Origin of the sequence: Synechococcus sp. NB0720_010 (genome assembly GCF_023078835.1) — a bacterium.
GTDB lineage: Bacteria > Cyanobacteriota > Cyanobacteriia > PCC-6307 > Cyanobiaceae > Vulcanococcus.
On record NZ_CP090898.1, the window covers coordinates 1,110,851 to 1,217,657 of the forward strand.

Annotated in this window: 129 protein-coding genes, 8 tRNA genes and 3 rRNA genes (2 of these 140 cut by a window edge); 38 read left to right on the forward strand and 102 right to left on the reverse strand. The window is 63.9% G+C overall.

Features of this window, described 5'->3' with window-relative positions:
• Positions 1-805 carry the 3' portion of an ATP-dependent helicase HrpB gene (gene hrpB, locus LY254_RS05865; RefSeq protein WP_247479570.1) on the forward strand. The gene continues 1,718 nt to the left of window position 1, outside the view, so 805 of the gene's 2,523 nt are visible here — the last part of the coding sequence; its start codon lies off the left edge, out of view; the stop codon is at positions 803-805.
• Here hrpB and LY254_RS05870 read toward each other — a convergent pair.
• Positions 802-1,596, reverse strand: coding sequence for an HAD family hydrolase (locus tag LY254_RS05870; RefSeq protein ID WP_247479571.1), 795 nt, complete (start codon positions 1,594-1,596; stop codon positions 802-804). The two genes, hrpB and LY254_RS05870, sit on opposite strands and share 4 nt — an antisense overlap.
• 33 nt (positions 1,597-1,629) lie before the next feature.
• Here LY254_RS05870 and LY254_RS05875 point away from each other — a divergent pair, with 33 nt between their 5' ends.
• The 4 genes from LY254_RS05875 to LY254_RS05890 are packed head-to-tail and all read left to right on the forward strand — an operon-like array spanning position 1,630 to position 3,687.
• Positions 1,630-1,845 carry a hypothetical protein gene (locus LY254_RS05875; RefSeq protein ID WP_247479572.1) on the forward strand — a complete coding sequence of 72 codons (216 nt, stop codon included), beginning with the start codon at positions 1,630-1,632 and terminating at the stop codon, positions 1,843-1,845.
• 24 nt (positions 1,846-1,869) lie between these two features.
• Entirely contained in the window at positions 1,870-3,021 is a 1,152-nt protein-coding gene (gene xseA / locus LY254_RS05880) for an exodeoxyribonuclease VII large subunit (protein WP_247479573.1), read from the forward strand.
• 4 nt (positions 3,022-3,025) lie between these two features.
• Positions 3,026-3,310: an exodeoxyribonuclease VII small subunit gene (gene xseB, locus LY254_RS05885; RefSeq protein ID WP_247479575.1), complete on the forward strand. Its 285-nt coding sequence runs from the start codon at positions 3,026-3,028 to the stop codon at positions 3,308-3,310.
• Positions 3,311-3,318: 8 nt separating this feature from the next.
• On the forward strand, positions 3,319-3,687 hold the full coding sequence (locus tag LY254_RS05890) for a DUF2834 domain-containing protein (RefSeq protein ID WP_247479577.1): 369 nt from the start codon (positions 3,319-3,321) through the stop codon (positions 3,685-3,687).
• 8 nt (positions 3,688-3,695) lie between these two features.
• On the opposite strand, the gene LY254_RS05895 is transcribed toward LY254_RS05890, so the two are convergent.
• From LY254_RS05895 to LY254_RS05925, 7 genes are all read right to left on the reverse strand, one after another.
• Positions 3,696-4,043: a zinc ribbon domain-containing protein gene (locus LY254_RS05895; protein ID WP_247479578.1), complete on the reverse strand. Its 348-nt coding sequence runs from the start codon at positions 4,041-4,043 to the stop codon at positions 3,696-3,698.
• A 32-nt stretch (positions 4,044-4,075) separates the two neighbouring features.
• Complete coding sequence (locus tag LY254_RS05900; RefSeq protein ID WP_247479580.1) at positions 4,076-4,981, reverse strand: YihY/virulence factor BrkB family protein; 906 nt, start codon at positions 4,979-4,981, stop codon at positions 4,076-4,078.
• A 196-nt stretch (positions 4,982-5,177) separates the two neighbouring features.
• A 5S ribosomal RNA gene (gene rrf / locus LY254_RS05905) occupies positions 5,178-5,294 on the reverse strand.
• A gap of 148 nt (positions 5,295-5,442) precedes the next feature.
• Positions 5,443-8,318 (reverse strand): 23S ribosomal RNA (locus tag LY254_RS05910).
• Positions 8,319-8,723: 405 nt separating this feature from the next.
• Positions 8,724-8,796, reverse strand: a tRNA-Ala gene (locus tag LY254_RS05915).
• 25 nt (positions 8,797-8,821) lie between these two features.
• Positions 8,822-8,895, reverse strand: a tRNA-Ile gene (locus LY254_RS05920).
• 174 nt (positions 8,896-9,069) lie between these two features.
• Positions 9,070-10,554: ribosomal RNA gene (locus LY254_RS05925) — 16S ribosomal RNA — on the reverse strand.
• Together the 16S, 23S and 5S rRNA genes with 2 tRNA genes alongside form the textbook arrangement of a ribosomal RNA operon.
• A 691-nt stretch (positions 10,555-11,245) precedes the next feature.
• Here LY254_RS05925 and LY254_RS05930 point away from each other — a divergent pair.
• Positions 11,246-12,697 (forward strand): glycoside hydrolase 100 family protein, encoded by a 1,452-nt coding sequence (locus LY254_RS05930; protein ID WP_247479771.1) that lies wholly within the window; start codon positions 11,246-11,248, stop codon positions 12,695-12,697.
• A gap of 64 nt (positions 12,698-12,761) precedes the next feature.
• On the opposite strand, the gene petD is transcribed toward LY254_RS05930, so the two are convergent.
• Together petD and petB are read right to left on the reverse strand one after the other, a co-directional pair.
• Positions 12,762-13,244 (reverse strand): cytochrome b6-f complex subunit IV, encoded by a 483-nt coding sequence (petD, locus tag LY254_RS05935; protein WP_010315067.1) that lies wholly within the window; start codon positions 13,242-13,244, stop codon positions 12,762-12,764.
• 124 nt (positions 13,245-13,368) lie between these two features.
• Positions 13,369-14,049 (reverse strand): cytochrome b6, encoded by a 681-nt coding sequence (petB, locus tag LY254_RS05940; RefSeq protein WP_010315065.1) that lies wholly within the window; start codon positions 14,047-14,049, stop codon positions 13,369-13,371.
• A 17-nt stretch (positions 14,050-14,066) separates the two neighbouring features.
• On the opposite strand from petB, the gene ctpZ reads away from it, so the two are divergent.
• Genes ctpZ through LY254_RS05955 form a run of 3 tightly spaced genes read left to right on the forward strand, consistent with a single transcriptional unit; the run spans position 14,067 to position 17,294 of the window.
• The gene (gene ctpZ / locus LY254_RS05945; RefSeq protein WP_247479581.1) at positions 14,067-15,371 is read left to right on the forward strand and encodes a carboxyl-terminal processing protease CtpZ; all 1,305 of its coding nucleotides are present in this window, start codon (positions 14,067-14,069) and stop codon (positions 15,369-15,371) included.
• Complete coding sequence (locus LY254_RS05950) at positions 15,368-16,630, forward strand: HD domain-containing protein (RefSeq protein WP_010315061.1); 1,263 nt, start codon at positions 15,368-15,370, stop codon at positions 16,628-16,630. The genes ctpZ and LY254_RS05950 overlap by 4 nt, the downstream gene beginning before the upstream one ends.
• A 10-nt stretch (positions 16,631-16,640) precedes the next feature.
• The gene (locus LY254_RS05955) at positions 16,641-17,294 is read left to right on the forward strand and encodes a septum site-determining protein MinC (RefSeq protein ID WP_371820523.1); all 654 of its coding nucleotides are present in this window, start codon (positions 16,641-16,643) and stop codon (positions 17,292-17,294) included.
• On the opposite strand, the gene LY254_RS05960 is transcribed toward LY254_RS05955, so the two are convergent.
• Genes LY254_RS05960 through LY254_RS05970 form a run of 3 tightly spaced genes read right to left on the reverse strand, consistent with a single transcriptional unit; the run spans position 17,291 to position 19,403 of the window.
• A complete protein-coding gene (locus LY254_RS05960; protein ID WP_010315057.1) occupies positions 17,291-17,887 on the reverse strand; it encodes a chromate transporter in 597 nt (198 codons plus the stop codon). The genes LY254_RS05955 and LY254_RS05960 overlap by 4 nt on opposite strands.
• Entirely contained in the window at positions 17,884-18,417 is a 534-nt protein-coding gene (locus LY254_RS05965; RefSeq protein ID WP_247479583.1) for a chromate transporter, read from the reverse strand. The genes LY254_RS05960 and LY254_RS05965 overlap by 4 nt, the downstream gene beginning before the upstream one ends.
• Complete coding sequence (locus tag LY254_RS05970; protein ID WP_247479584.1) at positions 18,417-19,403, reverse strand: phosphatidylserine/phosphatidylglycerophosphate/cardiolipin synthase family protein; 987 nt, start codon at positions 19,401-19,403, stop codon at positions 18,417-18,419. Before LY254_RS05970 ends, LY254_RS05965 begins: the two co-directional genes overlap by 1 nt.
• 79 nt (positions 19,404-19,482) lie before the next feature.
• Here LY254_RS05970 and minD point away from each other — a divergent pair, with 79 nt between their 5' ends.
• The 7 genes from minD to LY254_RS06005 all read left to right on the forward strand — a co-directional run bounded on the left by minD (position 19,483) and on the right by LY254_RS06005 (position 25,194).
• Positions 19,483-20,298, forward strand: a complete 816-nt coding sequence (gene minD, locus LY254_RS05975; protein WP_247479585.1) for a septum site-determining protein MinD — start codon at positions 19,483-19,485, stop codon at positions 20,296-20,298.
• A 4-nt stretch (positions 20,299-20,302) separates the two neighbouring features.
• The gene (minE, locus tag LY254_RS05980) at positions 20,303-20,686 is read left to right on the forward strand and encodes a cell division topological specificity factor MinE (RefSeq protein ID WP_247479587.1); all 384 of its coding nucleotides are present in this window, start codon (positions 20,303-20,305) and stop codon (positions 20,684-20,686) included.
• A 34-nt stretch (positions 20,687-20,720) separates the two neighbouring features.
• On the forward strand, positions 20,721-20,924 hold the full coding sequence (locus LY254_RS05985) for a helix-turn-helix transcriptional regulator (RefSeq protein ID WP_247479589.1): 204 nt from the start codon (positions 20,721-20,723) through the stop codon (positions 20,922-20,924).
• A gap of 26 nt (positions 20,925-20,950) precedes the next feature.
• Positions 20,951-21,022: transfer RNA gene (locus LY254_RS05990), tRNA-Thr, on the forward strand.
• A gap of 126 nt (positions 21,023-21,148) precedes the next feature.
• Complete coding sequence (katG, locus tag LY254_RS05995; RefSeq protein WP_247479591.1) at positions 21,149-23,338, forward strand: catalase/peroxidase HPI; 2,190 nt, start codon at positions 21,149-21,151, stop codon at positions 23,336-23,338.
• A 4-nt stretch (positions 23,339-23,342) separates the two neighbouring features.
• Positions 23,343-24,197, forward strand: coding sequence for a hypothetical protein (locus LY254_RS06000; protein WP_247479593.1), 855 nt, complete (start codon positions 23,343-23,345; stop codon positions 24,195-24,197).
• Positions 24,178-25,194, forward strand: coding sequence for a hypothetical protein (locus LY254_RS06005; protein WP_247479595.1), 1,017 nt, complete (start codon positions 24,178-24,180; stop codon positions 25,192-25,194). Before LY254_RS06000 ends, LY254_RS06005 begins: the two co-directional genes overlap by 20 nt.
• 13 nt (positions 25,195-25,207) lie before the next feature.
• On the opposite strand, the gene LY254_RS06010 is transcribed toward LY254_RS06005, so the two are convergent.
• The 11 genes from LY254_RS06010 to LY254_RS06060 form a co-directional block, all read right to left on the reverse strand.
• A complete protein-coding gene (locus tag LY254_RS06010; protein WP_247479596.1) occupies positions 25,208-25,879 on the reverse strand; it encodes a cysteine dioxygenase family protein in 672 nt (223 codons plus the stop codon).
• Positions 25,869-27,392, reverse strand: coding sequence for a GNAT family N-acetyltransferase (locus LY254_RS06015; RefSeq protein WP_247479597.1), 1,524 nt, complete (start codon positions 27,390-27,392; stop codon positions 25,869-25,871). The genes LY254_RS06010 and LY254_RS06015 overlap by 11 nt, the downstream gene beginning before the upstream one ends.
• Entirely contained in the window at positions 27,389-28,378 is a 990-nt protein-coding gene (locus LY254_RS06020; RefSeq protein ID WP_247479599.1) for a DMT family transporter, read from the reverse strand. Before LY254_RS06020 ends, LY254_RS06015 begins: the two co-directional genes overlap by 4 nt.
• The gene (locus tag LY254_RS06025) at positions 28,378-29,124 is read right to left on the reverse strand and encodes a hypothetical protein (protein ID WP_247479600.1); all 747 of its coding nucleotides are present in this window, start codon (positions 29,122-29,124) and stop codon (positions 28,378-28,380) included. The genes LY254_RS06020 and LY254_RS06025 overlap by 1 nt, the downstream gene beginning before the upstream one ends.
• 3 nt (positions 29,125-29,127) lie before the next feature.
• Positions 29,128-30,225 (reverse strand): Rieske 2Fe-2S domain-containing protein, encoded by a 1,098-nt coding sequence (locus LY254_RS06030; RefSeq protein WP_247479603.1) that lies wholly within the window; start codon positions 30,223-30,225, stop codon positions 29,128-29,130.
• The gene (locus LY254_RS06035) at positions 30,222-30,740 is read right to left on the reverse strand and encodes a hypothetical protein (protein ID WP_247479604.1); all 519 of its coding nucleotides are present in this window, start codon (positions 30,738-30,740) and stop codon (positions 30,222-30,224) included. The genes LY254_RS06030 and LY254_RS06035 overlap by 4 nt, the downstream gene beginning before the upstream one ends.
• Positions 30,737-31,003 carry a hypothetical protein gene (locus LY254_RS06040; protein ID WP_247479607.1) on the reverse strand — a complete coding sequence of 89 codons (267 nt, stop codon included), beginning with the start codon at positions 31,001-31,003 and terminating at the stop codon, positions 30,737-30,739. The genes LY254_RS06035 and LY254_RS06040 overlap by 4 nt, the downstream gene beginning before the upstream one ends.
• A gap of 153 nt (positions 31,004-31,156) precedes the next feature.
• Positions 31,157-31,324 carry a DUF4278 domain-containing protein gene (locus LY254_RS06045; RefSeq protein WP_010315027.1) on the reverse strand — a complete coding sequence of 56 codons (168 nt, stop codon included), beginning with the start codon at positions 31,322-31,324 and terminating at the stop codon, positions 31,157-31,159.
• Positions 31,325-31,432: 108 nt separating this feature from the next.
• The gene (locus tag LY254_RS06050; RefSeq protein ID WP_247479610.1) at positions 31,433-31,654 is read right to left on the reverse strand and encodes a hypothetical protein; all 222 of its coding nucleotides are present in this window, start codon (positions 31,652-31,654) and stop codon (positions 31,433-31,435) included.
• Between the two features lie 125 nt (positions 31,655-31,779).
• The gene (locus LY254_RS06055) at positions 31,780-32,271 is read right to left on the reverse strand and encodes a photosystem I reaction center subunit XI (RefSeq protein WP_010315026.1); all 492 of its coding nucleotides are present in this window, start codon (positions 32,269-32,271) and stop codon (positions 31,780-31,782) included.
• Between the two features lie 43 nt (positions 32,272-32,314).
• A complete protein-coding gene (locus tag LY254_RS06060; protein WP_010315023.1) occupies positions 32,315-32,431 on the reverse strand; it encodes a photosystem I reaction center subunit VIII in 117 nt (38 codons plus the stop codon).
• Between the two features lie 107 nt (positions 32,432-32,538).
• Here LY254_RS06060 and LY254_RS06065 point away from each other — a divergent pair, with 107 nt between their 5' ends.
• Positions 32,539-33,015: a hypothetical protein gene (locus LY254_RS06065; protein WP_010315020.1), complete on the forward strand. Its 477-nt coding sequence runs from the start codon at positions 32,539-32,541 to the stop codon at positions 33,013-33,015.
• On the opposite strand, the gene LY254_RS06070 is transcribed toward LY254_RS06065, so the two are convergent.
• From LY254_RS06070 to LY254_RS06080, 3 genes are read right to left on the reverse strand one after another with little or no spacing between them, the layout of a single operon-like run.
• Positions 32,973-33,941 (reverse strand): glycosyltransferase family 2 protein, encoded by a 969-nt coding sequence (locus tag LY254_RS06070; RefSeq protein WP_247479612.1) that lies wholly within the window; start codon positions 33,939-33,941, stop codon positions 32,973-32,975. The two genes, LY254_RS06065 and LY254_RS06070, sit on opposite strands and share 43 nt — an antisense overlap.
• 51 nt (positions 33,942-33,992) lie before the next feature.
• Positions 33,993-35,072: a DUF819 family protein gene (locus LY254_RS06075; RefSeq protein ID WP_247479614.1), complete on the reverse strand. Its 1,080-nt coding sequence runs from the start codon at positions 35,070-35,072 to the stop codon at positions 33,993-33,995.
• A complete protein-coding gene (locus LY254_RS06080; RefSeq protein ID WP_247479616.1) occupies positions 35,072-35,824 on the reverse strand; it encodes a C40 family peptidase in 753 nt (250 codons plus the stop codon). The genes LY254_RS06075 and LY254_RS06080 overlap by 1 nt, the downstream gene beginning before the upstream one ends.
• Before the next feature lie 17 nt (positions 35,825-35,841).
• Here LY254_RS06080 and LY254_RS06085 point away from each other — a divergent pair, with 17 nt between their 5' ends.
• Entirely contained in the window at positions 35,842-36,735 is an 894-nt protein-coding gene (locus tag LY254_RS06085) for a serine hydrolase (RefSeq protein WP_247479618.1), read from the forward strand.
• A 60-nt stretch (positions 36,736-36,795) separates the two neighbouring features.
• Here LY254_RS06085 and LY254_RS06090 read toward each other — a convergent pair.
• Both LY254_RS06090 and alr read right to left on the reverse strand, forming a co-directional pair.
• Positions 36,796-36,884: transfer RNA gene (locus LY254_RS06090), tRNA-Ser, on the reverse strand.
• 18 nt (positions 36,885-36,902) lie between these two features.
• The gene (alr, locus tag LY254_RS06095) at positions 36,903-38,120 is read right to left on the reverse strand and encodes an alanine racemase (RefSeq protein ID WP_247479620.1); all 1,218 of its coding nucleotides are present in this window, start codon (positions 38,118-38,120) and stop codon (positions 36,903-36,905) included.
• Between the two features lie 74 nt (positions 38,121-38,194).
• Between alr and LY254_RS06100 the strand changes: the two genes are divergently transcribed.
• Positions 38,195-38,713 (forward strand): HNH endonuclease, encoded by a 519-nt coding sequence (locus LY254_RS06100; RefSeq protein WP_010315006.1) that lies wholly within the window; start codon positions 38,195-38,197, stop codon positions 38,711-38,713.
• On the opposite strand, the gene prfA is transcribed toward LY254_RS06100, so the two are convergent.
• The 30 genes from prfA to rplC form a co-directional block, all read right to left on the reverse strand.
• Positions 38,706-39,809 (reverse strand): peptide chain release factor 1, encoded by a 1,104-nt coding sequence (prfA, locus tag LY254_RS06105; protein ID WP_247479622.1) that lies wholly within the window; start codon positions 39,807-39,809, stop codon positions 38,706-38,708. The genes LY254_RS06100 and prfA overlap by 8 nt on opposite strands.
• Positions 39,810-39,894: 85 nt before the next feature.
• Positions 39,895-40,158: a 50S ribosomal protein L31 gene (gene rpmE / locus LY254_RS06110; protein WP_010315003.1), complete on the reverse strand. Its 264-nt coding sequence runs from the start codon at positions 40,156-40,158 to the stop codon at positions 39,895-39,897.
• Between the two features lie 32 nt (positions 40,159-40,190).
• A complete protein-coding gene (rpsI, locus tag LY254_RS06115; protein ID WP_010314999.1) occupies positions 40,191-40,592 on the reverse strand; it encodes a 30S ribosomal protein S9 in 402 nt (133 codons plus the stop codon).
• On the reverse strand, positions 40,589-41,041 hold the full coding sequence (gene rplM / locus LY254_RS06120; RefSeq protein ID WP_010314998.1) for a 50S ribosomal protein L13: 453 nt from the start codon (positions 41,039-41,041) through the stop codon (positions 40,589-40,591). Before rplM ends, rpsI begins: the two co-directional genes overlap by 4 nt.
• A 239-nt stretch (positions 41,042-41,280) precedes the next feature.
• Positions 41,281-42,150 (reverse strand): tRNA pseudouridine(38-40) synthase TruA, encoded by an 870-nt coding sequence (gene truA, locus LY254_RS06125; RefSeq protein WP_247479624.1) that lies wholly within the window; start codon positions 42,148-42,150, stop codon positions 41,281-41,283.
• Between the two features lie 92 nt (positions 42,151-42,242).
• Positions 42,243-42,593 (reverse strand): 50S ribosomal protein L17, encoded by a 351-nt coding sequence (gene rplQ / locus LY254_RS06130; RefSeq protein WP_010314995.1) that lies wholly within the window; start codon positions 42,591-42,593, stop codon positions 42,243-42,245.
• A gap of 40 nt (positions 42,594-42,633) precedes the next feature.
• Positions 42,634-43,572 carry a DNA-directed RNA polymerase subunit alpha gene (locus LY254_RS06135; protein WP_247479625.1) on the reverse strand — a complete coding sequence of 313 codons (939 nt, stop codon included), beginning with the start codon at positions 43,570-43,572 and terminating at the stop codon, positions 42,634-42,636.
• Positions 43,573-43,628: 56 nt separating this feature from the next.
• A complete protein-coding gene (rpsK, locus tag LY254_RS06140) occupies positions 43,629-44,021 on the reverse strand; it encodes a 30S ribosomal protein S11 (RefSeq protein ID WP_010314991.1) in 393 nt (130 codons plus the stop codon).
• Between the two features lie 123 nt (positions 44,022-44,144).
• A complete protein-coding gene (rpsM, locus tag LY254_RS06145) occupies positions 44,145-44,510 on the reverse strand; it encodes a 30S ribosomal protein S13 (RefSeq protein ID WP_010314989.1) in 366 nt (121 codons plus the stop codon).
• A gap of 119 nt (positions 44,511-44,629) precedes the next feature.
• Positions 44,630-44,743, reverse strand: a complete 114-nt coding sequence (gene rpmJ, locus LY254_RS06150; RefSeq protein WP_006173336.1) for a 50S ribosomal protein L36 — start codon at positions 44,741-44,743, stop codon at positions 44,630-44,632.
• 46 nt (positions 44,744-44,789) lie between these two features.
• Positions 44,790-45,338: an adenylate kinase gene (locus tag LY254_RS06155; protein WP_247479626.1), complete on the reverse strand. Its 549-nt coding sequence runs from the start codon at positions 45,336-45,338 to the stop codon at positions 44,790-44,792.
• Positions 45,339-45,374: 36 nt separating this feature from the next.
• Positions 45,375-46,691, reverse strand: coding sequence for a preprotein translocase subunit SecY (gene secY, locus LY254_RS06160; protein WP_010314968.1), 1,317 nt, complete (start codon positions 46,689-46,691; stop codon positions 45,375-45,377).
• A 90-nt stretch (positions 46,692-46,781) separates the two neighbouring features.
• Positions 46,782-47,234, reverse strand: a complete 453-nt coding sequence (gene rplO, locus LY254_RS06165; protein ID WP_010314964.1) for a 50S ribosomal protein L15 — start codon at positions 47,232-47,234, stop codon at positions 46,782-46,784.
• Between the two features lie 8 nt (positions 47,235-47,242).
• A complete protein-coding gene (gene rpsE / locus LY254_RS06170; protein WP_010314962.1) occupies positions 47,243-47,887 on the reverse strand; it encodes a 30S ribosomal protein S5 in 645 nt (214 codons plus the stop codon).
• Positions 47,888-47,901: 14 nt separating this feature from the next.
• On the reverse strand, positions 47,902-48,267 hold the full coding sequence (gene rplR / locus LY254_RS06175) for a 50S ribosomal protein L18 (RefSeq protein WP_010314960.1): 366 nt from the start codon (positions 48,265-48,267) through the stop codon (positions 47,902-47,904).
• A 32-nt stretch (positions 48,268-48,299) separates the two neighbouring features.
• Positions 48,300-48,839: a 50S ribosomal protein L6 gene (gene rplF, locus LY254_RS06180; RefSeq protein ID WP_010314956.1), complete on the reverse strand. Its 540-nt coding sequence runs from the start codon at positions 48,837-48,839 to the stop codon at positions 48,300-48,302.
• A gap of 16 nt (positions 48,840-48,855) precedes the next feature.
• Positions 48,856-49,257 carry a 30S ribosomal protein S8 gene (gene rpsH / locus LY254_RS06185; RefSeq protein WP_010314954.1) on the reverse strand — a complete coding sequence of 134 codons (402 nt, stop codon included), beginning with the start codon at positions 49,255-49,257 and terminating at the stop codon, positions 48,856-48,858.
• Positions 49,258-49,277: 20 nt separating this feature from the next.
• Positions 49,278-49,817, reverse strand: a complete 540-nt coding sequence (rplE, locus tag LY254_RS06190) for a 50S ribosomal protein L5 (protein WP_010314952.1) — start codon at positions 49,815-49,817, stop codon at positions 49,278-49,280.
• A gap of 64 nt (positions 49,818-49,881) precedes the next feature.
• On the reverse strand, positions 49,882-50,238 hold the full coding sequence (gene rplX, locus LY254_RS06195) for a 50S ribosomal protein L24 (RefSeq protein ID WP_247479627.1): 357 nt from the start codon (positions 50,236-50,238) through the stop codon (positions 49,882-49,884).
• A 1-nt stretch (position 50,239) separates the two neighbouring features.
• Complete coding sequence (gene rplN, locus LY254_RS06200) at positions 50,240-50,605, reverse strand: 50S ribosomal protein L14 (RefSeq protein ID WP_010314948.1); 366 nt, start codon at positions 50,603-50,605, stop codon at positions 50,240-50,242.
• Between the two features lie 12 nt (positions 50,606-50,617).
• Positions 50,618-50,869, reverse strand: a complete 252-nt coding sequence (gene rpsQ / locus LY254_RS06205; RefSeq protein WP_185186182.1) for a 30S ribosomal protein S17 — start codon at positions 50,867-50,869, stop codon at positions 50,618-50,620.
• Positions 50,870-50,886: 17 nt separating this feature from the next.
• A complete protein-coding gene (gene rpmC / locus LY254_RS06210; RefSeq protein ID WP_010314946.1) occupies positions 50,887-51,096 on the reverse strand; it encodes a 50S ribosomal protein L29 in 210 nt (69 codons plus the stop codon).
• A gap of 2 nt (positions 51,097-51,098) precedes the next feature.
• On the reverse strand, positions 51,099-51,563 hold the full coding sequence (rplP, locus tag LY254_RS06215) for a 50S ribosomal protein L16 (protein ID WP_029626118.1): 465 nt from the start codon (positions 51,561-51,563) through the stop codon (positions 51,099-51,101).
• 16 nt (positions 51,564-51,579) lie between these two features.
• A complete protein-coding gene (gene rpsC / locus LY254_RS06220) occupies positions 51,580-52,308 on the reverse strand; it encodes a 30S ribosomal protein S3 (RefSeq protein WP_010314943.1) in 729 nt (242 codons plus the stop codon).
• 19 nt (positions 52,309-52,327) lie between these two features.
• Entirely contained in the window at positions 52,328-52,681 is a 354-nt protein-coding gene (gene rplV, locus LY254_RS06225; RefSeq protein ID WP_029626117.1) for a 50S ribosomal protein L22, read from the reverse strand.
• 4 nt (positions 52,682-52,685) lie between these two features.
• On the reverse strand, positions 52,686-52,961 hold the full coding sequence (gene rpsS / locus LY254_RS06230) for a 30S ribosomal protein S19 (protein ID WP_010311665.1): 276 nt from the start codon (positions 52,959-52,961) through the stop codon (positions 52,686-52,688).
• Between the two features lie 35 nt (positions 52,962-52,996).
• On the reverse strand, positions 52,997-53,860 hold the full coding sequence (gene rplB / locus LY254_RS06235) for a 50S ribosomal protein L2 (protein ID WP_010314938.1): 864 nt from the start codon (positions 53,858-53,860) through the stop codon (positions 52,997-52,999).
• A 15-nt stretch (positions 53,861-53,875) separates the two neighbouring features.
• Entirely contained in the window at positions 53,876-54,178 is a 303-nt protein-coding gene (locus LY254_RS06240; protein ID WP_010314935.1) for a 50S ribosomal protein L23, read from the reverse strand.
• Entirely contained in the window at positions 54,171-54,806 is a 636-nt protein-coding gene (gene rplD / locus LY254_RS06245; protein ID WP_010314934.1) for a 50S ribosomal protein L4, read from the reverse strand. The genes LY254_RS06240 and rplD overlap by 8 nt, the downstream gene beginning before the upstream one ends.
• 11 nt (positions 54,807-54,817) lie before the next feature.
• Positions 54,818-55,465, reverse strand: a complete 648-nt coding sequence (rplC, locus tag LY254_RS06250; protein ID WP_010314932.1) for a 50S ribosomal protein L3 — start codon at positions 55,463-55,465, stop codon at positions 54,818-54,820.
• A 392-nt stretch (positions 55,466-55,857) separates the two neighbouring features.
• Here rplC and LY254_RS06255 point away from each other — a divergent pair, with 392 nt between their 5' ends.
• From LY254_RS06255 to recA, 6 genes are all read left to right on the forward strand, one after another.
• Positions 55,858-56,325 carry an NAD(P)H-quinone oxidoreductase subunit N gene (locus LY254_RS06255; RefSeq protein WP_247479628.1) on the forward strand — a complete coding sequence of 156 codons (468 nt, stop codon included), beginning with the start codon at positions 55,858-55,860 and terminating at the stop codon, positions 56,323-56,325.
• The gene (locus LY254_RS06260) at positions 56,286-57,338 is read left to right on the forward strand and encodes an LdpA C-terminal domain-containing domain (protein ID WP_247479629.1); all 1,053 of its coding nucleotides are present in this window, start codon (positions 56,286-56,288) and stop codon (positions 57,336-57,338) included. Before LY254_RS06255 ends, LY254_RS06260 begins: the two co-directional genes overlap by 40 nt.
• A 16-nt stretch (positions 57,339-57,354) precedes the next feature.
• Positions 57,355-59,025 carry an AAA family ATPase gene (locus LY254_RS06265; protein WP_247479631.1) on the forward strand — a complete coding sequence of 557 codons (1,671 nt, stop codon included), beginning with the start codon at positions 57,355-57,357 and terminating at the stop codon, positions 59,023-59,025.
• A 109-nt stretch (positions 59,026-59,134) separates the two neighbouring features.
• Positions 59,135-59,206 (forward strand) — tRNA-Gln (locus tag LY254_RS06270).
• A 40-nt stretch (positions 59,207-59,246) separates the two neighbouring features.
• On the forward strand, positions 59,247-59,996 hold the full coding sequence (locus LY254_RS06275) for an HAD family hydrolase (protein ID WP_247479633.1): 750 nt from the start codon (positions 59,247-59,249) through the stop codon (positions 59,994-59,996).
• Positions 59,997-60,147: 151 nt separating this feature from the next.
• Complete coding sequence (gene recA, locus LY254_RS06280) at positions 60,148-61,260, forward strand: recombinase RecA (protein WP_247479634.1); 1,113 nt, start codon at positions 60,148-60,150, stop codon at positions 61,258-61,260.
• 65 nt (positions 61,261-61,325) lie between these two features.
• On the opposite strand, the gene LY254_RS06285 is transcribed toward recA, so the two are convergent.
• From LY254_RS06285 to LY254_RS06295, 3 genes are all read right to left on the reverse strand, one after another.
• Positions 61,326-61,667: a DUF1815 family protein gene (locus tag LY254_RS06285; RefSeq protein WP_247479636.1), complete on the reverse strand. Its 342-nt coding sequence runs from the start codon at positions 61,665-61,667 to the stop codon at positions 61,326-61,328.
• Positions 61,668-61,746: 79 nt separating this feature from the next.
• On the reverse strand, positions 61,747-61,989 hold the full coding sequence (locus LY254_RS06290) for a DUF2839 domain-containing protein (RefSeq protein WP_247479638.1): 243 nt from the start codon (positions 61,987-61,989) through the stop codon (positions 61,747-61,749).
• A 46-nt stretch (positions 61,990-62,035) separates the two neighbouring features.
• Entirely contained in the window at positions 62,036-63,472 is a 1,437-nt protein-coding gene (locus LY254_RS06295) for a helicase (protein ID WP_247479641.1), read from the reverse strand.
• 41 nt (positions 63,473-63,513) lie between these two features.
• Here LY254_RS06295 and LY254_RS06300 point away from each other — a divergent pair, with 41 nt between their 5' ends.
• Positions 63,514-64,368 carry a prephenate/arogenate dehydrogenase gene (locus LY254_RS06300; RefSeq protein ID WP_247479643.1) on the forward strand — a complete coding sequence of 285 codons (855 nt, stop codon included), beginning with the start codon at positions 63,514-63,516 and terminating at the stop codon, positions 64,366-64,368.
• Here LY254_RS06300 and crtD read toward each other — a convergent pair.
• Positions 64,365-65,867 carry a C-3',4' desaturase CrtD gene (gene crtD, locus LY254_RS06305; RefSeq protein WP_247479645.1) on the reverse strand — a complete coding sequence of 501 codons (1,503 nt, stop codon included), beginning with the start codon at positions 65,865-65,867 and terminating at the stop codon, positions 64,365-64,367. The genes LY254_RS06300 and crtD overlap by 4 nt on opposite strands.
• Between crtD and LY254_RS06310 the strand changes: the two genes are divergently transcribed.
• On the forward strand, positions 65,860-66,810 hold the full coding sequence (locus LY254_RS06310) for a fructosamine kinase family protein (RefSeq protein WP_247479648.1): 951 nt from the start codon (positions 65,860-65,862) through the stop codon (positions 66,808-66,810). The two genes, crtD and LY254_RS06310, sit on opposite strands and share 8 nt — an antisense overlap.
• Before the next feature lie 9 nt (positions 66,811-66,819).
• Here LY254_RS06310 and LY254_RS06315 read toward each other — a convergent pair whose 3' ends face one another.
• A complete protein-coding gene (locus LY254_RS06315) occupies positions 66,820-67,185 on the reverse strand; it encodes a CAAD domain-containing protein (protein ID WP_010314878.1) in 366 nt (121 codons plus the stop codon).
• 42 nt (positions 67,186-67,227) lie between these two features.
• On the opposite strand from LY254_RS06315, the gene LY254_RS06320 reads away from it, so the two are divergent.
• Together LY254_RS06320 and moeB are read left to right on the forward strand one after the other, a co-directional pair.
• Positions 67,228-67,704 (forward strand): M67 family metallopeptidase, encoded by a 477-nt coding sequence (locus LY254_RS06320; RefSeq protein ID WP_247479650.1) that lies wholly within the window; start codon positions 67,228-67,230, stop codon positions 67,702-67,704.
• 25 nt (positions 67,705-67,729) lie between these two features.
• Positions 67,730-68,902, forward strand: coding sequence for a molybdopterin-synthase adenylyltransferase MoeB (moeB, locus tag LY254_RS06325; protein WP_247479653.1), 1,173 nt, complete (start codon positions 67,730-67,732; stop codon positions 68,900-68,902).
• Between the two features lie 50 nt (positions 68,903-68,952).
• Here the strand turns inward: moeB and LY254_RS06330 are convergent, their stop codons facing one another.
• Positions 68,953-70,152, reverse strand: coding sequence for a cob(I)yrinic acid a,c-diamide adenosyltransferase (locus LY254_RS06330; RefSeq protein WP_010314872.1), 1,200 nt, complete (start codon positions 70,150-70,152; stop codon positions 68,953-68,955).
• 38 nt (positions 70,153-70,190) lie between these two features.
• Here LY254_RS06330 and larE point away from each other — a divergent pair, with 38 nt between their 5' ends.
• A complete protein-coding gene (gene larE, locus LY254_RS06335) occupies positions 70,191-71,048 on the forward strand; it encodes an ATP-dependent sacrificial sulfur transferase LarE (protein ID WP_010314870.1) in 858 nt (285 codons plus the stop codon).
• Here larE and LY254_RS06340 read toward each other — a convergent pair.
• The 3 genes from LY254_RS06340 to recF all read right to left on the reverse strand — a co-directional run bounded on the left by LY254_RS06340 (position 71,038) and on the right by recF (position 73,011).
• The gene (locus LY254_RS06340; protein WP_010314868.1) at positions 71,038-71,307 is read right to left on the reverse strand and encodes a Rho termination factor N-terminal domain-containing protein; all 270 of its coding nucleotides are present in this window, start codon (positions 71,305-71,307) and stop codon (positions 71,038-71,040) included. The genes larE and LY254_RS06340 overlap by 11 nt on opposite strands.
• 112 nt (positions 71,308-71,419) lie before the next feature.
• Complete coding sequence (gene speD / locus LY254_RS06345) at positions 71,420-71,896, reverse strand: adenosylmethionine decarboxylase (protein ID WP_010314867.1); 477 nt, start codon at positions 71,894-71,896, stop codon at positions 71,420-71,422.
• 26 nt (positions 71,897-71,922) lie between these two features.
• Entirely contained in the window at positions 71,923-73,011 is a 1,089-nt protein-coding gene (recF, locus tag LY254_RS06350) for a DNA replication/repair protein RecF (protein WP_050778428.1), read from the reverse strand.
• A gap of 119 nt (positions 73,012-73,130) precedes the next feature.
• On the opposite strand from recF, the gene LY254_RS06355 reads away from it, so the two are divergent.
• Positions 73,131-73,204, forward strand: a tRNA-Arg gene (locus LY254_RS06355).
• Between the two features lie 59 nt (positions 73,205-73,263).
• Here LY254_RS06355 and LY254_RS06360 read toward each other — a convergent pair.
• The 8 genes from LY254_RS06360 to LY254_RS06395 form a co-directional block, all read right to left on the reverse strand.
• Entirely contained in the window at positions 73,264-73,731 is a 468-nt protein-coding gene (locus tag LY254_RS06360) for a hypothetical protein (RefSeq protein ID WP_010314864.1), read from the reverse strand.
• A gap of 12 nt (positions 73,732-73,743) precedes the next feature.
• Entirely contained in the window at positions 73,744-76,770 is a 3,027-nt protein-coding gene (gene ppc, locus LY254_RS06365) for a phosphoenolpyruvate carboxylase (protein WP_371820525.1), read from the reverse strand.
• Positions 76,767-77,924, reverse strand: coding sequence for a glutamate--cysteine ligase (gene gshA / locus LY254_RS06370; protein ID WP_247479655.1), 1,158 nt, complete (start codon positions 77,922-77,924; stop codon positions 76,767-76,769). The genes ppc and gshA overlap by 4 nt, the downstream gene beginning before the upstream one ends.
• Positions 77,921-79,441 carry an anthranilate synthase component I family protein gene (locus LY254_RS06375; protein ID WP_247479658.1) on the reverse strand — a complete coding sequence of 507 codons (1,521 nt, stop codon included), beginning with the start codon at positions 79,439-79,441 and terminating at the stop codon, positions 77,921-77,923. The genes gshA and LY254_RS06375 overlap by 4 nt, the downstream gene beginning before the upstream one ends.
• 98 nt (positions 79,442-79,539) lie before the next feature.
• Entirely contained in the window at positions 79,540-79,962 is a 423-nt protein-coding gene (locus LY254_RS06380) for a photosystem I reaction center subunit II PsaD (RefSeq protein ID WP_185186211.1), read from the reverse strand.
• Between the two features lie 121 nt (positions 79,963-80,083).
• A complete protein-coding gene (locus tag LY254_RS06385) occupies positions 80,084-81,436 on the reverse strand; it encodes a sensor histidine kinase (protein WP_247479661.1) in 1,353 nt (450 codons plus the stop codon).
• Positions 81,436-82,722 carry a rod shape-determining protein RodA gene (gene rodA / locus LY254_RS06390; protein WP_247479663.1) on the reverse strand — a complete coding sequence of 429 codons (1,287 nt, stop codon included), beginning with the start codon at positions 82,720-82,722 and terminating at the stop codon, positions 81,436-81,438. The genes LY254_RS06385 and rodA overlap by 1 nt, the downstream gene beginning before the upstream one ends.
• Entirely contained in the window at positions 82,722-83,822 is a 1,101-nt protein-coding gene (locus tag LY254_RS06395; protein WP_247479666.1) for an Mrp/NBP35 family ATP-binding protein, read from the reverse strand. Before LY254_RS06395 ends, rodA begins: the two co-directional genes overlap by 1 nt.
• Positions 83,823-84,106: 284 nt before the next feature.
• Between LY254_RS06395 and hemF the strand changes: the two genes are divergently transcribed.
• Positions 84,107-85,084: an oxygen-dependent coproporphyrinogen oxidase gene (gene hemF, locus LY254_RS06400; RefSeq protein WP_247479779.1), complete on the forward strand. Its 978-nt coding sequence runs from the start codon at positions 84,107-84,109 to the stop codon at positions 85,082-85,084.
• Here the strand turns inward: hemF and LY254_RS06405 are convergent.
• The 3 genes from LY254_RS06405 to LY254_RS06415 are packed head-to-tail and all read right to left on the reverse strand — an operon-like array spanning position 85,043 to position 86,809.
• On the reverse strand, positions 85,043-85,864 hold the full coding sequence (locus LY254_RS06405; RefSeq protein ID WP_247479669.1) for a dehydrogenase: 822 nt from the start codon (positions 85,862-85,864) through the stop codon (positions 85,043-85,045). The genes hemF and LY254_RS06405 overlap by 42 nt on opposite strands.
• A gap of 14 nt (positions 85,865-85,878) precedes the next feature.
• On the reverse strand, positions 85,879-86,433 hold the full coding sequence (locus LY254_RS06410) for a cofactor assembly of complex C subunit B (RefSeq protein ID WP_247479671.1): 555 nt from the start codon (positions 86,431-86,433) through the stop codon (positions 85,879-85,881).
• Positions 86,351-86,809, reverse strand: a complete 459-nt coding sequence (locus tag LY254_RS06415; protein WP_363155080.1) for a Pex protein — start codon at positions 86,807-86,809, stop codon at positions 86,351-86,353. Before LY254_RS06415 ends, LY254_RS06410 begins: the two co-directional genes overlap by 83 nt.
• Before the next feature lie 140 nt (positions 86,810-86,949).
• Here LY254_RS06415 and LY254_RS06420 point away from each other — a divergent pair, with 140 nt between their 5' ends.
• Positions 86,950-87,627 (forward strand): ribonuclease D, encoded by a 678-nt coding sequence (locus LY254_RS06420; RefSeq protein WP_247479674.1) that lies wholly within the window; start codon positions 86,950-86,952, stop codon positions 87,625-87,627.
• Positions 87,628-87,636: 9 nt separating this feature from the next.
• On the opposite strand, the gene LY254_RS06425 is transcribed toward LY254_RS06420, so the two are convergent.
• Positions 87,637-87,894 carry a hypothetical protein gene (locus LY254_RS06425; RefSeq protein ID WP_247479677.1) on the reverse strand — a complete coding sequence of 86 codons (258 nt, stop codon included), beginning with the start codon at positions 87,892-87,894 and terminating at the stop codon, positions 87,637-87,639.
• Positions 87,895-87,930: 36 nt separating this feature from the next.
• The gene (locus LY254_RS06430; protein ID WP_247479679.1) at positions 87,931-89,181 is read right to left on the reverse strand and encodes a lipid-A-disaccharide synthase-related protein; all 1,251 of its coding nucleotides are present in this window, start codon (positions 89,179-89,181) and stop codon (positions 87,931-87,933) included.
• A gap of 43 nt (positions 89,182-89,224) precedes the next feature.
• On the opposite strand from LY254_RS06430, the gene LY254_RS06435 reads away from it, so the two are divergent.
• Positions 89,225-89,295: transfer RNA gene (locus LY254_RS06435), tRNA-Cys, on the forward strand.
• 18 nt (positions 89,296-89,313) lie between these two features.
• Here the strand turns inward: LY254_RS06435 and LY254_RS06440 are convergent.
• Both LY254_RS06440 and LY254_RS06445 read right to left on the reverse strand, forming a co-directional pair.
• Positions 89,314-89,802 (reverse strand): hypothetical protein, encoded by a 489-nt coding sequence (locus tag LY254_RS06440; RefSeq protein ID WP_247479682.1) that lies wholly within the window; start codon positions 89,800-89,802, stop codon positions 89,314-89,316.
• 2 nt (positions 89,803-89,804) lie between these two features.
• Positions 89,805-89,978 carry a hypothetical protein gene (locus LY254_RS06445; protein WP_247479684.1) on the reverse strand — a complete coding sequence of 58 codons (174 nt, stop codon included), beginning with the start codon at positions 89,976-89,978 and terminating at the stop codon, positions 89,805-89,807.
• A 25-nt stretch (positions 89,979-90,003) separates the two neighbouring features.
• On the opposite strand from LY254_RS06445, the gene LY254_RS06450 reads away from it, so the two are divergent.
• A complete protein-coding gene (locus tag LY254_RS06450; RefSeq protein WP_247479686.1) occupies positions 90,004-90,972 on the forward strand; it encodes an aldo/keto reductase in 969 nt (322 codons plus the stop codon).
• 4 nt (positions 90,973-90,976) lie between these two features.
• Here LY254_RS06450 and LY254_RS06455 read toward each other — a convergent pair whose 3' ends face one another.
• Positions 90,977-91,669, reverse strand: coding sequence for a hypothetical protein (locus LY254_RS06455; RefSeq protein WP_247479688.1), 693 nt, complete (start codon positions 91,667-91,669; stop codon positions 90,977-90,979).
• Between the two features lie 176 nt (positions 91,670-91,845).
• The gene (purM, locus tag LY254_RS06460; RefSeq protein ID WP_010314803.1) at positions 91,846-92,880 is read right to left on the reverse strand and encodes a phosphoribosylformylglycinamidine cyclo-ligase; all 1,035 of its coding nucleotides are present in this window, start codon (positions 92,878-92,880) and stop codon (positions 91,846-91,848) included.
• A gap of 386 nt (positions 92,881-93,266) precedes the next feature.
• Here purM and LY254_RS06465 point away from each other — a divergent pair, with 386 nt between their 5' ends.
• Both LY254_RS06465 and LY254_RS06470 read left to right on the forward strand, forming a co-directional pair.
• The gene (locus tag LY254_RS06465) at positions 93,267-93,767 is read left to right on the forward strand and encodes a septal ring lytic transglycosylase RlpA family protein (protein ID WP_247479690.1); all 501 of its coding nucleotides are present in this window, start codon (positions 93,267-93,269) and stop codon (positions 93,765-93,767) included.
• 17 nt (positions 93,768-93,784) lie between these two features.
• Positions 93,785-95,341, forward strand: coding sequence for a bifunctional pantoate--beta-alanine ligase/(d)CMP kinase (locus LY254_RS06470; protein WP_247479691.1), 1,557 nt, complete (start codon positions 93,785-93,787; stop codon positions 95,339-95,341).
• Here the strand turns inward: LY254_RS06470 and LY254_RS06475 are convergent.
• The 10 genes from LY254_RS06475 to LY254_RS06520 all read right to left on the reverse strand — a co-directional run bounded on the left by LY254_RS06475 (position 95,338) and on the right by LY254_RS06520 (position 102,548).
• Positions 95,338-95,820, reverse strand: coding sequence for a low molecular weight protein-tyrosine-phosphatase (locus LY254_RS06475; RefSeq protein ID WP_247476213.1), 483 nt, complete (start codon positions 95,818-95,820; stop codon positions 95,338-95,340). The genes LY254_RS06470 and LY254_RS06475 overlap by 4 nt on opposite strands.
• Positions 95,813-96,505, reverse strand: a complete 693-nt coding sequence (locus LY254_RS06480) for a HEAT repeat domain-containing protein (RefSeq protein ID WP_247476214.1) — start codon at positions 96,503-96,505, stop codon at positions 95,813-95,815. Before LY254_RS06480 ends, LY254_RS06475 begins: the two co-directional genes overlap by 8 nt.
• Positions 96,492-97,343: a HEAT repeat domain-containing protein gene (locus LY254_RS06485; protein WP_247476216.1), complete on the reverse strand. Its 852-nt coding sequence runs from the start codon at positions 97,341-97,343 to the stop codon at positions 96,492-96,494. The genes LY254_RS06480 and LY254_RS06485 overlap by 14 nt, the downstream gene beginning before the upstream one ends.
• 137 nt (positions 97,344-97,480) lie before the next feature.
• Positions 97,481-97,969 carry a phycocyanin subunit alpha gene (cpcA, locus tag LY254_RS06490; protein WP_247476217.1) on the reverse strand — a complete coding sequence of 163 codons (489 nt, stop codon included), beginning with the start codon at positions 97,967-97,969 and terminating at the stop codon, positions 97,481-97,483.
• A 54-nt stretch (positions 97,970-98,023) separates the two neighbouring features.
• Entirely contained in the window at positions 98,024-98,542 is a 519-nt protein-coding gene (locus LY254_RS06495; RefSeq protein WP_010316008.1) for a phycocyanin subunit beta, read from the reverse strand.
• Positions 98,543-98,927: 385 nt separating this feature from the next.
• Positions 98,928-99,782, reverse strand: a complete 855-nt coding sequence (locus LY254_RS06500) for a phycobilisome rod-core linker polypeptide (protein ID WP_247476219.1) — start codon at positions 99,780-99,782, stop codon at positions 98,928-98,930.
• A gap of 264 nt (positions 99,783-100,046) precedes the next feature.
• Positions 100,047-100,535, reverse strand: coding sequence for a phycocyanin subunit alpha (cpcA, locus tag LY254_RS06505; protein WP_247476217.1), 489 nt, complete (start codon positions 100,533-100,535; stop codon positions 100,047-100,049).
• A 54-nt stretch (positions 100,536-100,589) separates the two neighbouring features.
• A complete protein-coding gene (locus tag LY254_RS06510; RefSeq protein WP_010316008.1) occupies positions 100,590-101,108 on the reverse strand; it encodes a phycocyanin subunit beta in 519 nt (172 codons plus the stop codon).
• Between the two features lie 341 nt (positions 101,109-101,449).
• A complete protein-coding gene (locus LY254_RS06515) occupies positions 101,450-101,665 on the reverse strand; it encodes a phycobilisome linker polypeptide (RefSeq protein ID WP_247476220.1) in 216 nt (71 codons plus the stop codon).
• 37 nt (positions 101,666-101,702) lie between these two features.
• On the reverse strand, positions 101,703-102,548 hold the full coding sequence (locus tag LY254_RS06520) for a phycobilisome linker polypeptide (RefSeq protein ID WP_247476221.1): 846 nt from the start codon (positions 102,546-102,548) through the stop codon (positions 101,703-101,705).
• 186 nt (positions 102,549-102,734) lie between these two features.
• Here LY254_RS06520 and LY254_RS06525 point away from each other — a divergent pair, with 186 nt between their 5' ends.
• Complete coding sequence (locus LY254_RS06525; protein WP_247476222.1) at positions 102,735-103,163, forward strand: hypothetical protein; 429 nt, start codon at positions 102,735-102,737, stop codon at positions 103,161-103,163.
• Here LY254_RS06525 and LY254_RS06530 read toward each other — a convergent pair whose 3' ends face one another.
• From LY254_RS06530 to metK, 7 genes are all read right to left on the reverse strand, one after another.
• Complete coding sequence (locus LY254_RS06530; protein ID WP_247476223.1) at positions 103,164-103,910, reverse strand: phycobilisome rod-core linker polypeptide; 747 nt, start codon at positions 103,908-103,910, stop codon at positions 103,164-103,166.
• A gap of 117 nt (positions 103,911-104,027) precedes the next feature.
• Complete coding sequence (locus LY254_RS06535; protein WP_247476224.1) at positions 104,028-104,621, reverse strand: chromophore lyase CpcT/CpeT; 594 nt, start codon at positions 104,619-104,621, stop codon at positions 104,028-104,030.
• Between the two features lie 38 nt (positions 104,622-104,659).
• Positions 104,660-104,896 carry a hypothetical protein gene (locus LY254_RS06540; RefSeq protein WP_247476226.1) on the reverse strand — a complete coding sequence of 79 codons (237 nt, stop codon included), beginning with the start codon at positions 104,894-104,896 and terminating at the stop codon, positions 104,660-104,662.
• 43 nt (positions 104,897-104,939) lie between these two features.
• A tRNA-Phe gene (locus LY254_RS06545) sits at positions 104,940-105,012 on the reverse strand.
• A 79-nt stretch (positions 105,013-105,091) separates the two neighbouring features.
• Entirely contained in the window at positions 105,092-105,361 is a 270-nt protein-coding gene (locus tag LY254_RS06550; protein ID WP_247476228.1) for a DUF2470 domain-containing protein, read from the reverse strand.
• A gap of 152 nt (positions 105,362-105,513) precedes the next feature.
• Complete coding sequence (locus LY254_RS06555; protein WP_247476229.1) at positions 105,514-106,773, reverse strand: FGGY-family carbohydrate kinase; 1,260 nt, start codon at positions 106,771-106,773, stop codon at positions 105,514-105,516.
• On the reverse strand, positions 106,770-106,807 hold the final stretch of the coding sequence (metK, locus tag LY254_RS06560) for a methionine adenosyltransferase (RefSeq protein ID WP_010314693.1). It continues 1,198 nt past the right edge of the window; the window shows 38 of its 1,236 coding nt (coding positions 1,199-1,236); its start codon lies beyond the right edge, outside the window — the gene reads right to left on this strand; its stop codon occupies positions 106,770-106,772. The genes LY254_RS06555 and metK overlap by 4 nt, the downstream gene beginning before the upstream one ends.

The following is a 106,807-nucleotide window of genomic DNA, read 5'->3' on the forward strand; positions in this document are numbered from 1 at the left end:
CTGCCGCATCCAGCTGGCCTTGGCCCTGCCGCAGAGCAGCGTGGAGAGCCTGGCCCAAACGCAGGGCGAACGCCTGCAACTGGTGAGCTGGGATCCCAGCCAAGAGCGGGTCAAGGCCGAGGAGAGCCTCCAATTGGGTGCGCTGACGCTGGAGCGCCGGCCCCTGCGCGATCCCCCAGCAGAGCTCCTGCGCGCCGCGCTGCTCGAGGGCTTGGCCGATCTGGGGCTCGAGGCCCTGCCCTGGGGCAAGGGCTCAAGGCAGTTGCAACAGCGTCTCTGCCTGGCCCACCGGGAACTGGGCGCCCCCTGGCTGGACCGCAGCGATGCCGTCCTGGAAGCCGACCCCCTGGGCTGGCTCGGGGATCAACTGGAGGGCCTGCGCTCGCGCCAGGACTTGCAACAACTCAATCTCTGCGAGGCCCTCTGGAGCGGTCTGGACTGGTCCTTGCGCCAGGAGCTCGAGACGCTGCTGCCCACCAGCCTGGCGATTCCCTCCGGCCGTCAGGCCAGCCTCGACTACAGCAGCGGCACACCGGTGCTGGCCGTGAAATTGCAGGAGCTCTTCGGGGCCGCCACCACCCCGACGGTCCTGGGCGGACGGCTGCCGGTGACGGTGCAACTGCTCTCGCCGGCGGGGCGCCCCGCGGCGATCACCCAAGACCTCGCGGGCTTCTGGACTGGGGCGTATCGGGACGTGCGCCGGGACCTGCGGGGCCGCTATCCCCGCCATCCCTGGCCCGAGGATCCAGCCAACGCCACGCCCACGGCCCTCACCAAAAAGCGGCTGGAGCAACAGCAGCGCTAGGCCATCAGGTGGCCAAAACCAAAGTGGCGCAGCCCCTCGGCGATGCCCTGACATCCATGGCCCTGGGCGTGATAGACACCCGAGAGACGGGGCAACTGCTCCACCAGGGCCGGCTCGGCATTGCCGACCATGACCCCCTTGAGGCCGGTTTCAAACATCGCCAGATCGTTGAGGGTGTCCCCAGCGGTGACCACCGTGGTGTGATCCGCCTCCAACCACCCAAGCAGCGACAGCAGGGTTGAGCCCTTGTCGACCCCGCCCGGGAGGACATCGAAATAGCGGTTGTCGGACATCACCACCGTCGCCCCCTCCGCCTCGAGCACAGGGATGAGGCCCAGGTCGAACTGATCGAGGTCGACATAAAAGGCCAGACGACGGTTCGAGCTCATGGGTTGGAGCTCCAGTCCAGGCCGCCCCTCCAGCAGCGTGCGGAGCCGCGGCTCGAGGGCCTGCCAGCGCTGCTCAATGGGGTCCACCGCCAGTGGGATCGGCAACAGGGAAGAACCGCAGGCCACCGTGCAACCCACATCACCGATGACCAGATGGGGGGCCGCCAGCCCCAACGGTTCGTCTTGCCCCAGCACCTGAGCGATCGCGCCCAGGTCCCTGCCGGTACAGAAGACATGGAGTACCCGCTCGCGCTGCTCGGCCAACCAGCGATAGAAGCCACGACGCTCCTCGCTGGGTCCCCCCAGCAGGGTGCCGTCGAGATCGGTGACCAGCACCAGCTCGGGGTGCTCCGGCAAGGGGGCGGCGAGCTGACTCTGTAGGCGCGCTCGAGGGGACGTCACAGGCACCCGGGCAAAGGCGCGCCAACGCTATCGGTGGGCCAAACTGGCTGCGGTTGTGCGTCCTGCAGAGTCCTGGCCCGCTTCTACGCCAAAAATCGCCGCGACGGTGCCCGACTGCTGAGTTCAGCCCTGGTGCTGACCACCATTGCCCTGTTCAACGTCCAGAACGCCGTCGGCCTGGCGTTGAGCGTCATCGGTGCTGTGGTTTGTCTCTACTGGTGGAGCTGCTACCGCCAACTCGAGCGCTGATGCTCCTGCGCGCCTGAGCCGGTGATGAAGAGCGACTCCGGCATCCCGCGTTACAGCGTCGCGGAACTCAATCAAGCCATTGGCTCGCTGCTGGAGCGGGGCTTTGCACCCCGGTTTCTGCTGGAGGCCACCGTTTCGCGGCCCCAACTGAAAAAAGGGCATCTGTGGCTGACCCTGGTGGATAAGTCGGCCTCCATCTCCGGTGTGGTCTGGTCCTCCCAGCGGGAGCGCCTGAGCTACCAGCCCAGCGAAGGGGATGGGGTCCTGGTGGTGGGGAAACTGAACTTCTGGGCCAGCCGCGCCAACCTCTGCGTTCAGATCCTCGACATCCGTCCAGCCCTCAGCGCGGTTCTACGGCAGTTCGAGCGGGTCTGCGCGCTCCTGGAACCCGAGGGCCTCTTGGCCGCGGAGCGCAAACGCCCCCTGCCGGAGATGCCCGCAGCGATTGCCCTCTTAACCAGCGTTCCCAGTTCCGCCCTGGCGGACATGCTGCGCACAGCCCAGGAGCGCTGGCCGGCGACCACGGTTCACGTGGTGCCGATTCCCGTGCAGGGGATGGTGGCCGCAACCATCCGCAAGCGCCTGGCCGAGGTGCTCGAGCGCAGCGACGAACTGCAGATCGAGGCCATCGTTCTGGCCCGCGGGGGCGGCGCTCGAGAGGACCTGGCCGTCTTCGACGACGAGGAGCTGGCCCGCGACCTGGCGGCGAGCCCGATCCCGGTGGTCACTGGCCTAGGGCACGAGGACGACACGACCGTGGCCGACCTTGTGGCGGACTACCGCGCGGCGACGCCGACCGCGGCCGTCGTTGCGCTTCTGCCGGATCGCGAGTCCCTCTCGCAGGGGCTCCAGCACCGCCTGGCCATCGTCCGTCAACTGATGCTGCATCGCCTCCAACAGGGACAGCAGCGACTCGCGCTGCAGCGCCAGCGGCTGGAGCAATGCCACCCCAGCCTGATCATCGAGCGGGAGCGCGAGCGACTGCAGCAACGGCTGCAACTGCTGGAAGCCCTGTCGCCGCAAAGGCTGCTCAGACGCGGCTTCTCCTTGGTGCGCAGGGCCGATGGCTCCCTGCTGCGCTCCGTCAGCCAGAGCCAGGCGGGCGATTCCCTCAGGCTGGAGCTAATCGACGGCAAGATCGAGGCCGTGGTGGAGCAGGTCAGCCCTCACCCCTGATGCCATGACGGAAGCCAAACCCCAAACCAAACGCAAGAAGCCCGCGAGCAAGGCCAAGGCCGCTGCTTCGAGTGAAACCGAGCAGTGGCAGAAGGAGATCGAAGCCCTGAGCTACCAAGAGGCCAACACGGCCCTGGAGCTCACCCTTGCGAAGCTTCAGTCCGCAGAGCTCGAGGTCGAGGAGATGGCAGGCCTCTATCGCCGCGCGGAGGCCTATGCCGCCCGCTGCCAGGTGGTGCTCGAGCAGGTGGCCCAGGAAGTGGTCGAATGGGAGGCACTCAGCACCTAGGGACCGCGATGGCCTCCAAACCCGCTCAGCAACCCTGGCTGGCCTGGCTCTATCTCGCCCTGGCGGTGGCGGGCGGAGTGCTGCCCTGGCTCTCCAACCTGGAGTTCATGCGCGAGTACGGCGCCAGTTTTGACCTGGCCCAGTTCATCGCCCTGGCCAATGCCAATCCCGCCGCTGAATCGCTGTCGCGGGATCTGTTGGTGGGGGCTTCAGCGATCACGATCTGGATCGTCGTAGAGAGCCGGCGCCTGCAGATGCGTCACCTCTGGATTGTTCTGCTGAGTGCAGGAACGATCGCCTTTGCCTTCGCCGCGCCCTTCTTTTTATTCCTGCGGGAACGTCGTCTCGCTGAGATGGCGCGAACCAGCGAAGGCTGAGGAAAGCCCTAGCGATCCGTGACGTCCTGCACCTGAACGTCGACCACCGCATCGCTAGCGGGGGCATCGACGGACTTGGCCGCGGCGGCAGCGGGACGCACCTGGCTGAGGTCCGCTCCGCAGGCCGGACAAGCGGGCGCTCCAACGCTGGGGGTCCCGCAGGCCGGACAGGTCACGATGCGGCGCTTGAACCACTGCCAAGCCAGAAAACCCGCTCCACCAAGGACCAGGGGCCCCAAGACCAACAGCAAGGTGATGCCCTCGAGGACATCAACGAACAGACGCCCAGCCAGCCCCGGAGCGATCAGCAGGACGCCGATCAGCGTGATCCAAAGCCAAGGAATCGGACGTTGCATCGCCTAGCGCAAACGGAGCAGCCGCAGGACCATCATCCTGCCGAAAGCTCGCGGCGCTTGCTGCAGACCACGCTGAGCGCCATGCCGTAATAGACGACCAGGGCCACCAGCCAAACCCAGAGGCTGAGGACCAACACACCACCAATGACGCCATAGGCCTGAAAGCGCGCGCCCAGTGAGATCAGGCTTCGGCCCAGGGCCAGGTTCAGAGCCGTGAGGGCTGAGCCAATCAGCAGCGATCCCGGAATGAGAGGACGCAAGGGAACCCTGCGGGTCGGCATGAAGGCCAGCAGGACAAACGCCAGCGAGCAGCTAATGATGACGCTGATGCCCAAGTCCACCAGCAGAGGAACCGGTGCCCAGAGGTGCAGCTTGGCGGGAAGCCAGCTCTCCAGCAGCAGTCTCCAGCTGCCGGGCTTGAGCAGACGCAGGTTGGTCGTGATCTGATCGAGAACCACAAAAAAGCCGATCAGAACAACAACAACCAGTGACTCAATGCGGTTACGAATGAACTTCCAGACCGGCTTTTTCCAATTCTCTGGTGGAGTCAGAATCGGCCGAAAACCCCAAAGCCGATCCGCCCCGCGTTGAAGACTGAGATAGGCATTAGTGGAAGAGATCACCAGAAAAATGACACCAATCAAGCCCGCACCGGTCCCCTGCTTATACAGACGCAGCAGCGTTGTACTCACCAAGGGCAAGGCCGAAGGGGGCAAAAACTGATCCGCAACAGCGATGACCTGATCGGCCAGTCCATCCATCCGCCCCAGAACCAGGCCAGCGACGCCCAGCGCAATCAGAAGGATGGGGAAAAAGGACTGAAGGCTGTGATACGCAAAGGCCGCACTGAGATCCACACAATCTTCTCGATCCCAAAGGCGGTAGGCCTTCCAGAACGGCTTCACAATCGCGCGCCATCGACGCGAACGCAGCAACACCTAGGGATTCATCTGGCTTGCATCAACAATAGGCCTGCGCAAAGCGCGCACACCAGCGACTCTCTCAGCCCCGTTGAAGCCCAAATAATTCCAGGCACAAAAAAGCCACCCTTTTGGGGTGGCCTTCTCGTCTCAACCCATGGCTCATCTCATCAAGAGAGAGCAGCATGGATTGAGTTGTTGGAGCGAATGTTTTACCTGGCATCGACCTATTTTCTCAGGGGGCTACCCCCCAAATATCGTCGGCGCTACAGCGTTTCACAGCCGAGTTCGAGATGGATCGGAGTGGTTCCACTGCGCCATGGACACCAGGATAGAGATTCGCTCTCAGGTGAACCCTGAGAACTGCATAGGTTACGAGTTGATTGGCTGATTGACTTGCGTCAACAGCAAACTCTCGCTCTGGAAGTCAAAAGCTCTCCACATTGACTCTGCAGTCACTGTGTTTTGAGAGATGAGATTTGGTCAAGCCCTCGGTCTATTAGTACTCCTCTGCTTCACGCATTACTGCGCTTCCACATAGAGCCTATCAACGGGTGTTCTTCCCGTGACCTTACTGGCTTAAGCCATGGGAATACTCATCTTGAGGTGGGCTTCCCACTTAGATGCTTTCAGCGGTTATCCACTCCGCACATGGCTACCCAGCGTTTACCGTTGGCACGATAACTGGTACACCAGAGGTGCGTTCCTCCCGGTCCTCTCGTACTAGGGAGAAATCCTCTCAATATTCCTGCGCATGCACCGGATATGGACCGAACTGTCTCACGACGTTCTGAACCCAGCTCGCGTACCGCTTTAATGGGCGAACAGCCCAACCCTTGGGACCGACTTCAGCCCCAGGTTGCGATGAGCCGACATCGAGGTGCCAAACCTCCCCGTCGATGTGAACTCTTGGGGGAGATCAGCCTGTTATCCCTAGAGTAACTTTTATCCGTTGAGCGACGGCCCTTCCACTCAGAACCGTCGGATCACTAAAGCCTACTTTCGTACCTGTTCGACTTGTAGGTCTCACAGTCAAGCTCCCTTCTGCTTTTGCACTCGTCGGCTGATTTCCAACCAGCCTGAGGGAACCTTTGCGCGCCTCCGTTACCTTTTAGGAGGCGACCGCCCCAGTCAAACTGCCCACCAGATACTGTCCGGTTCCCGGATAACGGGTAACCGTTAGAACCCTAGCTCGCAAAGAGTGGTATCTCACCAGTGGCTCACCATCACCCACAAGCAATGGATCAAAGCCTCCCACCTATCCTGCGCATTGCGAGCCCGAGCACAATACCAAGCTACAGTAAAGCTTCATAGGGTCTTTCTGTCCGGGTGCACGTAGTCCGCATCTTCACAGACAATTCTATTTCGCCGAGCCTCTCTCCGAGACAGCGCCCAGATCGTTACGCCTTTCGTGCGGGTCGGAACTTACCCGACAAGGAATTTCGCTACCTTAGGACCGTTATAGTTACGGCCGCCGTTCACCGGGGCTTCAGTCGTTAGCTTCGCTTGCGCTGACCAACTTCTTTAACCTTCCGGCACTGGGCAGGCGTCAGCCCCCATACATCGTCTTGCGACTTAGCGGAGACCTGTGTTTTTGGTAAACAGTCGCCTGGGCCTATTCACTGCGACCAGCTCGCGCTGGCACCCCTTCTCCCGAAGTTACGGGGTCATTTTGCCGAGTTCCTTAGAGAGAGTTACCTCGCGCCCCTCGGTATTCTCTACCACCCCACCTGTGTCGGTTTCGGGTACAGGTAATCATGCCTTAACGGGTATAGGGCTTTTCTTGGAAGCTTGACGTCACCAACTTCGCTGCCGTAGCAGCTCGCACTCACGCCTCAGCTCAAGCTGTTTTCGCCAGCTCTCAACGCCTCGAACGCTTGGACCGGTAACCAACATCCGGATTGGCTAGCCTTCTCCGTCCTCCTTCCCAAAACATGATCAGTACAGGAATGTTGACCTGTTATCCATCGACTACGCCTTTCGGCCTCGCCTTAGGTCCTGACTAACCCTCCGCGGACGAGCCTGCCGGAGGAACCCTTAGGGTTTCGGGGAATGGGATTCTCACCCATTTTTTCGCTACTCAAGCCGACATTCTCACTTCTATGCAGTCCACGCCCGCTTACGCTAACGCTTCACCCCACATAGAACGCTCCCCTACCATTAAACAAGTTTAATCCGCAGCTTCGGTACAACACTTAGCCCCGTTCATTTTCGGCGCAGGATCGCTCGACCAGTGAGCTATTACGCACTCCTTTGAGGATGGCTGCTTCTAGGCAAACCTCCTGGTTGTCTCGGCAATCCCACCTCCTTTATCACTTAGTGTTGATTTGGGGACCTTAGCTGGCGGTCTGGGCTGTTTCCCTTTCGACCATGGAGCTTATCCCCCACAGTCTGACTGCCTAGTTACACACAGGGTATTCAGAGTTCGTCTCGATTTGGTACCGCTCTCGCAGCCCGCACCGAAACGGTGGCTTTACCCCCCTGCTGGAGCACTAGACGCTACGCCTCAACGTATTTCGGGGAGAACCAGCTAGCTCCGGGTTCGATTGGCATTTCACCCCTAACCACAGCTCATCCGCTGATTTTTCAACATCAGTCGGTTCGGACCTCCACTTGGTATCACCCAAGCTTCATCCTGGCCATGGTTAGATCACCCGGGTTCGGGTCTATAAACACTGACTAACGCCCTATTCAGACTCGCTTTCGCTATGGCTCCACCATTTCCGGTTTAACCTGCCAGTGCCTATAAGTCGCCGGCTCATTCTTCAACAGGCACACGGTCACCCTATCAGTAGGGCTCCCATTGCTTGTAAGCTCACGGTTTCATGTTCTATTTCACTCCCCTCCCGGGGTTCTTTTCACCTTTCCCTCGCGGTACTGTTGCGCTATCGGTCACACAGGAGTACTTAGCCTTACGAGGTGGTCCTCGCAGATTCACACGGAATTCCACGTGCTCCGTGCTACTCGGGATACAGCTAGCTCAGTTCAGTTTTCGAATACGGGGCTTTCACCCTCTATGGCGCGCCATTCAAACGCTTCCTCTAACATCCCTGATACACGTTGCTGTCCCACAACCCCGATAGTCGAAACTATCGGTTTAGGCTCTTCCCCGTTCGCTCGCCGCTACTTAGGGAGTCGTTTTTACTTTCCTTTCCTCCAGCTACTAAGATGTTTCAGTTCGCTGGGTTGGCTCGCGCCAGCCTATAGATTCAGCTGGCCGTTCTAGGGGTTGCCCCATTCGGAAATTCCCGGATCAAAGCGTTTTTCCAGCTCCCCGAGACTTATCGCAGGTAAACACGTCCTTCATCGCCTCTGTGTGCCAAGGTATCCACCGTGAGCCCTTTGTAGCTTGACCAATTAATCCTCCTAACGCTTCAGGCTGTTGAGGCCCATTCTCTCAAGTTTCTCTTAGTCAATCAGCAGATTTCTCTGCTCACTCACCAGTTAGAAACAAGGATCAAACTCCCCGCTCCTCGGCGGATTGGGAAGAACGCTAGAAGGTCTCGGCTCTCAAAAATAGAATTACTAGTTCTTGCGAACTAGCCTCTATGAGATGCTTTTGTCTTTCCAGACTCACCTATGCAGTTGTCAAGGTTCTGCTAAATCCTCTCCTTCTCAGGAGTGAATTCAGCATCAGCTCAATCCGTTATCGGACATGAGCTGAGGCTGAATACGACTGGACGAACCAGTGGATTCTTTGGAACAACGTCTAGTCACCAACCAAGAAGCTCTTCCTGGCTTAGGAGTTCAGTAGTGTTAGTGGAGGTTAGCGGACTCGAACCGCTGACATCCTGCTTGCAAAGCAGGCGCTCTACCAACTGAGCTAAACCCCCAAATGATCCAAAATGGATTTTGGAATGGGCCATCCTGGACTTGAACCAGGGACCTCACCCTTATCAGGGGTGCGCTCTAACCACCTGAGCTAATGGCCCAGGAAGTGAACCCTCTATGGGGTGACCTAGACAACGTTTAGGAACTAAAAATCAATCGTTGTGCAGTCTTGCGACTCACAGGATTGAAGTTGAGGTACCGATCGACCTAAGGTGACAGGATTTCGGCCTAAGAATAAAAGTACTCAGGCATCAAAATCGTTGTTTGTCTCCCTGTTAGGAGGTGATCCAGCCGCACCTTCCGGTACGGCTACCTTGTTACGACTTCACCCCAGTCATCAGCCCCACCTTCGACGTCCTCCTCCACAAGGGTTGGAGTAACGGCTTCGGGCGTGGCCAACTTCCATGGTGTGACGGGCGGTGTGTACAAGGCCCGGGAACGTATTCACCGCAGTATGCTGACCTGCGATTACTAGCGATTCCTCCTTCACGTAGGCGAGTTGCAGCCTACGATCTGAACTGAGCCACGGTTTATGGGATTTGCTAGCTCTCGCGAGTTTGCTGCCCTTTGTCCGTAGCATTGTAGTACGTGTGTAGCCCAGGATGTAAGGGGCATGATGACTTGACGTCATCCACACCTTCCTCCGGTTTATCACCGGCGGTCTCGCTAGAGTGCCCAACTAAATGCTGGCAACTAACGACGTGGGTTGCGCTCGTTGCGGGACTTAACCCAACATCTCACGACACGAGCTGACGACAGCCATGCACCACCTGTCACTGCGTTCCCGAAGGCACTCTCTCGTTTCCAAGAGATTCGCAGGATGTCAAACCCTGGTAAGGTTCTTCGCGTTGCATCGAATTAAACCACATACTCCACCGCTTGTGCGGGCCCCCGTCAATTCCTTTGAGTTTCACACTTGCGTGCGTACTCCCCAGGCGGAACACTTAACGCGTTGGCTACGACACCGAGGGGGTCGATTCCCCCGACACCTAGTGTTCATCGTTTACGGCCAGGACTACAGGGGTATCTAATCCCTTTCGCTCCCCTGGCTTTCGTCCATGAGCGTCAGTTATGGCCCAGCAGAGCGCCTTCGCCACTGGTGTTCTTCCCGATATCTACGCATTTCACCGCTACACCGGGAATTCCCTCTGCCCCTACCACACTCTAGTCTGTCAGTTTCCACTGCCGAAATGGAGTTAAGCTCCACGCTTTAACAGCAGACTTGACAGACCGCCTGCGGACGCTTTACGCCCAATAATTCCGGATAACGCTTGCCACTCCCGTATTACCGCGGCTGCTGGCACGGAATTAGCCGTGGCTTATTCATCAAGTACCGTCAGATCTTCTTCCTTGATAAAAGAGGTTTACAGCCCAGAGGCCTTCATCCCTCACGCGGCGTTGCTCCGTCAGGCTTTCGCCCATTGCGGAAAATTCCCCACTGCTGCCTCCCGTAGGAGTCTGGGCCGTGTCTCAGTCCCAGTGTGGCTGATCATCCTCTCAGACCAGCTACTGATCGATGTCTTGGTAGGCCTTTACCCCACCAACTAACTAATCAGACGCGAGCTCATCCTCAGGCGAAATTCATTTCACCTCGCGGCATATGGGGTATTAGCGGTCGTTTCCAACCGTTATCCCCCTCCTGAGGGCAGATTCTCACGCGTTACTCACCCGTCCGCCACTAACCCGAAGGTTCGTTCGACTTGCATGTGTTAAGCACGCCGCCAGCGTTCATCCTGAGCCAGGATCAAACTCTCCGTTGTAGATCAAATCCTATTGACTGCTCGCGCAGCCTCAATTTGATTTGCTTCACCCACTCCAGCACTGGCGCACTGTCGCAGTTGATGCCACTTCCTCTGACAGAAGCGTTCAAAGAGTGCAAAACAAAATTTCTTTCGTTCAGACTTTCCAGGATCTCAGATCCGGTCGTTGCTCCACTCACTGCACACCGACACAACCCTTGACCGTGAAATCAAAAGATCATGCAAGCAATGAGCTTCCACAACTAAAAAATTTTTGACGGGACCTCACACCCTCACTGCATCTTCGTTAACCATCAACCTCAGCCTCTCAGCCTCAGCATCCGACTAACGCAGTGAAAGCGTCAGTTCCTAAACGTTCAGTTGTCCAGGTGCTCCGATAACCGCACGCTTCTCAGCTCGACCCTCTCAGGTCTTTCGGGCTCTCGGTCCGCGGCCTCGCGACCGCTTGTTGAACTTACATCACCGAGTTCCCTCGGCTTTCGGTTCACAGCGGCGTCTCAGCCGCTGATCGAACCTACATCACCAGGTCACCCCAGCTTTCAGTTCGCTGCTCGCTCACCTCTCGGTTTGCTCGCAGCACATAACCATAACACCATTGACCCCACCCACGTCAAACCCAATCCATGGGGCTGACGAAACCCCAGACCATTTCTAGGGTTTGGCAAGACAGGCGACGAGCGGGAGGCCAGTCCTGGCCAAGCAATTCAGCCAAGAGCGCCTTCGCGTCAGACCCAGCTCGCGCGAAGAGGCGGTCGTTGCGGCCGCAGAGGAGCACTTTGAGAAGACCCTGGTTCGCATCCGCGGTGAACTCGTTGGATCCGTAGCGGCCCTCTCCCATCCAGGCGGTGGGGATGAAGCCCTGAACTACGGCGAGGTCTTCCTGCGGGACAACGTCCCGGTGATGCTCTACCTGCTGCTCAAGGGCCGCTACCAAATCGTTCGCAACTTCCTCGATATCTCCCTGGAGCTGCAGAGCAGCACCTACCAAACCCGCGGCGTCTTCCCCACCAGCTTTGTCGAGGACGGCGACGAGCTCCTCGCTGACTACGGACAGCGCTCCATCGGCCGGATCACCAGTGTCGATGCCAGCCTCTGGTGGCCTGTCCTCGCCTGGCTCTACGTCAAACGCAGCAAGGACTACGAGTTCGGCGCCAGCCAGAAGGTCCAGAGGGGGATCCAATTACTGCTCGATCTGGTCCTGCACCCCACCTTCGAGGGCACGCCCGTGCTCTTCGTGCCGGACTGCTCGTTCATGATTGATCGCCCCATGGATGTCTGGGGCGCTCCACTGGAGGTCGAGGCCCTGCTCTTCGGCTGCCTCGGTTGCTGCTGCCAACTGATGGAGCTGGCGCAGAAAAGCCACAACAGTCGATTGCTGGAGCAGCGACTGGTCCTGACCAAGCAGTGGAAATACGACCTACGCCGATACCTGCTCAAGCACTACTGGGTGACCAGCAAAACCATGCAGGTCCTGCGCCGGCGCCCCACCGAGCAATACGGCGAGCAGCAGTCCCTCAACGAATTCAACGTCCAGCCCCAGGTCATTCCGCCCTGGCTGCAGGACTGGCTCGAGGATCGCGGCGGCTATCTGATCGGCAACATGCGGACCGGCCGGCCGGACTTCCGCTTCTACAGCCTGGGCAATTGTCTGGGCTGCCTCTTTGGTCTGATCACCGCACCCCAGCAACGGGCTCTCTTCCGCCTGGTGCTCCACAACCGTGATGAGCTCATGGCCCAGATGCCCATGCGCATCTGCCATCCACCGCTCGAAGGGGACAAGTGGAGTGAGAAAACCGGATCAGACCCGAAGAACTGGCCCTGGAGCTATCACAACGGAGGCCACTGGCCGAGCCTGCTCTGGTACCTCGGCGGCGCCGTTCTGCTGCATCAACGGCTCTATCCCACGGCCGATGTCCTGCTGATGGGACAGATGCAGGCCATGCTGGAAGAGTGCTACTGGATGCAGCTCAACCAACTGCCAAGGCAGCAGTGGGCCGAGTACTTCGATGGACCAACCGGCACCTGGGTGGGACAGCAGGCGCGGACCTATCAGACCTGGACCATTGTCGGTTTCCTTCTGCTGCATCACATCCTGCGGGTCAAGACCGACGATGTGGACATGCTCGACATCAACGCGCCCTAAGGGCGGGCACAAAAAAGCCCCGGCACGAGGCCAGGGCTGAAGAACACAAGCGCAGGGCTTTGGATCAGAACAGACCCAGGGTCAGGGACTTGTCGATCGGCAGAGCCGCACCGATGCCCAGATAGATGGTGAACACGGTGCCGAACAGGAAGGCACCCATGGCCACCGGACGGCGGAAGGGGTTCTGGAATTTGTTGAAGCTCTCGATGAAGGGCACCAACATCAGACCCAGGGGGATCATGGTCTGCAGAGCGATACCCAGCAGCTTGTTGGGCACCACGCGCAGGATCTGGAAGACCGGGTACAGGTACCACTCAGGAAGGATCTCCAGAGGAGTGGCGAAGGGATCAGCCTTGTCGCCCAGCATCGCGGGGTCGAGAACAGCCAGGCCCACCAGGCAGGCCAGGGTTCCCAGGATCACCACCGGGAAGATGTAGAGCAGGTCGTTCGGCCAGGCGGGCTCGCCGTAATAGTTGTGGCCCATGCCCTTGGCGAGCTTGGCCCGCAGCTTGGGATCGCTGAGATCTGGCTTCTTAAGGATGTGCATGAGGGTGACCGACGTTGGAGTCGTTTATTTCCCAGTGAAGGAAGGCTAGAAACCGCCCTGGGTGTGGCGGAGCCGTCGAAAGAGAGCCGTCAGGGATCGCAACAAAGCGATCCCCTGGCGGAAATCACAAGGGACCGGAGATGCCCTGCTTCCGGATCATCAGGAAGTGCATGAGCATGAACACGGCCAGCAGCCAAGGCATCACGAAGGTGTGCAGGCTGTAGAAGCGCGTGAGGGTGGCCTGGCCAACGCTCTCACCGCCGCGCAGCAGCTCAACCATGAAGTCACCGACGACAGGCACGGCTGCGGGAACACCCGAGACGATCTTCACGGCCCAGTAGCCGACCTGATCCCAGGGCAGGGAGTAACCGGTCACACCGAAGGACACGGTGATCACAGCCATGGTCACGCCGGTGATCCAGGTGAGCTCACGGGGGCGCTTGAAGCCGCCGGTCAGGTACACGCGGAAGACGTGCAGGATCAACATCAGCACCATCATCGAGGCGCTCCAGCGGTGCACGGAGCGGATCAGCCAGCCGAAGCTGACATCGGTCATCAGGTACTGGACCGAGGCGTAGGCCTCAGCCACGGTCGGCTTGTAATAGAAGGTCATCGCGAAGCCGGTCGCGAACTGCACCAGGAAGCAGACCAGGGTGATGCCGCCCAGGCAATAGAAGATGTTGACGTGGGGCGGCACGTACTTCGACGCGACGTCGTCAACGATGTCCTGAATGTCCAGGCGCTCGTTGAACCAGTCGTAGACGGGCGATGACTTTCCGCCGGCGGCGGGTGAGGAGTTCGCCATGCAGCGATTGGGTTTGGTTGGCAGAGTCTACCGATCACCTCCTGCCGCTCGTGAGCGCGGCGCCGCTTGTGACATCACCGCCACAAAACCCGACTCCGCGGCGCTCAAGGGAGCTGAAATCCATTGCAGCGCTTGCGCTCTCCTGGTTATTAAGCCTCTGGCTGACCGCCGCACCTGCCCTGGCCCTCAACGATGGCCAACAGCTCGTGGTGGAGAGCTGGCGCCTGGTGAACCAGAGCTATGTCGATCCCGATCGCTTCGACACCATTCATTGGAAACGGCTGCGGCAGAAAGCACTGGAGCGCTCCATCCAGAGCAGTGCCGATGCCTACGACGCCATCGAGGCGATGCTGACCCCGATTGGAGATCCCTACACCCGCCTGCTGAGGCCCGCTGACTTCCGCACGCTGAAGGCCAATACAGAAGGAAGCGTCAGTGGGGTCGGCCTGCAGCTCGGGATTCGCCAGGACGACACCGCCATCGTGGTCATTGCCCCGCTCGAGGGCTCCCCGGCGGCCGAAGCCGGCATCAGCAGCGCCAGCGTTCTCAAGAGTGTCGATGGTTTGAGCACAGCGGATTTGGGCCTGGAGGCCACCGCGGCCCGTCTGCGGGGCAAAGAAGGCACCTCCGTTCTGCTGGAGCTGATCACCCCGAGCGGCAAATCCCAAGAGCTGGAACTCAGGCGCCGGCAGGTGGACCTGCAGCCCGTCCGCAGCCGCCTGATCCAAACCGCTGGGCATCGCCTGGGCTACATCCGCATCACTCAGTTCGCCGAACCCGTTCCCCAGGAGCTGGCCAAGGCACTGCAGAAGCTGCAAGCCCAGGACATCGATGGCCTGATCCTGGATCTCAGGAACAACTCCGGCGGCCTCGTCAGCGCCGGCCTGGCCGTCGCCAACGTCTTTTTGGATGGGGGCCCAATCGTCGAGACCCAAAACCGTGATGGCTTTAGCGATGCCCAGCAGGCCAGCCGCGGCCAGCTCTATGACGGCCCGATGCTCACCCTGGTGAACGAAGGCACCGCCAGCGCTAGTGAAATCCTGGCTGGGGCCCTGCAGGACGACGAGCGCTCACCGCTTCTGGGCAGCCGGACCTTTGGCAAGGGCTTGATCCAGACCCTGATCGGCCTAGGGGGCGATGGCAGTGGTCTGGCCGTGACCGTGGCCCGCTACCTCACCCCCAGTGGACGCGACATCCAAAACCTGGGGATCGAACCCGACCAACGCCTGGCGGATCCCGAACCGCTCAATCCCGGCGGCGATGGAGACACCTGGCTGGAGATCGCCCTGAACCAGCTCGCTGAGCAGATCGACGCCGGATGAGCGCCCGCACCTATCACGATCCGCTGCACGGGGCGATCCGACTCTCCCGGCGCGAACCCGCCGAAGCCCTAGCGATCGATCTGATCGACACGCCGGTCTTCCAGCGGCTCAGGCGGATCCGGCAACTGGGGCCGGCCTACCTGACCTTCCACGGGGCCGAGTCCAGCCGTTTCACCCACTCCCTGGGGGTCCTGCACCTGGCGCGCCAAGCCCTGGGCAACCTGGGCCGCAGCCATCCCGAGCTGAGCGAGCACCGGGGGGTGCTCTATGCCGCGGCCCTGCTGCACGACGTCGGCCATGGCCCCCTCAGCCACTCCGGCGAGGAGATGTATGGACTGCACCATGAGAGCTGGTCCAGTCGACTGATCCGTGAGCACCCCTCGCTCAGGGAGCCGCTTGAAGCCTTTGCCGAGGGCACGGCCGATCAGGTCGCCGACCTGCTGGAGCACGGCCGCTTTCGCAATCCAGCCATCAAGGCGCTCGTCAGCAGCCAGCTCGATTGCGATCGCCTCGATTACCTGCTGCGGGACAGCTACAACACAGGCGCCAGCTACGGGGTGCTCGACCTCGAGCGCATCCTGGCCAGCCTGACCCTGGCCCCCGATGGCCAACTCGCCCTGCAGCCCAAGGGGCTGATGGCTGTCGAGCACTACCTGGTGGTGCGCAATCTGATGTATCGGAGCGTCTACAACCACCGCCTCAATGTGGTCTGCAACTGGCTGCTGAACCGGACCATTGCGCTGGCCCGAGAACTGGGACCCGATCAGGTCTGGGCCGATGCCGTGATGCAGCGCTGGCTCTGGGAACCGAAGACCCTGGATCTGGAGGCCTTCCTGGGCAATGACGACGTGAGAACCGGCTATCACCTGCAGCGCTGGCTGGAGGAGGGGCCGGCCCCGCTCCAGCAACTCTGCGGACGGGTCCTCAACCGAGAACTGCTGCGGGCCTCCGATCTCAGCCAGCTCCCCCAGGAAAGGCGTCTGGCGCTACTGGCTCGAGCACAGACCCTGAGTGAGTCGGCCGGACTGCGCCCTGACCTCTGCTGCGGCCTGCACCAGCAGAGCAACCACGGCTATCACCCTTATAAAGGTGGGCTTCGTCTCTGGGATGGCCATCAGCTCGGGGCCATTGAGCAGCGCTCACCGCTGATTCGCAGCCTGATCCAACCAACCCAAACCGCCTGGCTGATTCATCCACCGGAGATCACCCCGGCGATCCGCGAAGCCCTGGCCCTGGAAGTTGCGGCGGGAGATCCCTAAGTTGCACGCCATGCAGGCCGCTCCCCGTCGCTTCCAGCTCAAGCCCCTTCGCAAGGCTGAGGCCTCGGCATTCGATGAAGTCCGCTCACAACTGGGGGCGACAGACGGCCCTGGAGCTGCCGTGCTGGTCTGCGACGACCGGCTGCTGAGCCTGCCGGACCTGCGCGCCATCGCCGAGCTGCTCCAGCAAGCCCAACAACCCTTGGTTCGCGTCGAAGCCCGGGAGGCCCTGAGCCTGGTTCCCGCAGCGGCGCTTGGGCTCGAAACCGCCCTGATCACAGAAGCAGTTCCCGAGCTAAGCCGCCCTGCAGCGGAGGCCAACGATCTCACCATCCACCGAGGCACCCTGCGCTCGGGCGATCACCTGCAGGTCGATGGCTCGGTGCTGGTACTCGGAGACGTCAATCCAGGGGCCCGGGTCAGTGCCAACGGGGACGTTCGGGTCTGGGGACGGCTGCGCGGCATTGCCCATGCCGGCCAAGCGGGAAACACCGCGGCTCGGGTCGTGGCGCTGCAACTGCGCCCGCTGCAATTGCGCATTGCCGACGCCGTGGCAAGGGGCCCTGAGGACCTACCCCCTCCGGGATTCAGCGAGGAGGCACTGCTGCTGGATGGAGCCATTGCCATCCGACCGGCTGAACCGCTCTGGCCCCAGGAGGCTTAACGGTTCACCAAACCAAACGCCCCCAGGCCAGCGGCCACGGCCATGAACCACAGGGGAGAGATCTTGGTGCGCAGCATCAAAAAACAGACAACCGCCGAGACCGCATAGGCGGGGGTGTCGTGATCGGAGATCCGCAGGATCTTCAGGCCAACGGCAAACAGCACCCCGAGGGTGATCGGTCCCATCGCGCGCTCGAAGGCCAGCCGAAAGGGGGAGGTCTTAAAGCGATTCCAACTCAAGGCCGCAATCACCATCAGCAGGGTGGAGGGCAACAGGATCGCCACCTCCGCCATCACCCCACTGAGCAGACCCCAGAAGGGGCCCTCCTGAAAGGCAGCCCCCATGCCGAGCAAACCAACAATCATCGAGCTGGGACCCGGTGCCCCTTCGGCAATGGCGTAGATCTCGGCGAACTGTTGGGAGCTCAGCCAGCAGTACTTGTCGACCGCCATGTAGTGGTACTCCGCCAGCAGCGTGTTCCCGCCACCCAGGGAAAACAGCGACAGGCTGAGGAAGTCCCAGATCACGGCGATCAAATTGCGCCAATCCCCCAGATGGGCCGGTTGACAGACCGCAGCCAGCAGGCTGGTCATGGCTTTCTCGGCCAATACCAGGCCATCGCCAAGGGGCCCGCCACCAACACCAACGGCACCAGGCGCACATGGAAGACCGTCATCGCCACAAAGCTGATGGCAGCCAGCAGCAGGGCGACGCGATCCCTCAGGTAGGCGGCGGCAATCTTGAAGCCCATGGACAGGGCCATGCCCGCTGAGGCCGTGATCACTCCCGCCAGGAGACGATCGACTCCCACCGAGGTGTGGAGGTAGTAGTAAGCAAGCCCAAGCGCCATCAAGACGCTGAAGGGCAGCAGCAGGATTCCCGCCAGGGCCGCCAAGGCGCCGGTCAGGCCACGGAAATGGCTGCCGATATAGATCGCCATGTTGATCTGGTTGGGGCCAGGGAACAGGCGGGCCACCGTCAGGCCAGTGATGAACTCCTGCTTGGTCATCCACTCCTTGTCTTCGACGACGATCCGCTCGCTCCAGGCCGAGAGTCCTCCTCCAAAGGAGGACAGGGCCACCTGCTGCATGCCCCAGAACAACTGCCGGTGGGTGGGAGGCATCAGTCGTGCACGAAGTGGGGGTCCGGCGGCAGCTCGCCCTCCTCGTGATACGCCGGATCCAGGGGATCCGGGGCGCTGTACTTCTTGGCGGACTCCCAGTCGGCGTTGAACGTCTCCGACAGGCGAGCGATCACCTCTGGGGCATCCACCTCAATGCCCAGTTCACGGCGGAGATCAAAGGCGCTGCGGTCGATATTCATCGAACCGGTCATGGCGGCGCGCTCGTCCACCAGGATCAACTTGGCGTGCAGCTTCAACTGCTTTTGGCGCCGGATCTTGACCCCGGCGTGCTCCAGCAAGCGCAGGGAACTGAAGGTGTCGTAGACATCCCAATCGCTCAGGCCGTGCTTGCCGCCGCAGAGCACCCGCACCTTCACCCCACGCTGCTTGGCGGCCACCAGCCGCTCCAGGATCACGGCGTCCACAAACTTGGGGTGCTGAATGCGCAGCGACTCCTGGGCGCTATCAATCACCCGGGCCATCTGCCCGCGGCTGTGGACGCTGCTCCAGACCAGGCCGACATCGAGGCGGGGATCAAACGCGCGGCGCTCCCAGTCCGCGTCAAAGCCGGCAATCACCTGCTCGATCACCAGCGGGTCATGGCTCACGACGCCGTAATCACGGGTCTCGGTGAAGTACTTCTCTGAGAGGTTGAAGGTGGCGATCAGGGCCGCCTGACCATCGATCACCATCGATTTCTCGTGGGTGACCGGGAAGCGCTCGCTGGTCCAGGCCACCTCCACTCCCCAGCCCTGAAGCAAGGCAAAGGCCTCGTCATTCCAGCGGTCACCACCGGAGGTGTGGGGATTGAGCATCACCCGAATCCGCACCCCCCGTTGCTGGGCGCGCAGCAGGGCCTGCTCGATGGCCTCGCTCTGCAGCTTGAACTGCTTGAGCAGCAGCTGGGACTGGGCCTGGTCGATCCAATCCACGACCGCCTGAGCCCCGTCATCGGGCATCACAAGGAGACGTTGACTGGCTGCCATGACGGCCCACAGCTGACGTCTGATGTCTAGGGAGAAACGACTGAATTGGCCTTAACCTTCACGCACGTTTCGGTGCGCTGTGGCCTCCAGTAGTCGCTTCATCCTGATCTGTTCAGGCAAGGGGGGTGTGGGCAAAACCACCCTCACCGCCAACCTGGGCATTGCTCTGGCCAGGCAGGGCATGCGGACCGCCGTGCTGGACGCCGATTTTGGACTGCGCAACCTGGATCTGCTGCTGGGCCTCGAGAACCGCATCGTCTACACCGCCCAGGACGTTCTCTCGGAAACCTGCCGCCTCGAGCAGGCACTGGTGAAGCACAAGCAGGAGCCCAACCTGGCCCTGCTGCCGGCGGGCAATCCACGGATGCTGGAGTGGCTGAAGCCCGAGGACATGCAAACCATCGCCGAGATGCTCGGCGAGAGCCACGACATCGTGCTGATCGACTGCCCAGCTGGCATCGAAGACGGCTTTAAGAACGCGGCCGCAGCCGCCAAGGAAGCCATCGTGATCACCACCCCTGAGGTGTCCGCCGTGCGGGACGCCGACCGGGTGATCGGCCTGCTCAACACCCGTGGCATCCAGCCGATTCAGATGGTGCTCAACCGGGTGCGCCCCAAGATGATGGCCAACCAAGAGATGTTGGCAGTGGATGACGTCACCGACATCCTGGCCCTGCCGCTGCTTGGTCTGGTGCTAGAGGACGAGCAGGTGATCGTGAGCACCAACCGCGGTGAACCCCTCACCTTGAGCGGATCCAAATCCCCTGCCGCCACGGCCTACAGCAACATCGCCCGGCGCATCTGTGGTGAGGACGTCCCGCTGATTGATCCCTCCAAGGTCAAGCAAGGCTTGCGCGCCAAGCTCAGCCGCCTGATGCAAACCAAGATTTTCTGAACTGATGAGCCTGCGCGAATTCATCGACAAGTTGCTTGGGCGGCAGCCCGCCAGCGCCACCACGGCCAAGGAGCGCCTGCAGCTGGTGCTGGCCCATGACCGCAGTGATCTCAATCCGGAACTGCTGGAGCAGATGCGGCGCGAGATCCTCGAGGTGGTCAGCCGCTACGTCGAGATCGATCTCAGCGAAGGCGATGTCAGCCTGGAAACTGAGGATCGCGTGACCGCCCTGGTGGCCAACCTGCCAATTCGCCGGGCCATCGTTAAACCAACTCCCGAGGCCGCGAGCGAGGAGGAGGCCGAGGAGCCCGCAAGCGAAGACGCGCCTGCCGCCAGCGAAACAGCCACGGAGGAAGGCGAACCCGAGCCCATCGTCAGCCAGGGCTGATCCAGGGGAATGCTTGGGGCAATTGCCTCTCTCCATGGCTGCCCCCTCAGGCCTTCAGCCCACACCAGCCGAGCGGCGGGTCCTCTCTGAGTTGCGAGACGGCAAAAGCAACGGCTCAATCGCGGTCAGCCTCAGCCTCAGCCGACGCACGGTCGAATCCCACCTGTCGCGGCTGCTGGCCAAAACCGGTTGCCGCAACCGCACCCAGCTGCTGCTCTGGTCCATGGCCGAGCGATAAGCTCTGACCAGGGGCCATGCCCCGTTGCCGGCTTAGCTCAGTGGTAGAGCAGCGCTTTTGTAAAGCGAAGGCCATCGGTTCAAATCCGTTAGCCGGCTTGCCAAGGAATGTCTGAAAGACGTCACGGAATAGAACCGGCCGTCATAGATCGCCGTAAATCAAGAACTTTTTGGCGTGCCAACTAATTTTTAAGCCAAGGAGATTGAGCCACTCGGCTGAACGTCATGAGTGAACTGAAGTGCCCCTTCAGTGGACATGTTGGCGCCGTCACCGCCGCGAGCCAAGCGGAGCAAGGGCAATGGTGGCCCAACCAACTCGACCTGACGCTGCTGCATCAACACGGAGTCGCGAGCAACCCCTTGGGGCCCGACTTTGACTACTCCGCTGAATTCCAGAAACTCGACTACGCCGCTCTCAAGGGAGATCTGCTGGCGTTGATGACCGACTCGCAGCCCTGGTGGCCTGCGGACTGGGGGCATTACGGCGCACTCTTTATCCGCATGGCCTGGCATAGCGCCGGCACCTATCGCCTCATCGATGGTCGCGGTGGCGCGGGACACGGCAACCAGCGCTTCTCCCCGTTGAACAGCTGGCCGGACAACACCAATCTCGACAAAGCCCGGCGCCTGCTTTGGCCGATCAAGCAGAAATACGGCAACGGCATCTCCTGGGCCGATCTGATCATCCTCACGGGGAATGTGGCCCTGGAGTCGATGGGCTTTCCCACCTTTGGTTTTGCGGGCGGCCGCGTTGACCATTGGGCCCCAGAGGCCGATGTCTTCTGGGGCCGCGAGACCCAGTGGTTAAGCGATCAGCGCCACCAGGAGGACGGCACGCTTGATCAGCCCCTCGCCGCCGTTGAGATGGGGCTGATCTATGTGAATCCGGAAGGCCCTGAGGGCCATCCCGATCCGGTGGCCTCAGGCAAGGATGTGCGCGACACCTTTGCCCGCATGGGCATGACGGTCGAAGAAACCGTGGCCCTTGTGGCCGGTGGGCACACCTTTGGCAAATGCCACGGCGCAGCGCCGGCTGAGCACCTGGAGGCTGAGCCGGAAGGTGCAGGCCTCGAGCACCAGGGCCTGGGTTGGCAGAACCGCTTTGGCAGTGGCTGCGCCGAGCACACGATCACCAGCGGCATCGAAGGGGCCTGGAAACCCAACCCCACCCGCTGGGATCGGGGCTATTTCGAAATGATGTTCACCTATGAATGGGAGCTGACCAAAAGTCCAGCCGGAGCCTGGCAGTGGGTGGCCAAGGACGTGCGGCCTGAACACCTGATTCCCGATGCCCACGTCCCAGGGAGGACCGCCGCGCCGATCATGACCACGGCTGATCTCTCGCTGCGCCATGACCCGGTGATGGCGCCGATCGCCCGGCGCTTCCACCAGGACCAGCAGGCCTTCGCCGACACCTTCGCGCGGGCCTGGTTCAAGTTGACCCACCGTGACCTGGGGCCACGCAGCCTCTATCTCGGCCCGGAAGTCCCCAGCGAAGAGCTGATCTGGCAGGACCCCATCCCCGTTCGGAGTCATCCGCTCGTCGATGCCGCAGACCTAGTCGCCATTAAGGCTGACATTGCCGCAACGGATCTGTCGGTCGCCCAACTAGTCAGCACCGCCTGGGCTGCCGCCTCCACCTACCGCGACTCCGATCGCCGAGGCGGTGCCAACGGCGGACGCCTGCGTCTGCAACCCCAGCGGAGCTGGCAGGCCAACGACCCCGACCAACTGGAGCCGGTGCTCCAAGCCTTAGAGACCCTGCAGCAGCAGTGGAACCAGCGCTTGAGCGGCGGCAAGCAGCTCTCCATCGCCGACTTGATTGTCCTGGCCGGAGGCGTCGGAATCGAGCAGGCCGCACAAGCCGTTGGGCTCCAGGTCGAGGTGCCCTTCCATCCCGGCCGCAGCGACGCCAGCCAAGCGCAGACCGACGTGGCCGCCTTCGGTGTGCTGCAACCACTGGCCGATGGGTTCCGCAATTACCAGCGCAGCGGCCTACCCCTGCGCGCCGAAGAGCTCCTGCTCGATCGGGCTCAGCAACTGAGCCTGAGCGCCCCGGAGATGACCGTCTTAGTCGGTGGCCTGCGGGTTCTCGGGGCCAACAGTGGTGGCTCGCCGCATGGAGTGTTCACCCACAGGCCCGGCGTGCTGAGCACTGATTTCTTCGTCAACCTGCTCGACATGGGTACCGCCTGGACACCTACCGATCCGAGCCAAACCCATTACGAGGGGCGCGACCGCACGAGCGGAGAACTGCGCTGGAGGGCCAGCCGCGCCGACCTGGTCTTCGGCTCCAACGCCCAACTCCGTGCCATCGCCGAGATCTATGCCCAGGCCGATGGAGCCGAACGCTTCGCCCGGGATTTCGTGCGGGCCTGGACCAAGGTGATGGAGCTGGATTGCTTCTGGTTGTAATCCGATGCTGAATTTCTCCAGTCGCAGCATTCATCAGGACCATCAGGCCACGCCCTGGTATCAACTCTGGCGCCAGCCTCTGGCAGCGCTTACCCGAATGCCATGGCCTCTGTTCTTCCTGGCGATGGCACTGATCTACTTCGCCCAGGTGCTGTTCTTCGGGTTGATTCTTCGTTTTGACGAGCAACACCTGATTGGCGAGCCGCCCATGGGGCTCTCCAAAGCCTTTGTCTTTTCTGCTGAAGCCTTTTTTGCCAATGGCTTCAACGGCATCGAAACCGACTCGGGCTTTACCTACATCGTCGGGATCATTGACATGGTGGCGGGGCTGATCACCCTCTCGACACTCACGGCCGTGGTCTTCTCAAGGCTGAGCAGCAATGAAATGCCCTTGCTGTTCAGCCGCCATCTCTGCATCAGTGACCTCAAGGACGGCTGCCTGTACTGCCGGTTTGTCACCAGTGATCGCAGCCAATGGCTCAATGTCAGCTACTCACTCTCACTGATCTATGACGACGAAGCCGAGCCGGGGGTTTGGCAAAGGCGGATCTGTTCGCTGGATCTGCTCAATGCGGGAACCCCACAACTGAGCCAAACGGCCACATTGACCCATCGCATTGATAAGGACAGCCCAATCCAGCGCCTCGGCTGGGAGGAATTACTACGCCGAAACGCTGTCCTGATGCCCTTGGTGGAGGGAATCGATGAAAGCACCGGGGCGGGACTGCTGCAGACCCACCTCTATTGCAACCGCGACGTCCTACTGGGCCATCGCTTTGGTGACCTGGTGAGCAGTGACAGCAAAGGGCGCAAGCAGGTCAATATCCGCCGGTTGAATCATGTCACTGCAACGCGCTGAGCGCATGGTTGAGCTAGCAACAACACAGGCGATTGAGACGCTGAGCGCGCGCTGGAATGAGCCTGAAATTTCAAGCGGCTCAGTCCTTCACTGGCTCGAGCAGTTTGAGGCCAGTGACCATGCCATTGCCCTGCAGTTACTGGACTGCATGGAGATGCATAGCTGGGCCCGCCTGATCAGAGAGTGCAGGCTTCTGCACGAACGACTCTGCAGTGACCTAGGCGAGGACGGTTTCGACATCGAGCACTTCTCGGATATCGACTTCACCCGAGCCTTTGTCTGCAAAAGCGGCGACCTGATTGCCTACGTCTACCGAAAGGCCAACCGCATTCCAGTCAGTTGCTTCAAAAACATCGAGGCACTCCACTCCACGTTCAGAACCGAGGCCGAACGACGGGCACTGGTGATCTTCGATGACTACATCGGCACGGGCTCACAGTTCCTCTTCCAATTCGTGGCGCGCTCCAGTAGCAACCGCAAACTGCTCCAGCGCTACCGGCGACTTCGACTCGCCGCCGTTGTGGTGCACGACAACGCGAGAGAGAAGTGGAAGTTACTGCAACATCAGCAGTTTCAACGGGTGATGGAGATCGAAGAAGCGCAGCTGACCTGCATGGATTTCAGCCGAGACCGGGGAGAACTCACCCAGGCCCTCTCCGAGCTGGATTGGAAGCGAGCCGGGCTGGTCGCCACTCAGCGGGATTTCCCTGTCACAGCCCATCCCAGTTTGCGGCCCGAACAGCGCCATCAACTGAGTCAGTTCCTGTTGAAACTGCAACAGTCGGAAGGGGCAGGAACGACCGAATTTCTGCTGGGGCACCACACGTTTTTCTATGGAGCACCCAATGCCCTGGCGCGGGTGCTGCTAGCTCTGTTCAAACGAATAGAGGACTTCACCGTCTATCCCAAAGAAGTCCAAGTGGGATTGCCCGCAGACATCCTCGATTACGACATCGATAACCCCGAATCCGTCACACCCTTTGGGCGCAGGGATTAGACACTGGGCGCGACTAGGCCGCCAATGCGAGCATCTGCTGAAGTCTCCAAGCCTTGAGCTGCGCTTGACGCTTTCGAATCGCTAGGTCCGCCGTCAAGCCATACTGGCGCCTCTCAATGTCTGATTCAGGCAACGCAAAAAACACGCCACCATTGGTGAACTGAATACACCCTTCACCCAGATCAAACACCCGTGCTGACGCCGTAATTGCACTGTGCGGTTCCCGACAGCCATAGACGTGCAGGCTCAAGAAACTCTGCTCCCCGGCATTGCCCATCTGATGGATCAAGGCCGGCGAGACCGCGCGCACCTGGCCGGGGCCGTAGGGAAGCGCCTGCTCATCGCAGAGGTGCAGCCGACGCAGGCGATAGCTGTAATGCTCAGCCTGACCAAAGCATTGGACCGCTCCCCACTGCGCCAAGCCATGGTCATGGATCGCGCTGAAGTCGCCGGGAAGCCAGGTCATCACCATGACCTCTACATGGCCGCCATGCCAAACCAACTGGCGGCCATAGCTATCGGAGGGTGAATGGCCGTAATCCGCCCAGGGCTCGAGTTCCTCGGCGCACACCCCTGCAGTGGCCATCAGCGAAAGCAACTGGTCAGGCTCAGGAGAACGCAGGGTGCTCAGACCTTCGATCAGACGCTTCAGCCCAGAACTGAGAATGGAATGCTCACGTTCCATTGATCAGCTCCGGATCAGCCTGCAGCAGACGCTGAAGAATCGTCACGTCGTACCAACGGCCGCGGAGGTAGCCGATACGGCGCTGAATGCCAACGCACTCGTAGCCAAACCGCTGATGGAAGCGAATGCTGTGGTCATTTCCAGCCACCACCTTGGCTACCAAATGAACGTAGCCAAGGTCCTGTGCCTTGGCGATCAACTGTTGCAGCAGTTGGGCACCGACCCCCTGGCCCTGAGCGCAAGGATGAACGTAAACCGAGGTTTCTGCGCAGCGGCTATAGCCAGCGCGGGGCGAGTAGGTCTTGAGCTCTGCCCAACCCAAGACCTCACCCAATCGGGTCGCCACCAAGAGACAACCTCGATCGCGCAGCTCCTCGCGTTTCTCAGCCACGGCCTGGGGAGGAAAGCGCCGCTCATCCATCGTGATCCCGCCTTGATCAATCGCCCGCTGATAAATCGCGGCGATGGCGGCATCGTCCCTGGGCTGGGCGAGACGAATCTGCAGCACTGCATCAGCCCCTGCGAAGTCCGCGATCCAAGCGAGCAAGTGATCCAGGGCAGGGGACCCACCCAACTGCTGCAGCCGCATAAAACCGCCGACGTTGCCAACGTTGATCTCGCTGACCCGCCAGGTACCGCAGTCGTCCTGGAGGAAGTCATAGCCAAGAACCCTGAGCCCCAAGGAGGCATAGGTGGGCCAGGTGGCTTCGATCGCCTGACGCTCTGCATCCGTAATCGCAGCCAGGGCACAGCGGCCACCAGCCGCCACGTTGTTCACCCAATGCCCTGTGACGGAGCGCCGCACATAAGCACCCAGGATCTGGCCATCCAGAACCACAACTCGCTTATCGCCCTCAGTGGTGCGCTGGAGAAAACGCATGAACTGCAGAGGCTCGTCCGTTCCCCGCTGGAGCTGCTCCAGCACGGCGCTCAGTGAGCGCTGTTCTGCCCGCTGACCATGGGCATGTTCAACGACATACAGGCCATGACTCCTTTGGAGTCGAAACACCCCCTGGGCTTGGGTGCTGTTGCCCTGTTTGGCAACCACTTGACCATGGCGCTCCAGAAAGGTGGCGATCTCAGTGGGGTCGCTGCTCACCAAGTGCGAGGGGAGGAAGGCCCCCGCCACCTCCGAGAGGAACTGCGGCTTGAGCTGCTGAATCTTGCTCGAGGGACGATTGAGAAAACGCAACTGCTGCTCGAGGCCCTGCAAAACCTGGAGGTAACCCGGGGGGAAAGGCTTCAGGCTCCGGCAGAAGACAACATCGATCTCACCGGCAACAAAGGGCAACGAGGCAGCCTTCCCCAGGGTTAAAAACGAAGGGTGATCAAGCTCGGCCGGCAGTGGCGTCAGCTGCCATTGGGACGCCAAACAGCCATTGATCTGATCAGCCGCCAGATGCAGGGGCTCTAAGGCGGAGTGCCTGGCTGCCGCTCTGTAAAAGCAAGGAACGTCGCCATCAGCGTCGGGGTAACGCCCTGGATCAGCGATCAACAGGAGCCTGGCGCTCATGTCACGGGTGAGATGGCATCGGCACCACTGGCTGCCAGTTCAGCCATCTGCTCACGCTCCTCCTTGGGCTTGGCGGGCTTCGTCTTGGCAAAGGCCGTGATCACAACACCAAACATGATCACGAGCAATCCCACCACTTGATTGCTCGCCGGCCACTGCCGGTTCAACAGGGCCGCGGCCAGGACACCAATCGCAGGAGCTGGGGTCGACCAGCGACCAACACTGATCGAATCCAGCTTGCTTGAGGCATCGAACCAGAGGAACTGGGAAATCACGATGATCAGCAAGGCGTAGATCACCATCACGAGCCAGAGCTGCCCGGCGAAGGCATCCGCGAAGTGATGCGGGCCGAAGACGATGTTGGCGATGAAAAAGAAGATCACGCTGGAGGAGGCATTGCGCACAAACACCAAGGCCCGCAAGGAGACGTCCTGATCCAGGACCGCTTTCCCCAAGTTCGCGGAAGCGGCAAAGACCACGGTCGAAAGAAGGATCAGCCCATCCCCCTTGTTGACCATCCAATTGGCACCAACAAGGGCCACTACCAAGATGCCGGCGATGATGAAGCTGAAGCCCAGCCACTCCCGCTTCGCGATCAACCGCCCAAACACAAGGGCCCCAGACAGGGCGTAGAGCACTGGAGCCAATCTCCCGAGCAAGATCGCGTTGGTCGATGAGGTGTATTCCAGACCGGTGTAAATCAGTGCCGAGTTCAAGGCGGCGAGGCCACCATCAAGAACCAAGCCCCAACGCACCCGCTTGGGCAGTCGTTTGAGGTCATTCCAAATGGGTGCTGGTTTAAACCAGATCAGCACCACCAACGCCGCGCATAGGTTGCCGACGAAGAGGACATTGCAAAAGGAGATCGGGGTTTCGGCGCCCTGACTGAGGGCGGCCCCATGCATCACCAAAAAGGCAATCAGAACCGGGCGCAGGGACGCCAAGACCCTGGAGAGCAATAACTCATGGCGGGGATCGAACTGCATCAGCCCAGGCGCCGGTAGGTCAGCGGATCAGCCTTCAGCGCCATGAGGTTGTCGTACTGAATGACTTCGCCCTCGATGGCAACGGCCTGAGCCACAAGATCAAGGACGCGATCATTCACAGTGCGGCCCTCTTGATCGATCAAGACCAGATCGAGCACCTCTCCCTCGGGGTTGTGGACATGAAAAACAGCAGGAACGCCACCACTGATGCAGCGAATGGCACAGCCCATATGGGTTTTCCCAGCGCCGGGCTTCATCACCCCTGAAAAACACTTGCTGTCGATGATTTCGCCCACCAGGGCAAAGGGGCCGAGGGAGGTTCCCTTCAGATTGGGCGCGGGCAGATCAGCGGGCTGCGGGATGGGCTGCGCACGGCGTGTGTTCATCACGCTCAAAGGCCCATGGCTGAAGAGCGAGCCCTTCAACTGCACCCACTGCCCCTGGTGCTGCATCACTGCCTCCGGTGGCCTGGTTTTTCCCGGGCCCGCCAAAAGGATGCGGGAGTAGTGCGGCTCACCTGGTGTTTGTCCTGGGCGCGGCACCAGCACCTGCGCTCCGCCTGGACCATCCAACAACAAGCCCGAGAGCTGTTTGATCGGTTGACGGCTACCGGCGCCGTACTGGTTCTGAAGACCGGGAACCCAGAGCCCCAGCACAACCATCACGCCAAGCATCAGTGGCAGGAACCAGCCCAGAAAACGGCGATGAGCCTTGGGGAGAGGTCTGTAGTGAATGAAAAAGTCCATCGTTCAGGCCTGCTGGGGAGGGCGGGGAGGCAGTCCGATGCGCACACGCCCCTGACGACACTCAACCGGGAATGTTGGAACGCATTCGGTAAACGGAGGAGGTGAGGCTCCGGTCTCTAAGCGGTACTCGTAGCCATGCCAAGGGCAGACGACACAGCCATTCACCACCCGACCTTCTCCGAGGGGGCCGTTTTGGTGCTGACAAACGTTGGAGAGGGCAAAGAGCTCGCTGCCCTGGCGGAACACGGCCACCCGCTCTCCCGCCAAAGCAAACACCTTGGCCCGGCCATCTGGGATCGCATCGATGGGCCCGAGATCCACCCAGCCCGTGGAATCAGGCTGCAGGGGGCGCCCATCAATCACCCATTCACGCCAACCACTGATCAGGTGAATGGCGAGCAGCCAGACCAGACCAGCCAAAACCAGGCCTGCCAACCAGGGGGATTGGTTGGTTTGCAGGGCACCCAAGAAGACATGGCCCACCAATGCCGCATAGCCGACATAGACCGCCATGTGAATCGCCTTCCAAACCGGGGCCGTCAGATTCGTCAGCCAAAAGTCATGGCTGGTGGCGGCCATCACAAACAGAACGGCCAGGCCGATCACCCCGAGCAGCTCAAAGGGGAACAGGGCAAAGTCATTGAAATGGCCATTGCTGGTGAACAAACTCACCAGCGGCTCACGGTTGCCGAAGTCGTTGTACCAATTCAGAGCCCCATGGAAGCTCCATGGGAACTGCGGCGCCTTCTGGCCGAGCCAACTCCAAGGCTCCCTGGGCAGATGCCACCCGTTGACATGCAAGAACCCCAATAGGAACACCATCACACCCATGTGACGGCGGTTGAACAGCAGGGTGTGAAACAGCGGATTCAACCGTGCCAAGGGCCCGATCGAGAGGGTCAGGTGCAACAGGATGTAGGCCGCACTGCCGTAGGCCCGAATTGCCGCCCCGTCGGTCTCGAGGGGAACATTGGCGGCCGCCGCCCACCAGTGGCTGATCCCCATGAAGAGCAGGAGATAGGCACTCACACCAGCTAAGAGGACGCCGTCATAGATGAGCTTTCGGCGCGTCCATTGCACCGCGACGTAGCCATGGCTCATGGCCGCTCACCTCCAGCAGACAAGGACGGCAACGCCCACGAGGCAACGATGCGCTGATCCAGCGGACTCACCAGCAACAACAGACCTGGCTGAGGAGACCGCAGCGCACGCCCGACCACCATCGGTAAGCGGTAGCGGTGGGTCCCAGCTCCGGCGAGGGAACCCAACAGCTGAGCCTGCGACAACGACTCAGGACTCCTGTCGGTCGACGACCAATAGAGCAGTGGATCCGCCAAGTTGAGGGGTTCCTCTGCGATCAAGCGCAACTGAAGCGTCGGGTCCAACACCAGCTGACCCTTCAGCTGTGTGTCTTGGACCGGCCAATCGAAGGCAAGGAGGAGATCTCCCTCGGCTGTCGCTCCACCCAGATCGGCCCGAGCAAACAGGGGTGCCGCCGTTGCTGTGACCGGCGGGATCTCAGGGCGCTGAACAAGTGCACTCACCGCCAGCCAAGGCAGGAGAACCCCAAGCGCTGTCATCAGCCAGCGATGGGTCTGCCGTCGACTGCTGATCATGCCCGTGCCGCCAGCCGGTGGGCATTGCGTTCAACGGCTGGCGGAGCACCAAGCCAGAGCCGTTTGATCAGCCAAGGCCATAACAAGGCCAGTCCGGGAATGATCAGGAGCCGGAAGCCAATATTTCTCCATCCCTTCGCGGAGAAATCGATGCGTTGAACGCCAAAGATGCTGATCAGGATCGCGATGACCACGCTCGTGGAGGCATAGGCCCTCAGGCCATCGACGCCGGCACGAACAAGCGGCAGGGAACCCTCAATCACCTGGCAGATCAGTCTTGTTCGCGAAGACTAGAGATGCTCAAACGAAGGCACCACTGCATTGACCACACGCTGAAACACCAGAGCAAGAGCAGCGCACGAAACAAAAAAAGCCCCGCAAGAGCGGGGCTTAAAGGCAAATCAATCAAGCAGGAATCACTTGACGTACTTGAGACCTCGGTAGTTCAGCTGAGGGTGCTTCTGGGAAACAGCCTCTTTGTTCTGCTGGTACTTCTGGCCGCGATAGGTGAGGGTCATGGATAGTTCCTCGGAGTCAGCCCAGGTCCCCGTTCCATGGCCTGGATCGAACTGCGCCTCAGGCAACCAAAAGGTGCCGAGGTGAACGTTTTGTAGCGGTTGCTACAGCACTGTTTTAGCCGCGCGGAAACCAGCCGCGTCGTTCAGGCGATTACAAAACTCCGATTTTGCCGATTAATCGCTTGGGCAGTTCTGCCGTGGGGTCAAAAAGAACAGCAAATCGCACTGAAAACGCGTGAAGTCGCTCAAGGCGTTCTCCACATCCCCCGGGTAACCCGCATCAGCCTGCGCCGAAGAGGGGAGCGGACCAATCGGCGGCGGCAGGGGCTCAGCCACAGCCACCCCAGGCAAGGCCGAGAGGGTCGCCGCAAGAACAACAGCAGGCCAACGCGTCATCACAGCACCACAGCTCTACTGACTCCATAGCCATGGCCCAAGCCAACGGCAAGGCATCAAAAAACCCGCCAGACCCCATGAGGATCTGGCGGGCAAAGGGTGAATCAAGGATGAGCTGGCTGGACTCAGCCGACGCTCCAAACACCACCGGCGATCTTCACCAGGGGAGCCACGATGGTCGTGCCGGCGAGGAACCAGGCGAAGGCGGCACCGCCGCAACCGCCGAGCCAGAAGCCGCTAGCGAACTCGGCCCAACCCGCCTTGGTGAACAGGTCAGCAGGGGGGTTGTCGATGGTGGCGTCAGCCGGCTGCACGTTGGGGCCACGGCCAGCGGTGCCGTAGATCGAGAGGCAGACCGTCAGGATCGAGACCAGACCCACAGCAGCCAGAAGACCAGCGGTGCTGGCGTACTCGGTGGCGCGAAGCGGGCCACAGATCGCGAAGGGGCCGTAGAGGAAGAAGCCATGGGCCATGCCCACTTCCAGACCGCGACGGTTGGGAGAGAGGGCGGGGCGATAAGCAGGCAGCGCACTCAGGAAAGCGCGGCTGAAGTAGCTGCTGTTGACGGGAGTGGCCAGATTGCCGACACAGGGGTCGGCCACGGGGGTCACGGTCATCGGGGGAAGAACGTCAGGTGGCGCGGAATGAAGCGGCGACAGCTCAGTCGCGGGCTTCGATCACGTTGAACAGCAGGGCCATGGCCACAGCAGGAGCCAGGATCCCGACAAGTGGCACGAACACCGAGGGCATCCAGGCGGCGACGAAATCTCCGGTCATCAGCGTGGGCCAATACAGCTACCGTTCGGCACTGTAAGGAGCCCTGCCGGAGCTGCTCTTCGGGGCCTCAAGGGGCGACATAAAAGTTCAGACCACACCCCCAGCCCATGACCCAGGCACTCACCGGCATCGTCATCGCAGGCGTCCTGGCGGCCTGCTGGGTCCTTGGCCGGCCCAAGCGCAACATCCTGCGCTCCACCGATGCGTCCGGCATCGCAGCCCTGAACCGCGGGCAGATGGAGCTGGTCATCCCTTCTGACGGGAGCAACTCCAGCGATCAGGGCAGCCAGGACACGGTCGTCCTCCCCGCCGCCAGCGACCGGCGCGGCCGCCACCAACTGCTGCAACAACTGGAGCAACAGTTCCGTGCGGGGGGTGAGCAGCGCCGCACGGCCATGGCCATCTGCCAGCTCTGGTGCCACCGCGAGGCCCTGCCCCTGATTCGCCGCGGCCTGCGCGATGCCGACCAGGTGGTCGCCCAGCTCGCCGCTGAAGCCATGACCCACTTCCGTGGCCGCAGCAGCCTGCCTGTTGCCTCGCCTCAGCCGCTCAAGCTGCCGCGCAACGTCTCGCGAATGCGGTAAATCGGACGGCCCTGACTCTCGTGATAGGTGCGCATCTGCACCTCCGAGAGCAGACCAAAACAAAAGAGCTGCACGCCCGTGATCAGGGCCAGGACCGCCACCAGCAATAGGGGCCGGTTGCCGATCTCCGCGCCCCCCAACTTGACCATCAGCAGATAGGCGCTCAACAGCGCACCGATGGCCATGGCGCTCAGCCCCCCGAAACCGAAGACGTACATCGGACGGGTCAAGAAGCGCTTCATGAACCAGACCGTGAACAGATCCATCAGCACCCGGAAGGTGCGATCGATCCCGTACTTGCTCTGGCCGAACTGACGGGCGTTGTGGTTCACCTTCACCTCGGCGATGCGGGCCCCTTCGATGAAGGCCAAGGCCGGCAGGAAGCGATGCAGCTCCCCGTAGAGGTTCATGTCCTCCACCAGCTCGCGGCGGTAGGCCTTGAGGGAGCAGCCGTAGTCGTGCAACCGCACCCCCGTCACCCGAGCGATGAGGGCATTGGCGATCTTGCTGGGCAGCAGCCGGCTGACGGCATGGTCCTGGCGCTGGTGCCGCCAGCCGCTCACCAGGTCATACCCCTGCTCCAGGCGCTCCAGCAGCATCGGGATATCGGCCGGATCGTTCTGCAGGTCCCCATCCAGGGTGACGATCAAGCGCCCGCGGCTGGCGTCAAAGCCAGCCGCCATTGCAGCGGTCTGGCCGTAATTGCGGCGCAACAGAACCGCCACCAGCTCTGGGGCCCCGGCGGCCTGATGGCGCAAGACCTCGGACGTGCGATCGGATGAGCCGTCATCCACCAGCACCAGTTCAAAGGAGCGGCCCAGGGGACGCAGGGCCAGCAGCAGCTTCTCGACGAGCAGCGGCAGGCTCTCCTCTTCGTTGAACAGAGGCACCACGATCGAGAGGTCTGGAACGCTGGCGCTGCTCAAGAGGGACGGCTCAAGTTGGCTGGAACCTAGAGGAAAGCGCTCAAAAGAGGCTCAGCCCGGCAGCAGCCAAGCCACCCCCAGGCCCAAGTAGGTCCCGAGCAGATAGCCGAGCAAACCAATCGCCACCGAAGGCACGGCCAATTCAGCGCGGCCAATGGCGGTCGCCAGAGCCAGGGCCGTGCTGGGGCCGCCGATGGAGGCCTGGGAGGCCACCAGGGTCTCAGCCATGGGCCAGCGCAGCCAGCGGCGGAAGATCAGAAGCAGCAACGCGGCCTGCACCAGCACCACCACAGCCGCATAGAGCAACACCGGCAAGCCCTCCCCCAGCAGGCCCGCCACCGGGGAGCTCAGGCCCATCACCGTGAAGAAGGGCTGAATCAAGAGCAAGCCAAGGCCATAGCAACCGCGACGGCTGGCGGGCGCCGGCAACTGGGCCACCAGCAGCGCGACCGTTGTGAGCACCAGGATCGAGGGGACGCCCTGCAGCACACCCGTCAGCCCCTGGCTCAACGCCAAGACGGCCAAGCCCCAAAGACCGGCCAACCACCAGGAGCGCTCCGGCTGATCGCTTGGGGCCTCATTCGCCCAGGTCGCCTCCGGGGCGGCATCCGCCCTCAGTCCAAGCCAGGTGCTGATGGCGAACCAGACCGCGAAGACCACGTAATCGGCGGCGGTCGCCAGGGTCAGCAAGGTCTCTGGGGGATTCAGCGTCCGGGCCACCGAGACGAAATTCAGGCTGCCCCCGGTGAAGGTGGCGGTGTACATCCCCGCCAGCACGTCCCAGTCCTCCCCGAGCAGGGGATGCAGCAACCAGCCCCCCAGCAGCACCCCCAAGACCGTGCTCAGGGCCGCCACCAGAAACGGTCCGAGCAGTTGCCGGGCCTGGGGCCAGAGGCGCCGGAGATCGACCGCCAGCAAGAGCAGGCCGATCGCCAGCGAGGTCAAGGGACCATTGACCCAAGAGGCGGCCTCGGCCTGGAGCTGCACCCCGGCCAGGTTGCTCACCAGCAGGCCGAGCAGCAGCACCACCATCGTCATGCCCAGCTGCCGGCCCCAAGCGGTGCGGCGCGCCAGCAGCCAGCCCAGGGCCGTGAGTGCGAGAACGAGAAGCAAAGACCAAACCATGGACATCAAGGCAGGGTGGAGCCGTCGTGGCAGCGCACCACACGGCCGGCGCCGCGCAGTTCCGTTCGGTAGTGAACGCTGACCGGATCGATCAGCTGGGGATCCAGACCATCGACACCCAGGCCATCGCGGCCGTGCTCCCGGCCAGAACTATGCAGGTAGCGGCCCTTCCCGAGATAGAGCCCCACATGGGTGCAGCGCTGGGGGCGACCAAAAAAGATCAAATCGCCGGGACGCAGCAGGCCATAGCAACCGGGCGCCACCGCAACGGGCTGGCAGAAGCGCTCCTGCTGGTAGGCATCCCGCGGGATCCAGACCCCCGCGGCGGCATAGGCCGCCTGGATGAAGCCTGAGCAGTCAAAGTCGGGCCCCAGGCTCCCGCCCCAGAGGTAGTGGTTGGCCTGCTGGCGCGCGGCCTCGGCAAAGGCCAAGACGGCCGGCAGGCGCCCAGCAATGGCCGACTCGGACCAGAGCTGCGCCCGTTGGCCCGCGATACAACGGGCATGGCCCAGCAGGTCCCGCGGATCAATCCAGCCGGGGTAGCCGTCCTCCAGCAACCTCACCCGCAGGCGCTTCCCGGTCGGCGCCGCTTGACCCAGAACCTGCAGGGCTCGGCCGGCCCAGGCCTGGGTGGCGAGGCCTGGGCCCGACCAATGGCTGTAGAGATTGAGCGGCGCATCGATGCGCCAAGAGCTGCCCGGGTGCAGCAGCTCCAAGGCCACGGGTGTTCCCACGGACAACCTGCTTAACCTCGCCATGACCCCGATTGGCTGCGATGGCGTTCTACTGCCCTGATGGGGAGATGGAGCAAGCACTGGTTGCGGCGATCAGCAGCCTGGAGCAGGAGGGCCGGCCGGGGCTGAGCGAGCAGCTGTCGGTCACCTGGATCCGCTACGGGCAGTCCCTGCGCGGCGGCTCCGCTGGGGAAGGGCAGGGGACCCACTGGCGCGGCAACCAAGCCCGCTATCCCGCCAGCGTGGTGAAGCTCCTCTATCTCCTTGCCGCGGAAGCCTGGCTGCAGCGCGAGCTCATCGACGACACCCCGGAGCTGCGGCGGGCCCTGGCCGACATGATCCGGGATTCCAGCAACGACGCCACGGGGCTTGTGGTGGATCTCTTGACGGGAACCTGCAGCGGACCGGAGCTGCCGGCAGCGGCCCTGCAGCAGTGGAGCCAGCAGCGCCAACTGATCAACCGCTGGTACGGCGAGCTGGGCTGGCCGGAATGGCCGGGCAATAACTCCTGCCAGAAGACCTGGGGAGACGGCCCCTATGGCCGCGAGCGTCAGTCCTACGGCCATGAATTGGAGAACCGCAATCGCCTGAGCAGCAACCTGACGGCCCGGGTGCTGCAGGCGGTCATGGCCCGGGAGTTGCTCTCCCCCAGCGCCTGCAGCCGGATGCAAGAGCTGCTCTCCCGCAGCCTGGAGCCCGCGGCCCGCGCCGCTGACCCCGAGAACCAAGTGGATGGATTTCTGGGTGGTGGCCTTCCTGAGGGCGCCCAGCTCTGGAGCAAGGCCGGCTGGATGAGCCAGGCCCGCCACGACGCGGCCTACATCGAACTGGAGGGCAAGGCTCCGGCCCTAATCGTGGTGCTCAGCGATGGCCCCGAGCGCGCCCAGGACGAGGCGCTCCTACCGGAGCTCTGCCGGCGCTTGATTGGCCTCTAAACGAACAAAACCCCAGCCCGTGATCGGACTGGGGTTTGATCGGGGTGTCCCGGTCGGGAACGGAGAGGGAGGGATTCGAACCCTCGACAGAAGTTGCCTCCTGTAACTCCTTAGCAGGGAGCCGCTTTCAACCACTCAGCCACCTCTCCAGTGGCCCGCAAAGACTATCAGGCGCTGGCACCGCGAACGGCCCGTTGGGGCAGCCGCGGCAAGCGGTGTTTGAAACCGCAGAGGATCTCCCAGGGGATGGTGCCGATCGGGTCGCTCCAGGCCGTGGGATCGATCCGCTCACCGGCCTCCTCCCCGAGCAGCGTGACGACGCTGCCGGCCTCCAGCTCCGGTACATCCGTGGCATCCAGCACCAGCTGATCCATGGTGATCGCCCCCACCTGGGGCACCCGCTGACCGGCGAAGAGCACCTCCAGCTGGTTGGAGAGCAGCCGCGGGACGCCATCGGCATAGCCAATCCCCACCACCGCCAGCCGGCTCGGCCGTTGGGTGATGAAGCGATGGCCGTAGCTCACGCCAACCCCGGCGGGGACCTCCCGAATCAAGCTGACCCGGGCACGGACGTGCATCGCCGGCTGCAGGTCCAGACCGGCACCCAGGTGATCCGAGGGGCGCTGGCCGTAGAGGGCCAGCCCCACCCGCACCAGGTCGTAGTGCAACTGACGGCTGCGCAGCGTCCCAGCGGAATTGGCCAGGTGGCGGCAACCCGAGGGCAACTGCTGCTGCTGCAGTCCCGTCAGGACAGAGTCGAAGCGCTGCTGCTGGGTGGCCGTCAGGGCATCCAGTCCATCTCCCGGGGCGTCGGCTCCGGCCAGGTGGGAATAGACCCCGGCCAGCTGCAGCGACTCCAGGCCGGCGATGGCCTGAACCAACCGCGGCCCCTCCTCCCAGGGCGCGCCGAGCCGGCTCATGCCGGTGTCCAATTTGAGATGGACCGCCAACTGACGACCGCTACCGCTGGCCAGGTTCTGGCAGAGCAACGCCTCACGCATGCCGCTGAGGGTGGGCATCAGCTGCCAATGCAGGCAGGCGCGCAACTCATCTGGATGGCTGAGGTTGCCCAGCACCAGGACGGGCTGATCCAGCCCCGCCTGGCGCAACTCCACCCCCTCCTGAAGCGTGGCCACCCCAAAGCAGCTGGCCCCACCGGCGGCGGCAGAACGGGCGACCGGGACCGCGCCGTGGCCATAGCCATCGGCCTTGACCACCGCCATCAGCGCAGAGCCCGGCTGCAGCGAGCGCCTCAGGGCCTCGGCGTTGGCCTGGATCGCCGCCTCATCGATTTCCACCCAGGCCCGCTGACGGGGATGGGGCTGCGGCGCCAAGGCAGCGGCCGCCGGGTCCTCGAAGGCAGCAGCAGGCGATGCGTCAACCATCCGCCCTTGGCAGTGCACCTAGCATGCATAGAAATTACGGGGTTGCCCAGCGCAGCTCCCCAGGCAGCGCTCCCATGGGCTCGGTTCTGGTTCTGAACGCCTCCTACGAGCCCCTGAACGTCACCACCTGGCGCAGGGCAACAGTGATGGTGCTTAAGGGAAAAGCCGAGGGGCTGGAGCACTCCCCCGGGCGGCAACTGCGTCCAGGCCTGGGACTGCCAACGGTGATTCGTCTACGGCAATTCGTCCGCGTGCCCTTCCGGCCACTGCCCCTGACCCGCCGGAACGTCTTCCACCGCGATGGCCAGCGCTGCCAGTACTGCGGCAGCAGCAGCGAACGGCTCTCGATCGATCACGTCCTGCCCCGCAGCCGCGGCGGCAGCCACAGCTGGGACAACGTCACCACGGCCTGCCTGCGCTGCAACGTGCACAAGGGCAATCGCACGCCCAAGGAAGCGAGCATGCCCCTGCAATCGGCACCCCGGCGGCCGCTCAGCGGTGCGGTCTTTGAGGCCCAACGGCAGATGGCCAAGGGCGGCCACCTGGAATGGGCCAAGTACGTGGACGGCTGGGAGAACCCGCTCGCTAGTTGACCCCGCTGGCCTGATCGGCCAGTTCCTCCAACTGCCGCCGTTGGTCAGCGGAGACGCAGGCGCCGATCAACTCAGCCAGTTGGCCCTGGAGCACCGGCTCCAGTGAGAAGTTGCGGCCGAGGCGGTGATCGGTCGTGCGGTTGTCTTTGTAGTTGTAGGTGCGGATCTTCTCGCTGCGATCCCCACTGCCCACCTGGGCCAGACGGGCCGAGCGCTCCTTGGCGTTGGCCTCGGCCAGCTCACGCTCATAGAGCTTGGCCCGCAGGATCTCCAGGGCCCGTTCACGGTTCTGCAGCTGGGAGCGTTCTTGGGTGCAGAACACCCGGATGCCGGTGGGTTTGTGCAGCAGGTCCACGGCCGTCTCCACCTTGTTGACGTTCTGGCCGCCGGCGCCGCCCGAGCGGGCGGTGCTGATCTCCAGGTCCGTCGGGTCGATCTGAACCTCCACTGGGTCGGCCTCCGGCATGACCGCCACCGTGGCCGTCGAGGTGTGGACCCGGCCCTGGGACTCGGTGGCGGGCACCCGCTGCACCCGGTGCACACCGGCTTCGTACTTGAGCTGACTGAAGACGCTGTCGCCCTGGATCGCCAGAATCAGTTCCTTGTAACCCCCCAGTTCCGCCTCCGAGGCACTGACGGGCTGCACTTTCCAGCCGACGCTCTGGGCGTAGCGCTCGTACATCCGAGCCAGATCCCCCGCCCAGATCGCCGCCTCATCGCCACCCGCACCGGCGCGAATCTCGAGCATCACGCTGCGTTCGTCCCGGGGATCACGGGGCAGAAGCGCCAAGGTCAGCTGCTCCTCCATGGCGGCAATCTGTGTCGCCAGACCGCTGAGCTCCTCTTGGGCTAGGGCCTCCATCTCCTGGTCGCCGCGGGACTCCTTCAGAAGCTGCCTGGCCTCCTGTTCCTGTTTGCGCCACTGGCAAAGCTGGTCGTAGCCCAGCACCAGGGGCTCCAGTCGGGCCCGCTCCCGCGCGATGGGCTCCAGCTGCGCAGGGTTGGCGGCCACATCCGGGTCTGCCAGCTGCCGCTCCAGGGTGTCAAAGGTGGTGCGTGCCGTCTCCAGACGTTCACGCAGGAAAGAAGCATCCATGGAAGCGGCTCAAGCCAGCAAAAAGCCGGACGCCCTAGAGCATCCGGCTTGGGGAATGAATGTCACGTCAGACGTGAGTGACCGATCAGGCCTTCTCGGCTGCTTCGGCCTTGGGCTCGGCTTTGGCATCGGCGCCAGCAGCGCTGCCCATGCCGTACTTGCGCATGAAGCGATCCACACGACCCTCGGTGTCCAGGATCTTTTGGGTCCCGGTATAGAAGGGGTGGTTGCCGCTCCAGACGTCGACGTGGATCTCGGGGGAGGTGGAGCCAGTGGTCATCACCACTTCTCCGTTGCAGATCACCTTGGCATCGGGATACCAGGTGGGGTGAATGTCGGCCTTCGGCATGACGGGTACGGGGCTGAGGGGCGAAAGCGCAATCAGCGCTTGGAGAACTGAGGAGCCTTACGGGCTTTCTTCAGGCCGTACTTACGACGCTCCTTGGCGCGCGGGTCACGGCTGAGGTGCCCTTCAGTCTTGAGGGGCTTGCGGTTGTCGGGGGACAGCTCGCACAGGGCACGGGCAGCGCCTTGCTTGATGGCATCCGCCTGACCGGTCAGACCACCACCGCGGACGTTGACCAGCAGGTCGTACTCACCACCCAGACCAAGGGTCTGCAGGGGAGCCTTGACTGCCGCCAGGTAGGCGGGGTTGTAGTTCAGGTAGTTGTCACCGGGACGACCGTTGATGGTCACGGTGCCATTGCCAGGGACGACGCGGACGCGTGCCACGGCGGTCTTACGACGGCCGGTTCCCCAGTAGACGACTTTGGTGGTGCTCATTTGGCGGAAGCGGCGGGATCGAGGGCCAGGGCCTTGGGCTGTTGGGCGGCGTGGGGGTGCTCAGCACCCTTGTAGACCTTCAGCTTGCGGAAGAGCTGACGACCGAGAGCGTTGTGGGGAAGCATGCCCTTAACGGCCTTCTCGATGATCCGCTCGGGGATCCGTGCCTGCAGCGCAGCGAAGGTTTCGGTCTTCATGCCACCGGGGCGACCGGAGTGACGGCGGTAGACCTTGTCGGAAGCCTTGTTGCCGCTCACACGCACCTTCTCAGCATTGATCACCACGACGAAGTCGCCGGCGTCGATGTGAGGGGCGAAGTTGGGGTTGTTCTTACCCCGCAGAACCGAAGCGACCTCGGTGGCAAGCCGGCCGAGGGTCTGGTTCTCAGCGTCCACCAGATACCACTGGCGTGCTGAGGAATCCTGGGGGGGGACGAGAGTCTTGTTCATCGCGCCGGCGGGCCGGTTCGGATAGGACCCCATCACCACGCTTAGGCGGGTGGGGTTGGACAGGGTGTCTGGACTGTGGGTCTCGACTAATGACGGCAGCCACCCGATCACTCGGGTGTCAATCGCTCGTTGAGTGAACCTACCGCTTCGCCGATCCCCACTTCGGGGGACAGGGTTTACAGGCAGGGGCTGGCCGCCGATGGACATCGGCAGGTCAACTCTGAGACCGGCAGACCCAGTCAGTGCAAGGACTGACCCGGTGCTGCTGGCGGTGCATCAGAGCCCTCCAGCAAATACCGCGGTTGACAATCGTACCAGGCAGCCTGGGGGAAGACCTCACTCGGGTAGCCCACCCTCAGCAGGCATAACCCCTGCGGGGGAGCGGCTTCTTTGACCTCCTCACGGGCCTGGTTTCGCCAGCGGCGACTGAAGGCCTCCAGGCTGAGGCGTCCCTCCCCGACGGCCACCAGCTGCCCCATCACAAGGCGCACCATCCCGTAGAGAAAGCCGCTGGCCTGAAGCTCCACCTCCAGCAGGTCACCGCGGCGCTGCACCGAGACCTCCTGGAGGGTCGTACGGGAGTGTGAGCGGGCGCTACCCGCCCTCTCAAACGCCGCAAAATCGTGCTCCCCGAGCATGCCCTCGAGGGCCTCGCGCATCCGGGCCTCATCGAGCCTGAACTGATAGCGGTGCCAGCTCCAGGGAGCCAGAAACAGATTGGGGATGCGGGCGTTGTAGATGGTGTAGCGGTAGCGCCTGTAGGTGGCGCTAAAGCAGGCATGCCAGTCCGCGGGAACGGAAGCTGCTGAACGCACGCGGATGCTGGCCGGCAGGCGGCCGTTGAGGGCCGCGGGCCAGCGGTGCGGAGGGATCGGGCCGGCGCAGTCGAAATGCACCACCTGGCCAGCGGCGTGAACGCCGCTGTCGGTTCGACCAGCCGCCACAACGGTGGCGGGGCCATCTGGATCCAACTGAGCCAAGGCCCGCTCCAGCGCTTCCTGGACGCTGGGGTCCCGGGGCTGGCGCTGCCAGCCGCAGTAGGCCGAGCCGTCGTACTGCAGGCAGAGGGCGATGCGCCTAAGCCCCCCTGCTGGCGTCGCGTCAGTCAAAGCTGCTGCACCAAAGCCATAAAAAACCGCGCGGAGGAGAGCCCCCCACGCGGTGCGGATGATCGACAGCAGGTCCGCTCGGACCCACGGACTCAGACCAGCTCGATGATCGCCATTTCGGCGTTGTCGCCACGGCGGGGAACGGTGCGAATGATGCGGGTGTAACCGCCATTGCGGTCGCCGTAACGCTCCTGGGCCTTGTCGAACAGGGCGTGGACCAGTTGCTTGTCGTAGATGTAGCCGATGGCACGACGGCGGGCGGCAAGGCTGCCGTCCTTGGCCAGGGTGATCATGCGCTCAGCTTCATCGCGAAGCGCCTTGGCACGGGCCTTGGTGGTGGTCAGACGACCCTCACGGATCAGCTGAGTGGTCAGAGCGCGAAGCATGGCTTTGCGCTGGTCGGCGGGACGCCCCAACTTGGGGACTCGGCACTGGTGACGCATGACTAAATCGGGTTAACGCGGGAGACAGGGTGCTGCGCGATCAGGCGCTGGTGCGGCTCTGGGGCAGGGAGATACCGATGCGCTCGAGGGCCTCGATCACCTCGTCAGCCGACTTGGAACCGAAGTTCTTGATTTCGAGCAGATCTTCGTAGCTGAAGCCCATCAGGTCAGACACGGAGTTGACTTGGGCGCGCTTCAGGCAGTTGTAGGCGCGAACCGAGAGGTTCAGCTCTTCCAGGGGAATCTGAGCTTCGGCGGAGGGCTCGGGCTCCTGGCCTTGCTCCTCTTCCATGGTCAGGGTCGCCATGGGCTGGATCAAGGTGATCAGCTGGTTGGCGGCCTGGGCCATCGCGTCGTCAGGCGTCAGGGAACCGTCGGTCTGAATCTCCAGACGCAGGCGCTCACGGGCCGATCCGCCTTCACCGACAGCGGTCTCGTCGATGGTGTAATTCGCCCGCTGGACAGGCATGAAGACGGCATCGATCTGGAGAAGATCGACAGCGCTAGTGTCCTCAACGCGGCGGTCAACGGGGCGATAGCCAACACCACGCTCGACGTGCACCTCGAGCTCCAGGCTGTGGCCTTCGGCGACGGTGGCAATCGGGCGGGCGGGGTCGATCACCGACACCTGTGAGGAGAACTGCAGGTCACCGGCGGTGACGGTCGCAGGACCATTCACGACCAGGCGGCCGATCTCCAGCTCGCGGCTGCGGCTGTTGACGGCAACGTCCTTGCAGTTGAGAAGGATGTCGAGGACGTCTTCGCGGACGCCAGGAACGGTGGCGTACTCGTGGTTCACGCCAGCGATGCGCACGGCGGTGATGGCGCTGCCCTCCAGGGCACCCATCAGCATGCGGCGCAGGGAATTACCGAGGGTCGTCGCCTGGCCACGCTCAAGGGGGCCAATGACGAAGACGCCGGTTTGGGAACGATCGTCAGCGATCTGGTGTTCAACCCGATCGATCTGGTACTGCAACACGGTCTGAAGCTCAGATAGGTGGATGGACCCCCTCTGGGGCTAGTCGATGCGTCGAATCAGACCCGGCGACGCTTGGAACGGCGGCAACCGTTGTGGGGCAGCGGGGTGACGTCACGGATCAGGGTGATCTCCAGACCGGCAACCTGCAGGGCACGGATGGCGGTTTCACGACCGGAACCAGGACCGCGAACCAGCACCTCGATTTGGCGCATCCCCTGCTCAAGGGCGCGACGGGCTGCTGCTTCTGCGGCGGTCTGGGCGGCGAAGGGGGTGCCTTTACGGGCGCCCTTGAAACCGCTGGCACCAGCGGAGCTCCAGGAGATCACTTCACCAGCGGTGTCAGTGATGGAGACGATGGTGTTGTTGAACGTGCTCTGGATGTGGGCAACGCCGTTAGGGACGTTGCGCTTCGTCTTCTTGGAACCAGATTTCTTGGCGGGCTTGGCCATGGATAAAGCCCTGCGGTCGCAGGGAGGTGATCGGGGGTCTTAGGGGGGCAACCTGGTGACGACGGCACGCAATCGGCCGAACGGCAGGTGCTAGGGGGCCAAAGGGCTAGAGCAAGCCGCGGCTTACTTCTTCTTACCGGCCACGGTCTTGCGGCTACCGCGGCGGGTCCGGGCATTGGTGCGGGTGCGCTGACCGCGAACGGGCAGACCGACGCGGTGACGACGGCCACGGACGCAGCCGATGTCCTGCAGGCGCTTCATGGCCATGCCCTCCTGACGGCGAAGATCGCCTTCGAGGGTGTAGCTCTCGGTTGCACCGCGCAGCTTTTGGACGTCGGAATCATCCAGGTCCTTGACGCGGGTGTCGGGGTTGACACCGGTCTTGGCCAGAATCTTTTGGGCCGTGGTCAGGCCGATTCCGTAGACGTAGGTCAGGGCGATTTCGATCCTCTTGTCGCGAGGAATATCAACGCCGGCAATACGAGCCACTGAAAAAACGTTGGGGGTGAGCAGGGGAAGGACTTGAGCGGTTGCCCTCAGAACGAACCGAGAGACACTCAAGCCAATTGTTTTGGTCCCAAGGGACCGGGGACAAGGTCAGCGCAGGATCAACCCTGGCGCTGCTTGTGCTTCGGGTTGGTGCAGATGACCATCACCCGACCGTGCCGGCGAATCACGCGGCACTTGTCGCACATTTTCTTGACCGAGGCACGCACCTTCATGGGAGCGGTCTCTCCAAATTTCCAAACAGCGACCTTACCACAGGGGTCAACCCAACAGGGCTGCGATCCGATCGGAAATGGCGTCGACTGTGCCGGCCGCTTCGACCGGGGCAATCAGCCCACGTTCGCGGTAATAGGCAATCAGGGGCTCGGTTTGCTCGCGGTAGACCTCCAGGCGGTGGCGAATGACCTCCTCGTTGTCGTCGGCCCGGCCGCGGGAGAGCAATCGCTGCACCAGAACACCGTCATCGAGTTCCATCAGAACGACGAGCTCGATCTGCTGGCCCAGCTCCTCGAGCAGGCTGGCCAGGGCATCGGCCTGGGCGACATTGCGGGGGAAGCCATCCAGCAACCAGCCACCACTGTGGTTTTGCAGGCGGCTGCGGACGATCGCCAGCACCAGGGCATCGCTCACCAGCTCACCGCGGGCCATCACGGCCTCCGCCTCTTTGCCCAGGTCGCTGCCGGCGGCGACTTCAGCCCGCAGCAGATCACCGGTGGAGAGGTGGAGCAGGCCTTGGCTCTCGGCAAGCTTCTGGGCTTGGGTGCCCTTACCGGCGCCGGGGGGACCGAGGAACAGCAGACGTTGCTTCATGGCAAGGAAGGAAGAGAAGGAGCAAGGAGGGGGGAGTTACTGGCGAACCATGCCTTCGTACCGCTGGGAGATCACGGCGGTTTGCAGTTGCTTGGCGGTCTGAATCGCGACGCCAACCAAGATCAACAGGCTCGTGGCACCCAAGCCTTGGAAGGTCTGCACGCGCGTGGCCGACTCCACGGCCGAGGGCACGATCGCCACAGCCCCCAGGAAAAGGGCGCCCAGCAAAGTCAGACGGTTTTGGATACCCGTCAGGTAAGCCGTGGTCGCTGAGCCAGGGCGAACCCCAGGGATGGCGACACCACCGCGCTTGAGGTTGGAGGCCACGTCCACCGGACGCACCGTGAGGGTGGCGTAGAAGAAGGAGAAGCCAATGATCAGCCCGAAGAAGAGCAGCGCATAGACCCAGGGGGTGCTGCTGTTGGGGCTCAGGAAACTGGCGACCTGAATCAGCGTGGGGTTCTTGCTGAAGTTGGCGATCTGCAGCGGCAGGAAGACCACGGCCGAGGCAAAGATGATCGGCATCACGCCACCGGCATTGAGCTTCAGGGGCAGGTAGCTCTGGCGGGCAGAGATCCCGGCCCCGCCCACCTGGCGCTTGGCGCTGACGATCGGGATGCGGCGGCTGCCCTCCTCGACGCAGACGATGCCAACGATGGTGATCAGGAAGACCGCCACCAGGACGACGATGCCGCCAACAGCCTCACGGCCGCCGGTTTGGGCCAACTCGATGGTCGAGCCCAAGGCCCTGGGGAGGGTGGCCACGATGTTCAGGTAGATGACCAGGGACGCGCCCTGGCCAATGCCCCGCTCGGTGATCACCTCACTGAGCCACATCACCACCATCGAACCGGTCACCAGAGCGATCGCCGTCTGCACAACGAAGACCAGATCCGGTGTGCCGGGAAGGGCGTAGGGCCGGAGGATCAGGGCAAAGACGATGCTTTGGAACAGTCCCCAGCCCAGGGCGACATAGCGGGTGTACTGGGCGATCTTGCGGCGTCCCGCCTCACCTTCGTTCTTCTGCAGATCCTCCAGCTGCGGCAGGGCGGAGGTCAGCAGCTGAATGATGATCGAGGCGTTGATGAAGGGAAGGATCCCCAGGGCGAAAACGCCCAACGCGGAGATGCCACCACCGGTGAAGATGTCCAGGAAGCCCAGCAGGGAGCCCCCCTGGGCAGCGAAGGCCTGGAAGGCCTGGCGGTCGATCCCGGGGACAGGGATATAGATGCCCAGACGCACCAGGAGCAGCAGCCCCAAGGTGATGAGAACCCTGTCGCGCAGATCCTTGGCTTGGACCAGCTGCGTGAGGATTTCACCGGCACTGGGGTTACGCCCCCGGCTGACGACCATGGCAGGTGCAGACGAACAAGAAAAAACCGCCTAGCGATCGATCCGATCACCAGACGGCATTGACCTTAATGGGCCGTGGACAAGCGGAGATCAGATCTCTTCGCAGGTCCCACCAGCGGCTTCGATCTTCTGGCGTGCCGAGGCGGTGAAAGCGGCCGCCTGGACGGTCAGCTTCACGCTCAGTTCGCCATTACCCAGGACCTTCAGGGGGGCCTTGGGGTTGGTCACCAGACCGTCCTTCACCAGGGTGTCGATGTTGACGGTGCTGCCGGCCTTGAGCTCGGAGAGCTTGGCAACGTTGATCACCGTGTAGTTCTTGGGGTTGATCACGGTGAAGTGCTTCAGCTTCGGCACCCGGCGGTACAGAGGCATCTGGCCACCCTCGAAGCCAGGACGGGTCGGACGACCCGAACGGGACTTCTGACCGCGCATGCCGAAACCGCAGCTGGCGCCTTGGCCGGCGGCGATGCCGCGTCCCTTACGCAGCTTGCGGCGACGGGCCCCCTTCTGGGGGGCGAGGGACTGGAGATTGAGCGACGTCATGGCGGTCCTCAGGAGTAGATCTGCTCGAGGGAGATGCCACGCTCCTTGGCGGTCTCCTTGTGGGTACGCAGGCCGGCCAGGGCATCCATGGCGGCGCGGGCGTTGTTCAGGGGGGTCTTGGAGCCTAGGCGCTTGGCGAGCACGTTCTTAATGCCGGCAAGCTCAAGCACCGTACGGATGGAACCACCCGCGATCACACCGGTACCAGGGGCAGCGGGACGGATCAGAACGCTGGCAGCGCCGTCACGGCCGTTGCTCAGGGTGGGGATCGAGGAGTGACGGGTCAGAGGCACCTTGACCAGGTGCTTCTTGCCATCGGCGACGCCCTTGCGGACAGCACCGATCACGTCGCCAGCCTTGCCGACGCCGACGCCGACCTGGCCCTTCTCGTTGCCGACGACAACGATGGCCCGGAAGCTCATCTTCTTACCGCCCTTGACGGTCTTGGAGACGCGGCGGATTTGCACCACGCGCTCCTGCCATTCGGAGTCACGCTCCTGGCCACGACGGCCACGGCGGTCGCCACCGCGACGGTCGCCACGGCCTTCGCCGCGACCACCACGGCGCTGGTCCTGCTGCTGACCTTCGGCCGCTGCGGGCACGTCAGCTGCCGCTGGCACGGCGTTGGACTGGGTGTTGTTGGTTTCGGTCATGGTGAGAGCAGGGATCAGAACTGAAGGCCCGCTTCCCGGGCGGCGTCAGCCAGGGCCTTGACACGGCCGTGGTAGAGGTTGCCGCCACGATCGAAGACCACCGATTGAATGCCCTTGGCGAGGGCACGCTTGGCGACCAGCTGACCGACTGCGACAGAAGCATCGCAGGTGGCGCCGATGGTGACGTTGCTGCGGAGCTCTTTATCGACGGTTGATGCAGAGCAGAGGGTGCTCTGCGCAACGTCGTCGATGACTTGTGCGTAGATGTGGTTGTTGGAGCGGAACACAGCCAGGCGAGGACGCGCGGCGGTGCCGGAGAGATTGCGGCGCAGACGGCGGTGACGCTTTTGTGTCTGCTGCTTGCGGGAAAGGGTGGACATGGAAGTACTGGGTAAAAACGCTTAAGCAGACCTCACTTCTTACCGGTCTTACCGGCCTTGCGGAGGATGCGTTCGCCCGCGTACTTGATGCCCTTGCCCTTGTAAGGCTCGGGGGGACGGATGGCGCGAACTTTGGCCGCTTCGTTGCCCACCAGCTCCTTGTCGGGGCCGGAGACAATCACGGTGGTGTTGCCGTCGACGGCGAAGGTCACGCCCTCGGGGGCGATCATTTCGACCTGGTGGCTGTAACCAGCGCTGACGACGAGCTTCTTGCCCTGAACGGCGGCGCGGTAACCCACACCGACGATCTCGAGCTTGCGGGTGAAGCCCTGGCTGACACCCTCGACCATGTTGGCCACGAGGGTCCGGCACAGACCGTGACGCTCGCGAGAGCGACGGCTGGTGCTGGAGGGGGAGACCACAAGGGTGCTGCCGTCCTGAGCAATGGCCACGCCCTCAGGCAGGGTGCGGCTCAGTTCGCCCTTAGGGCCTTTGACTTTGACGTCAAGGCCGTTGAGGCTGACGGTGACGCCGCCCGGAACGGGAATCGGCGATTTACCAATACGAGACATGAATCAATCCCCCTAATCAGTAGACGTAAGCGAGCACTTCGCCACCGACGCCCTGCTTGCGGGCGTCGCGGTCGCTCATCACACCCTTGGAGGTGGAGATGATGGCCACGCCGAGACCGCCCAGGACTTTGGGGAGCTGACGAGTGTTCTTGTAGACGCGCAGGCCAGGCTTGCTGACTCGCTGCACGGTGCGGATGATCGGCTGGCGATGCTTGCCGCTGTACTTGAGTTCCAGCACCAGGTGCTTCATCACGCCTTCACCTTCTTCGGTGATCTCGGCGATGAAACCTTCCTGTTGCAGCACCTTGGCGATGCTCTGGGCCATGCGCGAGGCAGGCACCTTGGTGGATTGATGACGTTTCTCACTCGCATTGCGAATGCGGGTGAGCATGTCGGAAATCGGGTCGTGATTAGCCATAGGTCGGGTCCGAAGAGGGCTCAGTTGCTGCGGAACGGCATTCCCATCTCGCGGAGGAGGGCCCGGCCCTCTTCGTCGTTACGGGCAGTGGTCACGATGGTGATGTCCATGCCCCGGATGGCATCGATCTTGTCGAAAGAGATCTCGGGAAAAATGATCTGCTCCTTCACCCCGAGGGTGTAGTTGCCACGACCGTCGAAGCTCTTCTCGCTGACACCGCGGAAGTCGCGGATGCGGGGGAGAGCCAGGTTGATGAGACGCTCGAGGAACGCATACATGCGGTCACCGCGGAGGGTGACGGCCACGCCAATCGGCATGCCCTGACGGATTTTGAAGCCAGCGATAGCCTTCTTGGCGCGGGTCACAACCACCTTTTGACCGGTGATGGTGGCCAGCTCCTCGATCGAGGCCTCAAGGGCCTTGGCGTTGGCTGCGGCTTCGCCGAGACCCCGGTTGACGGTGACTTTCACCACCTTGGGGACTTCGTGAATGTTCGAGAGACTGAGATCCTTAAGCAACTTGGGCTGGATCTTCTCCCGATAGTTCTGTTTAAGGGACATGACGGGGAAAGGAGATGCGCTTCTGGGCTTGGTCAGAAGGCGGACAAGGTCGATGTAAGAGAGATCAGTCGAGGATCTCGCCGGTTTTCTTGAGGCGGCGCTTCTTGGTGCCGTCCTTCTCCACCACGAGTTCCACGCGGCTGGCCACCTTCTTATCGGTGGAATACAGCATCACGTTGGAAGCGTGCAGGGAGGCCTCTTCGGTCACGATGCGACCGGTTTCGCCTTCCTGGGTGGGCTTCATGTGACGGGTGCGCAGATTGATGCCCTGCACAACCACGCGGTTCTCATAGGGAAGGGTGCGCAGGACCTCACCGGTCTTGCCCTTGTCCTTACCGCTGATCACCTGGACGGTGTCGCCCTTCTTGATGCGCATTTTGGCGCGCACCTGAACTTTGGCTTTAGGGGTGGCAGTCGCCATCTCAGATCACCTCCGGAGCGAGGGACACGATCTTGGTGAAGTTGCGGTCACGCAATTCGCGAGCCACAGGACCGAAGACGCGGGTGCCCTTGGGGTTGTTGTCAGTGCCGAGGATCACGGCAGCGTTGTCGTCAAAACGGATTGAGTTGCCGTTGACGCGACGCATGGTGGCTTTGGTGCGAACCACCACAGCCTTGACCACGTCGGACTTTTTCACGCCCATGTTGGGCATGGCGTCCTTGACGGCGGCCACGATCACGTCGCCCACGTGGGCGTAGCGACGGTTGGTGCCCAGCACGCGGATGCACTGGATGCGCTTGGCGCCGCTGTTGTCAGCGACGTTGAGGAACGTTTCCTGTTGAATCATCGGGAGGTCTCCTCAGCTGGCGCTGCTGTTGTTCAGCACCTCGGCCACGGACCAACGCTTGGTGCGGCTGAGGGGACGGGTTTCGGTGATGCGGACACGGTCACCCACCTTGCAGGTGTTGGCCTCGTCGTGCGCCTTGTAGCGCTTGGTGCGGCTCACCGTCTTTTGATAGATGGGGTGGGGGAAGCGGTTTTCGACCGCCACCACCACGGTTTTATCCATCTTGTCGCTGACGACGGTGCCGACCCTTTCCTTGGTTGCCATAACGGTTACTTAGGGGATCAGGAAGCGGCGGAGCTCTTGCGCTCCGTTTGCACCGTCAGCAGCTGGGCCAGCTTGATGCGGGCGGCCTTGAAGCGGTGCGGGTTCTCGAGACGGCGGGTGGCCTGCTCGAAACGAAGGGTGAACAGTTCGCGACGGGTGTCGTCGATCTGCGTGGTGATGTCGCCGTCGGAAAGCTTGCGCACCTCGGCGATGTCGGGACGGGCCATGGTCAGGACTCCACGGTGGTGGCGGCCGCGGCGGCAGCCTGGTCAGCTTCCTGATCCGCCAGGGTCAGGAACTTGGTCTTCACGGGCAGCTTGTACTGCGCCAGGCGCATGGCCTCTTTGGCGATCTCGGGGGTGATTTCGGCACCGCCCATCTCGAAGAGAATGCGGCCGGGCTTGATCACAGCCACCCAGAACTCCGGGTTGCCCTTACCGGAACCCATCCGGGTCTCGGCGGGGCGCATGGTCACCGGCTTGTCGGGGAAGATCCGGATCCAGATCTTTCCGCCCCGCTTGACGTAGCGGGTCATGGCACGGCGGCTGGCCTCAATCTGGCGGGAGGTGATCCACCCACACTCTTGGGCCTGCAGAGCGAACTGACCGAAGGCGATGGTGTTGCCACGGGTGGCGACACCGCGCATGCGGCCGCGCTGCTGCTTACGGAATTTGACGCGTCTTGGACTCAGCATGGTTCAGGCCTCCTGATCACTCTTCGTTCGAACGGTCTTCGAACTGTTGGGGCCGGCGGCTAGCGCGGCGCTTGGGCGCAGCACCCACGGGCACCTTGTCCTGAGTGCCGGGAAGCACTTCCCCTTTGAAGACCCAAACCTTGATGCCCAGCACCCCGTAGGTGGTGGTGGCCACTTTGGTTGCGTAGTCGATGTCGGCGCGGAGGGTGTGCAGGGGCACCCGACCTTCACGGCTCCACTCGGTACGGGCAATTTCTGCACCGTTGAGGCGGCCGCTGACCTGAAGCTTCATGCCCAGGACACCAGCGCGCTGAGCACGCTGGATGGCCATACGCATGACGCGACGGAAGGCAACACGCTTCTCGAGCTGTTGAGCGATGTACTCAGCCAGCAGGAAGGCGTCAGCGTCAACGCGCTCCACTTCCACCACGTTGATCCGCACCTGACGGGCGGAGTCACCGATGGTTTTTTGGATGCCGCTGCGCAGCTCTTCAATGCCGCTGCCCTGGCGGCCGACGAGAACGCCGGGGCGGGCAGTTTTGAGCTCAACCTCAAGCTGATCGGCCTTGCGGGCGATCACAACGTCGCTGATGCCAGCGGCGCCGTACTTCTTGTGGATGAACTTACGGATCTGATCGTCTTCCTTCAGGAGAGACGGATAGGTCTTGCTGGGGGCGTACCAGCGGGACCGGTGTTCCTGGGTGATCCCCAGGCGCAAGCCGGTTGGATGGATCTTGTGTCCCATCGATCGGTGTCCTCGGGGGTCAGGCGGCAGGAGCCACAGCAATGCTGATGTGGCAAGTCTTTTTCTGGATCGCGTAGGCGCGACCCTGGGCACGGGGGCGATAACGCTTCATCACCGGACCCATGTCAGCCGTAGCGACAGAGATCACGAGAGAGGCGGGATCGAGACCCAGGTTGTGCTCGGCGTTGGCCACAGCGCTGCGCAGGACCTTGGTGATCGGTCCGGTGGAGCGGTAGGGCATGAACTCGAGCATGATCAGCGCGTCGCGATAGCTGCGACCGCGGATCTGGTCGAGAACCCGGCGAACCTTGGACACGGAACCGCGGATATAGCGGCCGTGTGCCTGGGCAGTCGTGGATGAGGTGTTTGCCATGTCCTCAGCGGCCTCCTTTCTTGTCCTTGATGTGGCCGCGGAAGTTGCGCGTTGGCGCAAATTCCCCCAGCTTGTGGCCCACCATCTGCTCCGTCACGTAGACGGGCACATGGGCCTTGCCGTTGTGCACGGCAATGGTGTGGCCGATCATCATCGGCAGGATCGTGGAAGCACGTGACCAGGTCTTGATCACGGACTTGTCATCGGCGGCGTTCTGCTTTTCAACCTTCCGCAGAAGGCTGTCGGCAATGAACGGACCTTTTTTGAGTGAACGTCCCATAGCGGTTTAAACGAACAGCAAAGCGGTGAGGTTGATCAGGAATCGCGTCCGCCACGGCTCCGCTTGGAGGTGCGGCGACGTTTCCGGAGCACAAACCGATTGCTGGGTTTGTTCCGCTTGCGGGTCTTGAGGCCCAGTGCAGGCTTACCCCAAGGAGTGACAGGGCCAGAACGACCGATCGGAGCGCGGCCCTCGCCACCACCGTGGGGGTGATCGCAGGGGTTCATCACGCTGCCTCGGACCTGAGGGCGACGACCCAGCCAGCGGCGACGGCCGGCCTTGCCCAGGCTGGTGTTCCGAACCTCAGCGTTACCCACTTCGCCGAGGGTGGCGTAGCACTCACGGCGGACCAGGCGCACCTCGGTGGAGGGCAGCTTGAGGGCGACGTAGTCACCTTCCTTGGCCATCACTTGAGCGCTGGCACCAGCGGTACGAACCATCTGGCCACCGCGACCGGCGTAGAGCTCAACGCAGTGAACGCTGGAGCCCAGGGGGATCGCCGAGAGGGGCAGGGCATTGCCGGTCTCGATCGGAGCATCGGGGCCGGAGACCACGGTGGAGCCCACGGTCACGCCAGCCGGAGCCAGGATGTAGCGCTTCTCGCCATCGGCGTAGAAGAGCAAAGCCAGGCGGGCGTTGCGGTGGGGGTCGTAGTGGATCGCTGCCACCTTGGCGACCACACCGTGCTTATTGCGGCGGAAGTCGACCAGGCGATAGAGGCGCTTGTGGCCACCACCGCGATGGCGGCAGGTGATCACACCGCGGTTGTTGCGACCTTTGCGTTGGTGCTTGGCCACCACCAGGCCCCGTTCGCGACCACGACCGGTGACTTCAGCGAAATCGCTGGCGACACGGGTACGGGTGCCGGGGGTGATGGGGCGGTACTTACGGATTCCCATAGTTCTTCAGACCCCTCAGGCTTCAGGGAACAGCTGGATGGCATTGCCATCGGCAAGGCGAACCACAGCCTTCTTCACCTGGGCACGCTTGCCGGCGAATCGGCCCACGCGGCGGGAGCGGCGAGGGGGGTTCATGGTGCTCACACCAACGACTTTGACGTCGAACAGTTGTTCAACGGCAGCCTTGATGTCGGGCTTGGCAGCCCGATGGTCCACCTCAAAGGTGTACTGATTGAGCTCGATGGCGCGGGTGGCCTTCTCAGTAATCAGGGGCCGACGGATCACATCCGCCAGGCGACCTTGAAAGCGTTCAGTCATCGCCGTAGACCTCCTGAATCTTCGCGAGTGCTTCCTCGCTCACCACCAAGGAATTGGCGTGGAGCAGGTCGAACACGTTGAGCTGATCTGCGGCGATCAGCTTCACCTTTTCGAGGTTGCGCACCGAGCGGCGCACCACCTCGCTGGGGGCATCCAGCACCACCAGCACCTTGGAGCCAGCGGCGATGCCGAAGCGGCTCAGGGCAGCGGTGATTTCTTTGGTCTTCGGGGTTTCAAGACCCGAAGCAAAGCCCTTCACCACAGTGATGTCAGCGGCGCGGCTCATCAGCGCAGTGCGCAGAGCCAGGCGACGCTCCTTGCGGTTCATCGCAAGGTTGTAGGTGCGGGGCTTCGGCCCGAACACCACACCACCGCCGGGACGCAGGGGGGTCCGGATCGAACCCTGACGGGCGCGACCGGTGCCCTTCTGCTTGTAGGGCTTGCGGCCACCACCGGCCACCTCAGCGCGGGTGAGGGTGCTGGCCGTGCCCTGACGGGCATGGGCGAGCTGACGCACCACAGCGCGGTGCACCAGATCGTTAGCGGAGCTTTCCTTAGCGACTTTCAGGTCAAGGCTGGCCTTGCCGGCCTCTTTGCCTTGCCAGTCGCGAACAACACAGTTAGCCATCTCTGTCCTCCTCAGTTCGCGGCTTTGGCGCCCACCCGCTTAGCGGGGAGGATGTTCAGCAGGGCTCCGGGCTTACCGGGAACCGAGCCTTTCACCACGAGCAGGTTGCGCTCAGCATCCACCTTGAGGATGGTGAGGCCGCGGGTGGTGATTTGCTTGCCGCCGTAGCGACCAGCCATGCGCTTGCCGGGGTACACGCGGCCGGGGGTCGTACCCGCACCGGTGGAGCCAGGCTCGCGGTGGTTCTTCGAACCGTGAGTCATGGGACCGCGGCTGAAGCCGTGGCGCTTCTGGTAACCAGCGAAACCACGACCGATGGTGTCGCCGCTCACATCGACCTTCTGGCCCGCCTCAAAGGCGGCCACGGTGACGTCACCACCGAGTTCCAGACCGTCGACGGAGTCAACGCGGTATTCCTTCAGGTGGCGCAGCAGCTCGTCGCCCGACTTAGCCAGGTGGCCCTTAGCGGGCTTGCTGACGAGCTTTTCGCGGATATCACCGAAGCCCAGCTGAACGGCGGTGTAGCCGTCGGTGCTGTCGGTTTTGAGTTGGGTAATGCGGCAAGGACCTGCCTCGATCACGGTGACCGGGATGGCCCTGCCTTCGTCGTCGAAGAACTGGGACATGCCCAGTTTCTTCCCAAGAATGCCGATGGACATAAGGAGGGAGATACGCCAGCTGGACCACCACTCACAGGGAGTGGCGTGACTGAATCGAGTGGCGCAAGAAACCGATGGAGCTGAAATTTCCGGTTAACCCGGAACTGCAGTGGACCAATGCGGCGGAGCTAGCGACTCGAATCAGTGGGGGCTGGGACTTGCTCAGAAGAAGAAGCCAATGGCGTCTTCAAGGTTGAGCAGTATCCCGGCGACTCAGAAGAGCCACACGGGCCCGGGAAGGCCGCCACCACTGGCGACCTTGTGCATTGCCCTGGAGGCCCGGCTAGCGGACGGGCACAGTTGCAATTGCACAAGCGAACACCATACCCCAGCGCATAACACCCTTCCCCTGCGATCAGCTGCCAGACTTCCGCAAGCGCTGATCCGCCCCCATGCCCCTGCTGCTCACCGGCCGCGGTTTCCGCCAGGAGCTGGAGCGGGCGGGCGCCTTGGCCCTCTACGCACCATTAGAAGGTGGCGCCGAGACCAGGCTGCTGCGCCGGATGCGCGCCGCTGGCTACCGGGCCCAGCTCACCTCAGCACGCGGCCTGGGGGATCCAGAGGCCTTCCTTCTGCAGTCCCACGGCGTGCGTCCTCCCCACCTCGGCCACCAAAGCGTTGGCCGCGGCGCGGCCGTTGGCGAGGTGCAAATGGCCACCCCACAACTGGGACACCTCTTTGAGGGCGACGCCCCTGTGCTGCTTTGGCTGCTGGAGGGGCAGGTCCTCTCCACCGCTGAGCTCGAGTCGCTGATCAACCTGACCCAACGGGAGCCCCGCCTGAAGATCGTCGTGGAGATGGGCGGCGCCCGTGCCCTGCGATGGCAGCCCCTGAGCTCCGTGCTGACCGCAACCGTTTGACCCCAGAGGCGGCCCTTCAAAACGGCCGCTGGGTCAAATTGATCTGCGGCGCCGGGAATCAAGACCTGGCGGCCATCGAAGACCTCTGCGCGCTCTACACCGCAGCGGGCATCCACTGCATCGACATTGCCGCCGATACGGGCGTTGCGGAGGCCGCCAGGCGCGGCATGGACTGGGCTGTGGCCCGGGGTGCCCAGCGCCCCTGGCTGATGGTCAGCCTCAGCGACGGCTCCGACCCCCACTTCCGCAAGGCCAGCTTTGAGCCCAGCCGCTGTCCCAGCGACTGTCCCAGGCCCTGCCAAAAGGTCTGCCCGGCCTTGGCCATTGGCGATCACGGCGGCGTCCAGGCGGAGCGCTGCTACGGCTGTGGGCGCTGCCTGCCCGCCTGCCCCCTGGGCCTGATCGATGAACAGCAGCAGTGGCTCAGCGCCGAAGCGGTCCCCGAACTCCTCCGGAGCATCAACCCGGATGCGGTTGAACTGCACACCCAGGCGGGACGGCAGAGCGCCTTCGAAGCCCGCCTGAGCCAGCTCAAGGCCAGCGGTGTTCCCCTTCAGCGCCTGGCGATCAGCTGCGGACTCGAGCGGGGCGCCGGCAGCCAGGAGACCACACCCCTCAGTAGCCGGGAGCTCGCCAGGGAGCTCTGGCAGCGCTTTGGCGCCCTGCGCCAGGCGGGCTACCGGCCGCTCTGGCAGCTCGATGGTCGTCCCATGAGCGGGGATGTCGGAGTTGGGACCGCCCGCTCCGCCGTGAAATTGCTGGAGGCGATCGCCCCCTGGGCACCGCCAGGCCCGCTGCAACTGGCCGGGGGAACCAACGGCAAAACAATTGAGCTCCTGGGCCCCAGCCACCGGGCAGCCGGTGTTGCCTTTGGCGGGATGGCCCGCAGCCTGCTGCAACCCTGGCTGCAGGAAGCCGATGAGCGCGGGCAGCCCCTGAGGGACATTCCCGAGCTCGAAGCGATCGCCAGGACCAGCGTGATGGCCCTCATCCAACCCTGGCTAGAGCGCTAATCGCTAGAACGCCCCCATGGCTTCAGCACCGATCAGCCCGCAACGCATCACGGACGACCTCGATCGCCTGCTCGAGGTCTTGCCCGAGGCCGTGCGCAGTGCCCTGGGCTCAGCTGAAGCCCGTGAGCAATTGCTTGAGGTCGTCCTCGATCTCGGCCGGATCCCTGAGGCCCGTTACCCGGGACGTGCCGTCCCCCTTGGGGCGAACCCGATTGAGCGCAGCGACTTGGCGGCGGTAGTCGAACAACTCGGAACCTTTGGAGGCGACAACCGAGCGGGCATCGAGCGGACCCTGCACCGCATCAGCGCCATTCGCAACCGCAGCGGCGACGTCGTCGGCCTGACCTGCCGGGTCGGCCGAGCGGTCTTCGGCACCGTGGCCATGGTCCGGGACCTAATGGATTCCGGTCAGTCGCTCCTGCTGATGGGGCGCCCAGGCGTCGGCAAAACAACCGCCCTTCGAGAGATTGCGCGAGTTCTGGCCGATGAGCTGGACAAGCGGGTGGTCGTGATCGACACCAGCAACGAAATTGCAGGCGACGGGGACATCCCTCACCCCGCCATCGGCCGGGCCCGGCGCATGCAGGTCACCCGGCCGGAGCTGCAGCACCAGGTGATGATCGAGGCGGTGGAGAACCACATGCCCGAGGTCATCGTGATCGATGAGATCGGGACGGAGCTGGAGGCCCAGGCGGCCCGCACCATCGCCGAGAGGGGCGTGATGCTGGTGGCCACGGCCCACGGCAACGAGCTCGCCAATCTGGTCAAAAACCCCACCCTCAGCGACCTGGTGGGGGGCATCGAATCCGTCACCCTCGGCGACGAGGAGGCCCGGCGGCGACGGACGCAAAAGACCGTCCTCGAGCGCGCCGCCGAACCCACCTTCCCCATGGCGGTGGAAATGCACAGCCGCGACAGCTGGCTCGTGCATCGCGATGTCGCCCGTACCGTGGACCTCCTGCTACGCGGTCAACTGCCGCGGCCCCAGGTCCGGCAGCTCGATGACCAGGGGCGCTTGCAGCTGAGTGAGCCGCTGGCGCCCAAGGCCAGCCCCCGGCCGTCCCCCGCCGCCGCACCGGTTCGGCGCATCCAGGAACCAGCTGGAGTCTCAGCGCAGCCCAACCTCGCCCTGCGTCCCCTCCCGGATCCGGAAGCGAGCCCGCCAACCGAGACGCCAAGCGCACCCCTACATCTGTTCAATGCAGGGCTGAGCGAACCCCTGATTGACCAGGCCATCCGCAGCCGGCGTCTCCCCGTGCAATTGGTCGAAGCGGTGGAGGAGGCCGACGTCGTTCTGGCGGCGCGGCAACAACTGGGCCAGCGCCCTGAGCTGCGCCGGCGCGCCCAGGATGCAGGCCTGCCGATCCTTGTGATCAAGGCCGACACCCTGCCCCAGATTCAAAGGGGCCTGGAGAGGCTGCTGCAGCGCCGAGAGGATCGCCCGGAGGCCACCACGGGCGCGGCACGCCCCGCAGGCGCCAGCTCCAGAGACGATGCGCTCGAAGCCCTCGAGGAATGCCGCCTGGCCGTCGAGCAGGTCGTCCTGCCCCAGGGGCAGCCGGTGGAGTTGCTGCCCCGCACCGAGGCCATCCGGCGGATGCAAGCGGAACTGGCGGCCCGCTACCAACTGACTTCCGCCGAGTTCGGCAGTGGCAGCCAGCTACGCCTTCGGCTCTTCCCCCGCTGAGCCACTCGGCCGAGATGGCCCAGTGAGATTGACGAAGGTCGACCCGTTGTGGGTAACTATCTGAGTGCTGATGACACCGCCAGTCCCTGGGGGTTCGCAAGCAGCGCGTTGGGCCGTCGCCAAGTGGTAAGGCAGCGGGTTTTGGTCCCGCCATTCCTAGGTTCGAATCCTAGCGGCCCAGTTTCACAAGATCCAAGCCACCGCAAGGGCTTTGGAGCCTCATGAGCCTCCAACCACTGCTGGTCTTTGACTTTGACGGCGTCCTGGTCGACGGGATGCGCGAGTACTGGTGGAGCGCCCGCAGGGCCGCCCAATTCCTGGCCCCCGAATGCCACCTGCCGGAAACGGCTCCGGAGGCCTTCAGCGCCCTCAGACCACTGATCCACAAGGGCTGGGAGATGGTCCTCGTGGCCCTGGAGCTCTCCCGCAGCGATCTCGACGTCGGCGACTACGTCAGCGCCTACGCGGAGCACACGCAAACGGCCCTGACGCACTGGGGCTTTTCAGCGGAGCAGCTCCAAAGCGCCCTGGAGGACCTGCGCAGCGAAGCGATCCAGCAGGACCCCAGCGGCTGGAGGGCATTGCACAGCCCCTATCCAGGCATCCCCGAGCGACTGCGGGCCCTGGAGAGCGAAGGCAGCCCCTGGCTGGTGCTGACCACCAAAGGTGGGAACTTTGCTCGGGAGCTGCTCACGGGCTACGGCCTGCATCCCCAGGCGGTCTACGGCCACGAACAAGGGAGCAAGCCAGAGGTTCTGCTGCGACTCAGGGAGCAGAGCCGCCCCCTCTGGTTTGTCGAGGACCGGCGGGTCACCCTGGAAACCGTGCGCCGCACACCGGGGCTGGAGGCGGTGCGCTGCTTTCTGGTCTCCTGGGGCTACCTGGGCCCCCACGACCGCGAACAACTACCCGAGGGCATCCAACTGCTGGAGCCCCAGCGCTTTGCCGGGCCCTTGGCGAGCTGGCCCTGAGCCGCTAGGGTACGCCTGTACTACAGGCCAGGGTTCGCTCCGGTGAAACACCTGGCGCCTGGGGTGGCACTTCTTTCACAGAGGTCGCCCAGGATGGCTCCACCGAACTGGCCTACCCGCTGCGCGGCCGCTCCTTCAACCCTTTCGCGATATGCCTGCTGACGACAAGAGCACCAGCGCCAAAAGTCCTGAGCGGGACAAGGCCCTTGGCCTCGTTCTGAACCAAATCGAGCGCAACTTCGGCAAGGGCTCGATCATGCGCCTGGGGGATGCCTCCCGCATGCGGATCGAGACCACCCCCACCGGCGCCCTGACCCTCGACCTCGCCCTCGGCGGTGGCTACCCGAAGGGACGGGTTGTTGAGGTCTATGGCCCGGAGAGCTCGGGTAAGACGACCCTCACCCTGCACGCCATCGCTGAAGTGCAGCGCCGCGGAGGCGTAGCCGCCTTCGTCGACGCCGAGCACGCCCTGGACCCCGTCTATGCCGCGGCCCTGGGCGTCGACATCGAGAACCTGCTGGTCTCCCAGCCGGACACCGGCGAGATGGCCCTGGAGATCGTTGATCAACTGGTGCGCTCCGCAGCCGTCGACATCGTCGTGGTGGACTCGGTGGCAGCGCTGACGCCCCGCTCGGAAATCGAGGGCGAGATGGGGGACCTCGCCGTCGGCAGCCAGGCCCGCCTGATGAGCCAGGCGATGCGCAAAATCACCGGCAACATCGGCAAGTCCGGTTGCACCGTGATCTTCCTGAACCAGCTCCGCCAAAAGATTGGCGTGACCTACGGCAACCCCGAGACCACCACCGGCGGTAACGCCCTGAAGTTCTACGCCTCAGTCCGCCTCGACATCCGCCGCATCCAGACCCTCAAGCGGGGCACCGAAGAATTCGGGATCCGCGCCAAGGTGAAAGTGGCCAAAAACAAAGTGGCCCCGCCCTTCCGGATCGCGGAATTCGACATCCTCTTCGGCCGTGGAATTAGCACCGTGGGCTGCCTGCTCGATCTCGCCGAAGAGCACGGTGTCGTTGTTCGCAAAGGTGCTTGGTACAGCTACGAAGGCGACAACATCGGCCAAGGGCGCGATAACACCATCACCTGGCTCGAGCAGAACAGCACCGAGAAAGAGGCCATTGAAGTGAAGGTGCGTCAAAAACTCAGCGAAACCACCGACTCGCTGAAGCCCGTCGCCACCGCCGCTGCCAAGTTGGCCGCCGCCGGAAGCGCCAGCGCCGACAAGGACCAGGCCCTACCCGCCGCCAGCTAAGGCCCCCAGGCACAACAAAGCCCCCGGGTGAATCACCCGGGGGCTTTTTGCTGGTTGGCTCGGGCCTAAGAAACCGGCGCCGCGGCCACCGCAGGCTGAGCAAGGGCGCGGAGGTTGGCGCTCAGGCGCTCCAGCTCCTGAATGGCCTCAGCACCCTCAAGCTTCACCAGCTCATGGCCGTTGCGGGACTCCACCCAGCTGATGCCGAAATCCGAAACCAAAAAGCGCACCATGTGCTCATCGCCCAAGCTGGCGACGAAGGATGCGCCGTGGCCGTCCTGACCATCGCCGCAGACATAGCAAGTGGCGGCAATTCCCTGACGCTGCAGACCCTCAGCAAGAGCACGCAGGCTCATCACCAAGTCCTCAACAACGGAGCGGTACTGCTCAGCTAGGCGCGCGAACATGACCGCCGCAACTCAAGAATTAATCGATCCTAATCTTTTCTTCAGATTTGCGCGAGCAAGGATGTTCGCCCCCTGACGATTAACCGTCGGCCAGGGTCCACCAGCCCAAGGCGGGGCCGAGGAAGCGGACCGTCAACCAGAAGAGCACCAGTGCACCAATGCCGATCCAGGCGCCACGGGTGGTGACGGAGACGAACTGCTCACCCTGGCGCTGGGTCAAGGGCAGCCAAGGGGCCAGACGCGGTGAGGTGTCCTTGGCCTTCTCGGTCTTCTTCTCGCGGGGGGGCAGACCCTGTTCCGAGCGACGCTTGGCCTCTCCCATTGCTGCTGTGCTGCGCGGCGCGGTCAGGCTACGGGGACTCGGCCACTTACGGGTTGGGGAGCAGTCGATGCAGGGCCACCCAGGGCTCCAGGGCCTCGAGCACCTGACGGCCCCAACCCCGGCGCCTCAAGCGGCCGTCAAGGACGGCCAGACGACCGCCGTTGCGCCGTAAACCAGCAATCGAGCGCTGCAGTCGGCCCAGGGCTTCAGGCAGCAGCAGCTCCCGGAACCAATCACGACCCTGCAGCCGCAGAGCCGCCACCCGAGCCGCCGTGAGCGGGTCCTCCAGGCTCGAGATGGGCAGGGTGGCCGCGATCAGCTGACAGGGCAACGGCAATCGCTGTTGATGCTCCAGCCACCAACTCCAGCTGCAGCAGAGGACGCCATTGGCCTCAGGAGCAGTGAGCTCATGGCCCACGCGACTGCCGAATTCCGCCGCCAAGGCACTGGTCAGTCCCAGCCTCAACCCCTCGTCATCAAGCACCACCACCGTCAGGCCGGCCTGCCCCAAGACCAAGCGGCGGCACTGATCCAGCAGATGGCTGGGGTAGTGGGGAGCATTCGGCAGGGCCTGCCCCTGGGGAGCAAACAGGGGCAAGGGATCCAGCAGGGGCGGATCCGCGAGGCTCACCTCCACCTGGGGCTCAATCCCGAGTCCTGAAGGGGCCGGTTGCGGCCAGGGGCCAACCACCACCAAGCCACGGCCGCTGAGGAGCCCGGGCATCACGGTGCAGGGATCCAGGGGCTGGCGATGCAGGGTCCACTGCAGCAGGGTTGGATTGACCGAGGCCCAACTGGTCCAGTCATCGCCCGCGACGGAAAGCCACTGGGGCCAGGGCTCCGGCAGGGGAGACAGGACCCCCAGCAACTGCCGCAAGGGGGCCTCATCATCGGGAGTGATGGGAACCCGCTGATGGGGACCGCAGGGCCGAGCCAACAGCCGGCGACTCAAGCGTTCATGCAGCTGCAGCAGGCTGGGGGCAGCGGCGGGAAGGCTGCGGCGCAACTGCTCCCAGTGCTCCGTTTCAATCACCACCTCCAGGGCCTGCCGCAGCAGCGGCTGCAGCAGCTCCCCCTCCGGAACCACCAGCTGGCGGTCCGCCAGTTGACCGCTCCGCCAGGCCGCCACCAGGGCGTCGTGCTGCAGCAGCCAGAGCGGTGCCCCCTCCGGTGCCGTCGTGCCCTCCCAGCAGGGCAGGTTCAAGCCAACGGCCTGGAGCCGGGGCAACTCCACCGTCAACAGACGCTGGCGCAGAGCCGGGCTGACCACCAACGCCACGGGGCTGTTGTTGAGAGCCAAGGGCACCAACAGGCCCAGCAGCCAGCTGGGATCACTGCCGGGGGCCAGACGCACCAAGGTCTGATCCGAGCGCCGCAGGCTGCGGGCCACCAACCGGCTCAAGGTGAGGTGATGGGGCCAGCGGGTTTCCCCCTCCAGGCGGAGGAGCGCCTTGAGCTGTTGGTGGGCCTTGGCTTCCAACATCGGGGAATCGTAGGAAGCTGGGACGAGACAACTGTTCAGCGATGACAACCCACTGGCGAGAGCGACCCATCGGGATCGTGGGCCTGGGGTTGATCGGCGGATCCCTGGGCCTGGATCTGCAAGCCCAGGGACTCGAGGTCCGGGCCTTGGTCCATCGCCGCAGCACCGCCGAGCGGGCCCAGGAGCGGGGGCTGGCCCAGAGGATCGACACCGATCCGGCGGTGTTGCAGGACTGCGCTTTGGTGATCCTGGCCTTGCCCTTGGATCGCCTGCTGGAACCAGACCCCAGCCTGGTGGCGTCCCTGCCGGCCGACGCCGTGATCACGGATGTGGGATCGGTCAAGCAACCGATCCAGGAGCGCTGGGCATCGCTGCACCGGCGCTTCGTGCCGAGCCATCCGATGGCGGGGACGGCCCAAGCCGGGGTGGAGGCGGGCCTGGCCGGCCTCTTTCAAGGGCGCCCCTGGGTTGCCACCCCCACAGCAGAGACCGATCCAGAGGCAGTGACGGCGGTGCGCGGCCTGGCTGAGAGCATCGGCGCCCACTGGCTGGAGTGCTCCGCCGCGGCTCATGACCAGGCCGTGGCCCTGATCTCCCACATGCCGGTCCTCGTCAGTGCCGCGCTGCTGCAGAGCGCCGACAGCGGCGGAACCGCGGCCCCAGCCCTCTTGCGGGCCCTGGCCTCCAGCGGCTTCGCCGACACCAGCCGCATCGGCGGCGGCAATCCCGAACTGGGCACCTTGATGGCGCGCACGAACCGCGCCGCCGTTCTGAGCGCCTTGGAGCAGTACCAACGGCAACTGCAACAGCTGCAGAGCTTGGTGGAGGGAGAGCAGTGGGAGGCCCTGCAGCAGGAGCTGGTGCACTGCCAGGCCCTGCGACCTGAATTCCTCTAGCTGCTGAGCACCAGGGAGCGCCCCTTGCTCTGCAGTAACTGGCGGCAGGCCATCAAGGCCGAGAGGCTCACCCCAGCGGTGCCCTCACCGGGATAGATCGCGTCGCCACAGAGCCAAAGCCCCGCCAGGGGAGTCCGGCTGGCCAAGCCAAAGGGACCAAAGCGGCTCGGGTGCTGGCCCAGGCCACCGACAAAGCCGAAGGGTCGGCCCGTCCAGCCCGCAAACCCCCGCGGGGTAGCCAGCTCAGCATGGCGGTAGTCCTCCAGCCTCAGACCCAAGAAGGCCTCCAGCGCCGCCTGGATCCCCGCCATCGCCTGCTGTTTTTTGCGCTGGTACTCAGGCTCAGGCAGATCAAACCAAGGCTTAGCCGGGGTGAAGACACTCGCAATCAAGGTCGCCTGCCCCGCCGGGGCCCGTCCATCGCCCTCGGCGCTGAAGGAGAGAAAGACGCTGCCGGGGTCCTGCCAATCCAGCTGGGCATGCAGCCCCAGTCCCTTGGGCAGGCGATCGCGATCCACCGCGGCATAGAGCACCAAGGCACCCGATGGATCCGGGAAGCCGGCGATGCGACGGCCATAGGCCGCTGGCAGGGAGGCTCCGAGCAGAGCCGGCAAGGTCTGAGGTGGCAGCGCACAGACCACATCAGCCGCCTCCAGCGCAAAGGGCTTCTGGCCTGGCCCCTCACCGCTCAGCTGCCAACCACTGCCGCCAGGGCGCATCTGGCTCAGCCGATGGCGCAAGCGCAGGCTCCCCCCCCTGGCCTCCAGGACCTGCTCAAGGGCCTGGCAGAGCTGCTGCATCGAGCCGTGGAGGTGCCAAAGCCCAAGCGGTTCCTGGGCCATCGCCAACACCGTGGCCCCGTAGAGGGCCGCCGTCTGGTCGGCGGGCTCCTGGGAATAGAGGCGCAGCTGAAGATCCAAGAAGCGCCGCAGGCGCGCATCCCCCGCGCAGCCGCTGAGCACCAGCAAATCGGCAACCGTGGCGGTCGTGAACAGGCCACTGGCCAAGGTGCCGGCCCCCAGGGCCCCCAGCAGTTGGCGCAGATCCCAAAGCGTGCGCGGCGGAAGCACCGGATCACGGGCGGCGAAGGCCCAATTGCTGCTGTGCAACAGGGCACAGAGGGCCCAAAACCGTTCACTTCCTGGGAACTGGCGCTCGCGCTCCTGGCGCCAACGCTCGGGATCCCGCCAGAGGTGCACCGGTTCCTCAGCGGTGCTGAGCTGCACGCTGCAGCCGGGATTCAAGGGAGTGGCCTCGGGTAGAGGGACACCGAAATGGGCCATCAGCCGCTGATGGATCCCCCCCGGCTCAAACCCCGCCACCTGGGTCGCCCCCACATCAAAGACGTAGGGACCACGGCGAAAGGTTCCAGCGCAGCCACCGGTCTGGCTGTGGGCCTCCAGCAACTCCACCTGCAGGCCTTCTGCGGCCAGCAGTGCGGCTGCGGTCAGGCCGGCAATGCCCCCTCCAACGACTGCAACATCACAGGATTTGCCCATCGCGGCATGCTGGCAGCGCCCCTCCCTCCACCGCGTCGTGGCCATCCCGCAGGCGTTCTCAGACTGGATCGAGGCCACCAGCGGGGCCCGGCTGCTGAAGCGCTCACCGGTGGGTGGAGGCTGCATCCACAGCGCCTGGCGGCTGGCCCTGGCCGATGGGCAGGAGCTCTTCGCCAAAACCAACCGCGCCGAACTGCTGCCGGTGCTCGAGGCTGAAGCCCAGGGGCTGGAGGCCCTGGCCAGGGCCATCGAGCAGGGGCAATCGAGCCTGCGCGTTCCGCGGCCCTGCGGCCTGGGCCTCGCCGGCGGCGAAGCCGTGTTGCTGCTGAACTGGCTGGAGCTCGGCACGCCAACGGATCCAGCCCAGGCCTGGGAGGCACTAGGGGCCGGACTGGCCCAGCTGCACCGGGGCAGCCTCATTGGCCATGACGGACGCTTCGGCTGGGAGCGCGACAACTTCATTGGCTCTGGCCCCCAAGCCAACCGCTGGGGAGAGACCTGGGGCGCATTTTTTGCAGAGCAGCGCCTCAGGCCCCAGCTCAGCTGGGCGGCCGACTCAGGACACGCGCTTCCTGGAGCCGAGGCCCTGCTCGAGCGGGTACCGCTCTGGCTCGCGAAGCACCCGGTGGAGCCCTCCCTGGTACACGGCGACCTCTGGAGCGGGAACGCTGCGCTACTTCAGGGCGGCGGCGGCGCCATCTTTGATCCGGCCGTCTACCGCGGGGACCGGGAGGTGGATCTGGCCATGGCCCAGCTCTTCGGCGGTTTCCCCCGCAGCTTCTTCAACGGCTACGAACGGGAATGGCCCCTGGAAGCGGGCCACCAGCGGCGGGTCGAGCTCTACAACCTGTATCACCTGCTCAACCATGCCAATCTCTTTGGCGGTGGCTACTGGCAGCAAAGTGCCGCCAGCATCACCGCGCTCCTTCGCGAGTGGCAATAAGGAACTGAATCAGCCGAGGTATTCCTTGCGCAGACCCTGGACCTTGTTGATCACGGCGGTGCGCTTGTCGCTGGTGGTGAGGTTTTTCCAGCTCCACTGACCCACGACCACCAGGCCCAGCAGCTCCAGCAGACCAGGAACCACAGGCAGCAGGTTGATGGTGTCCAGCACGCCCTTGATCAGGACCTGGGCGACGATCACGATCACCAGAACGCCCACACCCTTACCGATGCGGCCCATCTGGTTCCAGTCCACCTTGTCCAGGGTCTCGTTGACCTTGGAGAGCACCTCGGTGTAGCGCTCGGTGAAATTCGCGCCGGCCTCTTCTGCAGCTGGAGTTGCCGATTCCTTCAGATCGTTGCTGTCGTCGGTCATCAGGATGGGCTTGGATTAAAAACCTCGACACAAGGTATCCGGGTGACTGCCCAAGCGCCAGACCAGTTGCGCGTTGATGGTCATTGGCTGATGGTTTTGGAGCGCACCCTCAACGCCGCCCTGCCGGAAGAGGGTTGTGCTCTCCTGCTGGGCAAAACCAAGGGCAAAAGCCTGGAGCTGCATCGGGTTTGGCCCTGCTGCAACCGCTGGGAACCGGCCCGGGAACGGGACCACCGCTTCCTGCTTGATCCCCGCGAGCAGCTGCTCGCGCAGCGCTGGGCCCGGGAGCATGGGCTCCAGGTGATCGGTTCAGCCCACAGCCATCCCACCAGCGCCGCCATCCCGTCCCAAACCGACCGAGAGCTCTGCTTTGGGCCCACCTTGATGCTGATCGCCTCAGGCCTGGGCAACGAGCGCTGGCGGGCCTGGTGGCTGTCCGGGGATGACGACGCCTGCGAGCCCCGTGAATTGCCTTTGCGACAGGGGCTGGCCGCAGGGGACCAGCGTTTGGGAAAGTAGGGAGCTGGAAAGCGATCGGCACTCCATGCTTCCCCTTGACACCACCGGCATCGAGCTGAGCCCCGATGAGGTGGCCCGTTTTGCGCGCCACCTGATCCTGCCGGAAGTGGGCATGGAGGGACAAAAGCGGCTCAAAGCCTCTTCTGTCCTCTGCGTGGGCACCGGCGGACTGGGCTCCCCTCTGCTCCTTTATCTGGCTGCGGCTGGCGTCGGCCGCATCGGCATCGTCGACTTCGACGTGGTGGATCACTCCAACCTGCAGCGCCAGGTGATCCACGGCACCAGCTGGGTCGGCAAACCCAAGATCGAATCGGCCAAGGCGCGAATCCTCGAGATCAACCCCCACTGCCAGGTCGATCTCTACGAGACGGCCCTCAGCAGCGAGAACGCCCTCGACATCGTTCGCCCCTACGACATCGTCTGCGACGGGACCGACAACTTCCCCACCCGCTACCTGGTGAACGACGCCTGCGTGCTGCTGGGCAAGCCCAACGTCTACGGCTCGATCTTCCGCTTTGAAGGCCAGGCCACGGTGTTCAACCTGGATGCCGAAAGCCCCAACTACCGCGACCTCTTCCCTGAGCCCCCGCCGCCGGGCATGGTTCCCTCCTGCGCCGAAGGCGGCGTGGTGGGCGTTCTGCCCGGAATCATCGGCGTGATCCAGGCCACCGAGGCGGTGAAGATCATCACCGGCATCGGCACCACCCTCAGCGGGCGCCTGCTGTTGTTTGATGCCCTGGGCATGAAGTTCCGGGAGCTCAAGCTGCGCCCCAACCCGGAGCGCCCGGTGATCGACAAGTTGATCGACTACCAGGAGTTCTGCGGGGTCGGCGGTACCGCACCCGGCCAAGAGGAAGCCGGCTCCGTCGAAAGCATCAGCGTCAGCGAACTGAAGACCCTGCTGGATGGGGACACCTCCGGCATGGTGCTGATCGACGTGCGCAACCCGCCCGAAGCGGAGATTGCTGTCATCCCAGGAGCCGAGCTCATTCCCCTCGACCACATCGAGAACGGAACCGCCGTGGAGCGGATCAAGCAGCTGGCCGACGGCAAGCAGCTCTACGTCCACTGCAAGCTCGGGGGCCGCAGCGCCAAGGCCCTGATTGCCCTCAAGCGCCACGGCATTGAAGGCATCAACGTGGCCGGTGGCATCGATGCCTGGAGCCAAGAGGTGGACAGCTCAGTCCCCCGCTACTGATTGCAAGACCTCAGCCCGGGGACTCCCCGGGCTTTTTTCATGGTCAGCGCTCAGTAATCCACGCCGCGCTTGAGGTCCACCCCACGTTCGGCGTAGTGCTTGTGGCAGACCATCTCGGAGTGGACGCTGGCCAAATCGAAGTAGGCCGGGGGGTGCTTACAGCGTCCGGTCAGGATCACTTCAGTCTCAGCCGGCTTGCGCAGCAGGGTTTGCACGATCGGCTCCACCGGAATCAACTCCAGATCAACGGTGGGGTTGATCTCATCGAGGATCACCGTCTTGTAGAGACCACTGGAGATCGCCGCACGGGCGATCTCCCAAGCGCGCTCGGCCTCGACGTAATCAATCGGCTGCTGCTGACCGCGCCAGACGATGGCGTCCCGGCCCGAGCGCAGGTGATCCACCAGATGGGGGTAGCTCTCCCTTAGGGCCGCAATCGCCGCGTCCTCGGTGTAGCCGTTGCCCCCCTTGAGCCACTGCAGGATCAACACCCTGTGGCTTTTGTCCTGGGAGATGCCGCGGCCAATGGCCTGCAGGGCCTTGCCCAGGGCACTGGTGGACTTGCCCTTGCCCTCGCCGGTGTAGACCTCAACCCCCTCGAGGCCCGCCAAGACCGGCTCACCGGTTTGCTCCTCGAAGGCCGGGGTATCGGGGCGCCGGTGGGCGCGCATCTCCGAGTGGAGGTCGGCAATCTGTACCAAGGATCGAGGAGCGCCCCGACCGGTGACGATCACCTCCATGCCCGCGGGCTTGGCCGAGAGGGTGCGCACCACCTCCTCGGCATCCAACAAGCCGAGATCCAGCACGGGGTTGAGCTCATCGAGCACCACCACCGAATAGAGCTCGCTGGCGATGGCCCCCTTGGCGATGGTCCAACCCCGCTGGGCCTCTTGCACGTCCACGCGGGTGACCTCATCGGCGCCAAAAAATTCGCCGCGGCCGGTGCGGACCTGGTCGATCAGATGGGGGAAACCCTGCTGCAGCGCTTCGATCGCCGCGTCTTCGTCGTAGGAGCGACCGGGCCCCTTCAGAAAACGCAGCAAGAGCACCCGGGTCTGCTTCTGCTCGCAGATGCCCAAGCCAATGGTCCGCAGGACGACCCCGAGGGCCGCCTGACTTTTGCCTTTGCCTTCGCCGTCGTAGACGTGAACCTGGCCGCGACTGCGCTCGCTGCCATCGGCGGCGGTTCGGATCCCAATGCCGCGTCCGGTGCTGCGACTAGTGCTGGCAGAGGTTGCCTGCGGAGCCATCGACGAGCCTCTTACCGTTGGATCCTAACGAGAGTGTTTTGAAGCCAGGGCACCCCATCGTTGAACAACTGGAGCCTCCCTTGGTGGAGGCCCTCGGGGCCCTGCGGCAGCGCATTGCGTCGCTTCCGGCGGCCATCGTCGCCTACTCCGGCGGAGTCGACAGTGCCTTGGTGGCCGCCATCGCAGCTGAACAGCTGGGCGATCGCGCCCTGGCGGTCACCGGCATCTCACCGGCCTTGGCGCCCCACCTCCGAGCAGAAGCGCAGCAGCAGGCGGCCTGGATGGGCATCCAGCAGCAGGAACTGCCCACGGCCGAGTTGAACGATCCGGCCTACAGCAGCAACCCAGAGAACCGCTGCTACGCCTGCAAGCGGGAACTCCACAGCGTGATCGCTGAACTGGTCGGCCAACTCGACGAGCAATGGCGCGGTGCCAGCGTTCTCGATGGCGTGAACCGCGACGACCTCGGCGACCATCGCCCCGGCATCGAAGCGGCGCGGGAGCGGGGGGTCTCATCGCCCCTGGCGGAACTGCAGATCGACAAAGCCGGGGTGCGTGCCCTCTCGCGGGCCCTGGGATTCCCCTGGTGGGACAAGCCCGCTCAACCCTGCCTGGCCTCACGTTTTCCCTACGGCGAAGGCATCAACGCTGAGCGACTGCAGCGGGTGGGGGCCGCCGAAGCCTGGCTGCGGCAGAGCGGATTTCAGGAACTGCGGGTGCGCAGCCAGGGGGAAACGGCCCGCATCGAGGTGCCCCCCTCAGCCCTGCAACGCCTGGTGGAGGAGCCCACCCGCACTGCCGTTGTGGAGGCCCTGCTGGGCCTGGGCTTCAGCGCCGTCAGCCTGGATCTTGAGGGCTTGGTGAGCGGAAAGCTCAACCGGGCCCTCAAGCGCTGAGCAACTCCTCAATCAGATCTGCCTTGCGCAGGCGGCTCACTCCGGAGAGCCCCCGGGCACGGGCCAGCTGCTGCAGTTGCACCACCGTCTGGCCCTCCAACTGGGTGCGCGGGGAGGGACGGTGGTCAAGCTTCGGTGGCGCGGGGGGAGCGGCGAGCGCCTGATCTGCGGCGGCGGGGACCCGGGAGGCCAGGGTCAACAGCGCCAAGCTGCCGCCGGTGATCAGCGCCGCCTCGATGGCAAAGGTGATCTCCTGCATGGGGGGAGAGATCGAGATTGGCGGCATTACAGCCAATCCTTCCAAGAGACGCCACTGGTGCACGGGCACAAAAAAGCCCCCCGCTGGCGGGAGGCTCGGTGTTCGATCGCAATCAGGCTGCGATCAGATCGGGCTCACGCTCGGCGTCGGCCACAGCCTCAGGGGTCTCGCGGCGGAAGCTCTTGAGCTTGTAGTTACCTGCGTTGAGCTCTTCGCTCAGCACGATGCAGGCCCGCTCGGGCATGGTGTGGTCACCGCAGGTGAACACGTCCACAGCGGCGTAGCCCGACTCGGGCCACGTATGGATAGAGATATGGGATTCGGCCAGAAGGGCCAGCCCCGTCACACCCTGAGGTTGGAAGTGGTGGGTGATCAGATTGAGCAGGGTCGCGCCAGCACGCTTCGCAGCGGTGGTGAGGGCGTTCCTGATGAAAGCTTCGTCGTCGAGCTTGTCAGCGTCGCAGTTGTACAGCTCGAGGATGCAGTGTTTACCCACCATGTCGGTGGCACTGGGTGCTTGGGGGCTAGCGGAGAAGGTCTCAGCTCCAGTCCATCCCGGGTTGGGGTGGAGACAGGCTGCTTGGCTCATCAACGTGAGGCAAAGAGTTCAAGACTTTACTGGCCAGGGAGCACCATTCCTGCCTCAACGGTGACCACCTGAGAACCCTGATGCCAACCGCCGTTAAAGGCCCCCAGGTGGGTCGCGCTCACCAGGCACTGATGCCCCTGGCCCACGGCCTCCAGCAACAGCTCTTGCCGCCCGGGATCGAGCTCCGCCAAGACGTCATCCAGCAGCAGCAGTGGTGGCTCGCCCCAGAGTTGATGCACCAGCTCGAGCTCCGCCAGCTTCAAGGCCAGGACCAGGGTGCGCTGCTGTCCCGCTGATCCATAGCGGCGGGCCGGCTGGCCGCCCAGCTCCATCGCCACCTCATCGCGATGGGGGCCGACGCTGCACTGGCCCAGTCGCAACTCCTGGGGGCGCTGCAGCAGCAACTGCTCCGCCAGGGCATCCCGCCAGGGGGCTTCCGCCTCCTCACCCTCGAGCTGACTGCCGGGGCAGTAGCGCAGACCCAAGAGTTCACGGCCATCGCTGAGGCGGTGCTGCCAAGCCTGGGCCAGGGGTTCCAGCCGCCGCAGCGCCCGCAGCCGCCGGCGGTGCAGCCGGGTTCCGATCAAGGCCATCTGCTGATCAAAGGCATCCAGCAGACCCTCAAGCTGGGCCTGGGGGAATCCCCGCCGCAGCAGCTGGGAGCGCTGACGCAGCAGGCGGCCGTAGCGACTGAGCAACTCGGCATAGACGGGCTCGAGCTGCAGCACCACTCGATCCAGCCACTGCCGGCGCAGGGCAGGCTCACCGCGCACGAGCTCCAGGTCCAGGGCGCTGAAACCGACGCAGCGCAGGGGACCAATCAACTCGTGCTGACGCTCCAGCACCTTGCCGTTCCGGCGGGCCTGCCGCCCCCCCTGCCGGCGCAATTCCAACTCCAGGCGATCGCCGCCGTCACAGTCGGCGGCGATCAACCCCTGCCGCTCCCCCTGCTGAATCAAATCCCGGTCGCTGCTGCAGCGGTGGGAGCGAAGACTGCCGAGCAGCTCGACTGCCTCCAGCAGGTTGGATTTGCCCTCCCCATTGCGGCCAATCACCAGCAATCGCGGGGCCTCGAGGGTGAGGCTCAGCGCTCCGTAATTACGGAACTGACGCAGCTCCAGGCGGTGCAGCCGAATGGGTCTCTGGGGCCGTCTGACCAGTAAGGTAAGGCGGTGACGGTGGTCTGCTGCCTGCACACGACCCATCTGAGCAACAGATCTTGCTCAGGCCGCATGGGCATGTAGCTCAGTTGGATAGAGCATCAGATTCCGGTTCTGAGGGTCGGGGGTTCGAGTCCCTCCATGCTCGTGATCAGGTCCTAGACCCGTCACCGACATCACCCCGCTGAGGCGGGGTTTTTTTGTGGCCTAGAGGCGCAGACCCATGGCCCGAATACCGCCGGGGTCCACGACAAATCCGTTTTGCTTGAGCGCCTCGAGGGCCACGCTGGGGGCCGCCACCGAAATGCTGCATCCGGGCAATTCGCGCCGTAGACGCGCCATGGCGGCATGGACGATCACCCGAAGCACCTGGGCCTGCTCAGGGTCTTGTGGATCCGCTGAGAGATCCCAAAGATTGGCATTGAGGGCCAGGTCGCTGGTCGCTCGCACAAAACCGACCAAGACACCAGTGGCATTGCGCACGCTGAACTGCCAGGCGCTGCGGGAGAGGGCCTGCTCGAGCCGCTCCTCCAGCCGCTGGGGATCCCCGCACTGCACGAGCAGTCGGTTGAGTTCTGCCCCACTGGGGGACTGCTGACCCTCAAGGCTGTAGCCCAGGGGCAACGCCGGCGGCTGGGGCTGCGAGCGGAAGGGGATCAGAAGCGAATCAAGCAAGGCCGCCGCGCCTCAACCGGTATTGCGCATGCCCGCGGCAATGCCATTGATCGTCAACAACGCGCCGCGCAGCAGCTCACTGCGGCTGTAGGTCCGGCCGTCGTCGCGAGTCGCCTCTTCGCTCATGGGCGGCTGGCGGTTCTGATCCCGCAGCCGCCGCAACAGGGCCACCTGCAGGAATCCCAGCGGGATGATCGTGCGGTTGCGCAGCTCAACCGAGAGCTGCAGGGCCGGATCCCCATCGAGCAGACGCTCATGGCCGGTGATGGCCAGGACCAGATCCCGCGTGAGCACAAACTCGCGGGCAATCACCGCGAAGATCTCCTCAAAGGCCTCGCGGGACTCCGGGCGTCCCAGGGACTGGACGTAGTGGTGGGCCAGATCCAGGTCGACCTTGGAGAGGGTCATCTCCACCTTCGAGATCAGCATCCGGAAGAAGGGCCAGCGCTGATAGAGCTGCTGGAACAACTCCATCTGACCGGGGTCCCCGCTGAGTTCCTCCTGCAGGGCCGTGCCCACGCCGAACCAACTAGGCAGGAGGAAGCGGCTCTGGGTCCAACCAAACACCCAGGGGATGGCGCGCAGGCTGGAGAGATCCTTGGCACCGCTCTTGCGCCGGGCAGGACGGCTAGAGATCTGCAATTTGCTGATCTCTTCGATCGGGGTGCACTGCTGGAAGAAGCCGACCAGATCAGGGTTGTCGTGGACGAGGGAGCGGTAGTGGCTGCGGGAGCGAGCTGCCAGCCGAACCATCAGTTCATTCCAGTCCGGCGTGTCATCCACGTGGCTGGTGACCAGACTGTTCTGAATCACCGCGGTGGTAACCGTCTCCAGGTTGTAGAGCGCCAGCTCCGGCAAGGAGTACTTGGAGGCCAAGACCTCCCCTTGCTCGGTGATCTTGATGCGGCCATTCAGGGTGCCGCTGGGTTGCGCCAGGATCGCCTGGTAGGCCGGACCACCGCCCCGTCCCACGGAGCCGCCGCGGCCGTGGAAGAGGCGCAGGCAGACGTCATGGCGTCTCGCCAACTGCTGCAGAGCGATTTGGGCCTGGTGGATCTCCCAGTTACTGGAGAGGAAGCCGGAGTCTTTGTTGCTGTCGGAGTAGCCGAGCATCAGCTCCTGCAGCGGCCGCCCGTTGGGGCTGGAACTGGCTATCAGCTGGCGATAGAAGTCCTCGCTAAACAGCCGCTCCATCACGCCAGGAGCAGCCTTGAGATCCTCCACCGTTTCAAACAGGGGGATCACCAAGAGGTCGGAGCGCTGGGCGGTCGGATCCACCAGGCCGGCCTCCTTGGCCAGCAACAACACCTCGAGCAGATCCGACACCGTGTGACTCATCGAGATCACGTAGGTGCGGCAGATGCGGGAGCCGAACTCCTGCTGCAGCCGTTTGACGACGCGCAGAACATCAAAGGTTTCAGCCGTCAGGGGGCTCCACTTAACGGCCGCAGGAATGAGCGGACGGCGGGTCTGCAGCTCAGACATCAACCAGCTGATCCGCTGCTCCTCGTCCATCTCCCCATAGGGAGTGGGCATCTGCAGGTAGCGGGTCAGCTCATCGAGGGCATCGCTGTGACGGGTGCTCTCCTGGCGGATATCGAGGCTGGCCAGGCAGAACGCGAAGGTGTGGACCTGGGCGATCAGGTTGTCCAGGGGCTCACAGCTCAAGCCGCTGCCCTGCAGGCTTTCGTTGATCAGCTCCAGATCGGTGCGGAACTCATCGACCGTTCCGTAGTGCAGCTCCGGTGCGGGGGGAGCAGGCATGGCGCCCTGATTGCCAAAGTCGGGCTGGGCCGGCCGCGGTTCGTGGGGTGCATCCCAGCCGGCAGCCGCCTGCTGCTGGTTGCGTGCCAAGGTCAGCCGCAGCCGCTCAATGACGTAGCTGATTTTGAGACGATAGGGCTCCAACCGGTAGCGGGCCGCCCGCTCTTCGTAGACCTCCGGGAAGCGAAGGCGGTCCATCTCGAGGGACTCGAGCAGGGGAGCGCTGACCTGGCTCCACTGCATCGAAATACTCAGCTGATCGCGGAGGTCCTCCACCGCAGCCAAGTAGCGATCGAGCATCAGCTGACGCTGATAAGACGCCGTCCGCCAGGTGATGTCCGGGGTGACCGAGGGGTTGCCGTCGCGGTCGGATCCAACCCAAGAGCCAAAGGTGCAGAAGGCGTCGCTCGGGGGCAGAACATCGGGGTAGTTGGCACCCAGGGCCGTGCGAATCCGCTGGCGCAGCTGGGGCATCGCCTCAAACAGCACCTGCTGGAAGTAGTGCAGGGCGTAATCGACCTCATCGAGGACGGAGGGCTTGAACTGGTGCAGCTCGTCGGTGCGCCACCAGAGGCGGATTTCCTCCTCCAACTGCTGACGGAGGTTGTCCCGTTCCTCGGGATGCAGCAGCTGACTCTTCTGGAGCTGTTGGATCAGGGAGGCCACCCGGCGCTGCTTGTGGCGCACGGTGTGACGAACGATCTCCGTGGGGTGGGCGGTGAACACCAGCCGGATATCGAGCTCCTGCAGCAGCTGCTCGATCTGGGCCGGAGGAACGCCAAGGCCCCGCAGCCGGGTGAAGAGCTCTCGGAAGGTCGCGGGCGAACTCTGGCTCGCCAGGGGCGGAACAAAGGGATCGCTCAGCTCTTCAGCGTGGTGGGGCCGAAGGCTGGCGAGATAGCTGTCCTCCTCGATGTGCTGCTCAAGGATGTTGACCAGCTGGAAATAGAGGGAAAAGGAGCGAGCGGCAGCAATGGCTTCAGCCAGATCCATGTCGCGGATCAGCTGCACGATCTCCTCGGTCGCCGCCTCGGATGCCTGGTCGGGAGCGCCGCCGTCGATGCGGTTGCTCAACGCTTTCATCCGCAGCAACCGTTCCGCCTGGGGGGCAGGACATTCACTGCGCAGCACCGTCTGCCAGAGGTCCTCCACCAGCTCCAACCGATCGCCAAGGAGTCGGGTGACCCGAGGCTCAGCCGCAGGAGCAGAGGCTTCAGTTGCGGCGAGGGTGGGCCCCATAGAGGCGGTTTCGGCAGGGGTGCGCTGCATGATCATCCCAAAGTGCCTGCCTCGTTGATGGTGCTTTGCGCACCAAGACGGGTTTCCAACTGCTCGAGATCCGCTGCGGCCGAGGCAATCAGCTCTGCCACAGACACGCCCTGGGCATGGGCCTCCAGCCATTGCATCGCCTGGTTGCCCTGGCTCAACACTTGCTGAAGGGGAAGCAGCAGCTCAGCCAGGCCCAGCTCCCCGGCCAGGGACTGCAGACCGGCGAGCTCAGCGGCAATCCATGCGCGGGCCGTGATCGGTGCACCATCACGCCAGTGGCGGAGTTCAGCGTCCAGGCTGCTGCGCGCCGCCGCCTGATCATTGGAATCAGCAAGGGCTGCCAGGGCTTGGGGATCCAAGTCACTGGCCTGCAGCGGGTCGCAGGCCGCAGGATCTCGGAGGAGTTGGTGAATGCGCAGCTCCACAAACGCCGTCAGGGCCAACAGCAACTGGGGATCCGCCACCAGGTCACAGATGCGAATCTCCAGGCGATTGAGGTCGTAGGGGCGCCGCTCACCGTTGGGGCGTACGGAGGTCCAGAGATGGCGCACGTTTTGCATCGTGCCTAACTGCAGCTGCTCCTCCACCCAGTCGATGTAGTGCCCGTGGTTCAAGAACAGGGGCACCTGCTCAGGAGTTAGCGGGAACTGGAGCCAACGCTGGGAATGGGCGCCCGTGACCTGCCCATCGACGAAGGGCGAGCAGGCACTCAAGGCCAACAGCAAGGCCGCCTCACAACGCACCAGGCGGCAGGCCGCAAACAGCTGATCCGGATCGGTGAGCCCCAGGTTGATGTGGACACTGGCGGTCACGACCCGGGTGCCGTAGGTGGCCTCGATGTAGGCGTGATAAGGGTTCTTCGGGTCTGAGCGCTCAAAACGCTGGCTATCCCCGGTGCTCAAGGTGCTGCCAGGCAGCAGGGTCAGTCCCCGTTGGGCCAGCCAAGGGCGCAGCCGCCGCCGGGGCTCCAGCAGCAGGGCCAGCTGGGTGGCGTAGCTGGCCGCAGGGGGGGTGATGTATTCGAGATTGCGGCAATCCGGCTCGGTGACAAACCCCTCGAGGGCCGCCGCGACTTCAGCCGAACATCCCACCACCGTCCCGTCGGGACGGCCGGTGTAGAGCTCGACCTCAAAACCCTTGAGCAACAGAGGGCTGCTCATGCCAGGCAAGCCAGAGCCTTCAGCATGCCCCGGGCTTTGTTGAGGGTCTCTTGGAATTCCGACGCAGGCACCGAATCAGCCACTAAGCCAGCACCGGCCTGGACCTGAACCCGCCAGCGACCGTCCCCATCAGGCAGGACGACCATGGTTCGAATCGTGATCGCCGTGTTCAGCGCTCCGCTGAGATCCATGGCGCCATAGACACCGGAGTAGGGACCCCGGGCATCGGGTTCCAAGGCATGGATCAACTGCATCGCCCGGATCTTCGGCGCACCGCTGACGGTGCCAGCAGGGAAGGAGGCCATCAACAGATCCCAGACATCCCGCTCTGGATCGAGCAATCCCTCCACCTCACTGACGATGTGCATCACGTGGGAGTAGCGCTCAATCACCATCAACTCGCTGACGCTGACGCTGCCCGGCACACAGACCCGGCCCAGGTCATTACGGCCGAGGTCCACGAGCATCACGTGCTCCGCGCGCTCCTTGGGATCGGCCAAGAGATCCTTCTCGAGCGCCAGGTCCTCCGCTTCACTCCGTCCCCGGGGGCGGGTGCCCGCAATGGGCCGCAGGGAGACCTTCACCCGGCCACTGCCATCGGCCATGGGCTCGGCCTTCACCATCACCTCAGGGCTGGAGCCAATCAGGTACCAGCCTCCAAAGTTGAAGAAGGCCATGTACGGAGACGGATTCACCATCCGCAGGCTGCGGTAGAGCTCAAACGGCTCCCGCTCAACCGGCGTTTCCAGGCGCTGACTGATCACCAGCTGGAACACATCCCCAGCGGCGATGTGCTCTTTGGCCGTCAGAACAGCCGCTTCAAACTCATCGCGACTGCGGTTGCTGCTGGTGGGCAGATCCACCGCATCGGCATCCCGCCAATCCAGGGGAGTCACCCCGGAGGGCAGGGGCTGGTGCATGCGCTGCTCCAGCGCGTCCAACCGCGCCATGGCGGCGTCGTAGGCAGCGGTCGCGTCGGGTTCGTCGTGGAGATTGACGTAGGCCACGGCCGTGAGCTGACGCTTGACCTGATCGAAGGCCAGCAGGCTGTCAGCGAGCATCCAGCAGCCATCGGGCGGCCCCTCCGGATCGGTGGGGTGAATCGGAACGCTGGGCTCAATCCAACGAATCAGTTCGTAGCCCCAAAAACCAAACAGTTGACCCAGGGGAGGCAGACCAGGAACGGCTGGGGCGTCGTAGGCCGCCAGGGTGTCCCGCAACAGATCAAAGGGGTTCCCGCTGAGGGCGCTGCTGCGTCCATCGCGCCAGCGCTGTTCCGCCGACTCACCGCGCACACTGAGGGTCCAGAGCGGATCGCTGACGACAAAGCTCCAGCGGCCGATCCGCTCACCGCCTTCGACGGACTCCAGCAAGACGCCGTGGTCACTGCCGGCTCCCACCTTCAGCCAGGTGGTCAGGGGCGTCTCCAGGTCCGCCGGCCAGGTGCGCCAGATCGGGATGTAGTTGCTACCCGCCTTGGCCTGGGCCAGAACTGTCGCGCGGTCAGGGGAGGGCATCACTACGACGACGGGCAGGCAAAAAAAACGGGGCGCTTAGCCCCGCCTTTATAGAGGTTGAAGCACCGCCCATTGCTCGAAGCAGTGCAGGTCCTGAATCAGGAATCGAAGGTGTTCTTGCCGGTGAACTTGATGCTGGCGGGGTTGCCGTTCTGACCAATGCGGCGGGCGTTGTGGCCCACCATCTGACGACCCTCGTTCACCTTCTCGGGGAATACACCATCCTTGGGGTGCAGGAACTCGGTGTCACCGCCGGGGAAGATCCGGTAGATCTTGTAGTCCTCGATCCGGGGCTTGAACTTGGTGCGCAGCTGGGTGCCGAGGGCCAGGCACTGCTCCTTACGGGCGAAATACATGAGGTTCTCGCCCTCATTCATGTGAGCCGCACCGCCGGTGGGGAGCTCAAAGACTTGCTCTTTGGCGCTGGTCCAGGTGATGGCGTACTTCTCTTCGGTCTCAGCGGCGTTGAGCAGACCGCCGGTGCTGCCGATGTACTTCGGGAGTTGACCGCTCAATGTCATGGCTGTTCCGGAGGGGGTGTCGGCAGACCGCAGACCGTTTCAAGCGGAAGCTAGCACCGTGTTTTGGGGTGAACTGGGGGTGCCGCTGCTCTCTTCACACCCGTCAACATTGGTGCCGGTTTTAGGCCACCGGGAAAAAGACCGTGAGGTCATTTCCAGAGCGCTCCGCGAGCCGTCCCCCCAGGCTGTGAAACAGGCGCTGGGTGGCCTGACGGCTCAGCTGCAGGCTGCCGGTGCCGGGGTTCCAACTCAAGACTGGTCCGACCCGCTCTTGCAGGTCCTGCTCACCCTCACCCGTGGGCAAGGCCGCAGCACTGAGGCGCAACTTCAACCGGGCCCCCGCGGGCTGAAGGCTCAGTTGCACCACCGCTCCGGCGGGCAAGCCGCGACTGAAGCGATCCATCAGTCCGCCCAAGACGGTTTCCAGCCGCGCTGGGTCGGAGAGGACGAACGGCAGCTCCGGCGTGAGCAACAGCTCCAGGTTCAGCCCACGGCGCTCCAGCTGCTGCTGCCAGCCGGCCTCAAGCTGACCCAAGAGCTGGGCGAGATCGGTGCGGGCCAGGGCCTGGGCCGGCTCATCGAGCACCGGCTGACGCTGCAACTCAGCCGCGAGAAAAATCAGGCCGAAGCGATCAATCTGCTCGCTGCATTCCCCATCGATTTGATGCAGGCGTTTGCGCACCAACTCCGTGAGATCGCCGCGCCGCAGCAACGAACGAATCAAGGTGCGAATCGTGGCCAACGGCGTGCGCACCTCATGGGTGAGGGCCTCGAGCAGGGCCAACTCACTGCTGGGGCTGGAGCTGCTGTCTGAGCCACTGCTGCGGTGCACCAAGGGCTGCAGGGTCAGGCTGGGGGCCATCGCCGCCAGCCGCTCAGCCAGGCGGGGCCAAAACAGCTGCGCCAGCTGCTCGTCGTTGTGCAGTCCACCCAAGGCCTGGATGGACTGGCGCAGGGCCTGCCCCTGCTGGGGATCGCTCTGCTGCAGGCGTTCATCGAACAGCGACAGCGCGGCAGAGAGGGTGGGCGGGTCAAACCGAACCACCAGTTGGCGCTCCTGGGCCGAGCCCACCAGGGCCATCGCCATCTGCAACTTCGGCGTAATCAGCACCAGCAGTGGATCCGTTCCATCGGCCTCCTCCAGGGCCAACCGCTGAAATCCACCACTGACCGACGGGCTGGCCGCCGCGGCCGGCAGCAAGGGGGCGTTGCTCTGCAGCAGGTCCTTGAGTTCAGAAGGCGCCCAGACCCAGCCCTGGAACTGCTGCAACAGGGAGGGTTCGTAGAGGGCGGGCAGGGGGGAGGCCAGCCAGACCCCGGGCTGAGCCCCCAGGGGCAGCAAAAAATCCTCCTGGAGCGTGGCCAGGGCGGCCCACCACTGCCGGCGCACGCTGTCCTCATCGCAGCGACCGGCGGGCATCTGCTGGGTCAGTTGACGCCGGAGCGCCTCAAAACTGCAGCCCAGGACTCCCATCAGCGGCGTTTGGCCGGTTGCTTAATGCCCCGGGCCACCGAGGCGCACAACCCCAGTCCGATGAAGTTCACCAACATCGCGGAGCGGCCGTAACTCAACCAGGGCAAGGGGATCCCGGTGATCGGCCCCAGACCGATGGTCATGTTGATGTTCACGACCACCTGGAACATCACCATCGCCCCCACGCCAATCACGACTAGGGACTCCACATCCGTGCGGGCCTGACCGGCGATCTTGAGCAGCCGCCAGATCCAGGCGACAAAGCCCAGAACCACCAACGCCGAACCCAGAAATCCCGTTTCTTCGCCCAGGGCGCTGAAGATGAAATCGGTGTGCTGCTCTGGGATGAAGCGCAGCAGGGTCAGATGACCCTGGAGCAGACCGGTGCCGAACCAGCCGCCCGAGCCAATGCCCACGGTGCTCTGCAGCAGGTGGTAGCCGCCACCCAAGGGATCCTTGTTGGGATCCAGGAAGAGGGTCAAGCGGTCCCGCTGGTGGGGCTGCAGAAAGTTGTTCCACAACCAGGGGGTCCCCACAGCGAACAACCCCTGAATGGCCACTACGGCCATCGGTGCCAGGCGTTTCCAAGGCAGCGAACGGGCGGCCACAACAGCCATGGCCGGAATCCAGAGCACCAACAGCCACGGGACGACCCCGGCGAGCACCGAGGTGACCACCGGCGAGATCAGGAGCACGACCCAGGCCCCCGGCATCCCGGACCAGAACATCATCACCAGCAGCACCGCACCAAACACCAAGGAGGTGCCCAGGTCGGGCTGGATCAAGACCAGCAGCCAAGGGACGCTGATGGTCGCCACCGGCCGCACCAGGTCCACGGGCCGCTCAACGGGATGGCGCGACAGGACCTGCGCCAATAAAAGAATGGCCGCGATCTTGGCGAACTCAGAGGGCTGGACATTGAAGCCAGCGATGTTGATCCAGCTCTGGGCCCCCAAGGCGCTCACCCCGATCAGGCGCACCGCGATCAAGCTGGCGACCATGGCGCCATAGATCGGCCAGGTCCAGCGAGAGATGCGCTCCACTGGGACCTTGGCCAGCAGCAGGGCAATGACCAAACCCACAGCCGCCGTCACCCAGTGCTGGTACCAATCGGCGTAACCGGCCTGGCGCTGGGTGCTGGCGATCAGGAAGCCGGCGACAAAAATCATCGCCAGGGGGATCCACCACAGGATCTTGTCGACGCCGGCGAACCAGCGGCGCCGGCGTCCATCCCGTTTGAACAGCAGGCCCCCGCGGCGGCGATCCCAGAAGCCCGAGAGCGTCATCAGCGCGTGGCCACCGGGAGGCGGGCGGCCAGCGCGGCAAAGGCGGTGGCCGTCGCCGACTCCGGTGCACTGACGGTCACAGGCCGGCCGCCGTCACCGCCTTGAACCACAGCTAATTCCATCGGCAACTGGGCCAAGAGCGGCACACCGCTCTCATCGGCCAGGCACTGGCCGCCACCGGAGCCAAAGAGCTCGTAGCGCTTCTCGGGGGCATCCGGCGGGATGAAGGCCGTCATGTTCTCCACCACACCCAAAACCGGAACCCCCAGCTGCTGGAACATCGCCAAGCCACGGCGAGCGTCCTGCAGAGAGACCATTTGGGGTGTCGTGACAATGATCACGCCAGCCATCGGCACGGCCTGGGCCAGGCTGAGCTGGGCGTCACCCGTCCCCGGAGGCAGGTCAACCACGAGCACATCCCGCTCACCCCACTCGACTTGGTAGAGGAACTGGCGAATGATGCCGTTGAGCATCGGGCCGCGCCAGATCACGGGCTGATGGGCATCAATCAGCAGGCCCATCGAGACCATCGCGATGCCGCAACTCTCAATGGGGGTTAAGACCTGGTCGTTGCCGCTGCCCCGCACCTGCGGGGTTTGATCGGCCACGCCCAACATCGTCGGGGCATTCGGGCCATAGATGTCGGCATCGAGCAGACCGACCTTGAGTCCGCGCTGGGCCAGGGCACAGGCCAGGTTCACCGCCACGGTGCTTTTGCCCACGCCCCCTTTGCCACTGCTGACGGCGATCACCTGCTTGACGCCAGGAATGGCCTGGCGCTCAGGACCACCGCCGCCATGACCAGCCGCACCGATGGGAGCACCCCCCTGGGCGGGGGCCTGCGGGGTCGCCTGGGTCAACTCGATTTGAACGTCATCAATCCCGCCGAGCTGGAGCAGGGCACCACGGGCATCGGCGGCGATCCGGTCCCGCTGGGAGCTGGCGTATCCGGGCAACGCCAGCTGGAACACGACGCGGTTGTTCTGGACCCGAACCTCTTGGATCCACTGCAGATCCAGAAGGCTGCGGCCGGTGCCGGCATCTTTCAGGGGCTCGAGGGCGGCGAGGGCCTCTTTCAGGGCCTGGTCTGCGCTGGCCATCGGGCGATTACACGGTGCTCCGGATCCTAAAAGCGTTGGCCCAGAGAGGCATCCCCAAGGCCAGGGCCCGGCGGGATCACGAACCCTCTCGAAAACTTGTGCAGCGGTGGGTCGGACTGAAAAGGTGGTCCGATTCCCCATGCCCCACGGCGCGAGCATCGATGTTGAAGGGTCTGCTGTCCCGTGCCAAGGCCAAGCTGGCGAGTGAGACCTCGGCGACCTCCGGCGCCGTCACCCTCGAGGCTCCCCCCGCCAACTCCCGCGAGCGGGCGCGCGCCCTGGTGATGGGGCTGCAGGATTCCATTTGCGCTGGCCTGGAGCAGTTCGACGGCGGCGGGCGCTTTGAAGAGGAAAGCTGGGTTCGCCCTGAGGGCGGTGGTGGCCGCTCCCGCGTGATCAAAGGCGGCCGGGTGTTTGAACAGGGCGGTGTGAACTTCTCCGAGGTGGAGGGCACCGAGCTCCCCCCCTCGATCCTCAATCAACGCCCCGAAGCCAAGGGCCACCGCTGGTATGCCACTGGCACCTCGATGGTGCTGCACCCCCGCAACCCCTTCATCCCCACCGTTCACCTCAACTACCGCTACTTCGAGGCCGGTCCCGTCTGGTGGTTTGGCGGCGGTGCTGACCTGACCCCCTACTACCCCTTCCTGGAGGACGCCAAGCACTTCCACCAAACCCTGAAGAACGCCTGCGACAGCGTCAATCCGGCCTACTACCAGGTGTTCAAACCCTGGTGCGACGAGTACTTCTATCTGAAGCACCGCGATGAGACCCGGGGTGTGGGCGGGATCTTTTACGACTACCAGGACCCCCGCGGGGTGCTCTACAAGGGCCAAGCCCCCGAGGGGCCCGCTGCCGCCGCTGGGCAAGGGGTCGGCCCCATCCAGCAGAGCTGGGAGCAGCTCTTCAACCTGGCCAGCGCCTGCGGGAACGCGTTCCTACCCAGCTATCTGCCGATCGCTGAGAAGCGGCAGCACACCCCCTACGGCGAGCGGGAACGTCAGTTCCAGCTCTATCGCCGCGGCCGCTACGTGGAATTCAACCTGGTGTTTGACCGGGGCACGATCTTTGGCCTGCAAACCAACGGCCGCACCGAGTCGATCCTGATGTCCCTGCCCCCCTTGGTGCGCTGGGAGTACGGCTATAAAGCCGAGGAAGGCAGCCGCGAGGCCCTGCTGACCGATCTGTTCACCAAGCCCCAGAACTGGCTGGGTGATGACTCACTGGTTGGTCGCTGCCAGCCCCACGGCGCCGTGAGCTGAGACGGGAGGTGGAGCCGCCACCAAGCGGTGGCGGCCCAAGCCGGCCTCCAAGGCAGCCACAACCCGTTCACTGATCACCGCCAAGGCCTGATCACGGCTGCGGGGATTGCGCAGGGCAGGCTCCAGGGGAGCCTCGAGCTTCCCGATCTCCAGCAGGGTGATGCCCCGTTTCGGACCACCCAAACCACCACGGAAGCGCAGGGGATAGCCGCCAAAGGCAACCGCGAGGCTCTCATCCAAGGAGCTCAAGGGGCGATGCAGGGCCGGGATGACCCCCGAGCCGATGCCATCGGGGCCATAGGCATCGAAATGGATCTCCACCGCGTAGCCGCCGGCCTCCGCATGGGCCTTGCCCACGCTCCAATTCGTGCGCGGATCATCGCCATCGAGGATCGTGCGCGCCGGGGGGTCATAGAAGCGGATGTTCAACCCCCGCTGACGGCCCAGTTGGACGACACGGCGTGCGACCTCAAGGTTCCAATAGAGCTCGTCGCGGATGCCCTGCTGCATGGGCTTGGCACCACGGATATCGACCGAGTAGCCGGAGGTCCCGGATCCCGGAATGGCCTGGGAGTCAGCGTGGCCAGCCATGACCAGGATCGGGGTGGTGCTGGCGACTTGCCGGACCCCAATCCAGTCCCGTCCCAAGCGCCCGCGCGGGCCGGTCAAGGCATCGGCGGCACCGGGAGCTGGGGCCGGAGCCTGAGCGTCAGCGGCCAGGGCCAAGCTGGCGGCAGCCAGGCTGGCCAACAGCAACGTGCGGCGCCGGGGAAACCTCATCGGCCCATCCTGGCTCAGATCGGCGAATGCAACAGATCGCCCACACCAAAGAGCCCCAACTGGGGCCCCATCTCCTGCTCCAGGGCGATCAACTCATCGCGATGGGCCCGCATCTGCAGCGCACTGCCGGTGGCCTCATCGTGGCTGATCAGGCGCAATTCCACGGTTTCAGCCCGCGCCGCGCGGCGGCGATAGACCACCCCAGCCAAGGGACCCAGCAGAGTCAAGAGCAGGGGCCACCAGGCCAGGGCGGGCAACAGCTGACAGAGCACCAGGCCCAGACAGGCCGCACCGACCCCTCCAAGCACAGAGAGCAACAGCGCCAAGGCACTGCTGGCCTCCACCTGACCGGAGAACTTCAGCAAACGGCGCTCCGGGTTGGCCTCCTCGGCCACCCAGCCGCGCCCCTTCAGCCACTCCGCCAGGGCCGGAAGCACCTCGAGCGGAGGCTTCGAGGAGCGGATTTCAACAACGGTCGTGCGGTCCTTACTGGCGGCCCGCAGAAAGAACACCAGACCGACAACCAGCAGCAGGGTGAGGGGCAGGGTGGAGCCCAGGGCCTGGGGCATGGCTGCTGGCGTGAAGATTTCGCTCATTCTCCTCGAGCCAGTGGCGCCATGGCGGCATCAACTGCTCAGCGTCGCCGCGCCGGGTCTCGAGAAGATGCAACATCCGCCGCGGCCGCCCGCGGCTAGGGCAGCGCTGGGCGTAACTGGCGATCGTGCCGTCCTGGTCCAAAAAGCCCAAGGCCTGCTGCAACACGGTCTCCGACAGTCGCAACTTGGGATGGGAGGCCGAGAGGTCCTGCATCAGGGCCGTCGGGTAGGTGTCGGCCTCGAGCAGCCGCTCCAAAATCCAGCAGACGGCCAACTCCAAACTCAAGTGCTGGACAGGCGGACGCTCAAAAAAGGCCCGAATGGACTCCAGACCAGGCCGTGGGGGCAAGGGACGAGAACGCATTGAAGGAGAGGGGCCACGCGCTGACCAACTGCTAGCGCAATCTCACTTTGATACGCAAAAGCGACAGATGATCTTGGGATTTGCCGTCGGTCCGCGACGATGGATCGCAGTTGAACCATCCCCCCTTGAGCAGCGCCGCCTCCGCCGTCTCCGCCCCTGCCGCGGGATCGAGCCCTGCTCGCTTTGCCGTCCTGGATCACGATCTGAACCCTGAGTGGCGCGCCCTACTCGGGGCCTCCAGCGCACTCGCGGTGGACACCGAAGCCATGGGCCTGATCCACGGCCGCGATCGCCTCTGCCTGGTGCAAATCAGCGACGACCACGACAACGTCTGCTGCATTCGCATCCACCGCGGCCAAACCGAGGCACCCCTGCTCAAAGAGCTGATGGAAGCAGCCGGCATCGAGAAGGTCTTTCACTTCGCCCGCTTCGACGTCGCCGCCCTCGCTGAAGGCCTGGACATCCACGTCAGCCCCATCTTTTGCACGAAGATCGGCAGCCGCCTGGCCCGGACCTACACCAACCGCCACGGCCTCAAGGACCTGGTCAACGAGCTCTGCCACGTCGAACTCGACAAAGGGGCCCAGAGCAGTGACTGGGGACGGGTTGAGGAACTGAGCGAGTCCCAGCTGGCCTACGCCGCCAATGACGTGCGCTATCTCCTAGCCGCCCGCGCCCGCTTGATCGAGATGCTGGTGCGCGAAGAGCGGCTGGACCTGGCCCAGCGCTGCTTTGCCTGCATCCCCGTGATCTCGGATCTGGATCGCGGCCGCTTCGGCGCGATCTTTGAGCACCGCTCTTAAGGAAGGGGCTCAGTCATCCCCGAGGTACATCTCCTCCTCCTTCACCGCCTCGAGCAGCACATCCAACAGCTGGCGGGATTCCTGGCCCACGCCCTGGGCCTCCAGCAGGAGACGCTGGGCGATCAGCAGTCGCCCAGCGTTGTCGCGCACTCCCTCCTTGGCCGCCACCAGATCCACCTTGCGGCGGGCCGAGGCCAGGCTGATGCTCAAGGCACTGGCGAGCTGTCCGCAGGCTTTTGCGTAGTCCTTGTCCTGGGGAGCTGCCATAGGGGCGAAGCAACGCGGCGGTTGATCAAGCCCCCATCATCCCGTTGCGCCGTCCGCGCTCCCCAAGAGGCGCTCCTCGATCGCCCGCGAGAGGGCGACGCTGCCGCCCGCCATCCCCATCCGCTGGGTCCCGATGGCCCCCAGCTGCCGGGCGAGACCCGGGTCACCAAGGAGCAGCTCGGCCCGCTCCGCCAGGACGGCAGAAGAGCGGCAGACCGCCACGGCACCGCCGAGCAAACGGCTCTGGCGCTCCGCAAACCCCCGCTTGAACTGGGGCCCGGGGCCAGGCAACGACAGCGCCGGGATCCCCAGTCCCACCAGCTGCTCGGTGGCCGTTCCCGCAGAGGCCAGGCCCAATTCCGCCCAACAGGCCCAGCGCGAAAAACAACCGGGGCCAATCAACAACAAGCGGCGGCCGCAGGCCCAGGCCGCGGCGGCCCCAAGCTCCGCCAGGGCCTCTGGCGGATCGATGGGCTCGTAGCCCAGGTCCAGCAGCAGCGGTTCCCATTCATGGGGAGCCGGGCGTGAGCCGGTGGGCGCCAACACCAGCAGGGGAGCCCCGCTGGGAACCAAGGCGAGGGACTCCAGCAGGCGCTTGAGGTTGCCCGCCGCCTCGGGCATGCGACTGCCGCCCAGCAGCAAGACACGCCGCCAATCCCGCAGGGCCAGCGGCAGGGTCCCCAGATCCAGGCCGTCCATCATTGGATTACCCGGGGCAATGGCCGCCACCCCATGGCGCCGCAGCCCCCGCGCCGTCAGGCGATCCCGCATCGCCGCCAGTCGGCAGCGGGGGCCAGCCATCAGGGCCCATTCCCAGGGGTCCCACTCACTGCCTTTGAGGCGGTGATAGAGGGCCGCGATCCCCGGCGCGCCGGCCCAGGTGTAGTCGCTCTTGGGGGTGCCGATGAAGCCATAGGGCCCGCCGCCAGACCAGGCCAGCAGCAGGGGCAGCAGATCCCCCACCGCCAAAACGGGATCACCCGCCTTGCCCCAACGGCGCACAAAGCGCCACTGCCGCAGGGTCAAGCCCAGAACCCCAGCGCCAAGATCCGCCAGGAGCCCCCTCAGGCTTTGATTGCTGAAGCCACCGCTGGGCAGTTGACGGCGCGGCCCCACCCGGCGCAGCAGCCCCTGCTCCTCAGCCCCCCGGTAGACGGCACCCTCTCCAACCATCGGCAGCACCGCCACCTCGATCTCGGGGCGCCTCTGCTTCAAGGCCTGGATGACCCGCAGGGCGATCAGGTCTTCCCCATGGCCGTTGCTCAGGACCAGCAGGCGGCCAGGCATCCCGTGACTGATACGATCCGTCCCTGGGAGTTTGCTCCCAAGCGGCGGCATGGCCAAGTGGTAAGGCAGAGGATTGCAAATCCTTTACCCCCAGTTCGAATCTGGGTGCCGCCTTTGAATCGCCCTCGCGGGTCAGGGCAGATCGGCTTCCGCTGACCAGCGTTCGCCGAATCGCGTCTGCGCATCGCAACGAGCCTGGGGGCCATCGATGTCACAGGTGCCAGCCACCGGGAAGGTTTTCGGGAAGCCCACCACCAGACCACGGGGATTGAACTGGGCGAGGCGCAGCAAGCGCACGCGCAGCAGCACGGAGCCATCGAGCTTGCAGACACCATCGCTGCAGCGCAGGGGCTGCCCAGAGCTCGCCCGCTCCCCCACAAAACTCACCTCCTGGAGCAGGTCCTGCTGGGGCACAGGGGCCATCCAACTGAAGCGCAGCACCGATGGGTTGCGCTGATCCAGGCGCACGCTTCTGCAGGGCCCTGGAGCCTGGCCAAACAGGGTCAATTCACAACGCCTGGGCTCCACCTGCCAACGTCCAAAACCCTGTTGCTTCTCTTCAGCCGCCAGCGCGGGAGCAGCGGCGCCGAGGCAGAGGGCCACCAGCAGCAGACGCGCCACGCTCAATAGCCGGAATCCGCCACGCACATCCCGATACAGACCAAGCCATTGCTGGCCGTGCGGCCGCAGTGACCGCAGAGCACCGGGTCCTGCTCCTGGCGCGCGGGCGCGGACTCTTCCGCCTGGGGCGGCGGATCGCTGGTCTGGGCAGCCGGGCTGGGCAGAGAATTCAGCACAGTGCAAGTCCGCGATGGCTCGATCATGACAAGTGAGGCGGACCAACCGGGCATCGGCGTTGGCACCTGGGCCTGGGGCAACCAGTTCCTCTGGGGCTATGACCCGCAGCGGGACGACGCTCGGCTGGAGCAAACCTTTCAGCGTTGCCTGGCACTGGGCTTTCGCTTCTTCGACACGGCGGACTCCTACGGGACCGGCCGACTGAATGGCCGCAGCGAGATGCTGCTGGGGCAATTCGCCATGCGCGCCACCCCCGACGAGCGCCAGCAGCTCTGCATTGCCACCAAGTTGGCCCCCTTCCCCTGGCGCCTGGGCCGGCGGGGCTACGACCGGGCCTTTGCCGCCTCCCAGCGGCGCCTGCAGGGCCAAATGAAACGGGTGCAGCTGCACTGGAGCACCGCCCGCTACGCCCCCTGGCAGGAACCGGCGCTGATCGATGGCCTGGCGGACCTGGTGGAGAGCGGAGCGATCCCCAGCCTGGGGCTCTCGAACGTGGGGCCCAAGCGGCTGCGAACCATCCACCGGACACTCCAAGAACGAGGAATTCCCATCAGCAGCCTGCAGGTGCAGTTCTCGCTGCTGGCCCCACAACCCCTCGCAGACGGGGGGATCCTGGACACCTGCCAGGAGCTGGGAATTGAGCTCATTGCCTACAGCCCACTGGCCCTCGGCCTGTTGGGCCGCAGCGCTGGGGACCCCAGACCGCTGCCCCAAGGAACGCGCGGCAGCCTCTTCCGCCGCCTCGAGAGCTCCCTGGCCCCCTTGCGCCAAACCATGGAGGAGATCGCCAACGGCAGGCCGGGGGGCTTAGGGGCTGTGGCCTTGAACTGGTGCAGAGCCCATGGGGCCATGCCGATCCCCGGGCTCAGAAGCACCGATCAAGTTGAGCAAGCCGCGGCGGCTCGGAGCTGGAGCTTGAGCAGCGATGAACGGCGCAGCCTCGATGCCCTCGCGTCCGCGCGCATGCCTGCCAATCCCTTTCAGAGCGCCTGAGCGCCTAGTCACCACCCATTTCAGGGGAGGGATCGGGGGTGAGCACAACGGTCATCTGCTCACGCTCCGGTGCCTGGGGGGTTTCGATGCGACGGACCATCGGCACGACACGAGCCCGGGGGGGCTCAGGCGCGACCGGTTCAGGCGGCGTGACCTCCTCGGGCTCAGACGCACCCTCGTCACAGGCGGAGAGCGCCTCCTGCAGCAGAGAATCAAAGGTGGCACCAGGCAGACGGTGCCGGGCGATCTCCAGGAAGGCGCGGGCCAAGGATTCGCCAGCCGCAGCCTTGAGGGCCGGGTTGGTCCGGCGCTGCTCCTGCTCCTCCTCAACGGCACGGATGAAGCGATCCGTGACATCCCGCTTGGTGGCCGCACGAATGCGCGTCTCCTGCTCCTGGGGGTTGAGGCTGAGCTGTTGCTCGAGTTCCTCAAGGCGCCGGCAGAGGCTCTCCATCACCTCCTTGGCTTCTTTGCCCACATGGGCGAGCTGGCCATCGGAGAGGCGAGGGAGGTCAGCAACAAAGACCTTGCCGTGGTCCCTCAGGGTCAAGAAGGTGGGCCGGACATTGCTGCGACCGGAATAGGGCTCGCGGCGCAGGGGACGATTGGGGGCCACCGGTCCAGCGGAGCTGCGGCGGCGGGTGATTCGCCCGGAGTTACCTACAAATGCAGCAGAAGATTGCGCGTTGAAAGACATCTCAAACAACCCTATAAACAACAGAACCTTGAACAGAAAGAAATCTGAACAACGGCCAATAGAACTGAATTACGGAACAACCACAAAACAGCTTGCGCGGAACCTAGGCAACAACTCAGGAGAAGGTGCCTTGTTCGTGCATGACTGAAGCAATTTGGCAGGTCCAGGCCGCCGGTTCAATACGGCAAACCCGCCAAGGGCTCTGCGCCAGCCTCGCCGGCCTCAACACTGCCCAGCAGCCAGGCGCGGTGCCCCGCCTCCTGGCAGACCGCGATCGCCCGCTCCACCTGAGCCTCAGGCAGCACAAGCGCCAGCCCCACCCCCAAGTTGAAGGTGTTCCAAAGATCCCGCTCTGGGACCTCGCCCTTCTCCTGCAGCCAGCGGAAGAGCGCGGGGCGCTCCCAGCTCCCCGGGTCAATGCGGCCATGGACACCGGCAGGCAGGGTCCGCGGGAGGTTCTCCGGAAGTCCGCCCCCCGTGATGTGTGCCATGCCGTGGAGCGCCAACCCGTCCTGGAGGAGCCGCTGCACAAGTGCCGGGTAGAGCACGGTCGGCTCCAGCAGGGCATCGAGAACCGGCAGGCCAGCCCCCTCCAGCGGGGTGGAAGCGGTCACTCCATGGGCCTCGAGGATGCGGCGCACCAGGCTGAAGCCGTTGCTGTGCACACCGCTGCTGGCCACAGCAACGATGCGATCACCGGCCTGGACGCGGCTGCCATCAATCAGGTCATCCTCATCGACCACAGCCACACAAAAACCGGCGAGGTCGTAGCGACCAGGGCCGTAAAAGCCAGGCATCTCTGCGGTCTCACCCCCCAACAGGGCACAGCCGCTCTGGCGACAGCCATCGGCAATGCCCTCCACCACTTCCGCCATGGCTTCAGGCGTGAGCTTTCCGGTGGCGATGTAGTCCAGGAAAAACAGGGGCTGGGCGCCGCTGGTCACCACATCGTTGACGCACATGGCGACCAGATCGATGCCGACGCCGTGGTGACGGCCGTGGGCCTGGGCCAACTCCAACTTGGTGCCGACGCCGTCGGTCCCGGAGACCAACAGGGGCTTTTTGATCCCTTCAGGAATTCGGCAGAGCCCGCCAAACCCGCCCAGGCCGCCGACCACCTCAGGTCGGCGGGTGGACTCAACACTCGAGCGGATGCGCTCCACAAAGGCGCGCCCAGCCACCACATCAACGCCAGCGGTGCGGTAGTCCATGCCCTAGACGGCCGATCACTTCTCTGATCCTGCCCCGTCAGCCACCCCCAAGACCCAAAAACAAGTGGACAATTCCAAAATTGCACCACATTCCAATCAGTCGCACTGATGAAAGCCATGACTCCTGCTGATTAAAGAGTCGCAGCGCGTTGTCGCTCAACCCAGGCGGGAAGAGTGTTTCCCAGTGAGATTGCCAATCCTGATGAATACGACCACGCCGAAATATCAGGGAACGTTGATGCAAGTCCGACTAACTTTTGCCAGACCTTCTCAGTTCCAAGGAACACCTCAGCGCATCAGCTACAGAAACCTCGCGTTTTTGACCCTGATTCCAACGAGTTGCAATCCAACCAGTCGCCGCTTCGCGACTAGGTGTTCCGGTTGTTATGCGTCGTCTTTCTCTCCTCGGCGGATTCGCACTCCTGCTTTCGGGCAGCAGCAACGCCAATCCGGTCTTGGCCACCAAGAGCCCTGCGATCCCTGAGATCCCATCGGCCAAGTCGGTTGCCCTGCGGAACGTCGAGACCCCAGGAGCTGAGTCCGAAACCCTGAAGAAGCCCGCCGCGCCGGCTCTTCCGATCGCGGTTCGCTCCGTCAGCACCGGTGAGGCCAGTTGGTACGGCCCCGGTTTCTACGGCAATCGCACCGCCAACGGCGAACTCTTCCGCCCCGGCACCTTGACCGCGGCGCACCGGACCCTGCCCTTCGGCACCAAGGTCCGCGTGACCAACCTCTGGAACGGCCGCAGCGCCATCGTGCGCATCAACGACCGAGGCCCCTTCCATGGCCGCCGGGTCATCGATCTCGCCCACGGTGCCGCCAGTCAGCTGGGTCTGATCTCCAGCGGAATCGCCCAGGTGAAGCTTGAGGTGCTGCAAGCTCAGTAGGGATTCAACCCTTCGCTGTGCAGCTGCTGCGAACCCACGCCGAACTCGAGGCCTGGCGCAGGGCCTGCGCTGATCGAAGCTTGCACTGCGTCCCCACGATGGGCGCCTTGCATGGGGGCCACGCCAGCCTGATCCGCCGGGCTAAGCAGCCAACCCCAGTGGATTGCAACCCACTGGTGCTGACCAGCGTGTTCGTGAACCCGCTGCAGTTCGGCCCCAACGAGGACTTCGCCCGCTACCCGCGCTGCCTAGAAGCTGATCTGCAGATCGCCCAGCAAGCCGGAGCCGACGCCCTTTTCGCACCAAGCGTGGAAGAGGTCTATCCCCAGGGGGAGTGTGAACTCACCCGCGTACAACCGCGGCCTTCGCTGCAAGCGGGACTCTGCGGCAGACACCGGGCCGGACATTTCGATGGGGTGGCCACGGTCGTCGTGCGCCTGCTGGCCCTGATCCGCCCCCAGGTTCTGCTGCTGGGCGAGAAGGACTGGCAGCAACTGCAGATCCTCAAGAGCGTCGTCCAGGATTTGGGCTTGCCGGTTCAGGTCTGGGGTTGCCCCACCCTGCGTGAGGCCGATGGCTTGGCCATGAGCTCCCGCAATCGCTACCTCTCCAGCGACGAGCGCCAGCGCGCCTCCGCCCTGCCCCAGGCGCTGCAGAGAGCCGCCCAGCGCTGCCTCGGGCAGCCGGAGCTCGAGCTCGCGCCAGTGCAAGCGGAGGTCCAACGGGCCCTGGAGGAGGCCGGCATGGTGGTGGACTATGTGGAGGCGCTGAAGCCCCAGAGCCTCCAGGCCCAACCCCTTCTGGGGGGACTGACCCTGCTGGCGGCAGCTGCCCACTGCGGCCCCAGCCGACTGATTGACCACGTCTTTCTCATGAGCCGAGCCCCAATCGTTGCCATCGATGGCCCTGCCGGCGCCGGCAAAAGCACCGTGACCCGAGCCTTTGCCGAACGGCTGGGGCTGATCTATCTGGACACCGGGGCGATGTATCGCGCCGTGACCTGGTTGGTGCGGGACCGCGCTGTCGACCCCAGCAAGGCTGAGGAGGTCGCTCCTCTCCTGGCCGATCTCGATCTGCAGCTCAGCAGCACCTCCAGTGGTCAACGGGTGAGCGTCAATGGCGTGGATGTCACCGATGCGATCCGCTCCCCGGAGGTGACGGCCCAGGTCTCTGTCGTTGCAGCCCACGGCTGCGTGCGCGAGGCCCTGACCCAGCAGCAACAGGCGATGGGCGCGCGCGGCGGCCTGGTGGCGGAAGGACGCGACATCGGCACGGCCGTATTCCCAGATGCCGAACTCAAGGTCTTTCTGACCGCCACCGTGAGCGAGCGGGCCCGCCGCCGGGCCCTCGATCTGGAAGAGCGTGGTTTTGAGGTGCCGGAACGGGCGGATCTGGAAGCGCAGATTGCCGAGCGCGATCACCTGGACTCCACCCGGGCCGTGGCCCCCCTGACCCAAGCGATGGATGCCCTTGAGCTGATTACCGATGGCCTGGCCATCGACGCGGTGATTCAGCGGCTCGTGGATCTGTTCCGCGAGCGCGTTCCCCACGACGCCTGGCCGGACCCCAACTAGTCCCGCGTCAGGGTCTCCAGCAAGCCTGAACAGGCGTCCTCAAGCAGATCGAGGACGTGCTCAAAGCCCTGCTCACCGCCGTAATAGGGATCAGGGACTTCCTGATCGCCAAAGCGGCGGCAATGGCTGGTCATCGGTTCCACAAGGGCCAAACCGGGGCGGGAGCCCAGCTCCGCCGCGAGGGCGCGAACGGCCTGCAGGTTGTCGTCATCCATCGTCAGGATGCGATCAAAACTGCTGAAGTCGGCCAACTCGATCTGGCGGGCGCGGCTGGGGAGGTGAATGCCGCGGCGCTCGGCGGCGGCGCGCATACGCCGGTCCGCTGGGTTACCGACGTGCCAGCCGCCGGTGCCGGCACTGTCGACCACGAAGCGGTCCTCCAGACCCGCTTGGGCGATCAGATGCAGAAAGACCCCCTCGGCAGCAGGTGAACGGCAGATGTTGCCGAGGCAGACAAAGAGCAATCGTTGTTCAGCCATGGGCTTCCTCCAGCCGCTGCAGGGCGAGCGCAGCGCGCAGCTGCACCACCGCCGCTTCCTCCTCAGGGTTGTCCTGGAGCTGCCGCAGCGCCTGGCGCAGGGCCGACTGATCAGAGGCCTGAAGGGCCGTGAACCAGGTCTTGGCCAGATGCTCTAAACCGACGATGACGGCGTAGCGCACCACCCATTCACCGTCTCGGCAGCCATCGAGAAGAACGGCCAAACAGCGGCTCAGGCTGGCGCTGCGCTCTTCAGCGCTCAGGGCCTCCAAGCGCAACTGCCCAAGCCCGCGGGCCGCGGCACGACGGACGCTCGGACCGATGTCCTTGCCCAGGGCATCCTCAAGCACCTCAAGGCCGCGGACATCACCGATGCCCGCGAGGGCGCGGACGGCCCAGGCCCGGGCGCCGTAGTTGTAGCCGTCAATGTTGGAGAGGATCGTCTCGACCGCCGGGGTACCGATGGCCACCAGGCCATCGACGGCGGCCACTGCCGCTCCAGGGTTATTGAAACCAAGGATTTCCACCAGACAGGCCGCGCCATCGGGATGGGCGCTGGCGGCCAAGGCCTGGGTGGCCTGAAGCAGACCCATGGCACTGTCCGCGCGGCGCACGGCCTCCACCAACTCAGCCACCTGGGAGGGGCTCATCGACATCGACGTCATGGCGGGATCAGAGCAGGTCATCCATGGCCTCCAACACCGCCACCGTGGAGGCATCCAACTGGGAGGGAGCCCCAGCGTCCTGGTTTTCCACTAAACCGCGCAGGGCAATCAACTTGAGGCTGTTCTCCGCCAGGGTCGCCGCAATGGCCGGCAGGGCTGGCCGCCAGCCCGCGCCCCCCAGATCCATCAGGGCCGCGCGGCGCACCTGGAGTTGCTGGTGTTGAAGCAGCGCCAGGAGCTGCTCTCCCCAGCGGGGCTCCTGGGTGAGTTGGAGTAGGGCGCGGCAGGCGGCGCTGCGGATCAGGGGACGCTCGTGCTGAACGAAGGGTTCAATCACGGCCACCACCTCAGCGGATCCCTCACCGATCTCACCGAGGGCCTCCAGGAGCGCTTCGCAGGGTTCCTGCAGGCGGGGGGTGCCGCTGCGCTGCGCACCAGCGACCGCAGGACCGCTGGCCAGACGACGCTGCAAAGCAGGGACAGCACGCCGGGCCTTCAGTTCGCCCAGGGAGCGTGCCGCGGCTTCCCGCAGACCATCGTCCTCGTCCTCCAGGGTCGCCAGCAGATCGTCAATGGCGGCCTCGGCCGCCCCCCCCAGCTTCCCCAGGGCCCGGGCGGCATTGCGGGCCACGGCGTTCTCCTCCACACCGGCGCCGGCATCGCGGGGACGGCGTTGGCGCAGGGCCTCCTGCAGCAGTGGAACCGCATCGGGATGGCTGCTGCGATTGCGGCCCAACCACCAGGCGGCGTAGTACTGGGCGGAGGGGTCATCGCTCAGGCGCAGACGACGCAGGGCCTCCTCCTCAGAGATCGGATCGCCGTTCCCGGAGATCGGCGGGTCGGCGGGGCCGGCAACCATCGGTTTCCACAGGTTGCGGCGATGCTGCCACCGCCAGGGACCTTCGCAGGGCTTCCGGGCAGCGAACAGCAACAAAAAAGCCCCCCTTGCGGGGGGCTCGCGTCGAGACTTTGCCGTCTCTGCTTTTGGGCTGAAAATCAGACCAGAGCAGCGATTGCGTAGTCGATGTAGTTGTTGGCGATCACGCCAGCGTCGCCGGAGATGCCGTGGTTGGCCTTGATGTAGCTCAGGGCTTCGACGTACCAGGAGGGGGACAGTTCGAAAGCACGGTTGATCTCGTCGAGACCTGCAACCAGGTACTCGTCCATGGGGCCGGTGCCACCAGCAACCAGGCAGTAGGTCACCTGACGCAGGTAGTAGCCGATGTCACGGGCGCACTTGGCCTTACCGCGAGCATCAGAGGCGTAGTTAGCGCCCTGCATCTGGGTGGTGTAGGGGAACTTGTTGTAAACGGCCTGGGCAGCGCCGTTCACCAGTTCGTCAGCCTTGGCGGTCAGAGCCTTGGCAGCAGCCAGAGCGTTGGCAGCGCGCTCGAAACGGCCGAAAGCGGCGTTCAGCTCGGTGTTGCTCAGGAAGCGGCCCTGGGAATCAGCGGCTGCAACGGCTTCGGTGAGGGGGGTCTTCATTGTTCGAGGTGAAGAAGAAGGGTGGACCTAAAAAAGACGCGGATCTGCGTTGCCTCAGGCAACAGCAGCAGCAGCGCGATCGAAGTAGGTGCCGATCTCGCTCATCAGAGCGGAGCAGTCGCCGGGGGTGATGCCGTTGCGATCGTTAGCGATCGAGATGGCAGCGTCCTTCATCTTGCGGATGCCTTCAGCCACGGAAGCGCCAGGAACGCCCAGGGCCAGGTAGGTCTCACGCAGGCCGTTCAGGCAGCGGTCTTCCAGCACGGAAGCGTCGCCGGTGAACACGGCGTAGGTGACGTAGCGCAGCACGATCTCCATGTCGCGCAGGCAAGCAGCCATGCGACGGTGGGTGTAAGCGTTACCGCCGGGGGCGATCAGAGCGGGCTGCTCGTCGAACAGCGCGCGGGCTGCGTTGGTGACGATGGCAGAAGCGTTGGAGGTGATGCGGTTCACAGCATCCATGCGCTTGTTGCTCTCGCTCACCATGGCGGCGAGGGCATCAATCTGACCAGCGTTCAGGAATTCGCCGCGGGCGTCAGCCTGGGCAACAACCTTGGTGAAGGCGTCGAACATTGATTAACTCCTGTTCTCGACGTGAGTCGGGGAGAGGGGGAAGAGGGGGTGCGAACCGACACTCCGCTGCAAAACAGCATCAGATCGGGTCACGGAGTCGAACTCGAGGTGAACGCAGATCGCAGATCAGCGCGGCCCTTGAATTCATTGACCTGCGTCATTGTGAATTCAAGACGCAAAGCACTGCACCAGGGAACGCCCGAAGTTCACAAAGGGTCACCGTTGGGGCAGAACCCTTGCGGCGACTGGGCACTGGAGCGCGAAAGAAAGCAAGAATCGGAACAGAATCTTAAGGACCAAGGCCAAGCAAGCGGGCTAATGCTGCCGCTGTTGGCCATGAAAAAAGCCCCGCCATTGGCGGGGCTCGGGTCACCAAGCGGAGGGCTCAGTTGACGGGCGTGACACTGGCCACGCGCCCACCCTGACGGTGGATCTGCTGCTGCGTCTCCAGCATCTTGTCGAAGGGCACGAAACGAACGGTGTTGCTGCGCTTGTGCAGGCGGTAGTTGTTCAGGCCGGTCACCTCGATGCGATACATCCGCGGCTTCTGACCGATGCCCTTGGCCATCTGGGTAATGGCGGTGCGGGCCACGCCGGCGGGCTGAACGGCCGACCCCTTGGCATTGGGGCTGACCACAGGAACGGCGCGGTCTTGGTGCAGGGCACCCGCCAAGCGGGATTGAACCCCGGTGACGTCACCCTTGATCGAAGCGGCAGCACCACGGGTGAGTTGCATCAACCAGGAGAACTGACGACCTTCGTGGCCCTTGGAGTAACCCCAACCGTGCAGATAGGGGACCTGCTCTTCACCAAAACGCTCCTGATACTCGTGGCTATCGAGATAGGAATCAATCTCCGCTTCGTAGCCCTGCTCCTGCAGGATCGTGAAGTGGTGCAGCATCTCCGCCTTGTTCTGGGGAGCACGGCCCAGCAGATGCTTGAAGTTCAGCTCAATGAAGTGATAAGGGTTGGAATTCTCAAAAAACTTGCTGCGATAGAGACCACTCTTGGCCACGGTGCGCACAAATTCGCGAACACTTAGATAGCCATTGCGGAAGAGGGATTCAGCACCGGTCAGCCGCTCACTTTCCATGACGTACTGAAAGCCAAGAACTTGGCGATAGACAGCGCGGATCAGGGCTGTTTTGTCGTCTTGGCTGGAACCAGAAGACCAGTTCTCCTTGACCCGGTTATTGGCGAATCGATCAATACCCAGATAGGCAGCATTCAGCAACGTCATGGCAGGTGGAGCTAGGGGGAGATTGATGGCAGCGGGCGAGCTGCCAAGCTCGCAATGTGTCTAACAACAGCCAACACATTGGAGGGACAGGGAAAGTCCTGAAGCCCAAAAAAGGCTTGGCGAAAATCCTATGGCTAATCCACCGAGTTTCCTGAGAGACCCCGTCACATTCGTTACACCCCTGCCGGCGGATGGGCAACAAAAAAGCCCCCCTTGCGGGGGGCTCGCGTCGAGACTTTGCCGTCTCTGCTTTTGGGCTGAAAATCAGACCAGAGCAGCGATTGCGTAGTCGATGTAGTTGTTGGCGATCACGCCAGCGTCGCCGGAGATGCCGTGGTTGGCCTTGATGTAGCTCAGGGCTTCGACGTACCAGGAGGGGGACAGTTCGAAAGCACGGTTGATCTCGTCGAGACCTGCAACCAGGTACTCGTCCATGGGGCCGGTGCCACCAGCAACCAGGCAGTAGGTCACCTGACGCAGGTAGTAGCCGATGTCACGGGCGCACTTGGCCTTACCGCGAGCATCAGAGGCGTAGTTAGCGCCCTGCATCTGGGTGGTGTAGGGGAACTTGTTGTAAACGGCCTGGGCAGCGCCGTTCACCAGTTCGTCAGCCTTGGCGGTCAGAGCCTTGGCAGCAGCCAGAGCGTTGGCAGCGCGCTCGAAACGGCCGAAAGCGGCGTTCAGCTCGGTGTTGCTCAGGAAGCGGCCCTGGGAATCAGCGGCTGCAACGGCTTCGGTGAGGGGGGTCTTCATTGTTCGAGGTGAAGAAGAAGGGTGGACCTAAAAAAGACGCGGATCTGCGTTGCCTCAGGCAACAGCAGCAGCAGCGCGATCGAAGTAGGTGCCGATCTCGCTCATCAGAGCGGAGCAGTCGCCGGGGGTGATGCCGTTGCGATCGTTAGCGATCGAGATGGCAGCGTCCTTCATCTTGCGGATGCCTTCAGCCACGGAAGCGCCAGGAACGCCCAGGGCCAGGTAGGTCTCACGCAGGCCGTTCAGGCAGCGGTCTTCCAGCACGGAAGCGTCGCCGGTGAACACGGCGTAGGTGACGTAGCGCAGCACGATCTCCATGTCGCGCAGGCAAGCAGCCATGCGACGGTGGGTGTAAGCGTTACCGCCGGGGGCGATCAGAGCGGGCTGCTCGTCGAACAGCGCGCGGGCTGCGTTGGTGACGATGGCAGAAGCGTTGGAGGTGATGCGGTTCACAGCATCCATGCGCTTGTTGCTCTCGCTCACCATGGCGGCGAGGGCATCAATCTGACCAGCGTTCAGGAATTCGCCGCGGGCGTCAGCCTGGGCAACAACCTTGGTGAAGGCGTCGAACATTGATTAACTCCTGTTCTCGACGTGAGTCGGGGAGAAGGGATGAGGGGGAAGTGAATCAGGGAACCCAGGGGGCTGAGCACTGATCACGGAACCAACCGAGCAAGCAGACCGGAAGGCCGCCCCATCGCTTGGCCCGACCATTGTTGGACATGCCTATGGCTGTCATCAGATCTGCTTAACAAACGGTCATCGGAGAGCCCAGATCGACTGGCCTGCAATGGATCTCCCGAATGAGAGAAGGGGCGCAGGCGCGGCTCTCGCGCCGACAAACGCCAACAAAAAAGCCCCCTGCAGCAGGGGGCTAAAGGAGGCGGCGATCAAACCGCTGGGTGGCTCAAAACTCAGTCGGCGTCGACGCCACCGCTGACCTGGACTCCGGTGATCTTGCCGCCCATGCGCTGAACCATGCGCATCGTTTCGTTCATCCGGGTGTAGGGCACGTTCATGACCACATCCGCAGTGCGGGAGTAGTCGTTGTTGGCCAGACCGGTCACGGTGAAGGACACCTGACGGTCGTTGCTGAAGCTGGTGCCGCGGTTGCCTGCAGAAACCTTCATCGGAATGCGGGGGTAATCAGATCAGAACAGGAACCGATCAGTTGACCGGAGTGATGCTGGCGATCCGGCCGCCCTCGCGGTGGATCTGCTGCTGGTACTGGAGCAGCTTGTTGAAGGGGATGAAGCGCACGCGGTTGCTGCGCTTGTGCAGGCGGTAGTTGTTGAAGCCTGCGATCTCCACGCGGAAGGTGCGACCCTCTTCGCCGGCACCGACGCCCTGGCGGGTGACGCCATCGGCGGTGACCTTGCGGAAGGCGTTGCCCTTGGCGTTGGGGCTCACGACGGGAACCGGCTGCTCGGCGTGAACGGAGGGGTTCAGGCGGGACTGGTTCTTGGTCAGATCACCCTTGACGGACGCAGCAGCGCCACGGGCGAGCTGCAGCATGTAAGAGAACTGCAGGCCCTGCTGGCCGACGGAGTAGTTCCAACCATGCAGGTAGGGAACACCTTCCTCACCAAAGCGCTCCTGGTACTCGGCGCTATCCAGGTAAGAGTCGATCTCGGCTTCAAAACCCTGCTCCTGCAGGATCGTGAAGTGGTGCAGCATCTCGGCCTTGTTCTGGGGAGCGCGGCCCAGCAGATGCTTGAAGTTGAGCTCGATGAAGCGGTAAGCGTTCGTGCTCTCGAAGAACTTGGTGCGGTAGAGGCCACTCTTGGCCACCTGGCGCACAAACTCACGCACGCTCAGATAACCGCGCTTGAAGAGCGATTCAGGGCCCTCGAGACGCTCGCTGGCCATGACGTACTGGTTGCCGAGCACCTGCTGGTAGACGGCACGGATCAGAGCGGCCTTGTCGTCGCAGGAACCGGTGGTCCAGTTCTCATTGACGCGGTTGTTGGCGTAACGCTCGATGCCCAGATAGGCAGCGTTGGCAAGGGTCATGGGCTTGGGGTGCGTGCTGAGGGCGTGGTGACGCGCCGGTTGGCAACCTGCGCAAATTGATGCCAAGACCGGATCCTATGGGGGCCGTTTGCCATCCTCTAGGCCCTTTCAGAAACGTTACAAAAATCAGCCCTGGCGTCAGGGTGGAACGCCGATACCATCCGGCCAAATGCATTGCGTCCAGGGATGTCTGCCACTCCATCCACCGCCGCAGGTTCCGCAACGGAAGGCTCCATGCCCTTGCGGCTCAGCAGCCAGCTCGAGGCCCTGAGTCAAGTCGGAGAGACCCTGACCTTCCGCCTGCTTGAGCTGGAAGAGCGCCTGACAGCCATCGAAGCGCAGCTGGAGGAGCTCAGCACCAGCAGTGGCCCCGAGCTCCAGGCCAGCGACGCCGCCGAGATGCTGGCGGGAACCGAAGAGCGCATCGCCCGCCTGGAAGAGCTGCTAAGCACCCCGCAACAACCGCAACGCCTCAACCTGGTGCGCCCCCTGGGGCACATGGATCCCCAAACAGAAAGCCCCTCCGCCGGCTTTGAGCCAGAGGAGGAGCAGCTGGATCACGATCCCTTCCCGCAGGACGAGGAACAACCCTTTATGGACGAGCTAATCGCCTGATCAGCCGGCTGCACCGGTGCTGAGCATCGACCCTGCCGAGGTCAGGATCACGCGCAGCACCTCGAGGCCGCCGATGGCCGCCAGAGCCAGCCAGGCCTTCTGTGCAAAGGCCGGAGGCTGACCGCCGGCCCAAGCCGCTGACATCTGACCGCCACTGAACTGGGCGCCGCCACCGGCAAACGGATTAGCCGGGGCACGGCGTGCGGAGATCTCCCGCCAGTAGGCGTCGTAGCGAGGTGCCTGTTGGTTGAAAGGCATCTGGGCCTTGGCATGGCCGGCCAGGGCCCGTCCGCGCTGATAGGGAACCTCATCAAAGCCGAAGTTCTCCAGGTATTCCTTGGAGTCCAGCAGGGTGTTCACCAGGCCCTCAAGACCCTGGTTGGCAATCACGATCGACCAGGCAATGCGCTCTTGATCACCGTTGACCTCACGGCCCAGGACCCGGCCGACCAACTGCTCCACCACCCGGTAGTTGCTGTTGCACTGGTAGAAGCCCTGCTGAAATTTGCGGGAGAGCAACAACCCGCGCACAAAGTCACGGACGGTGATGTCGCCATTGCGCAGTTGGCTCTCGAGCATCGGCTCGCGATCCACCTTGAAGGCATGGAACAGGATCTGGCGATAGGCACGCTCGATCTGCTCCTCCACATCCCCGTGGCTCCGTGGGGCTTCGTCACCACCGATGGCGAAGTTGTCGACCCGGGCGTTCTGGGTAATTGGCTTCGGATCCAGCAGCGGTAATGCCATATCAAGGGAAAAAACCTCGCCGGCGAACCTATCGATGGGTTTTCGCTGAACGCACTGCGGCCGCGAAGATCACATACAGCTTCATTCCCCGCAATCAAGCTTCACCAACAAGCAGCTCTAGAGAGTGAGCCAGTCCGCGGGTAATTCAGCGCTGTAGTCCGCCACCCGTTCAAATTCAAACGGTCCCGCCAGGGAGCCCCAGAGCTGCTCATGGGTCTGAGGGTCATGGCCGCGATCAATGGTTCGCATGCCGCGCGCTCCCAGCTCAAAGCTGCTCACCAGATAGGAGGTCGCGCCTTTGCGCTCCACCAAGCAGCGGCAGCCGGGCTCAACTTCTCCTTTGAAGCCCTCGGGGGTTTCCTCCACCACATAGGCACAGCCCTCCAGGGGAGTCAGATCAGCGGCGGTGATCTGAGCGCGGAGCTCCGCGTTATCGATCGCCCCCCAGAAGCGTTGGTCGTCGCGGATCGCCTGGTTGTGAATCACCAGACCATTGCCGCGCTGCTCAGCCTTCAGCACCCGCAACCGGTAGGGCGCCGCAGGGTTGATCGCATAGGACTGATCGAGCAGCAGAGAGCCCGGCTCCAGCTGGGGCAGCGGCCGGAACTTCACCAGGATGTGGGCGTAAAGCGGCGGGTTCTCGAAGGCCTGATGCTCGTTGCTGAACCCAGCACTCAATTGACGCAGAAGGCGGGCAAAGGGGCTGCTCATCAGCAACTGGTGGTTGCCGGGATCCTATGGGCTGCCGGCTAAAGGCCCAGGAGACGAATTCGAAAGTCAGCCACCTGGCTGGCCCGATCGGGATTACTCAACATGAAGGGGTGCTCACTGCACTCCGCGATGGCCTGCTGCTTTTTTTCGTCGGTGGACAGCCCCTCGTGGCGACCGGTCGACTGATGACGCTTCCAGGCCGCGTCAAACACCATTCCAAAGCTGTCGGCGTTATCGAACAGCTCACCCGGCTTCTCAGGGATATGGATCGGCATGACAAGCGGACAAGCTGACGCTTGAAGGCTACGAGGTTGAAGATGCCAGGACCCAGATTTGAACTGGGGACACGGCGATTTTCAATCGCCTGCTCTACCAACTGAGCTATCCCGGCCCGTCGCTCGCGCGACTTGCGGATCTTAGATCACGGCCCCCCTCGGCTTCGGGGAGAAGGGCCATCTGGATCAGCCGTTTCAGGCCTGCGGCATCGCCCGCAACATCGCCACCAGGGTGCGGTGGGCATCCTCACTGTCACTCAGGGTGTGATCGAAGCGAACTTCGACGCTGGCCCCGTCGACCTCCAACTCCATAGCCTCCGGACGGACAGCCACCATCCGCGCCGCCCCTGGGGCCTCGATGCCGCCGTAGTGGCGGGCGTAGGCCAGGACCGCCTCAGCGTGGTCGTCATTCATGTGCTTACAGATCCGATCACTCACGGCGGAGGTGAGAGGGTCAGCGGCCATCGGGATCCTGCGGATCGGCTGATTCTGAAGCCTGCCCTAGGCCCCTGCGAAGCGCTGCCAGAGCAGAAGACCCAGACGGATTCCCGAGAAGCCCACGTAGCCCGCCAGGATCACAAACAAGCCAATCGAGAGCCAGGAGGCGAGGCGTTCCTTCACGGGGGGCAGACAGCAGAGAGCGCCAGTCTGGCCATGCCCGAGGCCGCGCTGCACTGGGGCCGGTTCAGCACCGGAACCCCCAGGATGCGTTGACGGATCAGCCGCCACTGGGGATTGCGGGCCCCACCGCCCAAGCTGATCACCCGCTGAACCGGCTCAGCGCCCAGGCGCTGCAGGGCCGCCCAGCCCTGGGCCTCAATCCGCGCCAAACCCTCCAGCAATCCCTGCAGGTAGAGCGCATCGCTGATGGGCCGGGGCTCCAGGACCGGCTCCAGGGTCGGATCGTCCACCGGGAAGCGCTCGCCGGGCCGAGGCAGGGGCCGAAGCGCCAGGCCGCTGCTGGAGCGCGGATCAATCTGACGACTCAACTCAACGAGGAGGGCATCGGAGAAGAACTGGCGCAGGACCCCAGCCCCGGCATTGGAGGCGCCCCCCACGAGCCACCGGCCCGCCACCCGATGACAACTGATGCCCGGTCCCGCTAGCGGTTGCGCCGCAAATTGCTTGAGCACCAAGGTGGTGCCGAGCACCGTCACCCCATCACCGGGCTGGGGATCAGCCGCCAGGACCGCGGCATTGGCATCGGTGCTGCCCGCCACCACCTGGCACGGGGCCGGTAACCCCAGGGCGCTCCGGGCGTTCTGCGAGAGGGGCCCAAGGACCGCGCCGGAGCGCACCACCTCCGGCAGCGCCGCACTCCAGGGTTGCTCAGCAATGGCGCCTTGCCAGCACTGCCGGCCCAGGTCCCATCCCAGGCGGAGGTTGTTGCCTTCCTCGCCGAAGCGCCAGTCCCCAAGCAACCACCCGCTCAGCCAGTCGGCCTGATGACGCATCAGGAGGGAGCTAGAGCCACTCCCCTCGAGCAAGCGCAGCACCCGGGCCAGGCTGCCACTGGCACTGGCGGCTGGAGCAGAAGCGCTGCCCGCCAGCACGGCTGCCGCCGAGGCCTGCTCAGGGCAGGCCAGGAAATAGGGCAGGGCCTGGCCCCTGGGATCGCCATTGGCGGCGCAGGCCAGCACGGTGCCCGAGGTGCCATCGACCGCGACAGCGGCCACCCGATCACGCAGCTCTTGAGGCAACTCTGCGCAGAGGGCAACCACCCCCTCGCGCCAGCCCTGGGGGTCCTCAAAACAGCGGGGGTAGTTCGCAGATCGCTCCGCCAGCAGGGTGCCGGAGGGATCCATCAGTGCCAGACGCAGGCCACTGGTACCCAGGTCAATCCCTAGGCCCAGGGGCTCACGGCTGGCTGCAATCAAGCGGCGGCAGCTTGCTTCAGGGTGGCAGCGACGG

Excerpts from the sequence above, each read along its gene's own strand:
- xseA (WP_247479573.1), top strand. The coding sequence starts at position 1,870 with ATGAAGAGCGACTCCGGCATCCCGCGTTACAGCGTCGCGGAACTCAAT.
- xseB (WP_247479575.1), top strand. The coding sequence starts at position 3,026 with ATGACGGAAGCCAAACCCCAAACCAAACGCAAGAAGCCCGCGAGCAAG.
- LY254_RS05890 (WP_247479577.1), top strand. The coding sequence starts at position 3,319 with ATGGCCTCCAAACCCGCTCAGCAACCCTGGCTGGCCTGGCTCTATCTC.
- LY254_RS05895 (WP_247479578.1), bottom strand. The coding sequence starts at position 4,043 with ATGCAACGTCCGATTCCTTGGCTTTGGATCACGCTGATCGGCGTCCTG.
- petD (WP_010315067.1), bottom strand. The coding sequence starts at position 13,244 with ATGCACATCCTTAAGAAGCCAGATCTCAGCGATCCCAAGCTGCGGGCC.
- petB (WP_010315065.1), bottom strand. The coding sequence starts at position 14,049 with ATGGCGAACTCCTCACCCGCCGCCGGCGGAAAGTCATCGCCCGTCTAC.
- LY254_RS05950 (WP_010315061.1), top strand. The coding sequence starts at position 15,368 with ATGAGCGCCCGCACCTATCACGATCCGCTGCACGGGGCGATCCGACTC.
- LY254_RS05955 (WP_371820523.1), top strand. The coding sequence starts at position 16,641 with ATGCAGGCCGCTCCCCGTCGCTTCCAGCTCAAGCCCCTTCGCAAGGCT.
- LY254_RS05960 (WP_010315057.1), bottom strand. The coding sequence starts at position 17,887 with ATGACCAGCCTGCTGGCTGCGGTCTGTCAACCGGCCCATCTGGGGGAT.
- LY254_RS05965 (WP_247479583.1), bottom strand. The coding sequence starts at position 18,417 with ATGCCTCCCACCCACCGGCAGTTGTTCTGGGGCATGCAGCAGGTGGCC.
- LY254_RS05970 (WP_247479584.1), bottom strand. The coding sequence starts at position 19,403 with ATGGCAGCCAGTCAACGTCTCCTTGTGATGCCCGATGACGGGGCTCAG.
- minE (WP_247479587.1), top strand. The coding sequence starts at position 20,303 with ATGAGCCTGCGCGAATTCATCGACAAGTTGCTTGGGCGGCAGCCCGCC.
- LY254_RS05985 (WP_247479589.1), top strand. The coding sequence starts at position 20,721 with ATGGCTGCCCCCTCAGGCCTTCAGCCCACACCAGCCGAGCGGCGGGTC.
- katG (WP_247479591.1), top strand. The coding sequence starts at position 21,149 with ATGAGTGAACTGAAGTGCCCCTTCAGTGGACATGTTGGCGCCGTCACC.
- LY254_RS06000 (WP_247479593.1), top strand. The coding sequence starts at position 23,343 with ATGCTGAATTTCTCCAGTCGCAGCATTCATCAGGACCATCAGGCCACG.
- LY254_RS06005 (WP_247479595.1), top strand. The coding sequence starts at position 24,178 with ATGTCACTGCAACGCGCTGAGCGCATGGTTGAGCTAGCAACAACACAG.
- LY254_RS06010 (WP_247479596.1), bottom strand. The coding sequence starts at position 25,879 with ATGGAACGTGAGCATTCCATTCTCAGTTCTGGGCTGAAGCGTCTGATC.
- LY254_RS06015 (WP_247479597.1), bottom strand. The coding sequence starts at position 27,392 with ATGAGCGCCAGGCTCCTGTTGATCGCTGATCCAGGGCGTTACCCCGAC.
- LY254_RS06020 (WP_247479599.1), bottom strand. The coding sequence starts at position 28,378 with ATGCAGTTCGATCCCCGCCATGAGTTATTGCTCTCCAGGGTCTTGGCG.
- LY254_RS06025 (WP_247479600.1), bottom strand. The coding sequence starts at position 29,124 with ATGGACTTTTTCATTCACTACAGACCTCTCCCCAAGGCTCATCGCCGT.
- LY254_RS06030 (WP_247479603.1), bottom strand. The coding sequence starts at position 30,225 with ATGAGCCATGGCTACGTCGCGGTGCAATGGACGCGCCGAAAGCTCATC.
- LY254_RS06035 (WP_247479604.1), bottom strand. The coding sequence starts at position 30,740 with ATGATCAGCAGTCGACGGCAGACCCATCGCTGGCTGATGACAGCGCTT.
- LY254_RS06050 (WP_247479610.1), bottom strand. The coding sequence starts at position 31,654 with ATGACGCGTTGGCCTGCTGTTGTTCTTGCGGCGACCCTCTCGGCCTTG.
- LY254_RS06055 (WP_010315026.1), bottom strand. The coding sequence starts at position 32,271 with ATGACCGTGACCCCCGTGGCCGACCCCTGTGTCGGCAATCTGGCCACT.
- LY254_RS06060 (WP_010315023.1), bottom strand. The coding sequence starts at position 32,431 with ATGACCGGAGATTTCGTCGCCGCCTGGATGCCCTCGGTGTTCGTGCCA.
- LY254_RS06065 (WP_010315020.1), top strand. The coding sequence starts at position 32,539 with ATGACCCAGGCACTCACCGGCATCGTCATCGCAGGCGTCCTGGCGGCC.
- LY254_RS06075 (WP_247479614.1), bottom strand. The coding sequence starts at position 35,072 with ATGTCCATGGTTTGGTCTTTGCTTCTCGTTCTCGCACTCACGGCCCTG.
- LY254_RS06080 (WP_247479616.1), bottom strand. The coding sequence starts at position 35,824 with ATGGCGAGGTTAAGCAGGTTGTCCGTGGGAACACCCGTGGCCTTGGAG.
- LY254_RS06085 (WP_247479618.1), top strand. The coding sequence starts at position 35,842 with ATGGCGTTCTACTGCCCTGATGGGGAGATGGAGCAAGCACTGGTTGCG.
- alr (WP_247479620.1), bottom strand. The coding sequence starts at position 38,120 with ATGGTTGACGCATCGCCTGCTGCTGCCTTCGAGGACCCGGCGGCCGCT.
- LY254_RS06100 (WP_010315006.1), top strand. The coding sequence starts at position 38,195 with ATGGGCTCGGTTCTGGTTCTGAACGCCTCCTACGAGCCCCTGAACGTC.
- prfA (WP_247479622.1), bottom strand. The coding sequence starts at position 39,809 with ATGGATGCTTCTTTCCTGCGTGAACGTCTGGAGACGGCACGCACCACC.
- rpmE (WP_010315003.1), bottom strand. The coding sequence starts at position 40,158 with ATGCCGAAGGCCGACATTCACCCCACCTGGTATCCCGATGCCAAGGTG.
- rpsI (WP_010314999.1), bottom strand. The coding sequence starts at position 40,592 with ATGAGCACCACCAAAGTCGTCTACTGGGGAACCGGCCGTCGTAAGACC.
- rplM (WP_010314998.1), bottom strand. The coding sequence starts at position 41,041 with ATGAACAAGACTCTCGTCCCCCCCCAGGATTCCTCAGCACGCCAGTGG.
- rplQ (WP_010314995.1), bottom strand. The coding sequence starts at position 42,593 with ATGCGTCACCAGTGCCGAGTCCCCAAGTTGGGGCGTCCCGCCGACCAG.
- rpsK (WP_010314991.1), bottom strand. The coding sequence starts at position 44,021 with ATGGCCAAGCCCGCCAAGAAATCTGGTTCCAAGAAGACGAAGCGCAAC.
- rpmJ (WP_006173336.1), bottom strand. The coding sequence starts at position 44,743 with ATGAAGGTGCGTGCCTCGGTCAAGAAAATGTGCGACAAGTGCCGCGTG.
- LY254_RS06155 (WP_247479626.1), bottom strand. The coding sequence starts at position 45,338 with ATGAAGCAACGTCTGCTGTTCCTCGGTCCCCCCGGCGCCGGTAAGGGC.
- secY (WP_010314968.1), bottom strand. The coding sequence starts at position 46,691 with ATGGTCGTCAGCCGGGGGCGTAACCCCAGTGCCGGTGAAATCCTCACG.
- rplO (WP_010314964.1), bottom strand. The coding sequence starts at position 47,234 with ATGACGTCGCTCAATCTCCAGTCCCTCGCCCCCCAGAAGGGGGCCCGT.
- rpsE (WP_010314962.1), bottom strand. The coding sequence starts at position 47,887 with ATGACCGAAACCAACAACACCCAGTCCAACGCCGTGCCAGCGGCAGCT.
- rplR (WP_010314960.1), bottom strand. The coding sequence starts at position 48,267 with ATGTCCACCCTTTCCCGCAAGCAGCAGACACAAAAGCGTCACCGCCGT.
- rplF (WP_010314956.1), bottom strand. The coding sequence starts at position 48,839 with ATGTCTCGTATTGGTAAATCGCCGATTCCCGTTCCGGGCGGCGTCACC.
- rpsH (WP_010314954.1), bottom strand. The coding sequence starts at position 49,257 with ATGGCTAATCACGACCCGATTTCCGACATGCTCACCCGCATTCGCAAT.
- rplE (WP_010314952.1), bottom strand. The coding sequence starts at position 49,817 with ATGTCCCTTAAACAGAACTATCGGGAGAAGATCCAGCCCAAGTTGCTT.
- rplX (WP_247479627.1), bottom strand. The coding sequence starts at position 50,238 with ATGGCGACTGCCACCCCTAAAGCCAAAGTTCAGGTGCGCGCCAAAATG.
- rplN (WP_010314948.1), bottom strand. The coding sequence starts at position 50,605 with ATGATTCAACAGGAAACGTTCCTCAACGTCGCTGACAACAGCGGCGCC.
- rpsQ (WP_185186182.1), bottom strand. The coding sequence starts at position 50,869 with ATGGCAACCAAGGAAAGGGTCGGCACCGTCGTCAGCGACAAGATGGAT.
- rpmC (WP_010314946.1), bottom strand. The coding sequence starts at position 51,096 with ATGGCCCGTCCCGACATCGCCGAGGTGCGCAAGCTTTCCGACGGCGAC.
- rplP (WP_029626118.1), bottom strand. The coding sequence starts at position 51,563 with ATGCTGAGTCCAAGACGCGTCAAATTCCGTAAGCAGCAGCGCGGCCGC.
- rpsC (WP_010314943.1), bottom strand. The coding sequence starts at position 52,308 with ATGGGACACAAGATCCATCCAACCGGCTTGCGCCTGGGGATCACCCAG.
- rplV (WP_029626117.1), bottom strand. The coding sequence starts at position 52,681 with ATGGCAAACACCTCATCCACGACTGCCCAGGCACACGGCCGCTATATC.
- rpsS (WP_010311665.1), bottom strand. The coding sequence starts at position 52,961 with ATGGGACGTTCACTCAAAAAAGGTCCGTTCATTGCCGACAGCCTTCTG.
- rplB (WP_010314938.1), bottom strand. The coding sequence starts at position 53,860 with ATGGGAATCCGTAAGTACCGCCCCATCACCCCCGGCACCCGTACCCGT.
- LY254_RS06240 (WP_010314935.1), bottom strand. The coding sequence starts at position 54,178 with ATGACTGAACGCTTTCAAGGTCGCCTGGCGGATGTGATCCGTCGGCCC.
- rplD (WP_010314934.1), bottom strand. The coding sequence starts at position 54,806 with ATGGCTAACTGTGTTGTTCGCGACTGGCAAGGCAAAGAGGCCGGCAAG.
- rplC (WP_010314932.1), bottom strand. The coding sequence starts at position 55,465 with ATGTCCATCGGCATTCTTGGGAAGAAACTGGGCATGTCCCAGTTCTTC.
- LY254_RS06255 (WP_247479628.1), top strand. The coding sequence starts at position 55,858 with ATGCCCCTGCTGCTCACCGGCCGCGGTTTCCGCCAGGAGCTGGAGCGG.
- LY254_RS06260 (WP_247479629.1), top strand. The coding sequence starts at position 56,286 with ATGGCAGCCCCTGAGCTCCGTGCTGACCGCAACCGTTTGACCCCAGAG.
- LY254_RS06265 (WP_247479631.1), top strand. The coding sequence starts at position 57,355 with ATGGCTTCAGCACCGATCAGCCCGCAACGCATCACGGACGACCTCGAT.
- LY254_RS06275 (WP_247479633.1), top strand. The coding sequence starts at position 59,247 with ATGAGCCTCCAACCACTGCTGGTCTTTGACTTTGACGGCGTCCTGGTC.
- recA (WP_247479634.1), top strand. The coding sequence starts at position 60,148 with ATGCCTGCTGACGACAAGAGCACCAGCGCCAAAAGTCCTGAGCGGGAC.
- LY254_RS06285 (WP_247479636.1), bottom strand. The coding sequence starts at position 61,667 with ATGTTCGCGCGCCTAGCTGAGCAGTACCGCTCCGTTGTTGAGGACTTG.
- LY254_RS06290 (WP_247479638.1), bottom strand. The coding sequence starts at position 61,989 with ATGGGAGAGGCCAAGCGTCGCTCGGAACAGGGTCTGCCCCCCCGCGAG.
- LY254_RS06295 (WP_247479641.1), bottom strand. The coding sequence starts at position 63,472 with ATGTTGGAAGCCAAGGCCCACCAACAGCTCAAGGCGCTCCTCCGCCTG.
- LY254_RS06300 (WP_247479643.1), top strand. The coding sequence starts at position 63,514 with ATGACAACCCACTGGCGAGAGCGACCCATCGGGATCGTGGGCCTGGGG.
- crtD (WP_247479645.1), bottom strand. The coding sequence starts at position 65,867 with ATGGGCAAATCCTGTGATGTTGCAGTCGTTGGAGGGGGCATTGCCGGC.
- LY254_RS06315 (WP_010314878.1), bottom strand. The coding sequence starts at position 67,185 with ATGACCGACGACAGCAACGATCTGAAGGAATCGGCAACTCCAGCTGCA.
- moeB (WP_247479653.1), top strand. The coding sequence starts at position 67,730 with ATGCTTCCCCTTGACACCACCGGCATCGAGCTGAGCCCCGATGAGGTG.
- LY254_RS06330 (WP_010314872.1), bottom strand. The coding sequence starts at position 70,152 with ATGGCTCCGCAGGCAACCTCTGCCAGCACTAGTCGCAGCACCGGACGC.
- LY254_RS06340 (WP_010314868.1), bottom strand. The coding sequence starts at position 71,307 with ATGCAGGAGATCACCTTTGCCATCGAGGCGGCGCTGATCACCGGCGGC.
- speD (WP_010314867.1), bottom strand. The coding sequence starts at position 71,896 with ATGAGCCAAGCAGCCTGTCTCCACCCCAACCCGGGATGGACTGGAGCT.
- ppc (WP_371820525.1), bottom strand. The coding sequence starts at position 76,770 with ATGATCATGCAGCGCACCCCTGCCGAAACCGCCTCTATGGGGCCCACC.
- gshA (WP_247479655.1), bottom strand. The coding sequence starts at position 77,924 with ATGAGCAGCCCTCTGTTGCTCAAGGGTTTTGAGGTCGAGCTCTACACC.
- LY254_RS06375 (WP_247479658.1), bottom strand. The coding sequence starts at position 79,441 with ATGCCCTCCCCTGACCGCGCGACAGTTCTGGCCCAGGCCAAGGCGGGT.
- LY254_RS06380 (WP_185186211.1), bottom strand. The coding sequence starts at position 79,962 with ATGACATTGAGCGGTCAACTCCCGAAGTACATCGGCAGCACCGGCGGT.
- LY254_RS06385 (WP_247479661.1), bottom strand. The coding sequence starts at position 81,436 with ATGGGAGTCCTGGGCTGCAGTTTTGAGGCGCTCCGGCGTCAACTGACC.
- rodA (WP_247479663.1), bottom strand. The coding sequence starts at position 82,722 with ATGACGCTCTCGGGCTTCTGGGATCGCCGCCGCGGGGGCCTGCTGTTC.
- LY254_RS06395 (WP_247479666.1), bottom strand. The coding sequence starts at position 83,822 with ATGGCCAGCGCAGACCAGGCCCTGAAAGAGGCCCTCGCCGCCCTCGAG.
- hemF (WP_247479779.1), top strand. The coding sequence starts at position 84,107 with ATGGGGCTGCAGGATTCCATTTGCGCTGGCCTGGAGCAGTTCGACGGC.
- LY254_RS06405 (WP_247479669.1), bottom strand. The coding sequence starts at position 85,864 with ATGAGGTTTCCCCGGCGCCGCACGTTGCTGTTGGCCAGCCTGGCTGCC.
- LY254_RS06410 (WP_247479671.1), bottom strand. The coding sequence starts at position 86,433 with ATGCCCCAGGCCCTGGGCTCCACCCTGCCCCTCACCCTGCTGCTGGTT.
- LY254_RS06425 (WP_247479677.1), bottom strand. The coding sequence starts at position 87,894 with ATGGCAGCTCCCCAGGACAAGGACTACGCAAAAGCCTGCGGACAGCTC.
- LY254_RS06430 (WP_247479679.1), bottom strand. The coding sequence starts at position 89,181 with ATGCCTGGCCGCCTGCTGGTCCTGAGCAACGGCCATGGGGAAGACCTG.
- LY254_RS06450 (WP_247479686.1), top strand. The coding sequence starts at position 90,004 with ATGACAAGTGAGGCGGACCAACCGGGCATCGGCGTTGGCACCTGGGCC.
- LY254_RS06455 (WP_247479688.1), bottom strand. The coding sequence starts at position 91,669 with ATGTCTTTCAACGCGCAATCTTCTGCTGCATTTGTAGGTAACTCCGGG.
- purM (WP_010314803.1), bottom strand. The coding sequence starts at position 92,880 with ATGGACTACCGCACCGCTGGCGTTGATGTGGTGGCTGGGCGCGCCTTT.
- LY254_RS06465 (WP_247479690.1), top strand. The coding sequence starts at position 93,267 with ATGCGTCGTCTTTCTCTCCTCGGCGGATTCGCACTCCTGCTTTCGGGC.
- LY254_RS06475 (WP_247476213.1), bottom strand. The coding sequence starts at position 95,820 with ATGGCTGAACAACGATTGCTCTTTGTCTGCCTCGGCAACATCTGCCGT.
- LY254_RS06480 (WP_247476214.1), bottom strand. The coding sequence starts at position 96,505 with ATGACCTGCTCTGATCCCGCCATGACGTCGATGTCGATGAGCCCCTCC.
- LY254_RS06485 (WP_247476216.1), bottom strand. The coding sequence starts at position 97,343 with ATGGTTGCCGGCCCCGCCGACCCGCCGATCTCCGGGAACGGCGATCCG.
- cpcA (WP_247476217.1), bottom strand. The coding sequence starts at position 97,969 with ATGAAGACCCCCCTCACCGAAGCCGTTGCAGCCGCTGATTCCCAGGGC.
- LY254_RS06495 (WP_010316008.1), bottom strand. The coding sequence starts at position 98,542 with ATGTTCGACGCCTTCACCAAGGTTGTTGCCCAGGCTGACGCCCGCGGC.
- LY254_RS06500 (WP_247476219.1), bottom strand. The coding sequence starts at position 99,782 with ATGACGTTGCTGAATGCTGCCTATCTGGGTATTGATCGATTCGCCAAT.
- cpcA (WP_247476217.1), bottom strand. The coding sequence starts at position 100,535 with ATGAAGACCCCCCTCACCGAAGCCGTTGCAGCCGCTGATTCCCAGGGC.
- LY254_RS06510 (WP_010316008.1), bottom strand. The coding sequence starts at position 101,108 with ATGTTCGACGCCTTCACCAAGGTTGTTGCCCAGGCTGACGCCCGCGGC.
- LY254_RS06515 (WP_247476220.1), bottom strand. The coding sequence starts at position 101,665 with ATGAAGGTTTCTGCAGGCAACCGCGGCACCAGCTTCAGCAACGACCGT.
- LY254_RS06520 (WP_247476221.1), bottom strand. The coding sequence starts at position 102,548 with ATGACCCTTGCCAACGCTGCCTATCTGGGCATCGAGCGTTACGCCAAC.
- LY254_RS06525 (WP_247476222.1), top strand. The coding sequence starts at position 102,735 with ATGTCTGCCACTCCATCCACCGCCGCAGGTTCCGCAACGGAAGGCTCC.
- LY254_RS06530 (WP_247476223.1), bottom strand. The coding sequence starts at position 103,910 with ATGGCATTACCGCTGCTGGATCCGAAGCCAATTACCCAGAACGCCCGG.
- LY254_RS06535 (WP_247476224.1), bottom strand. The coding sequence starts at position 104,621 with ATGAGCAGCCCCTTTGCCCGCCTTCTGCGTCAATTGAGTGCTGGGTTC.
- LY254_RS06540 (WP_247476226.1), bottom strand. The coding sequence starts at position 104,896 with ATGCCGATCCATATCCCTGAGAAGCCGGGTGAGCTGTTCGATAACGCC.
- LY254_RS06550 (WP_247476228.1), bottom strand. The coding sequence starts at position 105,361 with ATGGCCGCTGACCCTCTCACCTCCGCCGTGAGTGATCGGATCTGTAAG.